Below are 113,670 nucleotides of genomic sequence, written 5' to 3' on the forward strand. Positions count from 1 at the left end.
ATTGGCGACGAGGGCCGCCGCCGCCTTCTGGAGATCGGGATCGGCGACCGAGGCGCGGATCGCCTCCAGTTCGGTCTGTTCGGCGGCATCCTCATGCCCCAGCGCGCGGTGGATGCGGCCGAGCAGCCGAAGCAGGTCGGGATGGCCCGGCATGCGCGCGATCAGGGCATTGGCAATGGCCAGGGCGGCGGCGGGATCGCTGTCGATCAGGGCCGAGGCATGGGCGAAGGCCTTGTCGAGAGGATCCTCCTGGGCTTGGCCGTTCAGAGTCCTTCCTCCGCCAGTCGCAACATCACCAGCGTAGAGAGCATCGCGCGTTCGGGCAAACTCTCGACGATCAGATATTCGTCCGGCGAGTGGATCGCCCCGCCGCGCGCGCCCATCGTGTCGACGACCGGCACGCCGCAGGCCGCGATGTTGTTGCCGTCGCAGACGCCGCCGCTTGCCCTGTGACCGATCGGCCGGCCGAGGCGGGCCGCGCTGTCCTCGACCAGCGCGAACAGTTTCGCGGCGTGGGCATCGATCGGCTTGGGCGGTCGCCCGAAACCGCCATGGACGTGGATCGAAACGTCATGTTCGGCCGCGACGGCGCGCGCCAGTTCGTCGATCAGCGTCCGCGCGGCGGCTTCGTCCTCGGGCAGGGCGGGGCGCAGGTTCACGCGCAGCACCGCCCGGTCGGGCACCATGTTGTTCGGCCCGCCGCCGTCGATCCGCGCCGGGTTGATCGCCAGGCCGGCTCGGCGGGCGCGGGCAAGGCGCAGCGCCAGGTCTCCCGCCGCGACGATCGCGTTGCGGCCGTCCTCGGGATTGCGTCCGGCATGCGCCGAACGGCCGGTGACGACCATCGAGAAATTGCCGCTGCCCGGTCGCGCGCCGGCCAGCGTGCCGTCGGGCAGGGCGGACGGCTCATAGGTCAGCGCCGCGAGCTTGCCGCGCGCGGCTGCTGCGATCAGCGCTGCGGAGCCCGGCGACCCGATCTCCTCGTCGGAATTGATCACCACCTCATAACCGATCCGCGCCGCCAGCGGCGACGTCTCCAGCCCCGCCAGCGCCGCCAGCATCAGCGCGATGCCGCCCTTCATGTCGGCGACGCCGGGGCCGTTGATCAGCGCGCCGCCCTCCAGATCGGTGAGCGTCTGGAAAGGATGATCGGCCGCATAGACCGTATCCATATGCCCGGTCAGCACCAGCTGGACCGGCGCGTCGGCCCGCACCCGGACATGCAGGTTGCGGCCGAAGGCGAGGGGCTGCGCCTGCCCGCCGCCGTCGATCGCCTCGCCCGGCACCGCGTCGATCAGCCGAACGTCGCCGGGCAGGATCGCAAAGGCATCGGCCAGCATCCCCGCCATCGCCGCCAGCCCTTCGAGATTGCGCGAGCCGCTGTTGACCGCGCTCCACCCCCGCACCTGCGCCAGCATCGGCGCCCCTGCGGCGGCATCCAGCGCGGCGCGATGCCGCTCGATCACAGCAATCGCCCGCCCAGTTCGCCGGTCAGGTCGATGACGCTGTCGGCCTCGAAGCTGGCGACCGGATAGGCGCAGTAATCGGCGGCATAATAGGCGCTCGGCCGGTGGTTGCCCGATTGGCCGAGCCCGCCGAACGGCATGTTGGCGGCGGCGCCCGTCGTCGGCCGGTTCCAGTTCACCACCCCGGCGCGCGATCGGGCGAGGAAGCGCTCCCACAGCGCGGGGTCATCGGCGAGCAGCCCGGCCGAAAGGCCGAAGCTGGTCCGGTTCGCCGCCTCGATCGCCGCATCGAAGTCGGCCACACGGATCACCTGCAGCACCGGCGCGAATATCTCGGCATCGGGCATGTCGAGCCCGGTCACGTCATAGATGCCCGGCGTGACGAAGGCGTCGCTGCGGTCCAGCCGTTCGAAGGGCAGCAGCGTCCTCGCCCCCTTCGCCTTCAGCGCCGCCACCCCGTCGATCGCCGCCTGCGCGGCGCGGGCCGAGATCAGCGGCCCCATATAGGGCTCCTCCACGTCGTCCCAGGCACCGATGCGCAGCCGGTCGGCCAGGGTGTGGACCGCCTCGATCGTCGCGTCGCCCTCGACGCCCGCCGGCACGATCAGCCGCCGCGCGCAGGAACAGCGCTGGCCGGTGGTGACGAAGGCGGACTGAACGATCGCCGCCGCCATCGTCTCCGCATCGCCCCAGGCGATCAGCGGATTGTTGCCGCCCAGCTCCAGCGCCAGCACGACATGCGGCCGATCGACCATCAGCCGCCGGAAATGCGCGCCGGTGGTCGCGGAGCCGGTGAACAGCAGCCCGTCTATGTCGGCGCCGATCAGCGCCGCGCCCTGGTCGCGCCCGCCCTGGACCAGCTGGAACACATGGCTTGGCACGCCGGCATCGTGCAGCGCGCGCGCCATGTGCTGGCCGGTCAGCGGGGTTTCCTCGGACGGCTTGAAGATCACGCAGTTGCCGGCGAGCAGGGCAGGGACGATATGGCCGTTGGGCAGGTGCCCCGGGAAATTATAGGGGCCCAGCACCGCCATCACGCCATGCGGCTTGTGGCGCAGCACGGCGCGGCCGAAGGCGGTATCCGCCCGGCGGGTGCCGGCGCGCTCGGCCTGCGCGGCGATCGACACCGCCACCTTGCCCACCATCGAGGCGACCTCGGTCTTCGTCTCCCAAAGCGGCTTGCCGGTCTCTCGGGATATGTCGCGGGCGATGTCGTCGGTGCGCGCCTTCAGCGCCTCGGCATAGGCCTCGAGGATGGCGGTCCGTTCCTCCACCGGCCGGCCGGCCCAGCCCGGCAGCGCGGCGCGGGCCCGCTCGACGATCGCGGGGATGGCAGTGGGGGCGGTCTCCTCGCCCTCCCAGATGGTCTGTCCGGTCGCGGGATCGATCGAGCGCATCATTGCCTTACCCTCACCATCTCCCCCGGCGCCACCCGCAGCGCCTCGATCGCCGCTGCGCCGATCATCGCCCGTCCATCCTCGAACCGCACCTTGGCCCGCACGGCGCGGAACCCGTCCACCGAGGCCGTCGAAACCAGCAGTTCGGGCGCATCGCCCGGATCGCCCGCCGCGCAGGGCAGCGCCACGGTCCGCTGGATCGTGGTGATGCTGTCGCGCGGCACCGAATAGGTCGGCCCGCCATCGAAGATGTCGACCAGCCCCGATCCCCGGAACCCCTCATTCTCCAGCATCGCCCGCGCCGCCTCGCCCTCGACATGCACCTTGCCGATCGCCTGGTGCGCGGCATCGGGGATCAGCTCGACATAGATGGGGTGGCGCGGGGCCAGGTCCAGGATGAACTGGCCGTCGGTCGACATCACCATATGGTCGGCCTCGTCGAACGGCAGGCGGAAGAATTTGGAAGCGACGCCTTCCCAGAAGGGGCATGTGCCGTCGGGCGAGAAATAGCCGCGCAGTTCGGCCATCACCGTTTCGGAGAAGCGCGGCCGGTCGACGCCGATCAGCATGTAGCGCGATCGGGCGAGCAGGCTGCCGGCGCCGCCCGACCGCCGCTCGGGGCGCAGGTAGAGCGATCCCACCTCGGTCCAGCCGGCGCATTCGTTGACCAGCACCAGCGCCTGATGATCGAAGCGGGTGCCGATCGCGGAGCTGAACTGGGCCAGGGTCATCACCCGGAAGGAGAAATGCGGCCGGGAAACGCCCACCGCCGCGCGCACCCCGCACAGCCCCTCGATCCGGCCGGTCTCCATGTCCTCCAGCATCAGCGTGTACCAGGCCTCGCGCGGCGCGATCGCGCCGGTGAAGCTGGCTTCGGACAGGGTGAGCCGGTCGAGCAGCGTGGTTTCGTCCTCGGGCAGGCTGGTGAAGCCGCGTCCCGACAGGACGGCGAGTTCCATCAGTGAACCGAGATCGGAGGGGCCGGCGGGACGGACGACGAGCATCGGGGCTTTGTGCGCCTTTCGCTTCCTGAGTTCAAATCCGGGCGAGCAGCGCGTCGAGCGCGTCATGCGCCGCGCCCACCGCATCCCACAGCGCCGGATCGGCGAGCTGCGCGGCATCGATGCTCTCGGGCCAATGGCGCTCCACCAGCGCGCACAGCGTCTCCCAGCGCCGCTCGTCGAGCAGGAAGCGCGGATCGATCGCGGCGCGGGCCGCCTCGTCCACCGGCACGCGCAGCCGCAGGCAGGCCGGGCCGCCACCGTTGCGCATGCTCTCGCGCACGTCGACCACGATCGCCTCGTTGATCGGGTTGTTCGCGGCCAGGATCGCCTCCACCGCTGTCCAGACTCGCGGATTATCGCGGCACTCGCTAGGCAGCACCAGCGCCATGCCGGCCTCGGGCAGGGTGACGAGCTGCGAGTTGAACAGATAGGAGCCGATCGCATCGTCCAGCCCGATGCTGTCCACCTCCACCGCGACGAATCCGGGCACCGCGCGCCCGGCCGCCGCGAACAGCGCGTCGCGGTCGGCGAACGCGTGGGCATGGGCCAGCAGCACATTCTCGTTGGCGACGGCGACCACATCATTGTGGAAGGCGCCGGCCTCGATCGCCTCCTGCGATTGCAGCATATGGAAACCGTCCACCCCCGCGAGCCGCGCCACCGCCTCGCCCGCCCGGCGTGCCTGGCGTTCGGGAAAGCGGCTGCCGCGCGGGGCGCCATGGATGAAGATGTTCAGCCCTCGCGCGCCATGCTCCGGCGCGATGCGCATATGATTTGCTGCACCCTCGTCGCTGAAATGCTGCGTCCCCGGCAGCGCCGGATGGACCATGAAATGATCCCCGTCGCGAAAGATGGTGCGCAGCATCCGAAAGCTGTCCGGCGCCTCGAAGCTCCGGTGCAGCATCGTCGCGAGATTGGCCGTGACGAGATGGACCCGGCCGTCGCCGCTGTCGGGGGCCGCGATCACGGTCGCGGCATTGGCCGCCCACATCGCCGACGCCGAACAGGCATTGTTGAACAGGATCGGATCGTCAGAGGCTGCTGCCGCCAGCACCTCCCGGTCGCTCCCGCCATAGCCCAGCGCGCGCAATGCTGCGGTGGCGGGCCGGCGGGGCGGTGGCAGGAAACCCTGCACAAGGCCCCGGTCCATCAGCCGCTTCATCTTGGCCAGGCCCTGCAGCGCCGCCGCGCGGGGCTGCGAGACCGCACCCGCATTGGTCGCGCTGGCGATGTTGCCGGGTGAAAGGCCGGCATAATTGTGCACCGGGCCGATCAGCCCGTCGAAGTTGATCTCGCGGGTCGTCATAGCGCCAGCCAGCTGATCGGATCGCCTTCCGAAAGGCCCAGTCGCACGGCACTGCCGGGGTCGGTGATCGCCTGGCCGCCCGCCGCCTCCACCGATCCGACGGTGCAGCAAAAATCGCTGCCCCGGCCATCGGCGATCAGATGATCGTGCAGCGTATCGCCGCTGTCGGTGCGTATGAAGGTCGCGCTGTGGCGGTGGCGCACCGCCTTCAGCGCGTCGATGTCCGCGATCATGGTCTGGCCGGCGTCGAAGATGTCGACATAGCCTTCGTCCCTGAATCCCTCCTCGATCAGCAGCGCCTGCGCGGCGCGGCCGTCGTCATGGACCCGGCCGATCGCCTTCTGGGCCTCTTGCGACAGCATGTTGACGTAGATCGGCGCGCGCGGCCCCAGATCGGCGATGAACTGGTTGCCGGTGGTGGCGTTGATATGGTCGGCCTCGGCGAAGCTCATCGCATAGAAGCGTCCCCCGACCGCCTCCCAGAAGGGCGAGCTTCCGGCGGCATCGAGCCATCCCCTGAGGTCGGCGATCACCCGCTTGCCGAACATCGCCCGGTGGCAGGCGATGAACAGATAGCGGCTGCGCGCGATCATCCGGCCATAGCCGCCGCGCCGCAATTCGGGATCGATCACCAGCCCGCCGACCTCGGCGCAATCCTCGAGATCGTTGGTCAGGGTGAGCACCGGGAAGCGTACCATCCGCCCGTCGATGCTGGAGCGTTGGGTCGTATGGCTGATCCGGTAGCTGTAGAAGGGCCAGTCGACCCCGACCCGGGGAAAGATCATGCCGCAGCCGCGCACCTGGCCGCCCACCTCGATCACCAGGATGATCGCGCCGCCGGGTTCACCCCCGGAAAGCAGCTCGGCGCTGCGCTCGATCCGCTGCCGCAATACCACGCGGTCGCGCGGCAGGTTGGTGAAGCCGGTGCCGGCGCGGTCGGCGAGCACGAGCAGCGCGTCGAGATCGTCGCTGCGGACCGGGCGAATCCTGATCGCGGGGGCGAGGCTCATGCACCATCATAATCGTAACAAATGAGACTGGTCTAGCTCTTTCGCCGCTGGAGCTAGGGCGATGACGGGGCCGATTCCGTCATTCCGGACTTTATCCGGGGCGACGATGCTTCTGCCTGACGACGGGTTTGCCCTATCCCATGGCCCAGCTTGAAGGCGGGTGGGAAAGGGGGCAAAGCTCGCCCATGCCGCTCCCCGATCTCATGATGGTCCGTTCCGTCCTGCCATGGCTCGACATCGCCGGAATCGGGGTGTTCGCGATCAGCGGTGCGCTGGCAGCGGCGCGGCGGGAGTTGACGATCGTCACCTTCGTCTTCTTCGCGGCGGTGACGGGTACGGGCGGGGGCACCCTGCGGGATCTGCTGATCGGAGCACCCGTCTTCTGGATTCACGATAATCGCGCCCTGGCGATATGTCTGCTCGCGGCGCTGGCCGTATGGGTGACGCCAAGGCGGATATGGTCGGACCAGGCGATATTGTGGTTCGACGGGATCGGGCTCGCGGCCTATGCGGTGTTCGGATCATGGAAGGCGCTGGCCTATGGCGTCCCGCCGCTCGGCGCCGCGATGATGGGGGTGATCACCGCCTGCATGGGCGGCGTCATCCGCGACGTGCTGGCCGGGGAGCCGTCGATCCTGCTGCGTCCCGAACTCTACGTCACCGTCGCGGCGCTGACCGCCGGCCTGTTCGTCCTGCTGATGCTGCTCGGCGCGCCGCTGCTGCCGGCGGCGGGGCTGGCCGCGCTCGCCGGCTTCGCCCTGCGGGCGCTGGCCATAGTCCGCGGCATCCATCTGCCCGGCTATCGCGGCTGATCGCCGCGGATGCGGCCGTCATTAACCCTGGCGACAGCTTCGTTTCGCCAGGGGAACCCTCATGGGCATCGAACGTAGAGTCGTCGACAGTTTGTTGAGGTGTGGTGATGCGTAACCGGATTTTCGCGGTGTCGGCGATGGCGCTGATGGTGTCGGCCTGTGGGCCCAAGCAGCTCGCGCTGCCCGGCGATCCGATCGGCAAGGCGGCGACCTGCGCCGTGGTGAGCGCCGCCGCCGCGCGTCAGAAATCGCCCGATGTGACGGGCGATCTCGGCTTCGATGACCAGACCCGCATCCTCCATTATGCGATGCTCGCGGCGTCCGATGGCGGCGCCTTCTCGGCCAAGCGCGCGTCGGAAGTGGTCAGCCGGATGGGTGAGGTCGAGGCGGATGTCACCGGCGGCAAATGGCAGGCGCTGGTGAACCCGTGCGACCAGGCCTATCCGCAGGTCAAGAAGACCGCAGGCATCGAATTGCCCAAGGCGCGTTTCGACGCGGCGCTGGGGTGCTACTCGCTGGGCGACTTCCTGGTGAAGACGGTCCAGACCCGGGAGCCCCGGGCACAGGAAACCCTGTCCGAGCTCATGAAGATGCGCCGCGATCTCGACGGCACTGTCGGCTCCGGCCTGCGCGCGCGGGGCGCCAGCGAATATGAGAAGACGCTTGCGCTCAAGCAGAAGGCGCTCGGCAAGATGGTCAAGCTTGGTGCGCCTGCCGAGACCGTGAAGGCGTGCACGAGCCGCTTCGCCTGAACCCTCGCCGAACTTGCCGTCGCCCCGGCGGAGGCCGGGGCCGTCAGCGGCTCTTTCGCCACCCGTCCCAAAAACGCTTGCGGCCCCGGCTCCGCCGGGGCGACGCTGCAGGCGGCTTCACATGAATGGCCGCGTCTCCTCCGGTCGCGCCGGGCGCGTCCCCAGTTCCAGCTGATAGATGCCGACGTCATGCCATCCTCCCTGCTTGTAGCCGACGCGGGACAGGATCCCGCAACGGACGAAGCCGAACGCCTCGTGCAGCGCCACGCTGGCGAGGTTGGGCAGGGTGATCTTGCCGATCGCGGTCTGGAAGCCCTGTGCCGCCAGGCTGGCGATCAGCACGCTGTAGAGCGTCTGGCCGACACCCTGCCGATGCCGGTCGGGCGCGACATAGACGGTGGTTTCGGCGGCCCAGCGATAGGCGGGGCGCTCGTAGAGCTTTCCGGCATAGGCATAGCCCGCGATCCGGCCCTCCTGTTCGGCGACCAGAAACGGATAGCGCGGCAGGACATGGCCGATCCGCGCCGCGATCTCGGCGGCATCCGGCGGCGTCAGCTCGAAGGTGACGACGCTGCGTTCGACATAATGGGCATAGATGCCGGCGATCGCTCCGGCGTCGCCGACAGTGGCGGAACGGACGCTTAAGGTCGCGCCCATGCCAGCAGGTTGCGGGCCGCGGCCGCGTCGCTGGGGCGAGGCGGGGTGCCCGCCACCGCGCATTCGAGGCAGAGGGCCTGGATCGACGGGCCGGTCAACACGCGTTGCGCCTGGCCGAGCGCCGCCAGGACCGCCGCGTCGTTCCGCACCGCTGCCGCGCCCCAGGGGCCGCGCGCGGTGGCGCCCGCCACACCCTCCTCGTCCGGGCCGAACAGGGTCTGGAGCGCCTGCTTCCACTGGGCGGGCTGCTTCTCGATATAGAGCGGGCGCACCTTGGCGGGATCGAGCTTGGCGAGCCTGGCCGCCGCCGCCACCGCGTCGTCGACCGTGCCGAAGCCGTCGACCAGTCCGATCTGCCGGGCGCTTGTCCCGGCCCATACGCGCCCTTCCGCGATCGTCCGCACCCGTTCGATCGGCAGCTTGCGCGATTGTGCGACCAGTCCGGTGAAGCGCTGGTAGATATCCTCGATCGATCCCTGCATCAGCGCGTCGAATTGCGGCGATGTCCCGCGCAGCACATCGGGTTCGCCCGACAGCGCCGTGGTCTTCACACCGTCGGCCGACAAGCCCAGCTTGGCCAGCGAGCCCTCGAAGGTCGGCAGGATGCCGAACACGCCGATAGATCCGGTGATCGTCGCCGGATCGGCGATGATGCGATCGGCCGGGGTCGCTATCCAGTAGCCGCCGCTGGCGGCAAGCCCGCCCATCGAGACCACCACCGGCAGGCCCATCTCCTTGGCGGCGAGGATCGCCGAGCGGATCTTCTCGCCCGCCGTCACCGATCCGCCCGGCGAATCGATCCGCACGACCAGCGCCTTGATCCGCCTGCGCGCCAGTTCGTCGAGCAGCAGGTTGAAGATGGTGGTGCCCCCGGCCGTGCCCGGAGGCGCCTCGCCGTCGACAATCTCGCCGGCCACCGTCAGCACGCCGATCGCGCTGCCGCCCGACTTTTCGGGATGGGCGGCGGCCCAGCGGTCGAGCGGGATGGTCTTGAAGCCGTTGAGGCCGTTGCCGCTGTCTTCGCCCGCGATCGCCGCCACCCGCGAGTTGAACGCGTTACGGTCGCCGAGCCGGTCGACCAGCGCGGCGTCGAGCGCAGCCTGCGACATGCGGCCCTTGGCGGCCGCCATAAAGACGGTCGGGCGGGCGGCATAGGCCGCCAGCTTCGCCTTAGGCCGGGCGGCGCCGACATCGCCGAGCCATGTGGACCACAGCGCATTGGCCAGCGCCTGGTTTGCTTCGCGCGCCTCGGGCGACTGGTCGGATCGCATATAGGGCTCTACCGCCGACTTGAAGGCGCCGACCCGATAGATTTTCGCGGTGATGCCGAGCTTGTCCATCAGCCCCTTGTAATACAGCCGCGAGCCGCCCGGCCCCGCGAGGATCACGCCGCCCAGCGGGTTCAGCCAGATCTCGGTCGCGTGCGCGGCCAGGCGATAGGCGTCGTCGCTATAGCCGGTGGCATAGGCGAAGATCGGCTTGCCGGCGGCGCGCGCCTTGTCGAGCGCCTTGCCAGCCGCCGCCAGCGTGGCCGGCTCGCCGCCGACGAAGGCGTCGAGGTCGAGCACGATCGCCTTGACCTCGTTCGATCCGGCCGCCGTCTGCAGGGAGCGCTCGACATCGCGCAGCCGGGTCTCGCGGGCGAACTGGCGGGTGCCGGCGAACAGCGCGAAGGGATCGGCCTCGGCGGGCTGCTCGACCAGCGTGCCCGACAGGTCGATCACCAGCGCGCCGGCGGTCGGCACCGTCGGATTGGGCTTGATCGACAGCGCCGCGAACAGCAGCCCGAAGAACAGCAGCATCGCGATCAGGACAAGCGCGTCCTTGATGCCCACCAGCAACGCCCAGAGGCCCCGCAACAATTTCATGACAGATCCGGATTCCCGCTCGATATCAGTCGTGAATAGGCCGCTAGCGGATAGCCGTCCATGGCTCCGTACACTCCAACGCCGTCATTCCCCGAAAGTGGGACCTTGGGAAAGAGTCGCCAGCCCCCAACACTCGTCATCCTCGCGGAAGCGGGGATCCATAACCCCTTCCGCCAAGAGGTTCGAGCTTCAGAGAATATGGATTCCCGCCTTCGGCATGTAGCCGAAGTTTATCCTGAGCGCCTGCCTTGCAGGCAGTCGAAGGGCGGGAGTGACGGGTTGGGAGTGACGGGGTTAATTCAAAGGTCCCGCGCGAGCGGAATGATGGTGAAGCGGGGCCAAGAGGAGGCACGCCCTCAGCTCTGCAACTGCCCCTGCGACAGGCTCACGTCGACGCCGATGTTGAGCACCTCGTGCCCGCCGCCGACCCTCGCGCCCGAGATCGGCGCGGCGTCGCGGAAGTCCAGGCCCTTGGCGACGCGGACATAGCGGTCGCTGGGGCACATGTCGTTGGCGGGATCGAAGCCGATCCAGCTGAAGCCGGGCACGTCGATCTCCGCCCAGAAATGCGGCGCCTGGCGATGGCCGTGGCCGGGATCGTCGCGATAGATATAGCCGGTGACGAAGCGGGCGGCGAAGCCCGCCGCGCGGGCCGCGGCGATCAGCACATGCGCCATGTCCATGCTGCAGCCCCGGCCGGCCGCGATCACCTCGCTGACCGGGCGGACCTCGGTGCTGCGCTCCTCCGTGCAGCGGATCATCGCATGGACGGCGCTGTTGATGGCATGGACCCGGCTCAGTTCGTCGCCGGACGCGCGATCATGCTCGGCGGCGAGCGCCAGCAGGCTTTCCTCGGGCGTGGTCAACTCGGTGGTGCGGGTGAACACCATGGGCGGCAAGGTCTCGATCGCGCCGGAAACGACCCCGGCGCGGTCCTCGGTCAGCACCTCGCCGGTGACGCGCAGGCCGATCCGTTCGACTGGCCCGGCGAGGTACAGCATCGAGGTGACGTTGCCGAAGCCGTCGGTGGCGTGCTTGAGCCGCGCGTCGCAATCGACGTCGATCCGCCAGTGGACGACATTCTGGCCGATATGGCTGGCGGGCGTCAGCCGCAGTAGCTGCACGACCCGCGCCTGCGGCTCGGTGTAGCGATATTCGGTCTGGTGGTGGATCAGGAGTCGCATGAGGGGACCTCAGCCGAACCGGAATTGCTGCCCTATCGCATGATGGATGCGCGTGTTCTCGTGGATGAACGCGGTCAGCCATTCATGCAAACCCTGGGCGAAGATCGCGTCGATCGTGGTGCGTTCGAGCGCGTTGTGGCGGACGCGGGCGAGCCGGTCGGCCTCGCCCTGCAGGCCGGTGCGCTTGCCGATGGCATTGAGGTGCGCCACGACCTCCTCCGAAGACGCGACCAGCGAGCGCGGCAGTTCGGGCTTCAGGCACAGCAGTTCGGCGACCAGCCAGGGTTTCAGCCCCTCGCTGTACAGCCAGCGATAGGCGGTGACCGCCGAGACGGTGTGGAGGATGGTTGTCCACTGGTCGCGGTCGATCAGCCCGCCGACCTTTTCGCCCTCTGGCAGCAGCAGATGATATTTGACGTCGATCAGCCGCGCGGTGTTGTCGGAGCGCTCCATCGCCGCGCCGAGGCCGATGAAGCTGTAGGCTTCGTTGCGCAGCATCCGGTGCAGCGCCCCCTCGAAGCCGCGCGTCTCGGCGCGGATATGCTCGACCAGGCTCAACGTCGTCTGGCTGCCACCGGTCGAGGCGCGGCCGCGCAGGAACAGCCACGCACGGTTGATCGCCTCCCAGGCGTCGCGGCTCAGCGCGGTGCGCACCGATTTGGCATTGCTGCGCGCGGCATCGAGACAGGAGCGGATCGAGTTGGGATTGTCCGCCGACAGCGTCAGGTAGCGGCTGATCGCGAGCGGCGATCGGGTCTCGCCGGTCAGGCCGAAATCATAGTCGGCGGCGGCGACCAGCAGCGCGCTATCCCAGGCGCCCTGGCCGGCGGGGCGGGCGGAGAGCGCGTCGAGGCGGATCGTCGCCTCGATCAGCCGGGCGGTGAACTCGGCCCGCTCGACATAGCGGCCGATCCAGTAGAGCGAACTGGCGGTGCGGGAGAGCATCAGGCGGCGCTCCCCGTGGCATCGGCCGCATCGTCGGCCAGGATCAGGCTGTCCTTGGTGCCGCCGCCCTGGCTGCTGTTCACCACCAGCGATCCCTCGCGCAGCGCGACCCGGGTCAGGCCGCCCGGCGTGATGGTGACGCCCTTGGCGCCCGACAGCACGAACGGCCGGAAATCGACATGGCGTGGCGCCACGCCTTTCTCTGTCAGCGTCGGTACGGTCGACAGGGCGAGGGTGGGCTGCGCGATATAGCGGTGCGGCTCGGCGACCAGCGCGGCGCGGAACTCCTCGATCTGCCCCTTGCTCGCGGTCGGGCCGACCAGCATGCCGTAGCCGCCCGACCCATCGACCAGCTTCACCACCAGCTTGTCGAGATTGTCGAGCGTATATTGCAGTGCGCTGGCCTCGCGGCAGCGATAGGTCTCGACATTGGGCAGCTTGGCGTCGCTGCCCGCATAATATTTCACGATCTCGGGCATATAGCTGTAGATCGCCTTGTCGTCGGCGATGCCGGTGCCCGGCGCGTTCACCAGCGCGACATTACCCGCCATATAGGCCGCGATGATGCCGGGAACGCCCAGCAGAGAATCGGGCTTGAACACCAGCGGGTCGAGATAGTCGTCGTCGATGCGGCGATAGATGACGTCGACCTGCACGCGCCCCTCGATCGTCCGCATCCACACCTTGTCGTCGTCGACCTCCAGATCGGCCGCCTCGACCAGTTCGATCCCCATCGAATCGGCCAGGAAGCTGTGCTCGTAGAAGGCCGAGTTGAAATGGCCGGGGGTCAGCAGCACGCAGGTCGCCCCGGTCCCCTGGCGCCGTGGCGATACCGACTGCAGCGTCTCCAGCAGCGCGTCCGGATAGCTGTCGATCGGAGCGACCTTGAACTGCTCGAACAGCTCGGGGCAGAGCCGCAGCATCGCCTCGCGATTCTCCAGCATGTAGGAGACGCCGGACGGCGTGCGGGCATTGTCCTCGAGCACCCAGAAATCGTCGGGGCCGGTGCGGACGAGATCGATGCCGCAGATATGCGCGAACACGCCGTGCGGGGGCTTCGCGCCCGCCAGCATCGGCCGGAACTGCGGGTTGGAGAGGATCAGTTCCTCGGGGACGATCTTGTCGGCCAATATCTTGCGGGGGCCATATATGTCGGCAAGGAAGGCGTTGATCGCCTCGACCCGCTGCACCAGCCCTTCGGAGAGATTGGCCCATTCGCGCGCGGTGAAGACGCGGGGGACGATGTCGAACGGGATGATCCGCTCGGCGGATTCCTCCTCGCCATAGACGGCAAAGGTTATGCCCAGTTGGCGAAAGGCGGTTTCGGCGGCCTTCTGGCGCCGGTCGAGCTCGGCGGGCGGGGTGGTCTCCATCCATTCGCGCAAGCGTGCGAACTCGGGCCTTCCCGCCGGGTCTCCCGGCTTGCCCCGGATTTCGTCGAAAGCGGCTGCCCCTGCCATATGCCTCCATTATCTGTCTGGTCGACGCGATGGATGGTGCAACGCTTCGCTGCGCTGCACAAGAGGCTTTGCGAGACCCATGCCGATATTCGGTGTCGGAACGCCCCCCGGGCTGCAACGTCCCGGCATCGCCAGCGTTCCGTATCGGGCTCAGCCCGGCTTCACCTTGCCCAGATAGGTCGACAGCCGGTTGCGGGTCAGCCCGCGCGCGCGCGCCGGATTGAGCAGGTCGTAGACGACCGCATTCTCCAGCACCTTCTGCACATAGCCGCGCGTCTCGGCGAAGGGGATCGCCTCGATCCAGTCGACCACGTCGACGCCGGGCAGGCGGGGGTCGCCATTGGCCTTCAGGAACTTGTTCACATTGCCCGGCCCGGCATTGTAGCTGGCGATGGCGAGCACATAATTGCCGCCATAATAGTTCAGCATCCGGTCGAAGAAGGCCGATCCGATCATCACATTATAGTCGATCTCGGCCAGCTTCAGCGGATCATAGGGCAGGCCCATGCGCCCGGCCTGCTCCTTTGCGGTGGCGGGCATCAGCTGCATCAGCCCGCGCGCGCCGACGCGGCTCGTCGCCTGCCGGTCGAACTGGCTCTCCTGGCGGCTGATCGCGTGGATCAGCGTCCAGTGCTCCTTCATCGCCGGGGGCACCGGCACCTCGGGAAAGCCGATGCGCAGCGGGTCGGGCGTGCCGCTGGTCCGCGCGGCGCGCGACACCATCACCCCCAGGTCGGGCCGGTCGACCGATCGGGCCAGCTCGCCCGCCAGGATATGGTCGCTGTCGGTGCGGGCATTGGCGGCGATCAGGCGGACGAAGGCGGTCTGGTCCTGCCATGGCCCTGTGCGGCCCAGCAGCCGCACGGCGCGGACGACCTCGCTCGCCTCGAAGGATGCCCGCTCCTCGGCGGTCACCGCCGATCGCTGCGGCTCGGGCGGAAGCGCCAGGTCGCGGCCTAGCCGTTCGGCGGCGAGCTGGCCATAATATTGGTCGATATGTGGCGCCGCCTGGCCGAGATAGCTCTTCGCCCAGTCGGGCTTGCCGCCACGTTCGGCGGCGCGGCCGGCCCAGTACCAGCCCTTGGTCTGGGTGCCCGGGGTCTGCGCCGCGCGGGCATAGCGGTCGAACATGATGACCGCATCGTCATAGCGGCCCAGCTTCTCCAGCGCGACGGTGCCGGCCAGCCACATCAGGCTGGTATAGTCGTCGCGTTCGGCGAACGGGCGGTCGCGGATGCGGGTGCCGGGCGGAAAGGCCTGCTCGGCATGCTTGGCGATCGCCAGCGCCAGATCATATTGCGCGTCGGCGTTGGCGGCCTGGGCGAAGCTCAGCAGATTGTCCAGGAACCAGGCGGTATCGAACGGCGGGCTGGCCAGGTTGCGCGACTTGCCCAGCCAGATGCGCGCGCCCATGCTGTCGGCCTTGTCGCGCAGATAGCGGGCACGCTCGATCATGATGCCGGGATCGCGGTTCACCGCATCGCCGGCCGCCAGGAACCTGGCCTCCGCATCCGGATCCTTGCGCAGCAGGGCGAGCCGTGCCGCATAGAGCGGGCGCTTGGCCGGCGTGACATTCTCGATCTGGCGGGCGGCCGGGGTGGTGGCCCGGTCCAGCAGCAGGCGTTCCATCCGCCTGTCGTGATCGGCGCGGGTCATGCTCGCCCCGAAACGTGCCGTCAGCCGGGCCTCGTCGTCGGCGATCAGGCCCTTGGTCACCCAGGCCGCGGCGGCGTTGTTCCGCGCCTCGGCAAGCCGGCCGGTCGCCTGCAGCGCCTCGGCATAGCGGGTCTGGCCGGCGGCGGTGAGCGGGGGGAAGCGGGTGAAGAAGGTCACCACCAGCTTGGTGTCGAAGCGGTTCGGGTCGATCCGTCGCTCGGCGGCGCGGCGCATCGCCTGCTCGCCGGGCCAGCCCGGATGCGCGATCAGGAAGGCCGCATAATCCTGGAATGGGAGCGAATCGGTCTGCTGCAGCCGCCGCCATTCGTTGATCGCGCCCTGCAGCACATCGTCGCGCCACGCCGGGGCGCCGGGCGCGGGCGCGCGGTTCAGCCCGCTGGGGGCCGGCAGCTCCGGCGCCATGGTCGCGGCGATCGCCGCCGTGGAGACCAGCGCCGCCATGCCTGTAAAAAGACGGCGGGAGCGACTGGACAGGGGAGGGTGCCCGAACCTATTGGGCGCTTTCGTTGCTCGGACACGGTTCATGACGCCATTATGGCGTGCCCGTGGCCCGAGGTGAAGGGAGAGCGTGATGTTCAGTGGGTCGATACCAGCCCTGGTGACGCCGTTTCGCGACGGGGCGTTCGACGAGAAACTGTTCCGCGCCTTCGTCGACTGGCAGATCGACGAGGGATCGAGCGCGCTTGTCCCCTGCGGCACGACCGGCGAATCCGCGACGATGTCGATCGAGGAGCACAACCACGTCGTCAAGGTCTGCATCGAGCAGGCCCGGGGGCGGGTGCCGGTGATCGCCGGTTGCGGATCGAACGATACCGCCGTCGCGCTGGAGCATATGAAGTCCGCGCAGAAGGCCGGCGCCGATGCCGCGCTGGTGGTGCTGCCCTATTATAACCGGCCGAACCAGGACGGGCTGCTGCTGCATTATCGCCATCTGGCCGAGAATTGCAGCCTGCCGATCATCGTCTACAATGTGCCCGCGCGCACCGTCACCGATATCCAGCCCGAGACGCTGGGCCAGCTGGCCGCGATCAAGACGATCGTCGGCATCAAGGACGCCAGCGGCAAGGTCGAGCGGGTCTCGGCGCAGCGCCAGCATTGCGGCCCCGATTTCTGCCAGCTGTCGGGCAATGACGATATGGCGCTGGGCTTCATGGCGATGGGGGGGCGCGGCTGCATCTCGGTGACCGCGAACGTCCTGCCCGGCCTGTGCGCGCAGTTCCAGAAGGCCTGCCTCGAAGGCCGGTGGAATGACGCGCTGGCGCTGCAGGACAGGCTGTTCCCGCTCCATGCCGCGCTGTTTACCGATGCCTCGCCAGGCCCGGTCAAATATGCGCTGACCCGCACCTACAGGGATTTCCCGGACGAACTCCGCATGCCGATGACCTGGCCTTCCGAAGCGAGCCGTGCCGCGGTCGATGCGGCGCTCGCCCATGCGGGGGCGATCTAGTTTTCTCCCCTCCCTGATCGGGGAGGGGCAGGGGGTGGGTTGCGAGCGCCAGCGAGCACACTACCTTCTTTTCGATAGAGCAACGATAACGGCGTCGAGCCGTTCTCGTCGCTTGCCCACCCCTTTCCCTCCCGCATGCGGGAGGGGTGATGTAGAGTTTTATGGCCCGTCCGCGTCCCGCCGAGTTCGACAAGAAGAAGATCGTCGCCGAGAACCGGCGCGCGCGCTTCGACTATTTCCTCGAGCAGTTCTTCGAGGCCGGCATCGCGCTGACCGGGACCGAGGTGAAGTCGCTGCGCTTCGGCGAGGGATCGATTGCCGAAAGCTATGCCGAGGTGAAGGACGATCAGGTCTGGCTGGTCAACTCGAACGTGCCCGAGTTCAGCCATGGCAACCGCTTCAACCATGAGCCGAAGCGCCCCCGCAAGCTGCTGCTGCATTCCCGCGAGATCGACAAGATGCGCAATGCGGTCTCGCGGGAGGGGATGACGCTGATCCCGCTGTCGATCTATTTCAACGGTCGTGGCCGGGCGAAGGTTGAACTGGCGCTGGCCAAGGGCAAGAAGCTCCACGACAAGCGCGAGACCGAGAAGGCGCGCGACTGGAAGCGCGAACAGCAGCGCCTGCTGCGCGAGCGGGGCTGAACGCGGATGTTCCACACGATCGGCCGATGGTGGCGCAAGAACGCACCGACCCGCGAGCAGCTGGAGGAGGTGCGGTGGCTGCGCCCCTTCGCCCATCGCGTGCTGGAACCGTCACTGTGGCGCTTCACCCGCCGTTCGGTGCCGCGCGGCGTGGCGCTGGGGCTGATCGTCGGCATCTTCCTGATGATCCCGGGCCTCCAGATCATCGGCGCGGCGCTGCTGGCCTTGCCCTGCCGGGCCAATGTGCCGATCGCGGTGGCGATGACCTTCCTCAGCAATCCGGCGACGACCCCCTTCCTCCTCTATCTCTCGATCATCGTCGGCAATCGCTTCATCCATTCCACCGCCGATGTCAGCACCGTCGCGGTGATGATCGAGCATGGCGCCAGCCTTGCCGAATGGGCGGGCTGGCTGATGTCATCGGCGGCTCCGGCGCTGGTGATGGGGCTGTTCGTGATATCGGTGATCAGCGCCTCGGTCGGCTATCTGCTGTCGAGCTGCAGCTGGCGTGCCTGGATATCGCACAAATGGAAATTGCGGGAACGCCATCGGGCCGAGGGTGAGGCGGAAGAAGAACTCCGGGGTTGATACTGACAAGGATGATGGTAAGCCCACCGTCATAGTCAGATCATACACCGAGGTTTCGATGAATAAATTCCTGATCGCGCTGGCGGCGGGCACCATGCTTGTGCCGGCCGCGAACGGCTCTGCCGTTGCCGCCACCGCCAGGCCCGCCGCAAAGCCCACCTATGGCAGCTTCGGCTTCGATACGGCGGGCATGGACCGCGCCGTCAAGCCCGGCGACGATTTCTACGGATATGCCAATGGCCAATGGGCGAAGACGACGGCGATCCCGGCGGATCGCTCCAATTTCGGCATGTTCACCGTGCTCGACGAGCTGTCGATGTCGCGCAGCCACGACCTTCTCGAAAAGGCGAAGCCCGGCACGCGGATCGGCGATTTCTACGCCAGCTTCATGGACGAGAAGGCGGTCGACGCCGCCGGCATCGCTCCGCTGACGCCCACCCTGAAGTCGATCGAGGCGCTGGCGGACAAAAGCGCGGTGGCGGGCAAGATGGGCGCGCTGCTGCGCGACGGCATGGTCACGCCCTTCGTCATCTATGTCGATCAGGACGACAAGGATCCGGAGAATTATATCCCGATCATGCGCCAGCGCGGGCTCGGCATGCCCGACCGCGACTATTATCTGAAGACCGATGCCGAGATCGCCAGGACCCGCGCCGGCTATCAGGCCTATCTCGCTCAGCTCCTCACCCTGGCGGGCGAAGCGCAGGCCGAGCAGCGTGCGGCGCAGGTGCTGGCCTTCGAGACCGAACTGGCCAAGGTGCAGTGGACGCGCGTCGATTCGCGCGACAGCAGCAAGACCTACAACAAATGGGCGCGCGCGGATTTCGCGAAGAACGCCCCCGGCTTCGATTGGGATGCCTATTTCAAGGCCGCCGGCCTCGACCATCAGGATCGCTTCCTTGTCGGCCAGCCCACCGCCTTCGCCGGCATGGCCCGCGCGATCGAGGCGGCGCCGCTCGGCGTGCTCAAGGATTATCTGCTGGTCGCGGCGATCAACACGCAGGCGCCCTATCTGTCCAAGGCCTTCGTCGATGCCGAGTTCGCGTTCAATCAGACCATCCTGTCCGGCACCCCGCAGAACAGCGAGCGGTGGAAGCGCGGCGTCACCCTGGTCAAGAATCTGGTCGGTGAGGATCTCGGCCAGGAATATGTGAAGCTCTGGTTCACCCCGGAGACCAAGGCTGCTGCCGACGATCTGGTGCGCAACATCATCGCCGCGATGGGCAAGCGGATCGACGGCCTCAGCTGGATGGCGCCCGAGACCAAGGTGAAGGCGCGCGCCAAGCTGGCCGCCTTCATGCCCAAGATCGGCTATCCGTCGAAATGGCGGGATTATTCGGGGCTGGGGATCAAGCGCGGCGATCTGCTCGGCAATGTGATGCGCGCCAACGCCTTCGACTGGCAGCGCAACCTGAACAAGCTCGGCAAGCCGATCGACCGGACCGAGTGGCAGATGACGCCGATGGAGATCAACGCCTACGCCAATTTCAGCATGAACGAGATCGTCTTCCCCGCGGCGATCCTGCAGCCGCCCTTCTTCGATCCGCATGCCGATCCGGCGGTGAACTATGGCGGCATCGGCGCGGTGATCGGCCATGAGATCAGCCATCATTTCGACGATCAGGGTGCGAAATACGACATGCACGGCCGCCTGGCCGACTGGTGGACACCCGAAGACGTCAAGAATTTCGGTGTGCTGACCAACCAGATCGTCAAACAGTATGACGCCTATGAGCCGCTGCCCGGCATGCATGTCCAGGGCGCGCTGACCCAGGGCGAGAACATCGCCGATCTGGCGGGCCTCACCGTTGCCTATGAGGCCTATCAGATGGCGTTGAACGGCAGGAAGGCGCCGGTGATCGACGGCTTCACGGGGGACCAGCGCTTCTATCTGGGCTGGGCCCAGGTCTGGCGCCGCAACTATCGCGAGGCGAACCTGCGCCAGCGGCTGCTCACCGATCCCCACTCGCCCTCGGTCCAGCGCGCCTGGGTGGTCCGCAACCTCGATCCCTTCTACCCGGCCTATGACGTCAAGGCGGGGGAGAAGATGTACCTGTCGCCCGCCGAGCGGATAAGGATCTGGTGAGAGAGTAGGGGGAGGCGCTGCTCTCCCCCGTCGCCCCGGCGGAGGCCGGGGCCGCAAGAGGGTGATGCGCGCCTTTGCCGCTTGCGGCCCCGGCCTCCGCCGGGGCGACGAAAGAGGATAGGTGGGAAGGCCATCCCCATCTTGACGCCACGCCGCCACCGGGGGGAGAAGCGGACCATGGCCACGCTCTTCCCCTCGGCTCCGATGACCGCCAGCTCGGGGCGCATCGTGCTCAACATATTGCTTGGCGTGCTCATGCTCGTCGCCTCGGTCGGCATGGCCGGGATGATCTGGGGAGCGACCGACAATCTGCTCGTCGCCGGGCTGTTCATGCTCGCCTTCTGCCTTGGCATCGGCATGATCCTGCTGGTCGCGATGATCCGCGCGCAGATCCATGTCCGGCCGATGCGGCAGGTCGACATCAGCCTGGTGCTCGGCACGATCGAGGATTCGGACACCGGCATCGCCATCACCGGGCCGGGCGGCGACCTGGTCTGCGCCAACCGCCAGTTCGAAAGCTGGTTCGGCGGCCTGCCGACCCCGCCGGGCCTGCCGCTCGACAGCGAGGCGCGGAGGCAGCTTGCCGCCGCCGCCGTGGCCGCACGGCGCGACGGGCGGGCGGAGATCGACAAGCTGGAAAGTGACCGGGGGCTGATCGACGTGGTCGTGCGCCGCGCTGGCCATCTCGACGGCCATCTCGTCTGGCGTTTCCGTCGGTCCAGCCAGTTCGACAGCTTCAGCGACATCATGCGGCTGCTGGGCAGCGATATCGGACGCCGGCTCGGTAGCGCCGGGGTGATGACCGCATTGGTCGACGGCAATGGCATCGGCATCGTCGCCAACCGGGTGTTTCTCCAGCGCGCCCTGGGTTCGCCGGAAGCGCCTCCCTCCGGTTGGTCCTTCGCCGAATTGCTGCGCAGCGACGGGGATGCGATCCGCCTCGCCGCCGATCCCGCCACCGCCGATCCGGTGCGCCTGATCCAGGTGCCGCTCGACGATCATGGCCGGGTGCGCGCGACCCTGTTCCTGCTGGTCGACGAAACGCCGGGCACACGCGAGGCGCGCGCGGTCGCGACCGGCGATCTCCACGCGCTGCTCGGCATGCTGCCGCTCGGGCTGGCCGTCGCCGAGCGCGACGGGCGGGTGCTGTTCATGAACTCGCCCTTCCGCCGCGCGGCCGGCATCGCCCCCGATGCGGCGATCGTCTATCCGAGCGATCTCGTCGTCGAGGAGGACAAGGCGGCGGTGTCGGACGCGGTACGGCGCTTCTCGGCGGGGCGCGGTTCGGCCAGCGACCTGTCGGTGCGATTGAAGGCGCGGCCCGAGGAAAATGTCGCGCTCACCATCGCGGCGGCCAAGGGGCTCGGCAAGGCGTCGGTGCTGCTCAGCCTGAAGGACAATAGCGAGGAATCGAAGCTCAAGCGGCAGGTCGCCCAGGCGATGAAGATGCAGGCGGTCGGCCAGCTCGCCGGTGGCGTCGCGCACGACTTCAACAACATCCTTACCGCGATCATCGGCCATTGCGACCTGATGACCATGCGCCACATCCCCGGCGACAGCGACTATGACGACATCCAGCAGATCAAGCACAACTCCAACCGCGCGGCGGCGCTGACCCGCCAGCTGCTCGCCTTCTCGCGCCAGCAGACCCTGCGCCCGCAGATCCTCCAGCTGCCCGACATCATCTCGGAGATCACCAACCTGCTGAAGCGGCTGCTGGGCGAGACCGTGCGCCTGGAGGTTAGCCATGGCCGCAACCTCGGGACCGTCCGCGCCGATCCGGGCCAGCTCGAACAGGTGATCGTCAATCTCGCGGTCAACGCGCGTGATGCGATGCCCGACGGCGGCACCTTGACGATCCAGACCTACGGCCTCAGCCAGGCCGATGTCCGCAAGCTCGGCATCGAGATCATGCCGGTCACCGAATATACCGCGATGAAGGTGACCGACACCGGCACCGGCATCCCCAGCGAAAATCTCAACAAGATATTCGAGCCCTTCTTCACCACCAAGGAAGTGGGCAAGGGCACCGGCCTCGGCCTCTCGACCGTCTACGGCATCGTCAAGCAGACCGGCGGCTTCATCTTCGCCGAGAGCGAAGTGGGGCAGGGGACCAGCTTCGTCATCTATCTGCCGGTCCACGAGGCGCCGGCATCGGCTCCGGTCGCGCGGCTGCCGGTCAAGGAATCGAGCCCGGAACTGTGGGGCACAGGCACCATCCTGCTGGTCGAGGACGAGGCGATGGTGCGCGCCGTCGCTGAGCGGGCACTGGCGCGGCAGGGCTACAAGATCCTCACCGCCACCAATGGCGAGGAAGGGCTGGAGGTGCTGGAGAATGCCGAGGAACCGATCGACCTCGTCATCTCCGACGTGGTGATGCCGACGATGGACGGCCCCTCCATGGCCCGCGCCGCACGCGAGAAGCGGCCCGGCCTGCCGATCATCTTCATGTCGGGCTATGCCGAGGAGCAGCTGCGCCGGTCGATCGACCTCGACAATATCGGCTTCCTGCCCAAGCCCTTCTCGGTCCAGCAGATCGGCCAGGCTGCGCGCGAGGCGCTGGCCGGGCACGTGCAGGGCGAGGCGGTGGAATAGGGCGCGGCAGGCGGAGGCTCCCAACCCCCGGCCCCCTTTCCATCGTCGTCCCCACGCAGGCGGGGATCCATATACTCCGAACCGCAAGAGGCTCGGGCTGGCCTTCGGTCACGATTTGTTCTATATGCCAACCGCTGTGGATGCCTTTCCTCACCCATGAGCCCTTACGGAACCGGAAAATAAAAAAAACGACCACACAACCCCATGCACCCGGAATTACTGCGATCCATTCGCATCTGGCGTAGGAGAACAAAGGGTGATTTTCACCTCTTGTTCTCATGGAACATTCCATGTACACAACTTCCAGTTTGAAGGTTCGGGCCGCCCGATCTACGGAGGGAGTGACGCATATGTCGGCACAATTGAAGCTCATCGCCGAAAGGGAAGCAGTGAACACGGACAGGCAGAAAGCCCTCGATGCCGCGCTGGCGCAGATCGACCGCGCCTTCGGCAAGGGCTCGGCGATGAAGCTCGGCAGCCGCGAGGCGATGCAGGTGGAGGCGGTGTCGACCGGCTCGCTCGGCCTCGATATCGCGCTCGGCATCGGCGGCCTGCCCAAGGGCCGCATCGTCGAGATCTTCGGTCCGGAAAGCTCGGGCAAGACCACGCTGGCGCTCCATGCGATCGCCGAGGCACAGAAGGCGGGCGGCACCGCAGCCTTCATCGATGCCGAGCATGCGCTCGACCCGGTCTATGCCAAGAAGCTGGGCGTCGACATCGACGAGCTGATCGTCTCGCAGCCCGATACGGGCGAGCAGGCGCTGGAGATCGCCGACACGCTGGTTCGCTCGAACGCGATCGACGTGCTGGTGATTGATTCGGTCGCGGCCCTGGTCCCCCGGGCCGAGATCGAGGGTGAGATGGGCGACAGCCATGTCGGCCTTCAGGCCCGTCTGATGAGCCAGGCGCTGCGGAAGATCACCGGCTCGATCAGCCGGTCCAAGTGCCTCGTCATCTTCATCAACCAGATCCGCATGAAGATCGGCGTGATGTACGGCTCGCCCGAGACGACCACGGGCGGCAACGCACTCAAATTCTACGCCTCGGTCCGTCTCGACATCCGCCGCACCGGCGCGATCAAGGACCGCGACGAGGTGGTCGGCAACGCGACCCGGGTGAAGGTGGTCAAGAACAAGGTCGCTCCGCCGTTCAAGCAGGTCGAGTTCGACATCATGTATGGCGAGGGTGTGTCCAAGGTCGGCGAGCTGATCGACCTCGGCGTCAAGGCCGGCTTCGTCGAGAAGTCGGGTGCCTGGTTCAGCTATGATTCGATCCGCATCGGCCAGGGCCGCGAGAACGCCAAGACCTATCTGCGCGAGAATCCCGAGCTCGCGGCGAAGCTGGAAGCCGCGATCCGCGGCAAGTCCGACGATGTCGGCGACGCGATGATGGCCGGCCCGTCCGAGGACGACGATCTCTGAGGCAGGGAATACACCCGTTCGTGTCGAGCGCAGTCGAGACACGTTGACGCGCGCTAACGTCCCTCGACTGCGCTCGGGACGAACGGAGAGAAAAGGACGATGCCCGCACGTCTCAATTATGTCGAACTGCCGGTCGGCGACACCGCCGGCAGCAAGGCGTTCTTCGAAGCGGCCTTCGGATGGTCGCTGACCGGCTTCGGTCCCGATTATGCCGCGACGACGGGCGCGGGGGCGGGCGGCACCGCCGATATCGGCCTCAACGGCCATCTCGAGGACGCCACCGCCTGTCCGCTCGCGGTGATCGAGACCGACGATCTCGAAGCCACGCTCGCTTCGGTCGAGAAGGCGGGCGGCATCGTCACCCGGCCGATCTTCGCCTTCCCCGGCGGCCGCCGCTTCCACTTCCGCGAGCCTTCGGGTAACGAATTGGCGGTCTACGTGAACGAGGCGGACTGACGGGCGGGGTCCGCGCCTCGCAGACGGGGAGCCTGCCTTGGCCATTATCGTCCATCATCTCGAAAACTCCCGCTCGCAGCGCATCCTCTGGATGCTCGAGGAACTCGGCCTCCCCTATGAGGTGAAGCGCTACGCGCGCGACAAAAAGACCATGCTCGCCCCACCCGAGCTCAAGGCGGTCCATCCGCTCGGCAAGTCGCCGATCCTCGAACATGACGGCCGCATCATCGCCGAGACCGCGACGATCCTCGAATATCTGGTCGCCGTCTCCCACGGCAGGCTCGGGCCGCCCGAGGATGCCGCTGGCGCGCTGCGCTGGCGCTATTTCCTCGACTATGCCGAGGGATCGCTGATGCCGCCGCTGCTGCTGTCGCTGGTGATCGGCAAGATGGGCCCGTTCGGATGGCCTGCGAGGGGCTTCGTCACCAGATTCGCGATGACCCATGTCGACTATGTCGAAAGCGAGCTCAGCCAGCGCCCCTGGTTCGCCGGTGCCGAGTTCAGCGCCGCCGACATCATCATGAGCTTTCCGCTCGAAGCCGCCCGCCAGCGCCTCAGGCTCGACGGCAAACGCCCGACCATCACCGACTGGCTCGACCGCATCCACGCAAGGCCCGCTTACCAGGCCGCGCTGGAGAAGGGCGGGCCCTACGCCTATGCCTGAAGCCGCCGGCCTCGTCAGCGCGCCTTGGCGGGCTTGGGTCCGATATGCTTCAGATAGGCGATGAAGCGCTCGATATCCTCGGGCTTCCACGGGTCGGAGGGCATGTCGGGATGCCCCACGGTGATCCCTTCGGCGAGCGCCTCGTCCAGGGTTTCCACCGGATAGCCATAGCCCAGCGAACGGAAGGGCGGAGCCGCGGCGAGGGGGCTCTTGCCGGTCTTCTCGGTGGCGTGGCAGGCCCCACAGCGCTTCACCGCCAGCTTATGCCCTTCCCGTACCAGCCGGTCGGCTCGGGCCGGGGCCGATGCAAGCAGGGCGATGGCCAGCAGACCGAGTAGGGGGGCCATATATCGGTGCGAACGGATGCCAGTCATGCCGTGTTTATTCGCACGAGCGGCCACATGCAGTAAACCTTGGATGCCCGAATATGCCGCCGTGGCCGCGTACCCGCTTGAGAAGCGGCCCCTGCTCGCCTAAGTCGCACCCATGACCTCGACGAACGATATCCGCCGCTCCTTCCTCGATCATTTCGCGAAGGAAGGCCATGCGCCGGTTGCCTCGGCGCCGCTGGTGCCGCACAACGATCCGACCCTGATGTTCGTCAATGCGGGCATGGTGCCATTCAAGAACGTCTTCACCGGGCTGGAGACGCGGCCCTATTCGACCGCTGCCTCGTCGCAGAAGTGCGTGCGCGCCGGCGGCAAGCACAATGATCTCGACAATGTCGGCTATACCGCCCGGCACCACACCTTCTTCGAGATGCTCGGCAACTTCTCGTTCGGCGACTATTTCAAGGAACGGGCGATCACGCTGGCGTGGAGCCTGCTGACCGGCACCTGGGGCATTCCCCAGGACAAGCTGACCGTCACCGTCTACCACACCGATGACGAGGCGTTCGATCTCTGGAAGAAGATCGGCATGCCCGAAAGCCGGATCATCCGCATCCCGACCTCGGACAATTTCTGGTCGATGGGCGATACCGGCCCCTGCGGCCCCTGTTCCGAAATCTTCTACGACCATGGCGACCATATCTACGGCGGCCCTCCCGGCAGCGCGGAGGAGGACGGCGACCGCTTTGTCGAGATCTGGAACCTCGTCTTCATGCAATATGAGCAGGTCGACAAGGAGACCCGGATCGACCTGCCCAAGCCCTCGATCGACACCGGCATGGGGCTGGAACGGATCGCCGCCGTGTTGCAGGGCGTCCACGACAATTACGACACCGACACCTTCAAGGCGCTGATCGCAGCCTCGGGCGAGCTGACGAAGACGGCGACCGACGGCGCCAACAAGGCCTCGCACCGCGTGATTGCCGATCATCTGCGCGCATCGGGTTTCCTCGTCGCCGACGGCGTGCTGCCGGCAAACGAGGGGCGCGGCTATGTGCTGCGCCGGATCATGCGCCGCGCAATGCGCCACGCCCATCTGCTGGGTGCAGCCGAGCCGCTGATGCATCGCCTAGTGCCCAGCCTCGTCGCCGAGATGGGCGCCGCCTATCCCGATCTGGTTCGCGCGCAGCCGCTGATCGAGGAGACGCTGAAGCTGGAGGAGACCCGCTTCCGTCAGACCCTCGCCAACGGTCTCCGCCTGCTCGACGAGGCGACCGGCAGCATGAACAAGGGCGACGTGCTGCCCGGTGCGGTCGCGTTCAAGCTCTACGATACCTTCGGCTTTCCCTATGACCTGACCGAGGATGCGCTCCGCGCGCAGGATCTGGGCGTCGACCGTGCCGGCTTCGATGCCGCGATGGCCGAGCAGAAGGCCGCCGCGCGCGCCGCCTGGAAGGGATCGGGCGAGAAGGCGTCGGACGAGGTGTGGTTCGACATCGCCGAGGAATATGGCTCTACCGAGTTCACCGGCTATGTCAGCGAGCAAGGCGAGGGCCAGCTGCTCGCCATCGTCAGGGACGGCAAGCGCGTAGATACCGCCGCCGCCGGGGATGAGGTGGTGCTCGTCACCAACCAGACTCCCTTCTACGGCGAGAGCGGCGGCCAGATGGGCGACGCGGGCACGATCACCGGCGACAATGGCCTGGAGATCGCGGTCGAGGATACCGCCAAGCCGCTCGGCCGGCTCCACGCGCATCGTGGCAAGGTGGTGAGCGGGTCGGTGAAGATCGGCGATGCGCTGCACCTGACGGTCGACGGCGACCGCCGCAGCCGCATCCGCGCCAACCATTCGGCGACCCACCTGCTGCATGCCGCGCTGCGCAACCGTCTTGGCGGCCACGTCACCCAGAAGGGCAGCCTCGTCGCGGCCGACCGCTTCCGCTTCGATTTCTCGCACCCCAAGGCGCTGACCCCTGAGGACATCGCCGCGATCGAGGCCGAGGTGAACCGCCACATCCGCGAGAATGACGCGGTCACCACCCGGCTGATGACCCCCGACGATGCGATCGCGGCCGGCGCGATGGCACTGTTCGGCGAGAAATATGGCGAGGAGGTCCGCGTCCTGTCGATGGGGCGCGGGGACGAGAAGAGCTATTCGGTAGAGCTGTGCGGCGGCACCCATGTCTCGGCGCTTGGCGACATTGCCCTGCTCAAGATTGTCTCGGAAAGCGCCGTCTCCAGCGGCGTGCGCCGGATCGAGGCACTGACCGGCGAGGCCGCCCGGCTGTGGCTCGTCCATCGCGACGACCAGCTCAAGGCCGCCGCCGCCGCGCTCAAGACCTCGCCCGACGACGTCCCCGCGCGCATCGCCGCGCTGGTCGACGAGCGCCGCAAGCTCGAGCGTGAGCTGGCCGAGGCGAAGAAGGCGCTGGCGCTGGGCGGCGGGGCGGCCAAGGTCGATGCGGCGGGCCCGGAGCATGTCGCCGGGGTGAAGTTCCTGCCCCAGGTCGTCGAGGGGCTCGATCCCAAGGGGCTGCGCGGGTTGGTCGATGAGGCCAAGGCGTCGCTTGGATCAGGCGTGTCGGTGATCGTCGCGGTCAACGAGGGACGCGCCAGCGTCGCGGCGGGCGTCACCGCCGACCTCACGGATCGGATCAGCGCGGTCGACCTGGTCAAGGCCGCGGTGGCGGCGCTGGGCGGGCAGGGCGGCGGTGGCCGCCCCGACATGGCGCAGGGCGGCGGTCCCGATGGCGACAAGGCCGCCGATGCGGTGGCCTCGGTGCGCGACATGCTGGCCAAGGTTCCGGCCTGACAATCGCCTGAAGCTCAGTACTGGAAGCTGGCCTGCCGGGTGCGGATACGCGTCCGGACAAGCCGGCATTTCGCTTCGAACCTGCGGAATCCCGCCTGACGGCGCGGCGCCCGGCGTCCGGCACCGACAATGAGGCGCAGCGCGACGAACAGGAACAGGCCGACCGCGAGGGCAAGCGTCGTGGTGAACGGATAATGCAACACAGCCACAGGAATACTCCCCTGCAAGCCCCTTGATGCCTCTTATGCCGATTCGCCGCGATTCGCGCGGTGATCACCGTCACATGGCGCGTGCGAGCGGCATGGTCAGGCAGTGGATGCCGCCACCACAGCGGGTGAACTGGTCGATATCGACCGCCTCGACATCGAATCCGCGGCCACGCAGCACGCCGTTGATCCGGTCGTTCGCCGCGGACGAGATGATCCTGCGCTGGCCCAGCGACAGAATATTGCAGCCCAGCCGACGCGATTCAGCCGGCTCGACCGCGATCAGCTCTATTCCCTGCTCCTCGATCTGCCGGACGAAGGCCGGATCGAGCAACTCGATACAGGCGAGCGCCACGCCTTCGTCCACCATGCAGAATTGGGTATCGAGATGCAGGAGTTCGGGATCGAAAGCGTAGGTAATAACGTCCCAGCGCTGTCCCCGGAAGATTTCGGCCAGCGCCTCCGCCCCGGTCCAGTCCGTCCGTTCGCCCGACCATCCGATGACCACCAGTCCGGATCGCACGATTGCAATGTCGCCGCCCTCGATCCGGCCCTGACGCACATAGGCGGCCGGCGGCGCACCGAGCCCGCGTGCGAAATCGAACGCGCGGTCGGCCTCCTCGCGGCGATGCGGCGTCGCGGGGCGAAGCTTAATCAGGCCCCAGGGCGAGGTCAGCAACGCGTCCCGCGTGAAGCACATGTCGGGCAGGGCGGGATCGGGCGGCAGGAGATGGCAGCGGACATTGTGGCGCTCGAGAGCGGCCTGGAGCGCGCGGTGCTGTGCGGTGGCGCGATCCACGGACAGGGTGAAACCGTCTGCCAGGCTCTGCCGGGTGACTGCGCAACAAGGCACCGGGGCGAGATAGGAGGGTCGGCAGAGCATCACGTCGGTCAGTCGGTCGGTTTCGCTGGTAACGGCAAATCGCCGGGTCGGCGCGAGAGGGCGCGCGCCCAGTCCGAGGAAATCGAGCTTCATGCCGATAAAAGCGCGCCAGCTTATCTTTGGTTCCTAAGTGGCTGGTTAGAAACCATAATAGCCGATCGGCGTTGTGCGCCATATGGCCAGCTTGTCCCCGTCCCCTTCTACTCCGGGGCCCGATCCGTACGATGAGGATGCCCTGTTCCTGTTGCTGGAGCTTCTCTCCGCACGGGGCTATAGTTTCGTGACGCCGACCCCGGCGACCCATGCCCGCGTCCTATATCGCCTGCCTTCACAAGCGCGCGATATCCGCGATGTGCTGGGCTGGAGCCTGCCGTTTACGGATGGTCTGCTCGACAGCGCCCTCTTGGAGATTCTCGAAAAGGCAGGCGCGTTGGAACAGCTCCCCGACGGCCGTCGCCGCAGCCGCTATCGGATTTCGTCACTCGGTGGTGATCTCTATCTTCATTCCGCCTACCCGACACTGGCCGAGGATTCGGTGTTCTTCGGGCCGGACAGCTATCGCTTCGCCGATCTGATCGCGCGTGAATTGCGCAGCGAGCCGGTTCCTGCGGGCGGGCATGTCGTCGATATCGGCGCCGGCGCCGGGGTAGGCGCCATCACGGCCGCGCATCTGTCCGACGATGCCAGGGTGACGATGACCGACATCAACCCGGTGGCGCTTCGCCTTGCGGCGATCAACGCCCGTGCCGCCGGGGTGAGTGCGACCTTCGTTCAAGCTGCCGACCTGGCAAGGGTCGCCGTACCGATCGACGTCGCGCTCGCCAATCCGCCCTATATCGTCGACTCCGCCGGACGGGATTATCGGGACGGCGGGGGGATGTATGGCGGGCAGGTCGCGCTCGACATGACCCGCGAGGCGCTGGGCAGGCTCGCGAGGGGCGGGCGGATGATCCTCTATACGGGAAGTGCCATCGTCAGGGGCGAGGATCGGCTTCGGGCCGCGCTGTCCGAGGTGGCCGTCCGGGCCGGCTGTCACATGGACTATCGGGAGATTGATCCGGACATATTCGGCGAGGAGCTTGACGCGCCGGCCTATCGCGACGTCGAGCGGATCGCCGTGGTCGGCGCGGTCTTTCATCACATCTAGACGAGGAGAAACGGGATGGCATCGGTGCCGATGCTCACGGCGCACGACTTCAAGGACCCCGCGATATTGCTATCCGGGGAGGTCGATTATGACATGTACAATGATTTCCGGACCAAGCTGGAGCGGGCGCTGTCCGAGCGGGCCGGTGGAACCGTCCTTACCATCGAGCTGTCGACCTTGGGCGGAGATCCCGAAGTCGCCCGGATGATGGGCGAAGACATCCGCTTCCACAGCGATCTGGAGCCGTCGCGGCGGATCGTGCTGCTGGGCAAGGCAGCGCTCTATTCGGCCGGCACGACGTTCATGAGCTTCTTCGCCCGCGACAACCGCTACCTCACCCGCGGCACCAGGCTGATGGTCCATGAGCGCAACCTATCGAAGACGCTTGAGATCAATGGGCCACTGACGAGTTGCATCGCAGCGGTGGAGGCCACCCTCAACGAGATCAGAAGCTCGATCGCCATCCAGAATGAAGGGTTCGAAAACCTGATCCGGGGCAGTCATGTATCGATGGAAGAGGTGCTGAAGCGCGCGCCTGGCAACTGGTATATTGAAGCCGAGGAGGCGGTATCGCTGGGGCTGGTCGCCGCCGTCATCTAGCCATGTCATGCCGCTTCGGCAGAAGCGTGAGAGTGCCTTCGTGACGGTCGCCCGGAAGCTGGCCGCCACCGCAGCCAGCGCCCGGGCCCGGGCCGTCCTATCGCGTTACCGGATCGCGCGGTTCGACCTGGCTATCGTCGGGCGCAGCACCCGGGGTGGAACTGATCGGGTCGCGGTCCACCGGTTCGGCGAGGGCGGTGTTCCCCACCTTCTCCTCGCTGCTGTTGGGTCCGGCCTGGTCTCCGCGCATGTTGCAGCCGGCCAGTACCAGTCCCGCGGCGATCAGGGCCGTGGCGGTAGGGCAAGAACCCATATATTGATCTCCATCCTGTCATGACGTGAAACCGGAATGCCGCGCGACCTCAGCGGCTCCCGCCGACCGGAGCGTCCGCACCGGTCCGGGGTTGATCATCGACGGGGCGGGGAGACAGGTCGCCGCCCCCTCCCGCGGGATCGCTGTCGAAATCCTCGGCTCCGCCCGAGCCGCCAGCACCCGCGCCGCTGCCGATCACCACGCCGCTGCCCTGCTGCGGGGCGCGTCTGCCGCGGTTTTCCTCTGCCGCCGCAGCCTCGCGCCGGACCTGCGGCCCTGCCTTGATCCGGCTCGATTCCTCATCGCCGGTGTAGCCCGATCGAAGAGGCGGAGCAGGGAGAGGATCTGTGCCGGTCATGGGGATTCTCGCGCAGTTTGTCCTGGTGCGAGAACCGCCAAGCCTTCCACAAGGTCCACTGATCAAAGATTATTTGGGCTTCTCACGGACGGCCCGAGACATAACGCACTCGATCTGCGCCGAGCCGAGGAACATGCGAGCTTCCCACAGGCTTGAACGAGGGACGCGGCACCGGATGTCAGCCCGCCGACGGGAGAAGAGGATGAACGGCAATATCCCCATGACCGATGCCCACACCGAATATCCTTCGCTCCAGGGGCGCAAGGCGGTGATTACCGGGGGCACGACCGGTATCGGCCGCGCCATCGCCATACTGCTGGCCGGCGAGGGCGCGCGTGTCTTCATCTGCGGACGGACGCCCGAGCATCTCGACGACGCGCTGCGGCGCATTCGCGAGGTGGGGGAGGGCGACGGCGTCAATGTCGACCTGTCGCGCCGCGAGGAGGTCGATCGCTTCTTCGCCAAGGCGGATGACTATCTGGGCCGCCCGGATATCGCCGTGATCAACGCCGCCGTCCCGGCCGGGGCGCTGGAAGATACGTCCGAGGACGAACTCTACTATCAGACCGCCACCGATCTGACGGCCTATCTGGCCTGCACGCGCAAGGCGGCGAGACGGATGGCGGCGGGTAGCGACGTGATCCTGATCGGATCGATGTCGGCCGTGTCGCAGTCGCCCGGTTCCTCCATCTATGTCGCGGCCAAGGCGGGGATCGAGGGCTTCGCCGTGGCGCTTCGCAAGGAGCTGTCCGAGAAGGACATAAAGGTCGGGCTGATCGAACCGGGCTTCACCGGCGCCGATTTCCAATATCCCGATTACCCGCCAGAGAAGCAGGTCGAACTGATCAACGGGCACCGCATGCTGCGGTCCGAGGATATCGCGGTGGCCGCACATTTCATGCTGCGCCAGCCGCGCCGGACGGCGGTATCAATGATCAGGGTGGAGACGCGGCTCAAACACCCCTGAGCGGCGCGGCCAGCGCGCGGGGACGATGGCGCATCGTCAGGAGTCTCCACGAGCCTTTCCGGTCGCTGGCAGCCATTGCAGGACCAGGCGGCCTTCGGCCGGGACCCGGTAATCGACCCGGTCCGGCCGCCGCCGCCGCGGCTTGATCGGATCGCCGTCAGCGGTGCATAGGGTGAGGCGCGGCATGCGCCGGCGCGGCAGGCGGATGACCGACAGATCGGCGCCGTAGCCCTCAGCCCCGTCGAGCTGGATCGCCAGGGCATGCTCCCCGGTCCGTTCGATGCCGCGCAGGAACTGGTTGCAGAAAAGCCGGAACGGCGCATCCGTCACCCAATGCTCCGAGCGAGTGGCGAAGACAAACGCGGCACCGGCGCCGTAAATCTCCTGCCCAACCTGTCCCGCAGCTTGTCCGTCGGCATAGATATCCTCGAGCGGGAAGGACAGCTTCGGGTCGATATGACCATTGCGGATCTTAGTCGCCAGTATCTTTCGCGGCAGCGTGTCAGGATAGTAGAACCAGGCGCGATCGAGCGCATAGCGACAATATTCGCTGACCAGCGCGCGCACAGCCGGTTCGAGGCGGGGCCCTCCGTCATCCAGCAGGCGCTCGAACGCCGCGAAGCTCTCGAAACATTCGTAGATCGCCATATATGGCGCGTCCTGAAGGCAGGTGGCCCCCAGGAAATTATGGTAATGGCGCGCCGCCCCGATCTCCGATTCCCATATCTCGGTGTTGTGGAAGAAGCTGGCGAGATAGACATAGCCCTGCTGTAGATAATCGGGCTCGTCGGTGATCCGCCACAGCCGGAGGCAGGCCGCCGCGCCCCAGGCGGTGAGATTGGCCTGATAATTCAGGGTGAAGCGCATGCCCCGTGCCGCTTCGATCGCGGCGCGGGCTTCGTCCAGGAAGCGTTTGTCGTCAGTCAGCTGGAAGCAGAGGAGCATTACATAGGCATAGATGCCGCCGACGTCGGTCTGCCCATGATCGTCGGCGGCGGTGGCGGTAATGATCGAGAAGTCGCCGACCTTGAACTGGATCGGCCAGCGATAGTGGAAATGGTGGGCCGCGCGGATCGCATATTCGAGCGAGTCGAAAAGCAGGGCTTTTGCTTCTTCCACACCGTCGAGCGCCAGGCGGGCAAGATTGAGCAGCGGGTGATACAGATACCAGCTGTCGACCGCGTCGGCATCCTTGTCCTCCCCGACATTGGGAAGGTAGCGGCGTAGGCAGCCCAGCTTCGCATCGTAGAATTTCGGCAGGCCCTGAAGGAGCGACCTTTCCAGCGCGACCGGCTTGCCCCGCCATTTCGCATAGTCATGAAGCGCGGCGATCAGCGAAAGCTGCACCATGGCGTCGGGATATTCGCTGTCGGTATAGGGGTGGACATAGAGATGCCCGTAATGGCGGACCGTGGCCTTGGGTGAGTTGATCAGGTCCTGAAGTGTGCGGTCAGCGCGGTCCGTCCAGTCGCGATATTCGACATCCGGCCGGTCGATCGCCGCATAGGCAGAGCCCAGCAGTTGCAGGAACAGCCTCGCCATATCCTGCTCGTCGCGGGCCGGCATGTCGCGAAAGACGAGGATCGCGTCGGAGATGGTCAGCGTTTCCCCGGGGGGGAGCGGCTTGGTGGGCGGCGTGCCGCTTTGGGGCGGCGAGGGGGGCAGGTAGCCGAATTCTGGCCATTCGCCGCCCACCACGCCGTCCGGAACGGTGTCGGTCGCACGATAATAGCCGTTCATCGCCGTGAGGTTCTGGAAATAGAGCAGGCTGCCCATTCCCGGCTCGTCCCTGCGGAGGAACAGGAGACCCGTGTTAACGCCGCGCTGAGCGGCTTCGACCTGTCCCCGGGCGCCGGTCGGATCGTCGTGGACATCGAGCGGATAGAGGTCGCGCGGCAGGAAGGGTATAAGGAGAGGGACGGCAGGCGTTAGCCTCACCGTCATCCGCAGCCGGTGCAAATCGGTAACGCTGGTCGCGAACCATATCTCGTGGCGGCCGAGCGGGCTTTTCACTTCGATCAGCACAGCGTCGCTTGCCGGCTTCCTGCGCGCGGTGAGCCCCGGCGCATAGGCGGCACGCAGGGCAAAGCCGCCGAGGCCGGGCCGGCGGATCAGCGCCCAGACCGAATCCGCCCCTTGTGCTACCTCCACGGCCAGATCGCCCAGAGCGAAGATGGCGAGCCGTTTCATCGAGCGATCGGCAAGTTCTTCCCTCAGCGCAAGCAAATAGGGGCTGGCGCCGGGAAGCTGTTTCTCTTTGCTCCTTGCTGCCGCCTTCATCGTCATCGCTTCCCCCGATCAGTATCGGCCTGGCGCCGAGGCCGGGCCTATGCTGGCTGCTTCAAGTCCAGGTCGAATGGGCATCGCAATCCTCCGAGGAGTTCGCGTTGCGGAACGCCCAAGGCGACGGCAAGTTCATGCGCCGGCAATAATTTCGATTTTCATTTCAATATTTTAACATGAGTTAAATGGGGCGGGCGCTCGGCCGTTGCGGCGGCTAAACGAGCGGAACGCCTGGGCCTGCCGATCGCTTTGCCCTCAACAACGGGAGAAGGGATGACATGACCGAACATGGCAGCGGCCTGTGGGGCCTCATCACGATCATCGGCCCGATCCTGCTCGCGCTCGCGCTCGTCTGGGCGATCGCCCACAACCGGCGCTCACGGGCGGAAAAGGAGCGTTCTGAACGTGCGGTCCGCCAACAGCATGAAGAACAGCGTCGTCGCGAGGGCGTGGGCTGAACGGTGGCTTTGAAAGAGGAGCATGACAATGGAACGCAATGACCGGCTCGATCCTGAGGCCAGGCAAACCGAGGATATTCCCCGTCGTGGCCCGGCGGGCGACGGGCGGCCCAACCAGCAGGACCCCGATCCGCGCACCCGCGGCGGCAAGCCGCAGGAGGACGTGGCTGACCGACCTGTCGTGGGGCAGGTGCGCCCGGAGGACTATCCGGCCGAAGATCGGCGGACCAGCCGCCCGGATTGAACCTGCCATGGAGGGGAATGTCGGTATCGGCCGCGGTCGAAATTCGCGTTCGCGCAACTGCGCGCGAAGGACGTGCGCGACAAGTTCGCTCTGGCGCCTGAATATCACCGCAGCGTAAGTGCGACGAAGGCCAAGCAGAAGCGGAGGATCGGACGGAAGCGGGAGCGCTGATCGTTGCAAGCCCACGCTGCCGTTTATGGGTTTACGACCTAGTTTTCTAGGCGCCCCCGCTTTCAAAATCTACTGCCGTTCGAACTCGACGGGTGAGAGCATCCCGTTCCTGACCTACTTTGCATCTCGAGCGAAATACGCGGTGGCTTTTTAAGATATCGGCTCCTCGGTCATCCGGACTAGCTCGCGCTTCAACTGACGGATCTCGGCATCCTTGCCGGCATCGCCCGACACTAGCTTCGCCAACTGTCACTTCCACGAATACAGCGAGTGGGGCTGACGCCGAGCCGCTGTGAAACCTCCGCTATCCGATAACCACTCTCGGTGATCTGCGCCACCGTATCGCCCTTGATCGCTAAAATGGGCTTCCCCGTCATCGCCTCCTGTCTTCAAAATCAGGATCGAAGGCGTCCAGAAATCTAGGGGCTGCTTATCTTCCGCGTCGGAAAGATAATCGCGTTACCCATTTCGCAAGGAGAATTGTCTCCTCTCTTCGGTCAACTATAACGCGAGGATGTTCGACGGACAGATGGTCGACGATGCCGCTCTTAACGCATGGTTCAAACGAGAGGTGCTCCCGCTCGAGCGGGCGCTGACGGCCTATGTGCGCAGAAATTGGAGGGTGGCGGAAGACGTGTTCGAATTGCGGCAGGACATATATGAACATGCGCTCGTAGGCGCGCGGCGCGAGCTGCCGGTCAATACGCGCGCCTATATGTACACGCTCGCGCGCAATCACCTGATCAACCAGGCCAAGCGGTCTCGAATCGTGTCCTTCGAGATCATCGCGGACCTCGACCACGAGACACCCAATTTCGACATGTTCGAGGCCGACCGCGCAATGACCGCGCGCGACGAGCTTCGCCACGCCATAGCCGGGATCGACAAGCTGCCGCCGCGGTGCCGCGAGGTCGTGCGGCTGCGGAAGCTGAACGGTCTGTCGACGCAGGAAGCCGCAGAAGCGCTCGGCGTCTCGACCGAGACCATTCGCCAGCAGCTCAAACACGGGATGAAAGCACTGATCGACCACATGGTCGGGGGCAGCGGCAAGATCGTTCGACCACGGTTCAGCAGGCGTTCGGCACAGGAGATGCAGCCATGAGCCGACACCGCGCGATTGAGGACAAGGCGATCGATTGGCTGATCCGCAAGGACGAGCCGGACTGGTCGGAGGGCGACCAAGCTGAGCTGGACGCCTGGATCGGGGAGTCCATGGCCAACCGAGCAGCCTATCTGCGCGCCGAGTATGGCTGGGCGGAGGCCGAGCGGGTGAAGTCGCTCGGTGACTGGGGCAAGCCTGACTCCAGCAGCAGCCGTCAGCCCATGGGCAGGTGGTGGTTGGGAGCGATTGCGGCGAGCATCCTCGCTGTGGTTGGAATCGGCACTTATTCATTCGCGCCCCAATTGGCCGATCAGCCGCAGTTGCGGGAGGCGCGCTTTGACACGCCGGTGGGCGGGCGCAAGGTCATCAATCTCTCGGACGGCAGCAAGATCGATCTCAACACCCAGTCGGTGGTCCGCACCGCGGTTCACGACAAAAGGCGCGCTGTCTGGTTGGACTCGGGCGAGGCCTATTTCGAGGTTGCGCACCGTAAGGGCGAGCCGTTCGTGGTTTATGCGGGCGAGCAGACAATCACTGTGCTTGGCACCAAGTTCTCGGTGCGGCGCGACCAGGATCGGGTGACGGTGAACGTCATCGAGGGCCGTGTGCGGATCGATGACGGCCATAACCGCTACACCAACGGGGCGATCATCACTGCCGGCGACACGGCAATTGCTCGCGGCGACTCGACGCTGATTGCAGCCAAGTCCGAAGAGCGTGTCGAGAACGCGCTTGCCTGGCGCGACGGCAAGCTGACCTTCAATCTGGTCCCGCTCTCGGAAGCCGCGGCCGAGTTCAACCGCTACAATCGCACCCAGCTGATCATCGATCCGTCGGCGGCGGACATCCCGATCGGCGGCATTTTCCAGGCTTCCAATGTCGGCGCGTTCGCGCGGCTGCTGCACGATGCGTACGGGCTCAAATTTGAACAGGATGACGATCGCATCACGATTTCAAGCTGACGATGTTACCCTTTTGGGACGCTCGATTGTCGGGTGCGAGTGGGGCTGAAAAATCTGCCCGGTCCAAAAGGGGGGAATATGATCCGCACACTCGCCGCGGCAATCGCGACCAGCAGCATCGTAGCGCTCGCCGCGCCGACGGCCGCGCAGACGCGGGAGTTCAACGTGCCCGCAGGTCCGCTCAAGGCGGCGCTGGATATGTTCGCGCGTCAGTCTGGGCGTCAGGTGATATACCGCGCCGAAGTCCAATCCGCTCGCTCGCCGGGCGTGCGCGGTGTCCGAACCGCAGAGCAGGCGTTGGACGCAATTCTCGCGGGCACCGGTTTCACCGTCAGGCAAGACAGCAGTGGTGCTCTGGCGATCGTGAAGGCGGGAAACGGCGAAACCGTTAGTGCCGTGGCGTCGTCGAAGGCTCCGGCAATCGAAGGCGAAGTGAGCACGGACATCGTCGTGACCGCCCAGCGGCGCGAGCAGGCTGTCATCGACGTGCCGGTCTCGGTGAGCGTGGTATCCGCCAAGCAGGTGGAAAACCTCAACCTGTCGACCTTCACGTCGGTTACCCAGCAGACGCCGAACTTCAACATCACCTACAGGCTCGGCGGCAATTCGGCGCCCGATTTGAACATCCGTGGCATTCGTGGCGAAGGATCCGCTTCGCGCGTCAACGAGAGCTCGGTCGCCGTCTATGTTGACGAGGTCTATCTTGGCGACGAGAGCAGCCTGTCGGGTCAGATCTTCGATGTGCAGCGGGTCGAAGTGCTGCGTGGCCCGCAGGGCACGCTGTTCGGCCGCAACACCACCGGCGGTCTCGTGCACTTCGTCTCGGCAGCGCCGACCGCTGAGTTCACCGGCAAAGCCAGCGTTCTCTATGGCTCGGATGACTGGGTGAACGTCAACGGCGTGGTCAGCGGCGGCTTCGGCGAAAAGGTTCGCACCCGGCTCGCCGGTCAGTTCGAGCGGCACGACGGCCACTTCACCAACCGTGCAACCCTGCCCGGCGCCCCGAAGAAGCTGGCGGCGAAGAAGGTGTGGAGCCTCCGCAGCACGACCGACTTCGATATCGGCGAGGCCTCGACGTTCCGGTTCCAGGTGACCCAGTCCCAGACCGATTCCGAATCCACACCTCCCTTTGGTCTGGGAGTATGGCGGGACGCCTCACGGGCGCGCTGCTCGCGGGCGGAAATACTCGCCGCGCAATGCGTTGATGCCGTCGTTCTCAGCGGGCAACCTCGGCAGGTCAAGCCGCACTCCGGCGACGCGATCACCGAAGCGTCCCGCGATGAACTGGCAATCAAGCAAAACCTGACCTCGCTCACCGGCAAGTTCGAGACGGATCTGGGCTGGGCGTCCGTAGTCAACATCGCCAACTACACGGACTTCAAATCACGGACTGGTGTTGACGCGGATCAATCGTCGACACCCAGCGGCCTGCAGGGCTCCAACTTCATCGCAGTGTTTCGCAATCGCTCCCATCAATTCAGCGACGAGTTGCGTATCCAGGGTACGACCGATAGGCTGAATTGGGTCGGCGGGCTTTTTTACTATGAGGACAGCAAGAAAAACAACATTCTTACCGTTCTCCGTTCCAATGCGCGTGTGAACCTCCTGCAGATCGGATCCAATGTCCGCGTTGATACCACATCCGGTGCGGTGTTCGGGCAGGCCGATTGGGAGTTCGTCGATCGGTGGACGCTTTCAGCCGGAGCGCGTTATACGATCGAGAACCGGGAGCTGAAGGAGGCCAAGGTCGGCGCGAACGACATCCTGGCGCGCATCAAGGCTCGGCCCGATCTTTATGCTGATCCCGATCCGGTAACGAAGGACGTGACTGGGCGGGTGAGCCTGACCTGGGAGCCGACCACCGATAACAGTCTCTACGCCAGCTACTCACGCGGTGCTAAGAGCGTCGCCTATAACGCATTCTATCTCGACACCAGCGCCGCTGGCATCGCAGCCAACGCCAACCTGACCGGCCCGGTGGGCCAGGAGCATCTCAATGCCTTCGAGATCGGCAGCAAGAACCGGTTCTTTGACCGGACGTTGATGCTCAACCTCGCGGCCTTCTATTATCTTTTCGACGGCAAGCAGGAAGTGCTGAGTGCCGTGGACCTGAGCACCGGAGTGCCGCTCGCTTCGACCCGCTTCCTGAATGTCGGCACAGCCGAGATTTACGGCGCGGAAGCCGAACTGAATTATACGCCGAACGAGCGCTGGAATTTCAGCCTGTCGGGCGGTCTTCTGCATAGTGAAATTACAAAGTCGCCGCTTATCATCAGCAGTCCGAACCTGGGCATTATGCCGCTGCAGGGGAAGCCGCTTCCGCAGACGCCGAAGTGGAATGTGAACGCCACACTTGCGCACCATATTCCGGTCGACCAAGTCGGCGTCTTCACGCTTCAGGCCGAAGGGCGGGCGCAGGCGAAGCAGAACTTCGTTCTGACCGACGACCCCTTGGTGGACGTACCCTCCTACGGCGTCGTCAACTTCCGCATCATGTGGAAGTCGGAAGACGAGAAGTATAACGCGCAGGCATTCGTGACCAATGCCTTCAAAAAGGACTACTTCGCCCGATTGATCGAAACCACTATAGCGGCGGGCTCGCTGGTCGCGCAACTGGGCGAACCCCGTCTGTGGGGCGTCAAGTTCGGCGTCTCGTTCTGATCGTGCATTGAGTCTTCAACCCTTTATCGTTCCTATACTTTGCACGACAAAGGGTTGACCTGCAGTCCCGATGCTTTGACCTGATGGCGTCGACCGTGCCTGCACCAGGCTGGCGTGCCAGAATGCGGACATTGGCGGCACGAAAGATGTCCCGGCAAGTCAAATTCACGACGCACGAGGGAGGATTATCATGCTGGTACCTGATTATCCCAATGCTCTGGCTGGCCGAATTGCATTGCTGAAGGCGCACCGCCGTTGCGTGGCTCTGACAGGTCCTTACCGGCCGCTCCTTGCCGCTCTCTCCTCGCGAAGGATTCGATAGAGTGACGATCGATACGTCCGCCAGGTCGCACAGCGCTGTCTATGGCTGGTATGTCGTGGCAGTGCTGATGTTCTGTCAGACGCTCGCCTCGCTCGACGCCAAACTGCCCTTCATTCTCGTGGAATCGATCAAGCACGACCTGAGCTTGAGCGACACCCAGATCGGCTTGATCACCGGGCCGGCATTTTCCCTCACCTATGCAATCGCCGCGATACCGATTGCGAAATTTTCGGATCGCGGCGTGCGCGTCCACATCATCTCTGGCGCGATCGTGCTATGGAGCGCGCTAACCGCGCTCGGTGGTTTCGCTCTGGGCATTATGACGCTGGTGTTGAGCCGCACCGGCGTCGCTATTGGCGAGGCGGCTCTCTTGCCAGCCTCTCACTCGATCATCGCCGATTACACTGACAAGGCATCACGACCGAAGGCCATTGCCATCTATTCGCTGGGGCTCGCGATCGGCGCCTTCCTCGCGCTTTCTCTTGGTGGCTATCTGAACGATCGGTTCGGATGGCGCGCGACTTTGTTCATCATAGGCGCTAGCGGCCTGGCAATTTCGCTGCTTGTGTTCATTACCGTGCGCGAGCCCAAGCGTGACTGGACGACCGGCGCACGGGAATCCCCTAAGGGCGACATTCTCAGTCTCTTCCGCAACAAACCGGTCCGCAACCTGATTTTGGGCGGTACCTTGGTGGGAATCGGTGCAGGTGCTTTGAGCGGCTGGGCGCCTGCCTATATCATGCGGACTTTCCACCTCACTGCGACGGAAACCGGTGCAACCTACGGAGCAATAGCCGGAGCGGTCGGTGTAATAGGCATATTGTGCGGGGGGTTCGTCGCTGGGTGGTTCGCGCAACGTGCCCCTCGCAACACCTTCTATCTACTGGCTATTTGCCTCCTCGTCGCCATGGTCGCACAGATGGGCTCGCTACTGACGGGCAGCTATGGGCTTTTTATAGTCCTATCGGCAGTCAGTACCCTATTGTTGGCATCCTATATCGCTCCCACCTACGCCACCGTCCAGACACTCGTCGATCCAGGTGCACGGAGTTTCGCCGCCGCTGTCACGCTCTTTTCCATAAATGGCGTAGGATTCGCCGCGGGCGCCTTCTTCTGCGGTTGGTTAAGTGATTTACTTCGTCCTCACTACGGCACGAATTCCTTGAAGATCGCTCTCCTGATCCTGTCGGTTTTCTTATTCTGGAGTGCCGTACACTATATCCTCGTCGGACGTCATTTGCCGGATACAGTGGAGCAGAGCCGGCGAGATGGGTGCAGATATGTTTGACATTATCGGGAGCGGCATTGCCGGGCTTTTGGTCGCGGCAAGGTTGGCCTCACAACTCGGCGTTGAGCCGCAGCGCGATCATCTTCCATTACGGCTTCGCAAGCCGGATCATATGAAGTTTTACTGCCGCGATCCAAGAATCTTTCAAGAAAGTATTACATAAACCAAATCACTCTCAACTAAAAATGTTGGAATACGCGAATTAACCATAATATATTTTCATTATTCATTCACGAACCCATATTTGTCCATAAAATGGTCAAATAGTTTACAGCATAGGAGGACCAGCATTATGAATAACGTCGAGACTACTCTCGCCTTTGTCGCGGCCTATAATGACGCGGACGTCGAGCGCATGAACTCCCTGATGACCGAGGACGGCGAGGTGCTGATGCCGGCGATCGGCGTCAACAAGGTGCGTTGGCAGCCGTCGGGCCCGGCCTCGGAGATGGCCAGGGACCGCACGATCGAGGTGCGTCGGATCTTCACCGGCGACGACGTGGTCGCCTTCGAGTTCCTGTGGCACGCCATCAGCAAGGGCGGCCCTGGCCTCGCCCCAGTCGGCGAGCGGGTCACGATGGAGAATTGCATCGTCCTCAGCTTCCGCGACGGGCTCATCCGCCGGTATTGCGAGTACATCGGCCGGCACACCGGCATGGACCTTCTCACCATAGCCAGCCGGCTGGCCGGGGCCACCAGCGCCTAAAGAGCCTCTGCCGCCATTACGCCTTTCAGTCAGAATCGCCCGCCCCAGTCAGCACGAATCCGCTCGGCCATTTTCCAGTCGAGCGATTGATCGAGCATCGCGTTGAAATCGTCGGAGACTGCCATCGAAACATTGGCGCCTTGCTGAACACGCGTTTCAAGATCGGGCGACGAGAAACGATCGCCGACGAAGCATCCAGCCAGGATTGGCGGCCAAGAAGTCCTATCGGAATGAGCGCGAAGTGGTTTTGTTTGCGCTGGCCACCGGCGTCCCGCAGGGTATGTCCTCGATCTTACCTGGGATCGCGTTTAGCTGCACCGACGCACGGCGATAATCGAGCACGGCGATACGAGGAATGGCGGGGCCCTTGGCGTGCCGCTGAACGATATCGCGATGGCCGCTCTCGAACGGCTTCAGGGCAAGCATGAGACGAGCGTGTTCGCCTTCCGGGGCAATCCGCTCCGCTCGGCGAATATGCGGGCGTGGCGCAAGGCGTTGAATCGGTCAGGGATAACCGATTTCCGCTGGCATGATTTGCGTCCCGCCTGGGCGAGTTGGCTCCGGTGAAATGATGTTCCACTTGGGTGCTTCAGGAGCTGGGGAGGCTGGAAATCCGAATCGACGGTGCGCCGCTACGCGCATCTATCGGTGAGGCATCTCCAGCCGTATGCCGACAGCTGACCGTTGCGTCGCTACCCGGAATGACCGGAGAGGCGCCGCGGTCGGAGAGACCATGTCACAAAATCAGCTAAGTCCGGCAAGGACAGGCTGATTTTGGCGTCGCACGATAGTAGATTGTTGATTTAATTGAGGGAAATGGTGGACGCACTAGGGCTCGAACCTAGGACCCGCTGATTAAGAGTCATTTTTAGCGACGGTCTGGTATCATCCATCGCCGTCCACCAGCGTCCCGCAGTTCCATTGTAAGGCAATGATAGGCAAGGAGTTTGTCAGAAGGTCCATTCCCACTACGTCCGCGATGGTGTAGGTTCGATCACCTCCGGTCGGGGCTCTGGTGGAGCCTATACGGAGCCTAATTTCAGCTTCCGAACGACGTCGAGATGGTCTGGAGACTGGGGAATGGCCGAGCTTCTGACGAAGAATGCGATCGAGGCGCTGATCGCTCGGGCAGCGCGAGAGAAGGCCCAGCTCGAGCTGCGCGACCAACGCGAGCCGGGCCTTCGCCTGCGCGCGGGGGCGCGGTCGGCGGTTTGGCTGCTCGTGATCCGGCTGAACAATGGCAAGCGCAGCCGGGTCAAGCTCGGCACCTGGCCGGGCATGGCTATCTCGGATGCCCGCGCGGCTGCCCACACGGTGCGCAGCCAGATCGTGCAGGGCATTGATCCCAATGCCGAGAAGCAGGCGGCTGCGAAGGAAGCGGCGGCCGAGGCGAGACGGCGCGTGTCGATCAAGGACGTGCTCGACACCTATGAGCGCTTGGTCCTCACAGGTCATCGCCGCGGCGCCGCGACGCGACGGGCGCTCGACGGCAAGGCGGGCCTGCTCACAACGCTCGCGAATCGGACGCCCGCCTCGATCACCCGACTTGAACTCGGCGACCTTGTGAAGAAGCACGCGCGCAAGGCGCCTATCTCCGCCAATCGCAAGCTCGCCTATGCCTCGGCCTTCTTCAACTGGTGCGCCGACGAGGGCGTGCTTGCCGCCAATCCGCTCGAGAAGATGCGCAAGCCTGCCAAGGAGAATGAGCGCGACCGCTACCACACGCTCGATGAGTTGCGTGAAATCTGGAATGCAGCCGGGACGCTGGGCTATCCGTTTGAGCAGCTCTATCGCCTGCTCATCGTGCTGCCCCACCGGCGCGAGGAAGTCGCGGCCTTGCCGGTCGCCGACCTGACGCTTGGCGACGACGATGCGCCTGACCAGGGTATCTGGCTGCTGTCCGCGCCGCGGACGAAGAATGCCAGCGCGTTGCGTGTACCATTGTCGCCGCTCGCGCGCTCGATCATCGTCGAGGCAATGACTCATCAGGACCGGCCTCAGGACTCCAGATATCTCTTCACCACCACCGGCGACACGCCGGTCTCGGGGTTCACGAAGGCCAAGCGGCGGCTCGACAAGGCCATTCATGCGGCGCGGGTGAAGGCCGCGGAGGAGAGGGGAGGGGAGGAGAAGGTCGAGCCGATGCCCCACTGGACGGTCCACGACTTCCGGACGACCTTCAACACCCATGCCTGCGAGCTGCTCGGTGTGCCGCCCCACGTCGCCGACCGCGTCCTCAACCATGTGGCGACCGCGACACGCTCCAAGGTCATGCGGATCTACAACAGATCGGAGCTGTTTGAACCGCGCCGGGAGGCGTTGTGCGCTTGGGCGGAGATGCTGCACGAGCGGCTCGGCGTGCCACGCCCCAGGAACGAAGGAGTGAAGGTCTCGCAGGTTGCATCATGAGGAGGTGCATGTTCCACCTGCGCTGGCATGTGATGCTTTTCGTCGCTGCCCCGAGCCAGATCACCCGGTGTGTCGCGCTGCTCGCCGGCGACTAATTCCAAGACGTTCATCAAGCAACTCGCGGGTCAAGCGCGGGCTGCCGTGGGTGCTGTTCGAGCGGGCGCAGGCTGAGCGGACGTGGGCCAGCAGAACCACGTCCTCGCGCTGCTGTGGGCTAGAGCCGTCTCGAGTTCGACGCATTCAAACGATGCGCCGTGTCTTTGAAGGCCTGCTTCAGCATCCCTCAGCATCTTCTGCAGGGCATCGAGTGTCGCGGGGCAGGAGGTCGTCGCTACGGCGTAGCGAAGATGGCGAATATCTCGATTGAGCGAAATTGAGCTCTGCGCTCTCGATGACATAAGCATCTATGCATATTAGGTGCGATGACCGCCGGCCTGTCTTGATCATCTGGGTTCAACCAACTCGAAACGGCGCTATCCGGACGAGATCGCCAAGCGAAGTAGCCGCTCTGGCCACACCGAGAACCTGCTCGACGTGTGGAGGCGCCGTGTTGACGCGGCGCCCATGGTTCCGGTTATCCGACCTGATTGCCGATCTTCGTCTCGACACTAGGCAGGCTATCGATCTTGCCGAGTAAATAATCTCCCGGGACAACGGCACCGACACCAGCCGGCGTGCCGGTAAAGATCAGGTCACCCGGACCCAATGGATAATATTGTGACAGGATTGAGATAATCTCCGCCGTCGACCAGATCATGTCGCCAATGCTGGATGTCTGTCTTATTGTGCCATTAACCTCAAGCGAGATGCGCGCTGTGCCCAAGGACGGGACGGCGGACGCGGGGCGGATGCTGCCCATCACGGCCGATTCTTCAAAGGATTTTCCGAGATCCCAAGGCCGTCCCTGCTCGCGCGCTTGGAGTTGGAGATCGCGGCGGGTCATGTCGAGCCCGCAGGCGTAACCGTAGACGGCATCCAGTACGTTGTCGGTGTTCGCCTTGAACCGATGCGCTCCCATGGCGATCACCAGTTCCATTTCGTAATGGTAGTTTGCTGTGCCGGGCGGATAGGCAATGGTGCTGCCCGACGGCACGACTGAGTCAGGGAATTTCGTGAAAAAGAAGGGCGGCTCGCGGTCCGGATCGCGCCCCATTTCCCGCGCGTGGTCGGCGTAGTTGCGACCGACGCAAAAGATGCGGCGCACCGGATAACGCAATTGTCAACGGCGGAGCAATTTCCGGCCACCGGGCGGAGCAAAAGTCGGCCACCCTTGCGCCCGGCTGAGACCGCCGTGAGGGCGTAGCCCGAGCGGGGTCTCAGCCGGGCGCGGCGATTTTTTTGAAAGGTTTCAGCCAGCCTTTCGGGCGCGGCTTTGGGCGAGACGATAGCTGTCGCCGTTCATTTCGAGAATGTTGACGTGGTGGGTGATGCGATCGAGCAGTGCGCCGGTCAGTCGTTCTGATCCCAAGGTTTCGGTCCATTCATCGAAAGGCAGATTGCTGGTGATCAGGGTGGCACCGCGCTCGTAACGCTGGGAGATCAGCTCGAACAGCAATTCCGCACCGGTCTTGGAGAGCGGCACGAAGCCCAGTTCGTCGATGATCAGCAGCTTGTAGGCGGCCATCTGCTTCTGGAAGCGGAGCAGACGCCGCTCGTCTCGAGCCTCCATCATCTCGCTGACCAGGGCCGCCGCCGTGGTGAAGCCGACGGATAAGCCTTTCTGGCAGGCGACCAGGCCGAGGCCGAGCGCGACATGCGTCTTGCCCGTGCCGCTGGGACCGAGAGCGATGACGTTCTCGCGGCGCTCGATCCATTCACATCTGGCCAGTTCCAGCACCTGTATCTTGTTGAGCTTGGGGATGGCGGCAAAGTCGAAGCTGTCGAGGCTTTTGACGACCGGGAATTTGGCCGCCTTGATCCGCCGTTCGACCTTGCGGCGATCGCGCTCGATCATCTCCCGCTCGGCAAGCCGGAAGAGGTAGCCGACGTGATCGACGTCCTCGGTTGCGCAGAGTCGGGCCAGCTTTTGGTGCTCGCGCTGGAAGGTCGGCAGCTTGAGGGTCTTGAGATAGTGGGCGAGCAGGATGTCAGGTGCTTCGGTGCTCATGCCGCCTCTCCCGCATCAGACGACAGGAGGCGCATATACGCCTTCGCCGAGGTCTTCTCGACCGTCGCCCTCGGAAGGTACGGATAGATCGACAGGTCCAATCGCGGCGGTCGGCGTTCTACGCGGCACAGGATCAGATGCTTGACCGCATCGAAGCCGATCGCGCCGAGCTGAAGGGCCTGCCTTACCGCCGCATGCAGGTCGGCAAGCTCGAAGCTTTCCAGCAGACGGAGAACCTGGACGTATTCCCGCCGGCCATGCTTTGCCATGCGGCCTTCCATCAAACGGCGCAGCGTGGCGAACTCGTCCGGCAGATCCCAGCCCTGCAATGGAGCTGCCTGATCCAGCGCATTGATCTTCTGCTCGATCAGCGGCAGGTAATGGACGGGGTCGAAGACGATGTCTTCCCGTTCCCAGCTCCGGGGATGGCGGGCGATGATCTCACCACGGCAACCGATCACCACCTGATCGACATAGCCCCGGACCCAGACGTCTTGATGACCGTAGGCAACCGGCACGGAATAGTCGTTCGTTTTGTAGCGCACCAGCGATTGGGCTGTCACAACAGCGCTGGTCTGGTCGCAGGCATCAAACGGCGACGCCGGCAAGGGACGCATGGCGGCAAGATCGCGCTGCAGCCGTTCGCCGATCGTCTCGTTCTCGCCGCGTAGCTTATCGCGCTGGCGCTTTCGGCACTGCTCCTCCAGAAAATCGTTGAACGCATCCCATGTCGCAAACTGCGGGATCGGCACCATAAAGTTGCGCCGGGCATATCCGACAAGACCCTCCACATTCCCCTTGTCATTACCCTTTCCCGGACGGCCATAGCGATCGCGGATCAGGTAGTGGGACAAAAAACCGCTGAACAGCGCTGCCCGCTTGCGCGTGCCGTCGGGCAGGATCTTCGCCACAAGGCAACGGTCGTTGTCGTATACGATCGACTGCGGCACGCCTCCGAAGAAGGCAAACGCATGGATGTGGCCGTCGACCCAGGCCTCGGCCACCGCCGCCGGATAGGCCCGCACGTAGCAGCCGTCGCTATGCGGAAGATCGAGCACGAAGAAGCGCGCCTTCTGCTCGACGCCGCCGATCACCACAGTCGCCTCGCCAAAGTCGGCCTGCGCATGGCCGGGAGGATGCGACAGCGGCACGAACACCTCCCGGCGGCGCTGATCCCGCTCGCGCATGTAGTCCTTGATGATCGTGTAGCCGCCGGTGAACCCGCATTCGTCGCGCAGCCGGTCGAACACCCGCTTGGCAGTATGCCGCTGCTTGCGCGGCACCTTCATATCCTCGTCGAGCCAATGCTCGATCGTCGAAACGAACGCATCCAGCTTCGGCCGCCGGATCGGTGATCGCCGCTGATAGCCGGGCGGTATCGAATACGACACCATCTTGGCGACGCTGTCGCGAGATATGTTGAAATGCTTTGCTGCCTGGCGCTGCGTCATCCCTTCGGAGACAGCCAGGCGAACCTTCAGATATAGTTCCACGGTGTAGATCCCCTGTCCCTCCTGCCGTCATTGCAGAAAGGAAATAGGTGGCCGGATTTTACTCCGCCCGCGGCTGGTTTATTCCGCCGCTACCGTGGCCGACTTTTGCACCGCCGCTCTCAGTTAACGGTGATGTTCGGTCGAACGAATATAGAGTGGTGAGATGATCGGGACACGCCAGCCGAAGCCAATCGAAACGCGCCTGCTCGAAACCGCCATCGACTATTTTGGGCGACATGGGCCGGAGGGGGCTAGCACACGGGAGATCGCAGCGGCCGCCAAGACCATGATGTCCTCGATCACCTATCACTATGGTGGTAAGAAGGGGCTCTATCTCGCGGCTGCTCGACATATCGGGGAGCAATTAAACGAGCGGATGGGTGCGGTTCTGGCCGCGTCGGACGCAGCGATCGAGGCGGGCGCCTCCCGGGACGAAGCGGTCGCTGCCGTGCTCGCGATCGTCGACCGTCTGGCCGAGATCATGACTCATCCTGAAAGCGAGCCCTGGGGGAGGTTCATCGTCCGCGAGCAGATGGACCCGACCGAGGCGTTTGATCCGATATTTGCGACGATGGGCAAGGCCGCGCAGAGAATCGCGGTGCTTATCGAGACGATCAGTGAAGGCCGCTGCGCGCCGTCCGAGGCGCGACTCCGGGTCCTCGCAATCCTCGGACAGGCGCTCGCCTATCGCACCGCCCGCGCGGCACTGCTGCGCATCATGGCATGGGACGAGCTGGATGCCGACGGAGTCGCGGCCATCAGGCGGATCATCCGCACCCAGACGCTCGCAATTCTAAATTCCAGCTTCTGAGAGGAGGTGGCGCTATGAGGCGCCGGCGTCAGATGATTGCGCTACTGGTCGTCGCGGGAGGTCTGACCGCAGCCGGCCTCCACACGCAGGCATTCGGACTATGGGCGGATCGCGACAACGAACTCATCCTCTACGGAAATGTCGACATTCGTCAGGTCGACCTCGGCTTTAGAGTCGGCGGGCGCATCGCGGAGATGCCAGTCGACGAGGGCGCAAGGGTCGCCGCGGGCTCGCTCCTGGCACAACTCGATCCCGGTCCCCTGCGAGACGCAGTCGCGGTCGCGGAAGCGCGTGTTGGGGCTGCCCGTGCCGAACTCGCGAAGCGTCGCGCCGGCAACCGGCCTCAGGAAGTGGCGCAGGCATCGGCCGCGGTTGCCGCTCGTCGCGCCGATCTTGCCCGCGCCCGCGAGAGCTTCGAACGACGTCGCACATTGGTCTCCACCGGCGCTGTGTCGCAGGCGGCCTTCGAAGCGGCACAGGCGGAGTATCTTGCGGCGCAAGCGCAGCTCCAATCTGCCGAACAGTCACTTTCGTTGCAGCGCGCCGGCTTCCGGCGTGAAGACGTCGCTGCGGCTGAAGCACAATTGGCGGCCGCTATAGCCGAGCGCGACGCGGCCCGCACGAGCCTGATCGATGCGACTCTGCGCGCTCCGTCGGCAGGAACGCTGCTGACGCGTGCGCGTGAGCCCGGCGCCATCGTGCAGCGCGGCGAGACCGTCTTCACGCTTACAATCGACCGTCCGCTTCGCGTCCGTGCCTATGTCGCTGAACCGGATCTCGGGCGCGTTGCTCCGGGCATGCGGGTACATGTTACCAGCGACGGGAGCCGGAAGGCCTACGACGGCGTGATCGGGTTCATCTCCCCCACAGCCGAATTCACCCCGAAGACTGTACAGACCGAGGATCTAAGGACCGACCTCGTCTACCGTCTCCGGATCAACATCACCAATCCCGACGATCGTCTCCGGCAGGGGCAGCCGGTGACCGTCGGACTCGTCGAGGCAGGCAAGACGGATCGCTGACATGGCCGAGAGCGTTGCCCGAGCCGCAGGCGTCACGAAGGTTTTTGGCAATGCCGCGCCTGCCGCGCTCGATGCAGTCGATCTGGATATTGTCGCCGGCAGGATGACCGGCCTCGTGGGCTCGGATGGGGCCGGCAAGACCACCTTGATCCGCCTGCTGGCGGGCCTCATCGATCCCGACAAGGGAGAGGTTACCGTCCTGGGGGCGCCGGCGGTTCATGCCGACCGGTCGGCGATCGGCTATATGCCCCAGCGTTTCGGGCTATACGAAGATCTGACCGTCATCGAAAATCTCTCGCTTTACGCCGATCTGCGCGGGCTCGATCCATCGGCCCGCGAGGAAAGCTTCGAACGTCTGCTCACATTTACAGACTTGAACCGTTTCCAAACGCGCCTTGCAGGCCGCCTGTCGGGTGGCATGAAGCAGAAGCTCGGCCTCGCATGTGCCCTCGTACGCTCGCCCAAGGTTCTGCTGCTCGACGAGCCGGGCGTCGGCGTCGATCCGGTTGCGCGGCGCGATCTCTGGGCGATGGTCCGTGAGCTGGCGGGCGAAGGCATGGGCGTTCTGTGGTCGACGGCTTACCTCGACGAGGCCGAGAAGTGCGATACGGTCTTTCTTATCAACGAGGGACGGCTGCTCTTTAGTGGCGCACCGCACGCACTGACGTCCCGGTTGGAAGGGCGCAGTTTCCGACTGTTCACCGCGGCTGAAGGACGACGAGCGCTCCTCGAGCGGATGGTCGCACGAAACGATGTGGTCGACGCTACGATTCAAGGCAGCTCGATCCGCCTCCTCATGTCCGATCGATCACCAGCGCCGGCCGCTGCGTTGCCCGAGGTGCCGCCCGGAGCCAGCGTGGAACCGGTGTCACCGCGGTTCGAGGACGCCTTCGTGGATGCGCTCGGCGCTTCTCCAAGCGGGCGCAGCGCGCTTGCGGAACAGTATCGCCCGGTTCCCGAAAGCGACAGGCCAGCGATCGAAGCGCATGGACTGACGAAGATATTCGGCAATTTCACCGCGGCAAGCGACATTAGTTTCTCCATTCCGCGCGGGCAGATCTTCGGCTTGCTCGGTCCCAATGGCGCTGGAAAATCGACGACGTTCAAGATGCTCTGCGGGCTGCTGACCCCGACCGTGGGCGAAGGAAAGGTCGCCGGACACGACTTGCGGCGCGGCCGGGCGGATGCGCGCCAGTCGCTCGGCTACATGGCACAGAAGTTCTCGCTCTATGGCGATCTGAGCGTCCGACAGAATCTCGATTTCTTTGCTGGGGCCTATGGACTCGATCGCCGCGCTCGTCGCGAGGCGACCGAACGCGCGATCGAGGTTTTCCAGCTTGAGCGACATCTCTTGGAAAATAGCGGCGGTTTGCCACTGGGGTTCAAGCAGAGACTGGCACTTGCGTGCGCAGTCCTCCACCAGCCGCCCGTTCTTTTCCTCGACGAGCCTACTTCGGGTGTCGATCCGATCGTCCGGCGCGAGTTCTGGATGCACATCAACGGCCTCGTACAGCGAGGTGTGACCGTTCTAGTCACGACCCATTTCATGGAGGAGGCGGAATATTGCGACCGAATTGCTCTCATCTACCGCTCACGCGAAATCGCGGTGGGCAGTCCTGACGAACTGAAGGCTCGGGCCGGCGTCATTGCCGGTATCACAGACCCGACGATGGAAGATGCTTTCATCGCGCTGATCGAGGCCTCCGCCAGACAGCGAGAAGGAGCATGAGCTCTAGCTTTGATCCTCGTCGCTTTCGAGCGCTGCTCGTCAAGGAGTCGCTCCAGATCGTGCGCGATCCGTCGACGCTGCTGATCGCATTCCTCCTGCCGCTCATTCTTCTGTTTTTGTTTGGCTTCGGCGTTTCGCTGGATACGGCGCGCAGCCGCATCGGACTCGCGGTGCAGGACTCTAGCGAACCGGCGCTCAGTCTGGCCAATGCCTATCAAAGCTCCCGCTGGTTCGACGTGGCGACGAGGCGCAACATTCGGGAGCTCGAGTCCGATCTGGTCGCCGGGCGCTTGCGAGGCATCGTCGTCATACCAGAAGACTTCGGGCGAAGGTTGGCGGCAGGCCGCGGCGCCGAAGTTCAGGTCATCACCGATGGATCGCTTCCCAACACCGCATCATTCGTTGCCGCTTACGCCGAAGGTGTGCTGGCGAGCTGGGCGGAGACGCGCGCGCTCGAACGAGGAAAGGCCGCGCGGCCGGCAATGTCGCTCATTGTCCGTCATTGGTTCAATCCCGGCCTCCAAAGTCGGTTCGCCTTGATTCCCGGCTCTATCACTATTGTCATGACCATGATCGGAACGCTGCTGACGGCACTCGTGGTCGCTCGGGAATGGGAAAGGGGCACGCTCGAAGCACTCATGGCGACACCGATCGGAATGGCCGAATTCCTGGCGTCCAAGATTATACCCTATTTCGTGCTGGGGCTCGGATCGATGCTCTTGTGCACGCTCCTTGCAGTCTACCTCTTCGGCGTGCCGTTTCGCGGTTCGGTGCTGGGACTTCTCGCCATCTCGTCGGCCTTTCTCATCCCGGCACTCGGTCAAGGCCTGCTCATTTCCGCCGCTACGAAGAACCAGTTTGTCGCCAGCCAGGTCGCGCTCCTGACGGCCTTTCTGCCGGGGATGCTTTTGTCTGGGTTCTTGTTCGAAATTGCGTCGATGCCGCGGCCAATCCAACTGGCCACATATTTAGTCCCCGCACGCTATCTTGTCCCCTCGCTGACTACCGTCTTCGTGGTTGGCGACCTATGGGAGCTCTTCCTGCGCAACATTCTCACGCTACTGGCCTTTGGTGTCCTTTTCTTCAGCCTCGCTTTTCGCGCGACACGGCGGAGGATCGCCTGATGAACAGCAGCAGACTGCACCGCCTTGTCGCGATCATCGTCAAGGAACTTTGGGCGGTGCTCCGCGACCCCAAGTCGCGGGCCACGCTCTTCGCGCCACCGATTATCCAACTCTTCCTCTTCGGCTTCGCGGTGACTCTCGAGGTCAGGAACTTCAACGTCGGGGTGCTCGACCGGGACCAGGGCGTCTGGAGTCACGAGGTGGTTTCCCGCATCGCGGGAAGCCCCAATGTGGGTCGCGTTATTCGGCTGCAATCTCCTGCGGACCTCCGGAACGCGATTGACAATCAGCGCATCATTGCAGCGGTCGCGTTCGAGCAGCGGTTCAGCGCCGATGTCGAGGCGGGCCGGGTCGGCACGGCGCAGGTCATCCTCGATGGACGCCGGTCCAACGCATCGCAGATTGTCGCGGGATATCTGCAGCAGATCGTCGCAAGCGCGGCCGCGGAGGCCGGTGCCATGGGGGCAGGCCAATCGCCCATGACCCGCACCGCCGTTACCAACTGGTTCAACCCGAACCTGCATTACCGATGGTTCGTCATGCCGGGCCTCATCGTCATCATAGGCGCGTTGATGGCACTCGCGGTCACGGCCCAGTCCTTGGCACGTGAGCGCGAGCTGGGCAGCTTCGACCAGCTGATGGTCTCTCCCCTGCGGGTGCACGAGATCCTGATTGGCAAAATGACGTCGCCACTCATCGTCGGGCTCGTCAATGCAACCATCTACGTCGTTTTGATTCCCACCATGTTCCGGGTTCCGCTGACCGGATCGCTCGTTTCGTTCTACCTCTCGCTCACTGTCTATCTGCTGTCGTTGATCGGCGTTGGCATGCTGATCTCGTCGCTGGCCCAGACCCAGCAGCAGGCCTTCCTCGGTTCCTTCCTCGTCGGAGTGCCGGCGATCCTGCTGTCCGGGTTTGCGACGCCGATCGACAACATGCCCGACTGGTTGCAGCTCGTGACACTGATCAATCCGCCTCGACACTTCCTGATTGTCGCCGAGGGGGTGTTCCTCAAGAACATGCCGGCAAGCGAGGTGCTGGCGAATAGCTGGCCCATGGCACTGATCGCGCTCGTCACACTCAGCGCGGCAGCCTTCCTCTTCCGTGCCCGAATGGAGTGACGTTATGATTCGCCGCTTCCGCCTTGTCACCTTTTCCGCGCTGAGTCTGGCGGGCTGTACGACGGTCGGCCCGGACTATGCTGCGCCCAAAGTTCCGGTTGGTTCTGAGTGGCTTGCGCAGACTGTCACCCAGCCAATCGAGGCCACATGGTGGCGGTCGCTGAACGACCCGCTTCTGACGCAGCTCGTCGACTTGGCGGTCGCCAACAATCGCGATGTGCGAGAGGCAGATGCGCGGCTGCGCGAGGCGCGGGCAAACCGCGATGCGGTACGTGGACGCGCGCTCCCCAAAGTCGACGTGACGGGTGCTGCGACAGAAAACCGACTGAGCGAGAACGGCCAGTTGCCCGTCTCCGGAATCCCCGGCCTCGATCCGAGCTTCTCCTTGTTCGACATCGGCTTCGACGCGTCCTGGGAGATCGACATATGGGGTGGCACGCGGCGCGCCGTTCAGGGTGCGGAGGCGCGGGTGGAGGCCGCCGAGGAGGCCCGGCGCGAGGTGCTTGTCAGCGTGATCGCAGAACTCGCGCGCAACTATGTCGATCTTCGGGCGGCACAGGCGCGTCGCACGAGTGCACAGGCGGATGCCGAAGCGCAGGCGTGGGTCGCGCGTCTCATCGGTGAACGCCACGGTGCCGGCGAGGCATCCCGCTTCGACTTTGTGCGCGCCGACGCCCAGGCGCAAGCGACTGCCGCCGCCCTCCCGAACCTCGACGCGGACGCGCGCGCCGCCGCCTACAGAATCGCCGTTCTCACCGGGCAGCCGCCAGAGGCTGCCGCCGCGCAGTTGATGGCACCGACGCGGCTACCGCAGGCACCGGCAACCGTCGCGGCTGGTATGCGCTCCGATCTACTCCGGCGGCGGCCCGACATCCGGCGCGCCGAGCGTGAACTCGCCGCTTTCACGGCCGACATCGGTGTGGCGACAGCGGACTTGTTCCCGCGATTCTCGCTTCTGGGCACCATTGGATTGCAGGCGAGAGACGCAGACGAACTGGGGACCGGTGACAGCGTGCGCTACCAGGCCGGGCCGAGTTTGCGCTGGCCGATCTTTTCGGCCAGCCGCATCCGAGCCCAGATCCGCGCTGCCGAGGCACGTCTTGCCGCCGCCCTGGTACGTTATGAGCGGTCGATCCTGATTTCCCTTGCCGAAAGTGAATCCGCGCTTAACCGCTTCGCCGCGGCTCAGGCAACAAGAGAGCGTAGCGATCTGGTGCGCACTCAGTCGGCCGCGGCCCTGCAGCTGGCGCGCCAGCGCTTCCTCATCGGCGAGGATGATTTGATCGTCCTGCTCAATGCGCAATCGGCGTTCAGTGCTGCCGATCGCCAAAGCGTCGATGCACGGGCGGCAGAGCTGGCGGCGCTGATCGCGCTGTACAAGGCACTCGGCGGGGGCTGGGAATGCGTGGAGACGTGAGCTGCCGGAGGGCCCGCTATGATTGACGATCCAGCCGCCGGAGATATTCACGCGGCGACGAGCCGAAGCGCCGCCTGAAAGCCCGGCTGAACTGATCGAGGCTGGCAAAGCCATTATCATAAGCAAGCATTGTGATGTTTCTATAGCATTTTGGATCGCGAAGCTGCCGTTCGACGCTTCTAAGCCGTACCTGTTCAAGATAGCGTGACGGCGTCTCGCCACGGGCTGCAAAGAGCATCTGCAGATATCTTGTGGTTATGCCAAGTTCCGCTGCGATGGCCGCGGGGCTGACGCCTGGTTCGTCGAACCGCTTTTCTATGATAGTCCTGGCGCGCCTGAGCCAGTAGCCATCACGGCTCCCTCCTGTGGAGGTTGGCGTGCTCATTTTGCAGGACAGCGCGATCAGATCCGCGATGACCGCCCCGATAGACCATGCCTCGTCCGCGCCAACAGCGACGTCATCGTTGCCCTCTACCAAGAGTGGCAGCGCCAAGGACGATAGCAGGCTGACCGGTAACCGTCCCGCAGCCAGCGGCCGTGGGAGATGAGCGTCGCGCAGACCGAGCTTTGGCAGCATCTCCTTCAGCGGCAACTTCACGAGCAGCATGTCTGCCGCATCGTAGCGGGCCGTGAACGGATGCATATTGTCGATAAGAACGCCGCCGCGCGAGTTCAATTCGAACCGGGACCTGTCCTGCACCAATTCTGCGGAACCGCGGAACGGGAGCAGGAAGATCAGACAACGCTCCGCGGATGCCGGCGCCGACTGCTCGACCGATCGACGGACGGTCGCGCCTGAGCAGATGACGCGGGTGACGGTTACCGCACCCGCCTGGGCGCGCAAAAGGCGCCCCCTGAAGTTTGACCGGTCAAGCGGATCGACGCTGTGTTTGATCAGCGTTTCGGAGGTAACCTCATGCCAAAAATCGATCCGCTTGTCCGGGGAAGCAACCTCGGTCGTAAATACCTCAACCACGATATGCTCCCGCTCGCGGCAGTGGACGTGGGCAGCAGATAAGACGGCCCGTACGAACGCTCCGGAGTAAGCGCCAAACAAGAGCAAGCGTCAAGCTCCTACCGGCGCGTTGGAATCGCGTAGGTTACGGCGCTTGAGCCAAAGCGTCACATCAGGCGGTGGCGCACGTGGTCCGATAGCGGCGTTGATCCATGGCGCGCCGGGCGCCAGCTGGATTTCGCATATCGCCGTGTTTCTTTCGCGCAACGCAGAGTTGGGCGATTGGCAGTAGGTTATAAGCTCCGCCGGGCGGCCGGTCCACGCGGGGCCGGGCGACAAGCGCACCGCAAATGGTGCCCGCTTAAGGGCAAACCAAAAGGCTGGTCAGTCAATGCGGCCAGCCCGTGATGCCTTGGGGGAAAGATGCAATTATCGATGCTACGCTTGTGTGTCAGTATGGTCGCCGTTGCGGCGCCCGCCTTGTCGGGTAGCGCATCCGCTCAGGAGACGGTGCAGCAGGACGGTGATGCGAGCACCGGTATCGAGGAAATCGTCGTCACCGCCGAGCGCCACGCGCAGAATGTGCAGCGGGCTCCGCTTGCCATCCAGGTTTTCGACGCCGAAAGCGCCCTCAGGGCAGGCCTCACCTCTGCAGCGGATCTCGCCAAGCTGACGACCGGCCTCGACGTGAGTGCCGGCGGAGCCAGCACCCAGCTCTACATCCGCGGCGTTGGCGACACGTCGTTCAATCCGCTCGCCAACCCAGGTGTCGCCTTCAACGTGGACGGTGTCTATGTGGCACGCCCGGCGAGCATTGGCGGAAATTTCTACGACATCGCCCGGGTCGAAGTGCTCAAGGGGCCGCAAGGTACGCTCTACGGGCGGAATGCGAACGGCGGCTCGATCAACATCATCACCCATGAGCCGGAGCTTGGGTCCACCGGTGCCAATCTGAACTTCGAAGCAGGGAACTACTCGCTGGCGCATGTGAGTGGCGCGGTCAATTTTCCACTTGGTGCCGAAATGGCGATCCGGGGCGCCTTCAACATCGTCAGCCGGGACGGCTATCTTTCCGACGGGACGAACGACGATCGTCAGCAATCCGCTCGCCTCAGGCTGAAGTGGGCGCCGGAAAGCGGAAATCTGACGTTGCTCCTGAATGGCGACTACAGCCATTTGGATGGCGACGGCGTGGGATATGTCTGGCTCCCCCGCCGGCCGGGTGCGAGCAAGTGGGAGGCTGCAGGATCGCGGGCGGGCGTCGACTATCGGAACTCGTTTCCGCCATTCGGGCCGCTACTGACTGACAATCTCCCGCCGCAGTACCAGAACAGCGATCTCTGGAATGTCAGCGCACAGCTCGATTGGAACTTCGATTTTGCGACGCTGACGATCCTGCCGGCCTACCGGCATTCCGACGTCAAGACCGCCGCGTTCCCGACGCTCGAGCAGTCGGAGGATAATCGCGGCTCGCAAAAGTCGATTGAACTCCGTCTCGGCAACAGCGGCGCCGACCTGACGTGGGTGCTCGGGGGCTATTATTTCACCGAAAGCAGCGTGGGAAGTCAAACCGATCGGGGCGGAGACCCCATTCAAAGCGTCAAGTTCGTCTATGAGCCCGACACCGATGCCTATGCTGCGTTCGGACAGGCGACCGTCAGCCTCCTCGACGGACTTCGCCTGATCGGCGGCCTGCGATATACCTATGAAAAGCGCCGGTTGGACGGCACCATGTCCAATCAGAGCCCCCTCCTTGGGACCCCCGGCGCGATCCTGGAAGTCTTTGCATCCAGAGCAGCATTCGACGGAACCACCTACAAGCTAGGCCTGGAGTTCGACCTCGCGCCGCGTTCGATGATGTACGCGACGCTTAGCACCGGCTTCAAGGCAGGTGGCTTGAACCAGACCATTCCGCCTTTGGCCGTCTACGAGCCCGAACGCCTGACCGCGGTGGAGATCGGCACAAAGAACAGATTCTTTGACAATCGCCTGCAGCTCAACGCGACCCTTTTCCACTGGAAGTATAAGGATCTCCAGGATCAGCGCCTCACATTCGACACGACGGGGAATTTGAACTTCCTGTTCTTCAACGTCGGCGAGGCAACCATCAAGGGCGGAACATTGGAGCTGGTCGCCAAGCCCCTGGAGGGCGGCACCTTCTCCGCGGCCGTCGAATATGCCGATTCCAATTATGACAGCTTCACGTTCAGAGTTCCGGCGCTTGTATTCGCCCCGGGTAGCACGGGATGCCCGACGAGGGTCGACGGGCCCGACGTCGTTGGAGATTGCGCCGGCTTCCAAGTGGCGCGCGTCCCGCGTTGGACGGGCACGGTAAGCTACGAGCACGAATTCATGCTGACCGACGACTCCGCCATTGTGGCGGGCGGAAGCATGAAGTTTGCAAGCCACCGGTGGCTCAGCACCGACTTCATATCGGCAGCCCGGGGTCAACCCTATGCGATATTCGATGCCAACCTGACCTACCGGGTTGACGAGCGCTACTCCGTCAGCCTCTTCGGCAGGAACCTCGGGAACAAGGCCTATCACACGGGCGGCTTGCAGCAAGTGTTCGTGCCCGGCCTGTTCGCGGCGACGATAGCTGCACCGAGGACCTACGGCGTACAGGCGCAATTCAATTTCTGAGCATCGATCTCGCCGGGAGAGAGCTATGTCCGACAGCATCGCCAACCGAAAAACCGCCACCAATCTCTTCCAAAGGGAATATGGCCATTTTATCGGCGGGGAATGGACGGGCACCTCGCGCGGCGCGACCATCGTCCAGTCGAACCCGGCGAACCGCGCGCCGCTTGCGCATATCCAGGCGGGCGACGCGCGGGATGTCGCGCTGGCGGTCGATGCGGCCCATCGCGCTTTCCCTGCATGGGCAAGAACCACCGCCAGACAGCGGCAGGAGATCCTGCTTGAAATGGCGGCCCGCCTGCGGCGGCGCGCGCTGGACTTCGCTCTCATGGAGTCCATCAACAATGGGAAGACGATCAACGAAGCGATCTACTTCGATCTGCCCCAGGCTTACGGCCAGTTCGAGTTCTTCGCCGGCGTGATTCACGCGCTCCGGGGAGAAAGCCACGACTATCCCGATGCGCTGGGACTGGTGCACCGCGAGCCCTTGGGCGTCTGTGCCCAGATCATTCCCTGGAATGCGCCGCTCGTGATGCTTGCCTATAAGCTTGCGCCCGCCTTGGCCGCGGGCAATTGCGTGGTTATGAAGCCGGCGGAGACGGTTTGTCTGTCGATCCTTGAGTTCATGAAGGAAGTGGCGGACCTTGTGCCGCCAGGCGTGATCAACATCGTGACCGGCTTTGGACAGGATGTTGGCGAAGCACTCGTCACCAATCCCAAGGTACGCAAGGTGGCGTTTACGGGGTCGACGACGACGGCGCGCAAGGTGATGCAATATGCATCGGCCAATCTCATCCCGCAAGCGATGGAGCTCGGCGGGAAATCAGCCCAGATCGTCTGTCCGTCGGCGGATCTCGATGCGGCCGCCGAGGCGGCGGCACTGTCTACCGTCTTCAACAAGGGCGAAGTTTGCATGGCGGGATCGCGCCTGTTCGTGCACCGGTCCGTCCATGATGAATTCGTCGACAAGCTCGTTGCCACGATTGCGCGCGTGCGCCAGGGCGATCCGCTTTCGGAGTCGACGCAGATCGGAGCGATGGCGTCCGAAGCGCAGTTCGGCAAGGTCGCCTATTATCTGGATCTGGCGCGCGAGGAAGGTGCCACCGTTTTGGCTGGCGGAGAGGCAGCGACCGAAGGGACACTCGCCTCTGGCTATTACATCAAGCCGACCATCCTCGGCAACGTCAGCAACGACATGCGCGTGGCACAAGAGGAGATATTTGGTCCTGTCACATGCGTCATAGGCTGGGACGAGGAGGCCGACATGCTGGCCCAAGTCAACGACAGCCGCTACGGGCTCGCCGGGGGAATATGGTCACGCGATCTTGGCCAAGCACATCGTCTGTCGCGCGCGATGGAAACCGGCATCATCTGGGTCAACCGCTACTATAACCTGAAGCCGGGAATGCCGATCGGCGGGTACAAGGAAAGCGGATTCGGACGTGAGGGCTGCATGGACATCATGTTCGACTACACCACGACGAAGTCGGTCATCATCAATTTGGACGAAGGAGAACTGGGCGTCTTCACCTCTTGGTGAATCCTCTCAACATACGTGCAAGTAAAGCCCACCAGATAGAATATTCGTCCTGTCCGGCACGAGGATCTGAACTGCTATGAGCTATGACTATATTGTTGTCGGCGGTGGAAGTGCAGGATGTGTCGTGGCCGGGCGGCTCGTAAGAGAAGCGGGTGCAAAGGTCCTGCTCCTCGAAGCAGGGAGCAGCGACCGCAGCCCGTTGATCAGCATGCCGGCCGGGTCATTCAAGATATTGTTCGGCAACAGTCCCTATATCAAGCGTTACACCTCTTTGCCCCAGCCGTCTCTGGGCGGACGGCGCGTCGAGATTGCACAGGGCAATGTCATCGGCGGCGGCAGTTCGGTAAATGCCCTCGCCTATACGCGGGGAAGCCGATTGGCCTATGACGCCTGGGATGAATATCTCGGCGGTCTCGGCTGGGGCTGGGACGATCTGCTGCCATATTTTGTCCGGCAGGAAAGGAATAGCAGGCTCGGCGGATGGGCGCATGGGCGGAATGGCCCGCTCGCTGTCTCGGATCCCTTCTACCGGTGTCGCGCCGCCGACCTGTTCGTCGAGTCGATGCAGGCGCTCGGCGTGCCGCATACATCGGACTTCAATGCTGGCGATCAGCGCGGCGTCGGCTACCTGCAACTGACGGCCGGCAATGCAAGGCGATGCAGCGCTGCCGATGCCTTCCTAAAGCCCGTCCGCAGCGACAAGCGCCTGACCCTGGTCACGGGCGCCACCGCGACGCGCCTGCTGATGCACGGAACGCGCGCCGTCGGCGTCGAATATGTCGCTCGCGGGCAAGTCCACCGCGCCTGTTGCGACGGCGAAGTGATATTGACGGCGGGCGCCTATTGCAGCCCGAAATTGTTGATGCTTTCCGGTATCGGTCCGGCGGCCGAGCTGGCGCGGCACGGAATCGAGGTTCTGGTGGATCTTCCCGGCGTCGGGCAGAACATGCAGGATCACAATATGGTGCCGCTTACGGCCTATACGAACGGCGCCTATGGCTACTTCGGGCATGAGCGCGGCGTCCGTGCAGCGTGGAACCTCCTGCAATATCTTCTCCTATCCTCTGGTCCGATTGCATCGAATGGTGCCGAGGCCGTTGCCTTCGTGAACGTGGACGACCCGGAAGGGGAGCCGAATCTACAAATCTACAACATCGGCACCATGTGGTTGGAGGAGGGGCAAGGAAAGCCCGACCACGGCCTGACGCTGCTGGCAAATCTCATCCGACCGAGATCGCGCGGCTGGATGCGGCTCGCTTCGGCGGATCCGCTGGCCGACCCGGAATTCTCGCCGAACTATCTCGAGCATCCAGAGGACCTCGCCCTCATGACGGGGGCAATCCACTATTTGCGCCGCATTCTCGCGACGGCGCCCTTGTCGCGCGCCATACGCAGCGAATTGCTTCCCGGCCCGTCGGTGAACAGCGACGAAGAGATCGCCGCCTATTGCAGAGCCGCCACCATCACCAACTACCATCCGGTCGGGAGCTGTCGCATGGGCCCGGCCAGCGACACAATGGCCGTGCTCGACGCCTGGCTGCGCGTGCGCGGAACCGAGTGCCTGCGCGTGTGCGACGCATCGATGATGCCGCTCATCCCCAGCGCAAACACCAATGCGCCCGTCATGGCGGTGGCGGACCGCGCCGTCGATCTCATGCTCGGACGCGCGTCCCTTCGCGCCGAGCGTCTCGCCCGCGCCGCCAGCCGATAGTTACTATTAGAGATCGCCCGTTGAGCGCTCCCATCGGGTGATGTCATATGGTCATCGGTCGCCTGCGACTGGCCGCATGGCCCGCAGTCGGCGGCAAGAATTTATCTTGAACAGCGCGGGCGTTGCTTCGGCGACGTCAGTCGTGCGGACCGATCTACCGGTCGCCGGAGCAGAGCTGAGGGAGAGGCAGTTGCACACCGGGAGCAATGCCAGCGCAGGTGCTGCGGTCGACGCCGGTCGGCAAGATCGTGCGAACTGTGTGCGGGCGGTTCTGCTTTGCGCCGCCGTGGCGCTGCTCGATGGCTTCGATACTCAGGCGATTGCATTCGTCGCGCCGGCGATCGCGCAGGACTGGCGTATAGACGCTTCGCTGTTCGGGGCGGTTTTCGGCGCCGGCCTCTTGGGATTGATGCTCGGATCGATCACGCTCGGTCCGCTCGCGGACCGCTTCGGACGTCGGGCCGTGATCATTTGGTCGACGGTCGCCTTCGGCGCCTTTGCCCTGCTGACCCCGCTTGCAGCCGACGTGATGACGCTCGCCGTGCTGCGCTTCCTGACGGGACTCGGCCTTGGCGGGGCCGTTCCGAACATCATCGCCTTGACGTCCGAATATGCGCCGCCGCGCGTTCGCGCGACGCTCGTGACGATCATGTATTGTGGTTTCCCGATGGGTGCCGTCGTAGGCGGTCTCATCAGTGCACCGCTGATGTCGACCTATGGGTGGGAAAGTGTCTTCGTGGTCGGCGGGCTCTTGCCGATCCTGCTTGCGTTCCTGCTCTTTTGGGCGCTGCCGGAGTCCGCATCCTTCTTGTCCCGCCGCAAATCGGCATATGAAGCCGGGATGCCCCGCAGCTCCCCGTCTGACCTTCAAGCGGCGACGTCCGGAAAATCAGGGCTCGCCGTTCGCGAATTGATGAGCGACGGGCGCGGCTTTGGCACCCTTCTGCTCTGGTTTATATTCTTTGCCAATCTCCTGACGCTCTATTTTCTCGTCAACTGGTTGCCGTCGTTGCTGGTGCGGACCGGCTTTTCGATGAGCCAGGCAATTCACTCGCTTGCGCTGCTCAACGGCGCGGGCATCGTAGGGGGTCTGGCTATCGGCCGGCTGATCGACCGCGGCACGCCGCTGATGGCGCTGGGCCTGAGCTACCTGCTGGCGGCGGTGTCGATCGTCGGCATTTCGGTTTCGGCCGAGAATGCATCCTGGGTCATGACCGCGATCACATTCGCCGGCATGTTCGTCATCGGCGCGCAGTTCGGCATGAATGCGCTCGCGACAACATTTTACCCGACCGCCGTGCGCGCGACCGGCCTTGGCTGGGCGCTCGGCGTCGGGCGCCTCGGGTCGTTCGTCGGGCCGCTGCTGGGAGGAATGCTCTGGGGACTCGGATGGAAAGCGCAGGAGCTGCTGTTCCTTGCCGCAATACCGTCCCTGTTGGCGGCTCTCGCTGTCCACATGCTTTCGGTCATCGCGCGTGATCCAGGTGGGAAAGCGGCCGGCAACGCCACGAGCGTCGCCGAATAGCGGCGGGTCCCATCGTTCAACGGACATCCGACTGTGCCGGGCGGAAGCCACGGCAAACCATATCAGAATGAGGGAGGCTGAAGTGAAGTCCTTACAAGATCTTGTGGAGATAACCCCTAATTTGTCGAGCCATTTCTATAATGACACGATTGCGCCTCACTTCAGGGCCAGGACAAGTCTGACCTCTGCCTTCATACCGGCGGAGTTCACCAACTGGCGCGACGAGCAACGGGCATGGAGGGAAACCGCGATTCTCTTCGATCAGTCGCACCATATGCCCGAGCTCTTTCTGAAGGGGAAAGATGCTCTGCGCCTGCTGGAGAGAGTGGGAATCAACAGTTTCAAGAATTTTGTGCCGGGCAAGGCGAAGCAACTCGTTGTCTGCACGCCCGATGGCTACATCATCGGAGACTGCATCCTTTATTGCCTGGGCGAAGATAATTTCGAACTCGTCAGCGGCATGGCGGTTCTCAACTGGGTTCAGTACCAGGCCGAAGTGGGCCGTTACGATGTCTCGATCGAACGGGATGATCCTACCCCCTTCAACCCAAAGGGCGCGCGCATCAATTATCGCTTCCAGCTCGACGGCCCTCTCGCCGGCCGCATCTTCTCCGAACTTGTCGAGGGAGAGGCACCCAAGATTCCCTTCTTCAATACCGCGCGCGTGAGGATCGCCGGGCACGAAGTCCTGGTCCTGCGACATGGCATGGCAGGGCACCACGGCGTCGAGCTTTCCGGGCCTTACGAAGAGCTCGCGGCCGTGAGGTCGGCGATCGTTGCACACGGCGCCCAATATGGCCTTGTACAGGGCGGAACCCGTTCGTATTTCAGCACCATCTTCGAGAGCGGATGGATGGCCTATCCCGTGCCCGCGATCTACACGGGAGAAGCGTTGCGCGGGTTCCGCGAATGGCTGCCCGCCAACGGGTGGGAAGCGCAGATACAGCTCGGCGGCAGCTTCTACTCCGACCGCATGGAAGATTATTACGTCACGCCGTGGGATCTGGGCTATGACCGTATCATGAAGTTCGATCACGACTTCATCGGTCGCGAAGCACTCGAGGAGATGTCGCATCAGCCCCATCGCACGAAGGTAACACTCGTCTGGAACCAAGACGACGTGGTCAATGTGCTTGCGTCGCAGTTCGGTGACGGACCCCGGTACAAGGCGCTCGAACTTCCCGTATCCTTCTACGGTTTCCCGCAGTTCGACGAGGTACGGAACGGGGCCGGGCGGTTGGTCGGCTTGTCTTGCCACTGCGGATACAGCAACAACTATGGCGTGATGCTCTCGCTCGCAATGGTCGATGCCAGCAGTGCCGAGATCGGAAGCGAGGTCGTGCTGACCTGGGGCGAGCCGAGCGGCGGGTCGCGGAAACCGCATGTGGAGCGGCACGAGCAGGTTAGAATTCGGGCGACGATCGCTCCCGTGCCCTATGCCGCTTCGGTCCGCGAGCTGAAATCGGCGACGATCGGCGTGGCAGCGCGGGCGTAGTCGACGCCCGGCCCGGCGGCCAGTCCTCGCAACCATCCAATCACGCCGGCCGGCGCGTCCCGGGCGGCGCCGGGAGGGCTGCGCGGTCACCGGACCGGGCGGATTAAAAGCAATCGACCCAGGCCGGCATGCAAGCGCCGGCCGGTGCAGGGAAGCTGAAAAATGCATGATCGAGAAACCTTCGTTCTCACCTTTCAAGCAGCCGATCGCGTCGGCATCGTCGCGGGCGTTAGCGGATTTCTTGCCGAACGGGACGGCTTCATCCTCGACAGTCAACAATATGCCGACCTCGAGGCGGGCCGCTTCTTCATGAGGCTCGAATTTACGGCGGGCGGTTCGCGCTTTCCCAGTCTCGAGTCGATCCGGCGCGACTTTGCGCAAATCGCAAGCCGGTTCGAGATGGACTGGTCCATCACCGATAGAAAGTCGCGATTGAAAGTCATAATCGCCGTCTCGAAGAGCAGTCATTGCCTCAACGATCTTCTATATCGTTGGTCGACTGGCGACTTGCCCATCGACATCTGCGCCGTCGTGTCAAACCACGAGGATCTGCGACGCCTGACGGAGTGGCACAATATTCCATTCTATTACGTCCCAGTGTCGGCGCAAAACCGCCCGGAGCAGGAGCATGCAGTACTTGCCTTGATGCAGCAGTCGAATGCAGACCTATTGATCCTGGCGCGCTACATGCAGGTCCTTTCCGACGGGATGGTGCAGTCATTGCGGGGGCGCTGTATCAACATACACCATAGCTTCCTGCCTGCGTTCAAGGGCGCACAGCCGTATCACCGCGCACATGCGCGAGGCGTAAAGCTTATCGGCGCGACGGCACATTATGTGACGGCCGAGCTCGACGAAGGACCGATCATCGAACAGGCGGTTGAGCGTGTCGATCATCGAGACACTGCCGAGGACATGATCCGCATCGGGCGCGCGATCGAGGCGAGGGTGCTTTCGCACGCCGTCCGCGCCGCGGCCGAGCGCCGGATCTTCCTGAATGGGCATCGAACGATCGTGTTCAACTGAGGCGGCGGGGCAGGCCAGAGGCATCGTGGCGCCGTCGTCGCCGCCCACAAGGCAGTATCGACGCAGCAAGGACTAGTCGAATGTTGGACGAGAAGAGTTCAGACGCCGGGATGTTCCCGGCAAACATCCTCCGCGGTTTCTCGCTCGAGATCATCGCAAAGGACATCGACAGGCTCGAGGATGTGGCACCCTTGCTCGCACGGGGGACGCAGATCTCGATCACCAGCCTCGGCAACGAGGACGCCGGCCAGCGCGTGAGGGCCGCACGGCGCATCAGGGATCTCGGCTTCGTGGCGGTTCCGCACATAGCGGCGCGGCGGGTGACGTCGGAGGCGGAGCTCGCCGGTATCATCGATGCCTTTGGCCAAGCGGGCGTCGACAGCTGTCTCGTGATCGCGGGAGATCTGCCACGCGCGGTGGGGCCGTATGACGATGCGCTTGCAATCATTCAGTCCGGCCTGCTCGAAGAAGCCGGTTTCCGGCGCGTGGCAGTGTCCGGCTATCCGGAAGGGCATCCACATATAAGTGATCCCGTGCTGATGCGGTCCCTGCGAGACAAGCTAGACGCACTGGGCAGAGCCGGGATTGAACCCGTCGTCATGACGCAGTTCGGTTTCAGCGCTGATCCGATCCTGGCATGGGTTGCACGGCTGCGGCGCGACGGTTTCGCAGAGAAGATCCGCATCGGTGTCCCTGGCCCGGCAAGCCTGCGGACGCTGCTCCGCTTCGCCGCGCAATGCGGCGTCGGCGCATCGACCAAAGTGATCGGAAAATATGGCTTGGCGACCACGCAGCTCCTGAAGACCGCCGGCCCCGACGTTCTGGTGCAGGATCTGTCGAACGGGCTGGAAAGGGCTCACGAGCGCGACGTGGCGATCCACTTTTTCCCTTTCGGCGGACTCGCCAAGACGCTCGAGTGGATCGAGAGCGCGCGGGCAGCCTACGGCTGATGGCGAGCGCGACGAGCGGACGGGCCCGCCTGCAGGAGCGGGCTGCTGTAGTCTACGTTCCGCGCAACAGCATAGGCATCACGAACGCAGACGAATAGTTACTATTTGGTCAAGCATAGTTGACACCCGCAACGCAAGCCGCTTCAATGAAACGCAATCGAGCCCTGATTTTTGTAGGGACGATTAGATGAAGATAAATAGACCTGCGGCGTCCGTTAAGATCAGTTGGCACATGAAAGTCAACAAAGAGCTGCAAATACGTCTCTCGATATTCGTGCCCACGTAGCTGCCTGCAGCGGTGCGCCTGAAGTGGAGAGAGGAAATAGTTGGTAGCATGAGTGGCGGCGACCCAAAAGGAACAGCTTGAGAGGGGGAGGAACGTTATGAGGAACATGCTCTATTCGTCGGTGTCAGCCGTTGCCGTGCTCGGCACGTGGCTCGGTACGGCGCCCGCCGCGCTTGCCGCGGCGGGCACACAATCGGAAACCGCAGCGCCAGCCGCCGCACAGGTAGGTACCATGCCGGCGTCTCCGCCCGCTGCCGCAACGCCGGAGACGGCGGAGCCTAGGCCGTCTGCCGGTGGCGGGTTGGAAGAGATTGTCGTCACTGCCCAGAAACGGTCGGAAAATCTTCAGCGCGTTCCGATCTCTGTCTCGGTCGCGACCGCCAGTGAGTTGAAGGCGAGCGGCATCTCGGGCGTTCAGGATCTCAAGATCGCCGCACCGGGTGTCGAAGTTCAGAATCAGAATGGCTATGCGTTCCCGGTAATTCGCGGCGTCGGATCGAAGGCCGCAGCCCCTGGCCTCGAGCCACCGGTCGCAATTTATGTCGACGGCGTCTACTACGCGACCGCGACGTCGAACCTCATGTCGTTCAACAATATTCAGCAGGTGGAGGTGCTCAAGGGGCCCCAGGGCACGCTGTTTGGTCGCAACGCGACGGGCGGTCTGATCCAGATTACGACGAGAGACCCGTCCCGCGATCTGAGCGGGGAGTTCAACGTCAGCTACGGCAATTACGAATCGCTCAAGGGCGACGCCTATATTAGCGGCGGGCTCAGCGATAACGTGGCGGCTGATCTTGCCGTGAACGGCACCGTCATGGGCGACGGATACGGCACCAACCTCTTCAACGGAAGAGACGTCTACAAGATCGAGCACGACATTGCCGCACGGTCGAAATGGCTGTTCGAGCTTGGCGATGACACATCGGCGCGGCTGATCTTCGACTATGGGTCGACCCGCCACAATATGAACGCGGCCCGCATCGGCATCGGCACGATTGCCCCGCCGCCCTTCGGTCCCGCCTATGCGGGAAGCAAGTGGGACATCAATGCGGACGAGCATCCGCTGATCAGGAACCGGCAGGGTGGGGTCAGCCTGAGGCTCGACCACGACTTCGAGTTCGTGAAGATTGCAAGCATAACGGCCTACAGGCGTTCGAAGTATGAGATCGATTTCGACTTCGATTATACGCCGACGCGTGGCAGGGTGGTTGACTTGGAGCAGAAGGACAGCCAGTTCAGCCAGGAACTGCAGTTCCTTTCGCCGGATGGGGCGGCGATAAAGTGGGTCGTCGGCGGATATTATTTCCGGGCCAATGCACGCTATCCATTCGTGAACATATCCTTTGCTGGACCGGCGGCTCTGCCGACGATGCCGCCGACGGTTCTCTCCACCACGAAAAGCGCTCAAAAGAACGACTCGCTCTCCGGCTTCGGTCAGGCGACGATCGAGCTCGTGGAAGGCCTGAGCGTCACGGGCGGTCTTCGGTACACGAGCGAAAAGCGGACGCTCGCCGATGCATCGCAGGTCAATACACGAGCCGACGGTTCGACGGTCATCGCCTTTCCGCTCACCACCCGGTCGCGTCGATTCGACAAGCTCACCTGGCGGCTCGCCGTCGATTATCAGTTCACGTCGGACGTGCTGGGCTATGTTTCCTATAACCGCGGCTTCAAGAGCGGCGGGTACAACCCGAACGTTCTTATCCTGCCGGCCTTCTTGCCAGAAGTGCTCGACTCCTATGAGGCGGGCCTGAAGACCAGTCTGTTCGACCGCAATGTGCGTCTCAATCTCGCATCCTTCTACTATGACTATTCCAATGTTCAGGTGCAGAGGACGATCAGCGGCGGCACCGGAATCGCGAATGGGGCCAAGGCAACGATCTACGGCTTTGAAGCCGAAATCGAGGCGCAGGTCACCGATGCACTGAATCTCCGGATAGGCTACCAATATACCAATGGCGAATATGATTCCTTCCCGAGCTCGGTCGTCGCGACGCCGCGGCCAGCGGGTGGGTTTTTCATAAACAATAGTGGTAGCGCAACCGGAAACACGACGATACTCAGCCCGAAGTCGACGCTGAGCGTGGCCGGAAGCTATGAGATCCCTCTCGAGCGTGGCAGGATCGTGCTGAACTCGACCTATTATTACAATAGCGGCTATTATCATGAGCCGGACAATGTCGTGCGGCAGCCGTCCTATGGCCTGTTGAATGCTTCAGTACGCTGGGAATCGGATCAGGGGATGTCCATCTCGGTTTGGGGCAACAATCTGACCAACGAGGCGGTGGCGAGTTATGACGGAATCCAGCCCTTCGGTGCCACCGGGGCGCGGCGGACAAACTATGCTCCGCCACGCACATATGGGCTGACACTCGGGTACAGCTTCTGATGAGTCCCGCCACGAAATGTCGCTACCCGGGATGAGGCGTTTCTGACCGGACGCTTCCCGCGAGCGGCGAGCGGCGTCCGGGGCTCACCGCCTTGCTTGTTCGACCGACTTCTCTTGCAGTGCGGTGCGAATGTTTGTACGCACCGCGAGCGACGGGCAGCGAGCGAGTGGGCTGTCTGGAACGTATTCTGCGCGACAGATCGGCACAAACCGAATTGTTTAGAGACTGAGCGCGAGATGGTGCACATCATCGATGGCAAAGCAATTGCCGCACGAGTCGCGTCCGGCGTCGCAGCTCAGGTGCAGCGGCTCGCGCGGGAACGTGGCGTGACGCCCGGCCTGGCGGTCGTGCTCGTCGGCGAGGACGCCGCAAGCGAGATCTACGTTCGACGAAAGGTTGCACAGACGACGGCCGTCGGCATGCGCTCGATCGAGCACCGACTTCCTGCGGTGACCAGCGAGGCGGAGCTGCTTGCACTCATCGCGTCGCTCAATGCAGACGATGACGTTCATGGCATCCTGGTTCAGCTTCCGCTGCCGCCGCAGATCAACGCGGCCAAGGTGCTCGACGCGATCGATCCCTGCAAGGATGTGGACGGCTTCCATCCCGTCAACGTCGGACGGCTGTCGAGCGGCACCGGCGGGCTCATCCCGTGCACGCCGCTTGGCTGCATGATGCTGCTCGACACCGTCATCGACGATTTCCGCGGCCTTAAGTCGGTCGTGATCGGCAAGTCGAACATCGTAGGCAAGCCGGTGGCGCTGTTGCTGCTCGAGCGCGAATGCACGGTGACCGTAGCGCACATCCTGACCCGCAACCTACCCGACATCGTGCGTTCGGCCGACATTGTCGTCGTGGCGGCTGGCGCGCCTGGGCTGGTGCGCGGCGACTGGGTGAAGCCGGGTGCCGTGGTCATTGATGTTGGAATCAATCGTATCATCGACGAGAACGGAAATAGGCGCATTGTTGGTGACGTCGCGTTCGACGAAATGGATCATGTTGCTGGCATTACGCCGGTGCCGGGCGGCGTAGGTCCGATGACAATCGCTTGCCTCCTCGCGAACACGGTGAAAGCAGCGACGCGATCGTCGCGCGATGGGTCAGGATGCGATGCGGATAAGATGAGCGAGTAGGCCCCACCGTGCGCTTCTCCGGCATTCTAGAGCGATTTCGAGTTTGTCGGACGCAGTTGGGCAAGGCGCAATATGCCTGATCCATCGAGCCACAGATTTAGAGGTGGCCTTATGATGTCACAATTTCAGGATTCAGGCGCACTGCAGAGCCATGTTCGCCATCTTCGCTATGCTGTGTCAACAACGACCTGCCGCGCGACGGTCGATGTCCTGCAGCAGATGCTGAGGGAGGCTGAAGCACGCCTCCAGAAGCAGGAGGCAGCGGCTGAACGCGTCTGAGTCAAAACTGCTCTAGGCCTGATCAGCTGAAATGGCGAACGCGATCACCGCAGATCGTCAATCATGAGACGATGGTCACTGCTCTTGATTTCGAAACAACGATTGCTCGGAGGCGAGTTTGCATTAAAGTTAGCCGCGTTCGCACACATCCAATTGCACTACGGTTTTGGTGAATAGGCATGGCCACAAATTGGTGGTGCGGGTTGTCAAACATCTGGTTCAACGCATCAACGCGATTTTGGAGTGCCGATCGGCTATGTGAGTATTTAAGAGATCATCATGGGAATTGCATCGCTGATGTCACCTGCTTTCCGGGTGATGCAGGGGGATGCAAGTGAAATGAGTGACCAGGGTTTGGCAGTACCAGGCACTGTGTGCCCGCGGTTAAGCAGATCAGTTTCTAGAGAATGGGATCAAGACAGCAGCGCTCATCGCGGATCGGTGATCGGGCCTTTGACTTGGCTCGACAGTTCACGGAGCAGGCTCGTGACTTTGCATGCGAAGCCGATCTCTCGAGCGCGCTCGAAGCCTGCGCACGTGAGCTGGGTTTCCACTACTTTGCACTGCTGCATCACGTCGACTTGCGCAATCGTTCTACGAGGAAGGTCCACATCGACAACTATCCGGTAGAATGGACTGAACACTTCATTCAATCGCGGCTCTTTCTCGAGGACCCGATCCTCCGCGCCAGCCTGATGACCAGCATCGGCTTCGCTTGGGAGAGCGTGCCGAACCTGATCAAAATTTCACCGCGGCAGCAGCGGATCCTGGAGGAAGCGCGGCGGCAGGGAATTGGGAGCGGCTTTACCGTGCCGGTCCATATCCCGGGCGAGGCGCACGGCTCCTGCTCGTTCGCCGCCGCTGTCGGTCGCACGTTTCCGGAGAAGCACCTTCTGGCAGCCCAGCTCGTCGGGAGCTTCGCGTTCGAGGCCGCACGGCGCATCTGCTGCACGCGCTGTCTATCGCGCCTCCAGGCCGTTCACCTGACGCCGCGTCAGCACGACTGTCTCGTGCTCGTCGCGCAAGGCAAGACCGATTGGGAGATTGGGCAGATCCTCGGGATCAAGGAGGACAGCGTCACCAAGGTCATCGATGCCGCGCGTCGGCGTTACGACGTCGCCAACCGCACCGAACTCGTGGTGGCCGCCCTGTTCGACGGGCAGATCAGCTTCAACGAAGTCCGCCACTGGCAATACCCGATCAGCGAGACCGCTAATCGCGCCTCGAGGCGTTCTCCTTGATCAGCAGCTCATAGGGCTCGACACCCAGCGCATCGGCGAGATTGGCGATCGTGTCGAGGGACGCGCTGTAGACGCCGCGCTCGAGCGCGCTGACATAGGTCCGGTCGATCTGCGCTTCATGGGCAAGCGCTTCCTGCGACAGGTTGCGGGCATGGCGCAGCCGTCGAAGATTTGCCGCGAAGACCTGCCGGATATCCATCCGGCATCAGCAGCATCCTTGTCGTCTATCCCTCCACGGAGTATACTCTACAGACCGCTTTCTGAACTGCTGGAACAGCTGTGAATCAATCGCCAGAGGTGCCATGCACGGTGTTCGAGGTACGGCGTCTGGCGCCCGAGGCGAGCGTCGCTACCCGGTACGATCAGCAGCATTTCGTGACATATGCTCGCCTGCTCAGCGCCGAACGCGCGGGTGCCGACTGGCGTGAGGCGGCCTCGTCGATCCTGCTCTGCGATGTCGATCGCGACCCTGACGGCTCGCGCCAGTGCTGGGAGAGCCACCTCGCGCGTGCGCACTGGGTGGTCGGCGCCTAGCGAGGCGCGAGGGCAGGGCGCATCCGTCCGCTGACCTGCGCTGGCAATATCCTCTTTGGTGCACATGCGCTGAAGCCGGGCGCCTGCTTTGCTTGGCTCCTCTGGAAAGGGAGCCACAGCAATGATCTGCACGGTGCAGGGCTGCAGTGATCCGCGCTTTCGCGGCCCGCTCGAGACCATGTTCGAGGACCGCAAGCGTCTCTTCGTCGACCTCCTCGGCTGGGACCTGGGCGTCAGGGAAGGCCGATGGGAGATTGACGCCTTCGACGGCGAACATGCCGTCTACCTGATCGCCATCGACCAGACCGGCGACCATATCGGCTCGCTTCGCCTGCTGCCCTCCGCTCTACCGCATATCCTTTCGACGCTGTTCCCCGAGCTCTGCAGCGAGGGCGTCCCGAGGGGCCCAACAACGTTCGAGATCACCCGTCTCTGCCTGCCGGTGCGCCACGGGGCTGACGAGCGCCTGCGCATCCGCGACGCGCTGATCACCGCCATGGTTGATCATGCGCTGAGCGCCGGCATCACGCAGCTGACCGGCGTGGTCGAGACAGGCTTCCTGAAACAGATCCTCCGCATGGGCTGGCGGGCGAGGGCGCTCGGCCCCGCGCGCCAATTCGGCGGCGCGGCGCTCGGTGCTTTCCTCATCGACGTTGATGCCGCGACCCCAACGCTGCTTGCCGCAACTGGCATCTACGCCAGAACCAACACTACTGATCGGGCAGGAGAGATCGCATGACCGTCCATGACGAACCCCTGCTCTCCGCGACAACCGTTGAGCGGCACTGCGCCGCGCTGAAGCGTGACGGCTACTGCGTGATTCCGGGCGCCATCTCAGCAGATCAGGTCCCCTGCCTCAATCGGGATCTCGATCCTCGGTTCGAGCAGACGCCCTTTTGCGACGGCGACTTCTATGGCCGCCGGACCAAGCGCTTCGGCAGCCTCCTCAAGCGCTCGCCGCATGCCGCAAAGCTGGTGATGCGTCCGCTGGTGCTGGCGATCGCCGAGCGCATGCTTGGTCCCTGGTGCGACAGCATCAACCTCAACCTCACGCAGGCAATCGAGATCCATCCAGGAGCCGCCGCCCAGTACCCGCACCGCGACCAGGACATGTGGCAGGGCCCCAAGGGCGGGCTCGAATATCTGCTGAACGTCATGTGGCCGCTGTCGCCCTTCACCCGCGACAATGGCGCGACCCGGCTCTGGCCCGGGAGCCATCGCAGCGACCCGGCCGCACCGCCGCCGGACGAGCCGCCGCTCGCGATCGAGATGGCGCCGGGCTCGGCGTTGTTGTTCCTCGGCAGCACGCTCCATGGCGGTGGGGAGAATATAAGCACGTCCGTTCGGCGCGGGGTGATCGTCAGCTATTGCCTCGGCTGGCTGAAGCCCTTCGAGAACCAGTGGCTCGCCTATCCGCCCGCAGTCGCGCGATACTTCCCGCCCGAACTCGCGGCGCTGGTCGGCTACCGCCAGCACCGGCCGAACCTCGGCAATGTCGAGGGGCAGTGCCCGTCGATCCTGCTCCGCGGCGACATCCCTGACCATCTGGCGGCGACCGACGCGTTGCGTCCCGAGCAGGCGGACGCGCTCCGGCGCTACGTCGCCGAGCAGGAGGCCGCCCGCGCCGGGCTGCTAGGCGGATAGCGGCACAGCACGTCCACGGCTGGCCGCCTGCCTGCCGAGGCGGCCGGAACCTGAAGTCTCACGGAGGCATCATGAGCGACGACGACATCGCGCGTGCCGAGCGTGCGCGCCATAGCCATCCGTTCCTCAACACCGCGCAGGCCGCGCACTATCTGGGGCTCTCGACCCGTCTCCTCGAGCGCATGCGCAGCCGAGGGGAGGGACCGCCCTTCCGCCGCCACAGCCGCTTCGTCCGCTACCATGTCGACGACCTCATCGCCTGGTCGGAAGCCACGCGGCCGGAGCGGGGACGTGACTGATCCGAGCCGGTCCCGGCTGCTACGGTTCCGGGGCACTGTGTGTGCCTGGTCTTCGAGGCGCCGGTTGTCGGCCGTCGCTATCGGTCTGCTGACCGGCGGCGGGGCAGCAACCATCATTCTGCCGCCGCAGCCGCGTCTCGTCTGGAACGCCAGCGCAAGTGCCCCGATCGGGCTCTATCTCATCGTGCCGGATGCACTTCCGGATGTCGGCGAGATGGTGATTGCGCAGGTACCGGAGCGCGTCCGCCGGCTCGCGGCACGCCGAGGTTATATCCCGGCCGGCGCGCCGCTGGTCAAACGTGTCGTTGCCGTGGCCGGCGACCGTGTCTGTGCACATGGGCATAGCATTTCGATCAACGACCGATGGACAGCGAGCCGCCGAGCGACCGATGGCGCGGGTCGTCCGATGCCATGGTGGAACGGCTGCTACACCTTGGGCGCGGGCGCCATCGTCCTGCTGATGGACAACCCGGGATCGTTCGACGGGCGCTATTTCGGGCCGACCAGGGCGCGTGACGTCATCGGCCGGGCGCACCAGCTCTCGGCGCGACCATGAGGCGGCGCAGCATGTCTGGGCGGTGCGGGATCACCATTGCCGCGCTCGCGCTCGGTTGCACGGCGCCGGTCAGCGCCGATCCCGTCAGCCGCTGGCAGGCCTATATCGACGAAGCTGCGATCCGCTTCGGCTTGCCGGCCGAATGGATCACGCGCGTGATGCGTGCGGAAAGCGGCGGCCAGACGCGGCTTGCCGGGCGGCCGATCACCAGCCCCGCGGGCGCGATGGGCCTGATGCAGCTCATGCCTGCGACCTGGCGGGAGATGCGGGCGCGCCTTCGCCTCGGACCCAACCCGCACACGCCGCGCGACAATATCCTCGCAGGAAGCTTCTACCTTCGTCTCATGTATGAGCGCTTCGGCTATCCCGGGATGTTCGCCGCCTACAACGTCGGTCCCGGCCGTTACGCCGAGCATCTCCTGAGAGGACGGGCCTTGCCGGGCGAAACGCGCGCTTATCTGGCGGCAGTCGGTGCAGATGCCGACGGTGTCGCGCCGCCCGCGAGCCCGCGGGGCGACACGATTTTCTTTGCCATTCGCGGTCCGGCACAGCGGTCCGCTCAGCCAACTGTGGGTGGCTTGTTCGTCACCCTCGATGTGAGCGCGCGTTGAGCTGCACGACGGCAACCGGTCGGCCGTATGTCGGGAGTGGCGTGGATGGCGGGCGGCGCGTCGGTTTTTATCCTGGACGCGCTGACGCAGATCGCCTGCCAAACTCCTCGTACGGACAAGTCCCACGCGCCCTGCTTGCAACGCTCACGCGCCTGGACCGGCGGCCGACGTTGCCGGGCCGGAGACTGGCCTCGCGCGTCTGCTGCGGCTACACATCGGGCTGTGCGCAAGGACATCGATCATCTGTCGCCGAAGAACCGCCGCCACCTTGAGGAGGCGGTGCAGATTCTTCGCGCCAAGTTCGACGCCCGGCTCAAATCCCCAAAGGACGAGCGTGGCCATCCGCGGCGCATCTGCAAGATCATTCTCTACGGCTCCATGGCCAGGGGCGAGCCGGTGCTCGACATGGTCAACGGCTACAAGTCCGATTTTGATCTGCTGGTGATCGTCTCCGAGCCCGGCGTCGCTAATCCCAAATACTGGGAGGATGCAGCCCAGGCGCTGCTGCTGGCCGAAGAGCAGGATGAGACCCGCCATCCGGTGAGCTTCATCGTCCATGATCTCGAGGACGTGACCGAGCAGATCCGCCTTGGCCGCCCGTTCTTCCGCGACATCGTCCGGGACGGCATCGTCATCTACGAATTCTCGGCCGCCGAGCTGCCCATGCCGGGCAATCTTTCACGCGACGAGGAACTGGCCGAAGCCAGAAAATATTACGAGCAGTGGTTCGCCAGTAGCAGTGAATTTAGCAAGTTCGCTGCTTTCGGTATGTCCGAAGGGATGCTGAATAAGACAGCCTTTCAGCTTCACCAAGCGATCGAAGCGGCGTATCACTGCGCGCTGCTGACGCTGACGCTGTACAGTGCCAAGGAGCACGACATCGAGAAGCTCCGGAAGCTCGCCGAGGCAGTCGAGCCGCGGCTGATCGAGGCGTGGCCGCGGAAGCATTATTACGAGCGCCGGCCCTTCAACCGGCTGAAGCGCGCCTACGTCGAGGCGCGCTATTCGCCGCACTTCGTCATCACCGGTGAGGATCTGGCGTTCGCCGCCGAGCGCGTGGCGGTGCTGCAAGCCATCGTGAAGACGGTTTGCGAGGAGCGGCTCGCCGCCGGCTGAGTCCAGTTCAGCCGGCGCGCTGTGTCCGAGGCTCTTGACCTCGACTCTTCAACATCGGACCAAAGGGCGGGCCTGAGGCAAGCGCCAACTTGCGCTCAGGCCCTGACCACGAACCCGTCTGATATGGAGACGAGACATGGCTGACCTTCATGTAGCGTCGGGCACCTGCCCGGCCAACCTCCCGTGCCTGTGGATGACTGCTGACGCTGCGGCGCCTGACGAAGTCGCGCCGAGCGGCCGATCGACCTGGGCCACCGCGCTCGAGCGCTACCGCATGGCCGCCTCCGCCTACGCAGCGTTCGTCGAGACCCGGCTGAAGCCGGCGCAGGCGGTGCGCGACAGCAGCACGGGCGGCGGCCACAGCGACTGCTTCCGTCTCGAGGACGAGGCGACCGATCTCCTCGTCACCCAGCTTGATCAGATGGAGGCGCTCGCCGCGACGCCGGCACCCAACCTTCTGGCGCTGCGGACGAAGCTCGAGATCGTCTACGCCGATGTCTGCCGTCACGAGCCCGACAGAGCCGAACTGGTCGCGAACATTCTCGCCGACGCACGGCGGCTGATTAAGATGTGACGCCGTGATCGGGCCGCCCCCGGTTGGGGGCGGCCCGGCGGTTCGGACGCCGCGTCTTCGTGCGGCGGCGCTGTTAATGGGCCTTCCCCCTGTCGCGCGGGTGGGCGGCGCTCCCTTCTGGGCTCGCCCCGGCGGCCCGCAAGCCGGCTTCCAGCCGGCTCCTCCACATCCGTTCCGGCCCTTCGGGGGCAGCCCGCCTCGCTGGGCGAGCCCGCCCGGTCGCATCTCGCCGCCCACCCCCGCTTCCGGGGGCGGCCCGCGTGGGTCTTGGGGCCGTGCAGGAGGAACGTCATGCGCCATCCCGTCAGCCGTCGTGCGCCGTCGTCCCGCTCCGAGCGCACCAGCCTCTATGACGAGGTGACCAACCGCATCCTGTCGGAGCTTGAGGCCGGCCGCTTCCCCTGGGCGCAGCCTTGGGGCCGTTCCAGCGGGGCCGCACCCGGCCTGCCGCGCAATGCGCTCACCGGCCGAAGCTACTCAGGCGTGAACGTTCTCATCCTCTGGGGTGCCGTCACCGAGCAGGGCTGGCTGTCGCAGCGCTGGCTGACCTTCCGGCAGGCCTTGGAGGCGGGCGGCTGCGTGCGCAAGGGCGAGCATGGCACCGCTGTCGTCTACGCCGACCGCTTCACCCCCGAGGCCGAGAAGGCGCGGGCAAGAGAGACGGGCGACGAGGCGCGGGCAGTCCCGTTCCTGAAGAAGTTCACCGTCTTCAATGTTGCGCAGTGCGAGGGGCTGCCGGAGGCGCTCACCGCCGATCCCGCGCCGCTCTCCGAGCGCCAGATCGTGGCCGTAGCCGAGGCGCTCATCGCGGCCACCGGTGCCAACATCCGCATCGGTGGCGACAAGGCCTTCTATGCGCCCGTTGCCGATCTCATCCGTGTGCCGCCGCAACAGGCCTTCCATGACCAGATCAATTTCTACCGCACCTGCTTTCATGAGCTGGCCCACTGGAGCGGCCATGCCTCGCGCCTGAACCGCGACCTGTCCGGCATCTTCGGCTCGGCTCCGTATGCGAAGGAAGAGCTAGTCGCCTTATCTGGACAGTCTGCGCCGCTCGCAACTTTGCAGTAAGGTCGGCGATGGACGCCCACGGTAGGCAGTAATCAGGCTGGCCGTAGCGCTGACCCAAGAGCTGGCGGAGGCCAGCCTGTCAACGCCGGGATAAAAACGGGCCAGGCACCGGTTTAAAATGGGGCCAGTTGGTTTGAACAAAAAGCCCCAAGGTTGAGGCTGGGCAGCATCGGCAGCGGGGAAGCGGCTGGAGCGGAGCGGAAGCCGATTTCCCGCTGCCGATGGCCGCCCGTTCTTAGGTCATTTATCCTCCCCCTTGTCCTTCTGGCGCTTGCGGCTGCTGGCGAGACGGAAGCTGTCACCATTCATCTCGAGAATGTGGACGTGGTGTGTCAGCCGGTCGAGCAGGGCGCCGGTCAGGCGTTCGGAGCCGAACACCGATGTCCATTCATCGAAGGGCAGATTGCTGGTGATCAGCGTGCTGCCGCGTTCATAGCGCTGGCTGAGTACCTCGAACAGCAACTCGCCGCCCACGGCGGTGAATGGTACATATCCCAACTCGTCGAGGATCAGCAGCTTTACAGATGCCAGATGCTTTTGCAGGCTGCGCAAGCGACGCTCGTCGCGAGCCTCCATCAGGTCATGGACCAACGCCGCGGCCGTTGTGAAGGCCACGCTGTGCCCTTTCTGGCACGCAGCCAGTCCTAGCGCGAGGGCGGTGTGGGTCTTACCGGTGCCGCTGGGGCCCAGCGCAATGACATTACGCCGCCGCTCGATCCATTCACCGCGCGCCAGTTCCAGAACCAAGGCCTTGTTCAGTGATGGCTGGGCTGCAAAGTCGAAGGTGTCAAAGCTCTTGGTGTGCGGGAAGCGAGCCATGCGGATACGGCGCTCCACCATCCGGCGCTCGCGATCAATCCGTTCAAGTTCGCACAGGCGCAGCAGATAGCGGGGGTAATCGGCCCGATCCTGCGCGGCCTCGAAGGCGACCTTCTCATACTCGCGCACAAAGGTGGGCAGCTTGAGCGCTTTGAGATGGTTGGCCAGTAGTACAGCGGGCGGCACGCTGGTGGGTTCGGCCTCGATGGCTGGCAGCGGCATCATGGGATCACTCATGCTGCCACTCCCGTCGCTGGAGTGCCTGCCTGCGAGAGCAGGCCCATGTAGGTGCGCGGATCGGTACGCCCGACATTCGCGCGCGGCAAATGCGGGTAAAATTGCAGATCGAGGCGCGGCACACGCTGTTCGAGGCGGGCCAGCGCGATCATCTTGATCGCATCGAAGCTGATTGCCCCCATCTCCAGCGCGCGGGCCACTGCCCATTCCACCAGGGACTGCTCGAAGCGTTCGCATAGCCGCAGCACCTGGATGAACTCGCGCCGTCCCTCTTTGCCGCTGCGCGCCTCCATCAGTCGTCGGATGCGATGCATCGGTTCAGCCAGCACCCAGCCATCGAGCGGCGCTGCCTGATCAAGCGCGCGGGGTTTCTGTTCTAACAGCGCCAGATAGTGCAGCGGGTTGGCAATGAAGTCCTCCCGCTCATAGCTGCGCGGATGCACTGCGATCAGCTCCCCGCCACAGATGATCGCAACCCGATCGACATAGCCTTTGATTACGACCTCCTGGTGGGCATAGGCCGTCGGCACCGAATAATCATTGGTACGATAGCGCACCAGCGACATCGACGAGGCCCGCCCCGTCACCATATGGCAGGGATCGAACGGCACCGCCGGTAGCGGCATAAAGGCCGCCAGATCAGCCACCAGCCTGTCACCGATGCTGCGCTCATGCCCGCGCAAGATGGCCTGTCGTCGCTCCATGCATTGTTCGACAAAGCGCGCGTTCAGCGCATCAAAGCTGGGCGCCTCTGGCCTCGGCACCATGAAGTGGCGCCGGGAATAACCGACCAGCCCCTCGACCTTGCCCTTGTCGTTACCCTTGCCGGGGCGCCCGAATTTGTCTTCGAACAGGTAATGGCTCTGGAGGGTCGAGAACATCCGGCTGCGCTCGCGCTTCCCGTCGCCCAGGATCTGCGCCACTGCCAGCTTGGTGTTGTCATACAGGATCGACTGCGGGATGCCGCCGAAGAAGGCAAAGGCCGCCACGTGCCCTTCGCAAAATGCCTCAGCCACCTCGGCAGGATAGGCTTTAACGAACGGCGCATCGCTGTGCGGCAGGTCCATGCAGAAATAGTGGAACCGCACCAACTTGCCGTCGATGATCCCGTCCGCCTCACCAAAATCCACCTGCGCATGCCCCGGCTTGTGGCTCAATGGTATGAACACCTCGCGGCTGCGCAACTTGGCGCCCGCCACATAGTCGCGAACAATGGTGATGCCGCCGGTGAAGCCATGTTCATCGCGCAGACGCTCGAAAATACGCGCGGCAGTGTGTCGCTGTTTGATGTGAACCTTGCGGTCATCCACCAGGATTTGGTCAATGATGTCGGTAAATCCGGACAGCTTGCGGCTGTAGGTTTGCCCGCTCCGGCCGTGCGCTGCTGGCTCTGGAAAGCACAGCATCTTGTCGACGGTCTTGCGATTGATCCCAAAATACCGGGCGGCAGCGCGACGGCTCATCCCGTCAATCAGCACGGCGCGGCGGACCTTCTGATAAAGCTCCACTCTCTTCATCCTCCACCTCCGCCCAAAAACGGAGGTCTAGCAGGACTGGCCCCTTTTTAATCCGGTGAGACTGGCCGATCCGTGGCCCCTTTTATTCCCGGTGTTCTCACCGCGCCGTCGCCAGTCTCGATCGCCTTTACCGATGGGGTGAGCAGCACGGGCTGATCACCGACGCGCCGTTCAGCCGCCGCGCCGTGTGGCGACCGGCGCATGGTGGCCGTCGCGGCATGATCGCGGCGCGCAATGACGCCTATGAACGTGTTGCCAGGCGATCAGATGTGCGGTTCGTCACGATGGACGACTACCGTATTTTCCGCGAGGTCGGCCTGCGCGGCCTTACCCCTGACGGCACCGAGCGCCCCGGCGCGCGCGACCGGAACGGGCTGCGCAACGCGCTGTTTGCCGATCTTCTCGTCACCACCGGCCTGCGCCTCGAAGAGGCGTCGGGCCTGCTCGCCGCCGAGCTCGCGGCGATCGACCGCGAGGACGGCGATGCCCAACAACTTTGGCTGCCTCTCCCGCCACCGCTGACCAAGGGCGACCGGGGACGCAGCGTCCTGCTCCCGCGTCGGCTGCTTCGTCAGATTGCCGCTTACGTCGCCGTCGAGCGCGCAGCGGGCGTGGCCAAGTTCGCCGCGCGAGACGGCGCGACCAAGCTCGAACGATCGATCCCTGTCACCCGCGCCGGTCTCGACCGCATGCGCGATATCTGCACCCCGGAGGAACGATGCCGCCTGATCCTGTACGACGAGGATGGATCGCCCCGCGAGCCGGCGGCGCTGTGGCTGACCGAGGTAGGGCAGCCTGTTCGGCCCAACTCGTGGGAGGTGATCTTCACCCGCGCCTGCAACCGGTGCGCGGAGAACGGCTTCCCGCTGTCGATCAACCCGCACCAGCTTCGCCACACATTCGCAGTCCATATGCTCGCCTTGCTGATCCAGCAGCGGTTGCGCGAAGCGGCATTGCCGGTCGGACCGCTGGAGAGCTATCGGCTGATCCTCGGCGACCCGCTGCAGCAGGTGCAACGCCTGCTTGGCCACGCCAGCCTCACCACCACCTATATCTACCTCGACCATATCGCGACGCGCGCCGATACGGTGGACGCGGCCGTCGAGGAGCTGCTTGCGCTGCTGCCGGGACCGCAGGGCGCATGAGCGGCCATCCCCGCAAGGGCCGGCCTGTCGCCTTCGCGCCGATCACGCCGGAGCCACAGAAGCCCGATCCGGTGCTCGGCCTCAAGTTCACCATCGAGGCGCGGCATGGCGGAACGGTCCTGGTCGATATGGCCGCACTCGATCCCCGTCCGCTCGCTATCGCCTTCGCCGGCGCGCTGCGTCGATCGGCTGCGCTCGGGGGACCGATTGGTGCGGCCAGCGTCATCAAGCAGTATGTGCAGGTCTATCGTCACTTCTTCGCCTGGCTTGGTGATGGTGCGCCGGGGGTGACCGGCGTCAACGACCTGCGTGCAGTCCATATCGATGGGTTCGCCTCCGCGCTCGAACAGCGCGGGATGGGCGCGATCCACCGGCACATATCGGTCGGCAAGATCGTCAACACATTGCGCGCGATCGAGGCAGACCGGCCCGATCGGATCGCGCCCGACCTGCATGAGCGGCTGCGCTACACGCTGGCCACATCGGCGGGCCGCTCGACCCCACGCGATGCTTATAGCCCCTTCGTCGCCCGCGCGTTGCGCGACGCCGCGAGGACCGACGTCGAAGCGATGTTCCGCCGTCTCGGTGCCGACGACCGCACCGATGAGGGCGACCCGGTCATCGCCAGAGCGCGGGCCGACGTCGAAGCGATCATCGCGCGGCAGGGCTTTATCGTTGCAGACCACCCGGCGCTGAAGAGCCTCTATTTCATGCGCATGCGGCGCGGATTGCCGATCAGCACGCTCATCGATGATCTGCATGGCCGCCATCACCCGCTTGCGCGCGATCTGCCGGCGCTGCTCGTGCTGCTCACGCTCGATACCGGCCTCGAGCCCGAGTGCCTGAAGACGCTGACCACAGATTGTCTCACCAACCCCCATGCCGGCACGGTGGAGCTGCGCTATCTCAAGCGCCGCGCCTGCGGCGCCGAGCACAAGAGCATGCGCGTGCGAGATGGCGGTGGGGGCACGCCTGGTGGTCTGATTCGTCGCCTGATTGAGGTCACGGCGATTGCCCGCAAGCATCTGAACGACGATCGTCTTTGGGTTTATCACAACGCTGGCGGCCTGCGGGTAGGCATCCGCCACCCGACGGAACGGATCGATGCCTGGGTAGCTCAGCACGCTATTGTCGATGACGACGGCGAGCCGCTCCACTTGCTGCTCTCGCGGCTCCGCAAGACCCACAAGGCGCTGTGGTACACCAAGACCGAGGGGCACATGACCCGCTTCGCGGTCGGCCACTCGCGCGAGGTGGCGGCGCGCCACTATGCCGATCTGCCGTCGCTCCGGCCCGTGCACGAGACGGCCGTCGCCGACGCCTTCCGCGCGGCGGTCGCCGCCGCGATGCCGACCGTGCTTCCGCCCACCGCCGAGCAGACGTTGCGCGAAGCACCCGAACAGGCCGCGCCGCTGATGCCGCCCGATACCGTGGGTCCGTTGCTCGACGGCGAACAGGATGTCTGGCTCGCAGCCTGCGCGGGCTTCCACAACAGTCCCTTCGCCGAGGCCGGATCACCCTGCGCGCAGCCCTTCTGGGGCTGCCTTGATTGCCCCAACGCCGTCATCACCGTGCGCAAGCTCCCCGCGATCCTCGCCTTCCTCGCCTTCGTCGAAGAGCAGCGGCTGAGCCTGCCCGCGACCGACTGGGCGGCCAAGTTCGGCCGCGTCCATGCCCGCATCACCGCCCAGGTCCTGCCGGCCTTCTCCGATGCCGTCATCACCGATGCGCGCCGGCAGATGGAGGGCGAACGGCTTTATCTGCCGCCGGAGGTCCGCGCATGACCATGCCCGTTCATGCCCAGGCGCCCGCTTTCGACGATCGCCCCGTGCTGGCGAGCGCGCCACTCAAGGAAGGCCATACCCGCGAGGCGCTATCGCGCGTCGGCGACCCGAGCTGGGATCTCGGTCCCGCCGTCTTCCGCGAGAACGCCCGGCGCTGCCACGTCACCGTGCATTTCCACGTGCTCGAACATGCCGATGTGCAGGCGGCGATGCGCGCCTATCTCTACGCCCGCCTCAACGCCGATCTCCCCGGCTATCGGACGAAGTTACCACCCGCCTGTATCCGCCAGGCATTCAACCGTGCCCGCCGGTTCTTCGCCTTCGCCCGCGAGCGGCTCGGACGGCTCGACGTTTCCCGTATCGATCAGCCATTGCTCGATGCCTATGCCCGTCATCTCCGTGACGATCCTGCCCGACGACCCGTCATCGTCGGCCACCTCCTCGAAGTGGTCTCAGATCTCTATTACTATCGCGACCACCTCGATAGCGGAGGCCTTGCATTCGAGCCTTGGGCCGGACAGGCGCCCGCCCGCGTTGCGGGCTACCGCCATGTCCGGGAGAACCGCACGCCGCGCTTCCCGGAAGAGGTCATCGCCGCGCTACTCGCCTGGTCGTTGCGCTACGTCACCATATTCGCGGACGATATCCTCGCCGCCCGCCGCGAGCTTGCGCGGCTCGAAGTGCGCCGGGATCGCCTTGCCGCCGCCGATGCCGGCCTTCCAGACCCTGATCGCCGGCAACGTCGCCGCACCCGCCTGAAGGCCTATTTCGGCCGCCGACGCCGCGAGGGGCGCGGCGCGCCGATCTGGGGCACCGCTCATAACGGCAAGCTGCGCGTCGACCCCAACACCGGCGCAGTGACCCCACCGATCAACGCACATCTCCTGCATCTCCATGTCGGGATCGACGTGCAGGCCGAGCCTGGCGCGCATCTTCTGCTGACAGGCGGTGAAGCGAGGTTGATCGACGCAGTGGCGGCCGAGCTGGGGGTAGAGGTCGGCGGCATGGACACGCCGATCACGATCGATCCTGACAGCGGTCGGCCGTGGCGCGAGCGCTTCGATGCGAAGACTCTCGCACACGAGGAACGGATGCTTCAAGCCGCTGCCTATATCGTGTGCGCCTACCTGACCGGCATGCGCGACTGCGAGGTGCAGGCGATGCGGCGCGGGTGTCTCTCTATCGCGCGCAGCGAGGACGGCCTGATCGAGCGCCATCGCATCCGGTCGACCATCTACAAGCGCCGGGCGGCGGTGGGCGAGGCGGCGAGCTGGGTGACGATCGAGCCGGTCGCCGCCGCGATCATGGTGCTCGAACGCCTGTCGGCAGGGCCGGCGCGCGCCAGCGGCAGCGATACGCTCTGGCCGGTGCTGCGCGCGAGCGCCGTCTCCAAGACGCATCTGTCGAGCGAGGTGGTCCGCCAGCTCAACACCTTCCGCGACCACCTCAACAGCGCCTTCGGCACCCCCGATGAGCCGGTCATCCCGCCCGGACCCGATGGCAAGCCGTGGCGCATCACGACGCGGCAGTTCCGGCGCACGATCGCGTGGCACATCGCCAACCGTCCGTTCGGCACCATCGCCGGCATGATCCAGTACAAGCACGCCTCGGTCGCCGCGTTCGAAGGCTATGCCGGGACCAGCGCATCAGGGTTTCGCGCCGAGGTCGAGGCGCAGCGTCGGCTCGGTCAGATTGACGATCTGCTGGACTATTTCGACCGGCGTCAGGGCGGCGCATCGCTCGGTGGACCGGCGGGACCGCGCATCGCGCGGACGCTCGACGATGCCGCCGTCAGACAAGGGCCTTTGCCCGCCATGATCGCCGATCGCGCCCGCCTGCGCGTCATGCTCGCCAGCGTCGCGCGCACCTTCCATGTCGGCCCGCTCGCGGATTGCTTCTTCGATCCCGCGACCGCGCTCTGCCTCAAGCGCGTGACGACCCCCGATCCGGCAGGGCCGCTCACTGCCCTGTGCGAGCCGACCCGCTGTCCCAACGCCTGCATCACCGCCCGCCACAGGCCGGCCTGGGAACGCGCGGCGGCCGATGCCAGGGCGCACTTACGCGAACGGCGCATCTCCGATCTCCAGCGTCAGGCTCTCCAGCGCGAGCTGGATCGCCTGAGCGTGGTGATTGCCGGGATCGACCCTCCCGCGCCGTAGACCACCCCGGTTGTTGGCGGAGTCCTGCGCCGGTCGGCGCGCCCGCGCAACGGCTTCGCCGTCCTTCGCTTCGCTGCGGCCCTGACGGGTGCGCGAGCCCCCCTGTGCCCGGCGCGAACGGGCCTCCGCCGCCGGGGATGGTCCCCGGCGCGAGAACGGAGAACAGATCATGTCAGCCTCACAACGCTCAGACGTCTATGCTCGCGTCACGCAAGCGATCGTCGACGCCATCGAAGCCGGCACCGGCACCTGGCGCATGCCATGGCATCATTCCGGCGCCGACGTCACCCGCCCGACCAACGTCGCCAGCGGCAAGCCCTATCGCGGCATAAATACGGTCTCGCTCTGGGCGGCCGCCTATGGCAGCGGCTATGCGAGCGGGGTCTGGGGCACCTATCGCCAGTGGCAGGCGCTCGGCGCGCAGGTCCGCAAGGGTGAGCACGCCAGCCTCGGTGTCCTCTGGAAGGAGTTTCACGCGAAGGGCGACGACGCCAGCGACGATGACGACCATCGACGGCTTTTCGCCAAGGCGTTCGGCCTGTTCAACGCCGATCAGGTCGATGGCTATGCGCCCAAACCGGGGCCGGACCTGCCCGAGAGCGAACGCCTCGCCGCCGCCGAAGCCTTCATCGCCGCCCTCGGCATCGATACTGTCTACGGCTCGGCCAGCGCCTATTATCACATCGCCGAAGACCGCATCCACATGCCGGATTTCAGCGCCTTCCACGACGCTCACGGCTTCTATGCCACCCGTATTCACGAGGCCGCTCATGCCAGTGGCGCAGCCCATCGGCTCGACCGGGATTTCAGCGCCAAGTGGACCAGGCACGCGCTCGCGATGGAGGAAGCGACCGCCGAGCTGACCGCCTCGTTCCTGCTCGCCGATCTCGGGATCGCCCACGAGCCGCGGCCCGACCACGCCGCCTATATCGCTTCCTGGCTCCAACTCCTGAAGGATGAGCCGCGGGCGATCTTCACCGCAGCCAGCAAGGCGCAGGCCGCCGCTGACTGGATGCACGCCCAGCAGCCATGAGCGTCGTGCTCATTGACTCGATGATATTACGGATATACTCGTAGTGTCATCGAGTCGTTATCAGGAGCCATTCCATGAAGCGCATCCATCTGCACGTCAGCGTGCCCGATCTCGGCGCGTCGATCCAGTTCTACGAGACGCTGTTCGGCGCCGCGCCCGTCGTCGTGAAGGACGACTACGCCAAGTGGATGCTCGACGATCCCAAGGTCAACTTCGCGATCTCCGAGCGCGCGCGCGCGGCCGGCATCGACCATATCGGCATCCAGGTCGACAGCGCCGATGAGCTCGGCGCGCTCGCCGGTCGCCTCAAGGCCGCCGGGGCGGAGACGTTCGATCAGGAAGCGACCACCTGCTGCTACGCGCAGTCGGACAAGAGCTGGGTCCGCGATCCCGCCGGCGTGCGCTGGGAGACCTTCTTCACCTTCGGTGAGGCGACCAGCTACGGCGAGGACGAGGTGCTGCCCGAGCCCGCCGCGGCCTGCTGCGGCCCCGCCGATGCGCCCGCGCCAAAGCAGGCGTGCTGCTGATGGACGCGAACGCTGCCGTCGCCTCGCTCTCGGCGCTCGCGCATCCGGGCCGCCTCGAGGTCTTTCGCCTGCTGGTCCGCGCCGGCGCCGAGGGCATGGCCTCGGGCGATATCGCGCGCGCGACGGGCCATGTCCCGCAGACGCTCTCGGGCAACCTCAACATCCTCGGCCACGCCGGGCTCGTGTCGTCGCGGCGCGAGGGCCGGTCGATCATCTACACCGCTGATTATGCCCGCATGACCGACCTGCTCGGCTTCCTGATGGAGGATTGCTGCGGCGGCGCCCCGGAGATCTGTGCTCCGCTCGCCGACGTGGTCACCAGGGCCGCCTGCTGCCAACCCGGAGCCGTTCAATGACCGACCGTGTTTTCAATGTCCTGTTCCTCTGCACGGGTAACTCGGCCCGCTCGATCCTCGCCGAGAGCGCACTGAACAAGCTCGGCGAAGGCCGGTTCCGCGGCTATTCCGCAGGCAGCTTCCCCAAGGGCGCGGTCAACCCCGACGCGCTGAGGCTGCTGGAGCGCATCGGTTACCCGACCGAAGGCCTTCACTCGAAGAGCTGGGAAGAGTTCTCCGTGCCGGACGCGCCGGTGATGGATTTCGTGTTCACCGTTTGCGACGATGCGGCGGGCGAGACGTGTCCGGTCTGGCCCGGCCATCCGATGACCGCCCATTGGGGCATCGAAGATCCGAGCCATGTCGAGGGCAACGACATCGAGCGCGAGCGCGCCTTCGTGACAGCGCTGCGCTATCTCGAGAACCGCATCAAGCTGTTCATGGCGCTGCCGTTCGACCAGCTCGACGTGATGGCATTGAGGGCACATGTCCGCGAGATCGGTCAGGGCGAAGGCGCGAGCAACCGGCGCGGGGACGCCGCGTGAGCGATGCCGCCGCGGCGGCGAAGCCCGCGATCGGCACCTTCGAACGCTATCTCAGCCTCTGGGTCGCGGCCTGCATCGTCGTCGGCATCGCGCTCGGCTATGCGCTGCCCGGCTTGTTCGCGCGCGTCGCCGCGGCCGAGATCGCGAACGTCAACATCGTCGTCGCGGTGCTGATATGGCTGATGATCGTGCCGATGCTGCTCAAGATCGACCTGGGCGCGCTGGGATCAGTCAGGCGGCACTGGAAGGGCGTCGGTGTCACGCTTTTCATCAACTGGGCGGTGAAGCCCTTCTCGATGGCGCTGCTCGGCACCTTCTTCCTCGGCTATCTGTTCCGCCCCTGGCTGCCCGAGGCCGAGATCGGCTCCTATATTGCCGGCCTCATCCTGCTCGCCGCCGCGCCTTGCACGGCGATGGTGTTCGTCTGGTCCAACCTGTGCGAGGGCGAGCCTAATTACACGCTGAGCCAGGTCGCCTTGAACGACGTCATCATGGTGTTCGCCTTCGCGCCGATCGTCGCGCTGCTGCTCGGGGTCGCGTCGATCACGGTGCCGTGGGACACTTTGCTCATCTCGGTGCTGCTCTACATCGTCGTGCCGGTAATCGCCGCGCAGCTTGTCCGTCGCGCGCTGCTGGCCTCTGGCGGACAGCCGGCGCTCGATCGCCTGCTGGCAGCGCTCGGCCCCGTATCGCTGATCGCGCTGCTCACCACGCTGGTGCTGTTGTTCGGTTTCCAGGGCGAGGCGATCATCGCGCATCCGCTGGTCATCGCGCTCATCGCCGTGCCGATCCTCATCCAGGTCTATTTCAATGCCGGGCTCGCTTATTGGCTGAGCCGCCGCTTCGGCGTCGCCTGGTGCGTCGCCGCGCCCGCCGCGCTGATCGGCGCGTCCAACTTCTTCGAACTCGCCGTCGCCGCGGCGATCAGCCTGTTCGGCATCGGATCGGGCGCGGCGCTCGCCACCGTCGTCGGCGTGCTGGTCGAGGTGCCGGTGATGCTCTCGGTCGTCGCGCTCGTGAAGAAGACGCGGCCCTGGTATGAGCGGTCGTTGCCTGCATAATCCTGCGCGGCGCGTTCGCGATCATCAACGATAGAAGACCTGGGCGGCCGCTCTCTCTCGGGATCGGCCGCCCAGTCGCATAGGCGATCGGCACGGGCTTCGCCCGCACCCAGCGGTCGCCGCTGGCGCGGCGGCGCTGTTCGTCGGGCCTCCCTCAAGGCGGGAGTGGTCGGCGCTCCCTTCTAGGCCCGCCACGGCGCGCTGCAAGTCCGGCTGCGCCGGACTGCTCCATTGCATTTCGCCCCTGCGGGTGCAGCCCGCCGCTTCGGCGGGCCTCTCCGGTCGCTCTCGCCGCCCACCCCCGCCTCGGGGGAGGCCATGGGGTTTTGGGCAGTGCTGGAGGCACCGATGGATTTCACCTTCCAACCGCCGTTTTTGGCTGGACTGTCAGGATATGTCGCCGAGATCAACGCCGCTTTCTGCTGCGCGTCCCTCGGCATCGAGCCGACCGTCCGCCACGCTGATTATATCGGCGCCTGGCTGGAGGTCCTGCGCGAGGACAATCGCGCCATCGTCCGCGCCGCCTCTCAGGCGAGCAAGGCGGCCGATTGGCTGCTCGGCTTCCTGCCCGACGCCGATCTCGGCCCGGACGACACCATGGCCGGCGACGAACGGCAGGCGGCGTGATCGAATATGAATTCCGGAAAGGCGGGAAAGCGGGTCTCCGGCTTCACGCCTTTCCGCTTCTGCGGCGCTGCCCTTCTTAGAGTGAGAGGGCGGCGCTTCGCTTCGTGACGGGTTGGAGGTCGAGAGAGAGTCTCCCGGCCGCCCGTCGCGGAGTAACGAACATGGCGAGTGCCATCCAGAAGATCACCCTGTCGTCGGCGCGCGACATCCCCTTCAACAAGCTGGTGCTGAGCCAGTCCAACGTCCGCCGCGTCAAGGCCGGCGTCTCAATCGAGGAAATGGCCGAGTCCATCGCCCGGCGCGGCCTCATCCAGAGCCTCCATGTCCGTCCCGTCCTTGACGCCGATGGCGCGGAGACCGGAATGTTCGAAGTGCCTGCCGGCGGTCGCCGCTATCGCGCACTCGAACTGCTCGTGAAGCAGAAGCGTTTGGCCAAGACGGCGACGGTGCCCTGCGTCATCGGCGACGCCAACAGCGACATCCTCGTCGACGAAGTATCGCTGGTCGAGAACATGGAACGCGCACCGCTCCATCCGCTCGACCAGTTCCGCGCCTTTCAGGCCATGCGCGACAAGGGCATGGCCGAGGAGGCCATCGCCGCTGCCTTCTTCGTCAGCGTCACCGTGGTGAAGCAGCGCCTGCGCCTAACCTCCGTCTCGCCGACCCTGCTCGAAATCTATGCCGATGACGGCATGACGCTCGAACAGCTCATGGCCTTCACCGTCAGCCCCGACCATGCCCGTCAGGAGCAGGTCTGGGACGCGATCAAGGATAGCTGGCAGAAGGAGCCCTATCAGATCCGGCGGATGCTGACCGAGACCGCGGTACGCGCCTCGGACAAACGGGCCGTCTTCATCGGCATCGAGGCTTATGAGGCCGCAGGCGGCGTCGTGCTGCGCGATCTGTTCCAGTCCGACGACGGCGGCTGGCTGCAAGACCCCGTCCTGCTCGACCGTATGGTGGCGGAGAAGCTGAAAGCCACCGCCGTTCAGATCGCCGAAGAAGGCTGGAAGTGGATCGAGGTCGCGGTGAGCTTCCCCTATGGCCACGACCATGGCCTGCGTGAACTCTCCGGCGTCACCGTCGATCTGACCGACGAGGAGCGTGCGACCCGCGAAGCGCTGCGCGAGGAATCTGACCGGATCGAAGCGGAATATTCCGAGGCCGACGAGCTGCCCGACGTGATCGATCAACGTCTCGGCGAGATCGAGCAGGCCCTGGAGGCCTTCGAGAACCGTTCGGTCAGCTACGATCAGGCCGACATCGAAATCGCCGGCGCCTTCGTCAGCCTCGACGCCGACGGCTCGCTGTCGATCGACCGCGGTTATGTCCGCGCCGAGGATGAGCCCCAGGCCGAGCCCGATGGCGAGGCGTCCGGGAGCGACCAGCCCGATACGCCGGCCGTCCAACGCGCGGTCATCACCATCGGCGGCAAGCGCGCCGAGCCCGAGGATGATGAAGAAGACGGCATCAAGCCCTTGCCCGAGCGTCTCGTGATCGAGCTGACCGCCCATCGCACCCTGGCGCTGCGCAACGCGCTGGCGGAACATCCGCACGTCGCCATGACCATGTTGCTGCACAAGCTTCTGAGTGACACCTTCATCCACACCAACCCGTCCGGTTGCCTCGAGGCTAATGTCCGCCACACCTTCTTCTCGGCCCAGTCCGAGGAATTGAAGGACAGCCCATCAGCGCAGGCGGTCAACGATCGCCACGAACGCTGGGGGGATCACATCCCCGCTGACGATCAGGCGCTCTGGGCATGGCTGACCGATCTCGATGACGGCACGCGCCAGGAGCTGCTGGCGCTTTGCGTCAGCTACGGCGTCAATGCGCTATTCGAGCGTCCGAACCCCTATTCCGGCTCGGGCGTCAGCCAACATGGCCTCGACGTGCGTCTGGCGCAGGCCGACCGGCTCGCGCGGGCTACGGGCATGGACATGGTGGCCGCAGGCTGGAAGCCCACGGTCGGCAACTATCTCGGCCGCGTGACCAAGCCCCGCATTCTCGAAGCCGTGCGTGAAGGCGCCGGAGAGCGGGCCGCGCAGCTCATCGACCACATGAAGAAGGGCGACATGGCCAAGGAAGCCGAGCGCCTTCTGGCCGACAGCGGCTGGCTGCCCGAACCGCTGCGCCTGGTGCCCATCGATGGCGATCAGTCTGGTCCCGAGGATCAGGCCGATACCGGCGAAGACACCGCCTTGCCGGAATTCCTCACCGAGGACGGCGAGGACGAAGACACCGACGAGGATGAAGTCCAGCACGCCGTCGCCGCCGAATAGCGCGGATCGCGCGGGGCGGCGCCGTTCGTCCCGCGCATCTCACCCCGATCTTCCACACCGCCCGGTCCCACGCTCGACAGCCTGAACGGCTGTGCCGTGCGGGCCGGGCATTCTCGTTTCAGGAGCCTGTCATGGCCGACTATTTCACCCATTTCTCGTGCCTGCTCGATGTCGGCACGCCCGAGAAAGCCGCTCGCGCGCTCGACCTCTACAACCGCCTCTCGGAGGCCGGCGCATCGGAAGAACCGCCTTCCGACGGCTTCCTCCTCTCGATCCAGCCCGAGCATGGCGGCACGCAGCTCTGGATGCGCGACGACGTCACCGGCGATCCCGAGCGCCTGATCCAGTTCGTGAAGCGCTGCGCCGCGGAGTTCGGCCTGAGCGGCCGCTGGGGTTTCCAATATGCCAACACCTGCTCGAAGCCCCGGCTCGACGGCTTCGGCGGCGGTGCGCATGTCCTCGATCTCGCCACCGGGGAGACTCTGGACTGGATCTACACCGATGGCTGGCTCGACCAGACCCTCTCCGACGAGGGAGGCCCGCTATGAGCATCCCTTCCTATGCCCAGAGCAATTTTCAGACACTGCTGCGCGCTGCCGGTGACGGCAACCTTGCGCTCATGGAATGCCTCGATGCCGTGACCGGCGCTCCGCGTTACGTCATCTGTGCGGTGGGACGAGACGATGGTGATTTCGTCTTCACGCCCTTCGGCCACCTCGCCGACGGCAATCCCTATGACGCCTATCTGCCGCCCGACCCCGGCGATCCTGGCGGCTTCATGCATCCGGGCACGCCCGGAGAAGCGCCATGATGGACATCGACGCCATCTTCGCCGCCGATCGTGAGCGACCGCCCGCAGAGCGCTCGCTTCCCTGGCTGGAAACCAGAGACGGCATCACCGTCGTCGTGGAGCCCAAGCCCCATTGGGCCAGCGACATGCGGGCCTTCCGGGCCGAGGCTCGCGAATATTGCGCCTATGCCGATTGGACCGCGAACGGCGCGCGCGCCCGGTTCTTCGGGCACACCGACACCAGCGGCGATGACCTGATCCGCAAGGCGCGTAGGCTCGTCGCCCGCGAGATCGCCGACGGACACTGGGCCTGACCCCTCAAAGCGCCTCTGCCGCTCGGCCGAGGCGCTTTTTTCATGTCGGCAGCGACGTGTTCGAGAGTGAGAGGGCAGCCGGGACGGGTTTGAGTCCGGGCGGTCGAGAGAGAGCGCCGTCCGGGCTTCCCGTTCCCGCTCTCCCGAGGTTCCGATCCATGAACATCATGTCCCCCGTAGCCGGTCCGGCTGCGCCCGTTGCCCGCGCGTCCGCCATCATCGCCGCCGCCCATCAGCTTCTCACCCTGCTCGAACGCGGCCAGCGGATCGACAACGCCAATCTCCGTGTCGCCATGGAAGCGGCCTTCGAGGCTTCCGACACGAGCGGTGCCTGGGACTGGAAGACGGCCTACGAAGCCTGTGAAGGCGCGACCGTCCTGTTCCTGCGCAAATACGGACGTGCGCTTTTCCGTAAAGCCGGCACTCCGGCTGCACGGCTTTCCGCCCTGTCGAAAATCACCGGCCTTCTGCCGACGCACACCCGTCGCTCCGAGGAAGCCCAGGCGCTTCAGCAATTCTCAACGCCGGTCCCGCTCGGCCTCGCCGCTATCGCGGCCGCCGCGATCACACCGCACGACATTGTGCTGGAGCCGTCGGCAGGCACGGGTCTTCTCGCCATCCTCGCCGAGATCAGCGGCAGCTCGCTGCTCCTCAACGAACTGGCGGAAACCCGCGCCGATCTACTTGGCCAGCTCTTTCCAGCCCTTGCCGTCACGCGGTGTGACGCCGCCCAGATCGACGACCACCTTCCGGCGTGCGCCGTCCCTTCCGTCATCGTGATGAACCCGCCCTTTTCGGTGATGGCGAACGTCTCCGGTCGGGTCGCCGACGCTGCTGCGCGTCATGTTGCTTCGGCCCTGGCGCGGCTTGCCGATGGCGGGCGTCTGGTGACGATCACCGGCGCGAACTTCGGCCCCGAGCAACCGGCCTGGCGCGACACCTTCGTTCGGCTTCAGGAGCGTGGCCGCGTCGTCTTCACCGCGGTGATCCACGGCTCGGTCTATGTCAAGCATGGCACGAGCATCGAAACGCGGCTCACCGTCATCGACAAGCTGCCGGCCGAAGACCCGGCCGCGTTTCCCCTGTCCGCTGGCCTCGCGCCCGACGTCGCTACGCTGCTCGCATGGATCGAAGCGCAGATTCCACCGCGCCTGCCGGTCGCTCTGCCCGACATCGCGCCGCCCGTGTCGGGTTCGGCGCCGCGCACCGTGCGGGGTTATCTCGCGCGCACCGCCACGGAGCGTCCGGCCGCACGCTCGACCATGGACCCGCAGGGCGTTGAACTCACCTACGACACGATGGACTGGACGCCGCCAGAAGGCGCCCACCTCACGGATGCGATCTATGAAGAATACGGATTGCAGTCGATCCGTATCGCCAGTTCTCAGGCGCACCCCACCAAGCTCGTGCAGTCGGCGGCCATGGCGAGCGTTGCACCGCCCAAGCCCGCCTATCGGCCGATGCTGCCCGCGAACATCACCGATCTCCTGTCGGACGCCCAGCTCGAAACCGTCATCTATGCCGGCGAAGCCCATTCGGACTTCCTCACCGGCTCCTGGACCGTCGATGCGACCTGCGATCTCGTGCAGGCGGCCACGCCCGATGCCGAAAACGCCGTGCGCTTCCGGCGCGGCTTCATGCTCGGCGACGGCACCGGGGCCGGCAAAGGTCGTCAATCTGCCGGCATCATCCTCGACAACTGGCTGCGCGGTCGCCGCAAGGCAGTCTGGATCTCCAAATCCGACAAGCTGATCGAGGACGCGCAGCGCGATTGGTCCGCGCTCGGCATGGAGCGCCTGCTGGTCACGCCGGTGTCGCGCTTCCCGCAAGGGCGGCCGATCACGCTGTCGGAAGGCGTCCTGTTTGCAACCTATGCCACGCTACGGTCCGACGACCGCGGTGAGAAGGTTTCCCGCGTCCGGCAGATCGTCGAATGGTTGGGCTCCGATTTCGATGGAGTGATCATTTTCGACGAGAGCCACGCCATGGCCAATGCCGCAGGCGGCAAGGGAGAACGCGGCGACGTTGCCGCCTCGCAGCAGGGACGCGCGGGCCTTCGGCTTCAGCACGCCCTGGCCAACGCGCGCGTCGTCTATGTGTCGGCTACCGGCGCGACCACCGTCCACAATCTCGCCTATGCCCAGCGGCTCGGCCTGTGGGGCGGTGAGGATTTCCCCTTCGCCAGCCGCGCCGAATTTGTCGAGGCGATCGAGGACGGCGGTGTCGCGGCCATGGAAGTGCTCGCCCGCGATCTGCGTGCGCTGGGCCTCTATACCGCCCGTTCGCTCTCCTACGATGGCGTCGAATATGAGCTGATCGAGCACGCCCTGACCGACGAGCAGCGGCGTATCTACGATGCCTACGCCAGCGCCTTCGCCGTCATCCACAATCATCTCGACGCCGCGATGCAGGCGGCCAACATCACCGGCAGCCCAGATAGCGGGGGAGCCACACTGAACCGCCAGGCCAAGTCCGCCGCCCGCTCGGCCTTCGAGTCCGCCAAGCAGCGTTTCTTCGGCCATCTGCTCACGTCGATGAAAACGCCCACGCTGATTCGGTCCATCGAACGTGACCTGGATGATGGCCACGCCGCTGTCGTCCAGATCGTCTCGACCGGCGAAGCGCTGATGGAGCGCCGGCTGGCGGAAGTTCCAACCGAGGAATGGAACGATATTCGCGTCGACATCACGCCGCGCGAATATGTTCTGGACTATCTGGCCCATTCCTTTCCGGTCCAGCTCTACGAGCCGTTCACGGATGGCGAGGGCAATCTGTCCTCGCGCCCGGTCTATCGCGACGGCCACCCCGTCGAGAGCCGCGAAGCTGTCGCGCGCCGTGACGATTTGATCGAACGTCTTGCGTCTTTGCCTCCCGTTCCGGGGGCGCTCGATCAGATCGTGCAGCGCTTCGGCACAGATATGGTCTCCGAGGTGACGGGCCGCTCCCGGCGCATCGTCCGCAAAGGCGAACGCTTCGCCGTCGAAAACCGCGCGCCATCCGCCAACCTTGCCGAGACGGCTGCGTTCATGGACGACCTGAAGCGCATTCTCGTGTTCAGCGACGCCGGCGGCACCGGCCGCAGCTATCACGCCGAACTGTCAGCGAAGAACCAGCGCCTGCGCGTGCATTATCTGCTCGAACCCGGATGGAAGGCCGACGCCGCCATCCAGGGTCTGGGTCGCACCAACCGCACCAACCAGGCGCAACCGCCGCTGTTCCGTCCGATCGCCACGAACGTCAAAGCCGAGAAACGCTTCCTGTCCACGATCGCACGCCGGCTCGATACGCTGGGCGCGATCACGCGCGGTCAACGCCAGACGGGCGGCCAGGGCCTGTTCCGGCCCGAGGACAATCTGGAATCGAGCTACGCCCGCGATGCGCTGCGGCAGCTCTATCTCCTGATCGTTCGCGGCAAGGTCGAGGGGTGCTCGCTGGGTCGCTTCGAGTCCGCGACCGGCCTGAAATTGACCGATGAGGGCGGCATCAAGGACGAGTTGCCGCCGATCACCACGTTCCTCAACCGCCTGCTGGCGCTGACCATCGAGCTTCAGGGCATCCTCTTCACCGCCTTCGAGCAATTACTCGACGCCAAGGTGGCCGGAGCCATCGCCAGCGGCGTTTATGATGTCGGGCTGGAAACGCTGACGGCGGAGAGTTTCGTCGTCGCGGAGCGCACGACCATCTACACCCATCCGGCAACGGGCGCGCAGACGCGGCTGCTCACCATCACCGAGCGCCGCCGAAACCAGCCAACCGCGCTCGATACGGCGCTCGGTTGGCTCGACGATCCGCATGCCCGGCTGCTCATCAACGCGCGGTCGGGACGCGCTGCTGTCCAGGTGCCGGCGCCGTCAATCATGCTCGACGACGGCGAGATCGAACGTCGCGTCCGCCTGATCCGGCCGATGGAACAGCAGCACGCAAGCCTCGCCATGATGGAAGACAGCCATTGGCAGGAAGCCGCTCGCGACAGCTTTGCAGCGGTCTGGCAACGTGAAGTCGCCGAAGTGCCGGCCTATACCGATGGCGCCATCCACATGGTCAGCGGTTTGCTGCTGCCGGTGTGGAAGCGCCTGCCGAACGAGTCGACGCGCGTCTATCGGCTCCAGACCGACGATGGCGAACGCATCATCGGGCGGCGGGTTTCGCCCGCCTGGGCCATGAATGCCGCCTCGACGGAAACGGCCAATCTCAGCAGCGATGATGCCTACGCCGCTCTGGTGGATGGTCGCACCATCCTCGACCTGGCCAGCGGGCTCCAGCTTCGCCGCGCGCGCGTCATGGGCGCGAACCGGATCGAACTGTCCGGCTTCACCGACACCATGCGGGATCGCCTGCGCGCATATGGCCTCTTCAGCGAGATCATCTCCTGGAAGCTGCGCTTCTTCATCCCGGTCGATGCCTCTGGTCCCGCCATCATCGGCAAGCTGCTCGCCACCTATCCGGTCGAGCGGATCAGCGAGCGTGAGGCAGCGTGATGGCTCGGCAGGACGCTTCGGAACTTGCACACAGTCTCGGCCGACAGGCCGAGGCGGTCTGCCGCCACTATCTCTCCAACGGCCACCGGCAGGGCAACTACTGGCAGGTTGGCGATGCTCGCAATGTCGCAGGCCGCTCCATGTTCGTGCGCCTGCGCGACACCCCGAAGGGACCAGCGGGCAAATGGACCGACGCCGCCACCGGCGAACATGGCGACCTTCTCGACATCATCCGGGAATCGCTCGGCCTCATCGACTTCGCAGACGTTGCTCAAGAGGCGCGCACCTTCCTCAGCCTGCCGCATCCCGAACCCGAGCCGGCATCACGCCGCGGACTGGCGCCAGCGCCATCGGGGTCGCCCGAGGCGGCACGCCGTCTCATCGCCATGACGCAACCGATCACCGGGACCATCGTGCAGACCTATCTGCGCAGACGCGGCATTGTGCTTTTGCACGGAACCGGAAACCTGCGCTTCCACCCCCGCTGCTACTACAAGCCCGACGATGGCCCGACCGAGACCTGGCCCGCCATGATCGCCGCCGTCACCGACCTCGCTGGCAAGATCACCGGCGCGCACCGCACCTGGCTTGCGCCTGACGGCTCCGACAAAGCCCCCATCGACACACCACGCAAGGCGATGGGCGATCTCCTCGGCAATGCAGTCCGCATCGGTGCGCCCGGCAGCGTAATGGCGGCAGGCGAAGGTATCGAGACCATGCTGTCGCTCCGGCAGGTCCTGCCCGATATGGCGATGGCGCCGGCGCTTTCGGCAGCGCATCTGGCCGCCATCCTGTTCCCGGCGACTTTGCGGCGGCTCTATATCGTCCGAGACGACGATCCGGCCGGTGACGGCGCGCGGGACATGCTGATCGAACGGGCGAACGCCGAGGGAATCGAGGCCATTACATTGTCGCCGGCATTCGGGGACTTCAACGAGGATTTGCGGCGGCTCGGTATCGACGCGCTTCGGGCAGGCGTTCGAGTGCAGCTCGCTCCAGAGGACGTCGCACGCTTCATGGACCTTGCCGCTTAGCCGGAAGGGGCTGACAGGTGGCGCGCAGCCCCCATGCCGCAACGATGCGCCAGTGACGACAAAAAGACCGCGCCTCGGCCTTCGAGAGGGCGATCGGCCATCAGCCGTGCCGGATCAGCAATGGCTGCGGCCGACGATTTTCCGGCGGCGCATGTCCACCCCACGCGGCAGGCCGCGCGGGGACCCCGAACCCGCGCCTTTCCATCGCGAAACAAAATCGCCGGCCTTTGCCATCCTCCGCTGGCGCTTCGGCCCTACGCTTCGCTCCGGGTGCAGGTCCGTCCCGCCCGACGGCTTCGTCGCCATGAAGGCCGCGACGGTCGCGGTCCTTGCCGACGGAGCATCCCATGAGCGAGCACGACGACTACGAACCGCACCACGAGTCATCCCCGACCGACTATCTGATCCAGGACTTGCAGCTCCACGGCTACCGTCCCTCCGAAGACGAGTTGGACCAGCGCCCGCCACCGGAAGACCGCATCATCGAAGGCGCCGTCGCCGACATCTTCGACGCCCTGGTCGCCACGATCACCGACACCAGCCTCGACTTCGATCTCCCCGATCTCCTCTGGTCGACCGTCAATATGTTCCACCGCGCCGTGGACCGCATCGAACAGAAGCTCGACGACAACGAGCAGGCGCAAAGGCAGCTTCAGCGCGAACAGGATGGCTCCGAGGTGAAGTCCCTCCAGCTCGAGCACCTCATCGACATCGGCATGAACCTGATCGACCGCCGCGACGGCATGGAAACATTTCGCGAGGCCGCCGCTGGACGCTACCTCGTCGCCACCGGCTCACCCTGGTCGCAACGCACCGGATCACGGGTCAACCATCGCAACCTCACCGCGTCGCTGATCGACAGCCGGGATTTCCTCGCCGCCAGGAGGCGCGCAGATACCGAGGTACTCGTACCCGCCGGCCCGAAGATCGCCTTCTCGGGCGGCGACACCGCCGACCACAAGCAGATCTGGGCCAAGCTCGATCAGATCCATACCAAGCACCCCGACATGGTGCTGCTGCATGGCGGCTCGCCGAAAGGCGCCGAAAAGATCGCTTCCCGCTGGGCCGACAGCCGCAAGGTGCCGCAGGTCGCCTTCAAGCCGGACTGGACGAAGCACGCCAAGGCCGCACCGTTCAAACGCAATGACCAGATGCTCAGCATCGTGCCGATCGGGGTCGTGATCTTCCCCGGCACGGGCATTCAGGACAACCTGGCCGACAAGGCCCGCAAGATGGGCATCCCGGTCTATCGGTTCGGCTCGGGCGGCGCGTAAGCGCCGCCGGGACCGGCCGCCTTGAAAAATGATAGCAATTTATATATGATGCTATCACCGCTATCAAGTTTGCAGGAGGCGCTATCATGCCCGCAGTTACGATCAGGAATCTGTCCGACGCGACGCACCGCGCCCTCAAGGTGCGGGCGGCGCAGCACGGCCGCAGCGCCGAAGCGGAAATGCGCGACATCCTCGAAATGGCTGTCCGCCCCGATACGCGCCTCCGGCTCGGCACGGCGCTCGCGGAACGCAGCCGCCGCCTCGGCTTGACCAATGAGGATGTCGAGGCCCTCGACCAGGCTCGTGACAAGGCGCCCGCCAAGCCGATGAGCTTCGAATGATCCTCCTCGACACCAATGTCGTATCGGAGGCGATGAAGCCCGCTCCCGACGAGGCCGTGCGCGCATGGCTCGACGAGCAGGCGGCGGAAACACTCTTTCTCTCCAGCGTCACCATCGCCGAGCTGATGTTCGGCATCGGCGCGCTCCCCGAGGGCAAGCGCAAGGAGCGTCTCACCGAAGCCCTAGATGGGGTGATGGAACTGTTCGCAGACCGCGTCCTCCCGTTCGATGTCGATGCTGCGCGCCGCTATGCGGATATCGCCGTCAAAGCCCGAGCGGCCGGGAAAGGCTTCCCTACTCCGGACGGCTACATCGCGGCGATCGCAGCCGCCAAGGGTTTTGCCGTCGCCACGCGCGACAACAGCGCATTCGACGCCGCGAATGTCACGGTCATCGATCCCTGGAAGGCCGGGCACTGACATCCGGCGAGCGGCAGCGCAGGTGAGGCCAGGCGATCCGGCAGCAACAGTCCTCGCGGCAAGCAGACAACCCGGTCTCCTGATCGGACGATCACCCCCGCTTCAAGACGCTGATCCTTGGGTTCAGCCGATGGCCTGACGCCATCAACCCGTAAAGGGTCGGACTACGCATAGCGTGCCGCCGCTCCGGCTTCGCCTACGCGGTGATTGCGGCCACCGGCCGAACTCTTCGGGCGCCTGTCAGCGGGGGATGGACCTCCGCTCAAACAGGAGCCAGGTCGATGTCCTTCCAAACCGCTCACGCCTTCGCCTTCAGCCTCGCTACCACCCTGATGGCGGCCATCGTCATCTATCGCGCCGGAGACGGCACGCTCTCCGTCACCCCGACGTCGGAATATGATGGCGATGAAAACGCCATCGTCGGCGAAATCGACCCCTTCGCCTCATGAGGCGAACCGGGTCGCGCAGTCGGCGGACGCTTCACGCTTCTGCTCCCCCCGCGGCTCGAATTCTGCTAATCTCGCATGTGCGCCGTGGTGGTGGTGGAGGCGCGTCCGTCTGACATTTGACGAAAGACACCACCATGATCTTCATCGGCATTCTCCTCAGCATCGCCGCCATCGGCTTCCTCTGCTGGCTCCTCTTCACGCTTGCAGTGTTCGCTCTTCCGTTCTTCGCGGGCGTGACTGCCGGCACATGGGCCTATGGCACCGGCGCGGGCTGGCTCGGCGCGATTGTCGTCGGCTTTGTCGCCGCCGGCCTGACCTTCGGCATCGGCCAATTCCTGCTCGCCACCGTCCGTCCGACCTGGGCACGCCTGCTCATCGCAGCAGCCTTCGTCGCCCCCGCTGTCGTCGCCGGTTTCCATGCCACCCATGGCATCGTGAGACACACCATGCCGTCGGAGACATGGCAGACCGTGTTCTCGGTCATCGGAGCGATCGCGGTCGGCATCGTCGCCTTCGCGCGCATCACTGGAATGGCGGCCTCCGCCCCATCTGCCGGGCATGTTTCCCACGCCTAAACCCGCAGAGCCCATCGCGGCGGGATCCAGCGGCACATAGCCTTTGTCCCCCACGTCATCTGGTCGCCTGATGGGGAAGCGGCATCGCGAAGCATCGGCTACGCCCACCTGTCACGGAACGATGGAGCGCGTCGGGGCGGCAACGACATCGTGGCCGGCAGCCCCTCAGCCGAGGCGTTTCGTCAGAGCTGGCGGAATGGCGAAATACGCAGCGCAGGCCTGTTCGAGGGAGGTCTACCGTGATCGCCGATCGGACTTCCCGGTCCAATGCGAAGGTCGCCGCCGTCTCCACCGTCGATCCGTCCAGCACCCGCGCCAAAACGGCCTCTTCAATGGCCTGATCTGGCCGAAGGACGGCTTTGCCTCGAGCGCCTAAGCCACAACGGCTGGCCCCGACTTTCTTCCCCTGCCGGCTGCGCCGTCATTCCTCGCGAAACAACAAAGTCGTGTCTGCGCCATCCTCCGCTTTGCTGCGGTCGCAAGCGATGTGCCGTCGCTCGCCTCCGTCCGGTCGATCGCCATCGAGGCCGCAATGGCGCGGGCTCGAAACGGAAAACGGAGACTTACAATGGCGACCATCGGCACCTTCAAGAAGACCGGCTCGAACGAATTCGGCGGCGAAATCGTCACCCTCAGCGTCCAGGCCAAAGGCGTGCGCATCGTCCCCGACCTGCGCGCCAGCGGCGAGAACGCCCCCAGCCACCGGGTCCTGGTCGGCCGCGCCGAGATCGGCGCCGCCTGGTCCAAGCGCTCCAACGAGGGCCGCGACTATCTGGGCCTCAAGCTCGACGATCCGAGCTTCAACGCTCCGATCTACGCCAACCTCTTCGATGACGAAGACGGCGAAGGTTACTCGCTGATCTGGTCCCGCCCCAACGGCCGCCGCGCAGACTGAGGCGGCTTCACGAGGCCCCGGCCGAAAGGTCGGGGCCGCCTTCCTGCTCAGATCGCACCCGATCGCAGATGAGTGCCCCAAATAGTCGGGTCACACCGAAGGCGCGCCCTCCAGCTTTACTGCAAAAGCCAGCCCACAAAACCTTCGCTTCACTGACGACAACGTCTCGATTGTCCGAATCAGCAAATCGGCGGCAGCGCAACACGGCCCTTCGGTGTCGGTGTTCCATCTTTCGTGAATCGGCGCGATTCAGAAACTGAGTCGGAACGATGATTTGAGTTCTATTGGCTTTGTTCCATTGCTGTGAACTGGTCCAAAAATGTGCCATCAACGTGAACTGAGTCGCGTTGCAAATGGAGGGCAAGTTGCGCCGCATCCCGCTCAGCCGGCGATCGCATATGATCGGTTCGCAGTCCTTGGAAACCGGGGTCGCGGAGCACGAAAGCGCTCTGGAGCGGGATTTCGTGACGCTCACGAGCTTTGCCGATGCTTGCGCCGTAGTGACGGCGCAGCCGGTTACAGTCCGGTTCCGGCAAAGCGGGCGGGCGCGGCGATATACACCCGACTTCCGCGTCGATTGGAGCGCAGGTTCCAGCGAGCTGGTGGAAGTCAAATATCGCGTCGATCTGCGTGCTGGCTGGCAGCATTTGCGGCCCGCCTTCGCGGCGGCCCGGCGCTGGGCGCACGAGCATGGCGCGCGTTTCAGGATCGCAACGGAGCTTGGCATCCGCGGACCGAGGCTCGAAGCGGCAAAGCGGCTCCTTCCCCTCAGAAATGCTCCCGTGGACCTGGCGCTGGCCGAGCTGGCGGTGGCGCGGGCGCGGGAGACGGCAATCGACTTCATCGAGCTGGTCGATGCGTTGCCGGCTTCGCGCGAAGTTGCGCTCGGGGTGGTCTGGCGGCTGATCGCGCGCGGGGCGCTGATCGTCGACTTGTCGGTTCCGATCGTGCCCGGTTCATCCGTGAGGGCGGCGTGACCGTCCCCGACCTGACAGAGGTTGCAGAAGCCGCCTGGGACGAGGCGCGGCGATGCCTTCCGGTGATCCGCCGTCTTGCGGAAAGCCCCAACCGGTCGCGGGCAGAAGTTGTAGCTGCGGGCGCGGAACTGGGATACGGGCCGACCCACATCTATAACCTGATACGCAGCTATGTGGCCGATCCGCGGCTGACGAGCCTGCTGCCGAGCAAGCGAGGCCGAGCGTTCGGCTACTCCAAGCTCGACAATGAGATCGAAGCGATCGTCAGCGAAGTGATCGACAGCCTGTATCTCACGCGGCAGAAACCCAAGATCGTCGATCTTGTCGCGGAGGTTCAACGTCGTTGCATCGCGCGCGGCTTGAACGCACCAGGCCGCAAGGGAATTACCGCCCGGTTGCGGGCTCGGCCCGCCCGTGACGTAGTTGCCAAGCGAGAAGGCCGCAAAGTGGCCCGCGACCGCTATGCACCGGCAGTAGGGTCGCTCGAGGCGCACTGGCCACTGTCGTTGATCCAGATCGACCACACGCTTGTCGACGTAATCGTGGTCGACAGCGAGACGCGCGCGCCGATCCAGCGTCCCTGGCTGACGCTTGCGATCGACGTCTGCACGCGCTGCGTTGCCGGCTTCCACCTATCGCTGGAACCCCCTTCAGCCACGTCCGTGGCGATGTGCCTTGCGCACGCTGCGCTCGGCAAGGAAACCTGGCTGGCCACGCGTGACATCGACGCGGTGTGGCCGGTTCGCGGCGTGCCGGAGCGGCTCCACCTCGACAATGCCAAGGAGTTCCGGTCGGAGGCGCTGAAGCGGGGGTGCGAGCAATATGGCATCGCCATCGACCACCGGCCTGTGCGAACGCCGCACTATGGCGGGCATATCGAACGGCTGATCGGGACGATGATGGGCAAGGTCCATCTGCTGCCCGGAACGACCTTCTCGAACATCCGCGAGAAAGGCGACCTCAATCCCGAAAAGAGCGCCGCGATGACGCTGGACGAGGTCGAGCGCTGGCTCGGCCATGCGATAGCCGGCGTTTATCATCGCGATCTGCATCGCGGGATCGGCACGACGCCGCTCGCTGCATGGCAGCGCGGCATCGCCGGCGACGGTCGGACGCTCGGCAGGGGCGAGCCCACGGCGGTCGCCGATCCGCGCCGCTTCCTGATCGACTTCCTGCCGATCGAACGACGCCTGGTACGCCGCGAAGGAGTGTCACTGCACTCGATCCATTACTGGGCCGACGTGTTGGCGACCTGGGTTGGCCATCCCGAGCGCATGATCGTGCGCTATGATCCGCGCGACCTCAGCCGCATCCATCTCCTCGGTCCCGACGGCACCTATTACGACCTTGGCTACCGCGATCTGCGTCGCCCGCCGATCAGCCTGTGGGAGCATCGCCTGGCGCTTAAGCGCCTTCGCGACGAGGGACGCGCGCAGGTCGACGAGGCCGCGATCTTCCGCACGATCGAGATCATGCGCGGGATCGCCGACGAAGCAGTCCGAGCCAGCAAGACGGCGCGGCGCCAGCGGGAACGGCGGCTGCGCGTGATCCAGGGAGGGGCGAACACGCCTGCGGCTGATCCGGCGGATGACGGTTCTCAGGCCCCGACCGAAACCGAACCGCTTCTGGATGGCACGCTACCTCCCGACAATATGCTGCCGTTCGAGGAATGGAGTTGAGCACCGACTATCCGCATCTGCACCCCTCGGCCCGTGCATGGGCCGATGAGGACGCAGCATCCCGGATACGGCGCGTTCGCGCGGATCGGTGGATCGGCTATGCACGCGCAGACACCGCTCTGGCCGCGTTCGACGATGTGCTGTCGTTCCCGAAGCGGACACGGATGCCGAACCTGTTGCTGGTAGGCCAGACGAACAACGGCAAGACGATGATCGTCGAGAAGTTCCGGCGGAGCCACCCGCCGACAGCGGCCACCGATACTGCTGACGGTGTTGCCCATGTCCCGGTCCTCAAGATCCAGATGCCTGCGGGGCCTGACGAACGCCGCTTCTTCGGTGCGATCCTCGAAGAACTGGGCATGGGCCAATGGCACGGTGGCAATCTTGCGGGACGCCAAAGCGACGCTCTGCGGCTGATGCGGATGGTCGACGTTCGAATGCTCATCATCGACGAGTTGCACAATATCCTCTCCGGCGCCCGCAACCAGCAGCGTCGCCTGCTCAACTTGCTGCGATGGCTCGGCAACGAGTTGCAGATCCCGCTCATTGGCGTCGGTACGGTCGAAGCGCTCTATGCGATCCGCAGCGATGACCAGCTCGCCAGCCGGTTCGAGCCAGTGCCTCTGCCGCTGTGGACCGAGGGCGCGGAATATCTGCGCCTGCTCAGCACGCTGGAGGCGCTGTTGCCGCTGCGCAAACCGTCCGGGCTCGCCGGTCCGGTGCTGGCGGGAACGATCTTCACGCGCTCCGAAGGCGTGCTCGGCGAAATCGTCGCCATCATCATACGTGCGGCCGTGGAAGCGATATCGTCCGGGGCGGAGGCGATCACGCTGCGGATGATCGAACGATCCAGGTTTACCTCTCCCTCGGACCGTCGTCGTGTGGAGATCTGAGCTTTACGCAACGGAAGTCCACGAGCCACTCGCCCCGCTGAAGTATGTCCTGCCGGTCTATACGGCGCCGATCGCCGGCGAAGCGCTGCTGTCCTGGCTCTCCAGACTTGCCGCGATGGTCGGGCAATCGCCGCTTCTGTTCACCCGCCATGCGTTCGGGATAGATAGCTTGGGACGCCCCGAATGGTGGCGGCGTCCGACGACGGATCAGCGTGACAGGCTGCTGGCGGTCAGTGGCCTTACACCTCGGCAGCTCGATCGCATGACCTTGCAAGGTTGGTCGACAGCTCGGAATGATGAGACAGACACGCGGTTCAGCCCGAGGCGCGTCACCCATCCCAGGCAGTATGCGAGAGGTGTCCGCACGATGTTCGTCTGCGGGGAGTGTCTCGCCGAAGACGAGATACCGTATCTGCGGCGCGAGTGGCTGATCGGTTGGCAGGCAGTCTGCCCGCGGCACAGGAAGGTGCTGATGCGCGGATGCCCGCATTGCGGATGGAAGCTCAGCTCGCTGTGGCTTCGCGGCAAGGAACCGATCGACTGGCACCGTTGCACACGATGCCAAGGCGCTCTCGTGCTCGATGGCCCGCGCGCGATCGACGCCGTCATCACGTTGCAGAAGGCGATGGTTGAGACGAAGCGCCGCGGAGCCGGCGTGATCCCCGGCTTGGGCCTCATCCAATGGGAGTTGTTCACCGTTATCGTCGATCTCGTTCTGCGCGCAGTCTGGGCCGAAGCGAATATCGACCGCCGCGAAGCGCTGTTCGCGATGGTGGCAAAAGACCTCTCGCTGCTACGCGTTGGCAGGTTCCGGACCAACTGGAAGGGCAACTACGGCGCTTTGGCGCTGATGTCATGGATACTCGCCGAATGGCCCCACCAGCTGAGGCGCGTGCTTGAAATGCTCGACACTCCAAGCATCGATACCCTGCTTGGTCAGCTCGACGAACTGACCGAGGCATCGAAAATACGCGCCAGAACACTGATGCGCGATGTGCTGGATCATCGTCCCCAGACCGCGGGCTGGCGGCAATGGCTCAGCGGCTTGGTCGCCGATGGAATGGACTTCCGGGCTCTCGCGCAGGGAGCTGCCGAGTGGCGGCATATAGAGCGGTTTACCGCGCTTGCCATGCTGAGCGAGGGGCGGTCGATCAGAGACACGGCGAGGGTTCTTCAGGTCAGCACCAACATGATCAAGCGGTGGATCGAGGTCGGAAGTACCTATGGAGTGGAAGCCGTCCTTAGACGGCCGCTGCGAATAACTGACCTCACCAACGACCAGATCGGAGAGATCGCAGCGTGGCTTGCTACGATGCCGCGGCCTTCGCACTGGACGGGTGACACTATCCGCAGCGAGATCGCCGCGCGGTTCGGGCTAATGATCACGACACATGCCGCTTTGCGACTCTTCGTGGAAAACCATCCTCGACGACCCGAATGGTCCAAACGATCCCCAGTACGAAATGATGGAACCGGTACGCGTTGATGGCACCAGTTCACGAATGACGGAACACTGACATTCGGCAACCTCTTTGAGCTGGCAGAAACGGGACAATACGACTAAAATAGCCGTAGTTCTGGAGCGCGCGCCGGTTGCGATGGGAGGTGATCATGCATGATCACCGCCCGACAATCACGGGCCGCACGCGCGTTGCTGGGTTGGACACAGGAGACGCTCGCTGACAAGGCCCGCCTATCGCTGACCGCGCTCAAGCGCCTCGAATCCGAAAGCGGGCTCGATGTGTACGAGACGACGCGCGATCAGGCACGCAGGGCCTTGGAAGCTGCCGGCATCGTCTTCCTGTCGACCGACCGAGGGCAAGGAGTGCTCCTGGTCGATGATCGCGGAAACAAGCCGAACCGATCTACAGGCTTACGCTGACCTGTGGGCAGCCAGGTTCCCCATCATTTGCACTGCCTCCATTTCGGATCAAACATGGATAATAGACAGGCACCGCATATTCGCCGAGTCTGCACCATGACCGCACCATTCCGGGACCTCGCGCCATCGGGGCAAGATCTCACCGATTACGACAAGTCGCACGCCAAACTATACATGCGCTTGCTGGATGCGGCCGCTGACGGCGCGCATTGGGAGGAAGCCGTGCGGGTGCTGTTCGACCTTGATCCCGCCCGTGAACCCGAGCGCTGCCGACGCATCCATGACAGCCATCTCGAACGCGCCCGGTGGATGACACACACCGGCTATCGGCATCTCCTGCGACAGGCACACCGCTGAGAGGCTTGCGAACCTGCGTGATGCCCTTTCGACATCACGCAATGCCCTCCTCCGGACTTCCAACACCCTCGTCGTGCCCCGAAAAATCACACGCTCGACTTACGCGCACCACGCGGGAGAGTTGATGCGATGAGGCCCGATACATCGAACTGGCGAGACGACCGCAGCTACGATTTCTTCGATACACTGCCGATCGAAGGTCTCGCCTGGGAGTGCCTTCGCAGATACCGCCCTTATCAGGACGATTACGCCAGTCTGGTCGATGCTGGCGCCGAGACTCAGCCGCTGCCTGACGACAGGCAGCAGCGCTGGGGGTTGCGATTTCCCGGCAAGACCAGGTCGTTCTGCCCTACAGCAACAGGTGGTGTGGTCGCCGCAGAGCGATCCCGCCGTCCTCTTTCTGACAGCACGGCCGAACTTTCTGCCGTCCAGCTCAAACAGCCTCGCCGACAGCTTCGCTGCGGTCCGTGATGGCCCTGAAGGAACCTATGCCGGTCTTCCCGAGCACAACCTCCAGCTACTCTTCCTACCCGGCATATCCGCACACGACCAGCTTGCGGCGGTCGTCCCCATCGATGACGACATCCTCGATCGCATTGATGCGCTGACACGCCTCGCGCGCGCCTGGCTCCAGCGTCCGCCATTGCGCGACACGCGCATGACCGCCGAGCAGCGTCGCCGCTTTCGCCTCAAACTTCGTGCTGCCGACGGCCGCATGAACGGCGCGACCTATCGCGACATCGCCATCGCAATCTACGGCGCGGCGCGCATCGATACCGATCCTTGGAAGACCTCGCCGCTGCGGGATGCCGTGATCGCCTTCGCCGAAGCCGGATTGGCCCTCATCGATGGCGGCTATCTGCACCTGCTTCGGCATCGTCGGCGCACCTAGCCTGCGCCAACAACAGGGGTGGGGAATTTAGCCATCCCAAGTCCCCCATCCATCCCGCCGGAGGTTCTCCGCCACCGTTGTCGCTGTCAGCCGCTGATCGCCAGCGGCCCCCAGCAACCCCACGGAGGCCCGCCCCATGCGACCCGATACCGCCGCGCTCCCGCCACGCTACCTGCGGACCAAGGAAGCCGCTGAATTTCTCAGCCTGTCTGCGCGCACTCTCGAAAAACACCGCACCTACGGCACTGGTCCGGCCTATCACAAACTCGGCGGGCGCGTCGTCTATTCGGTCGACGATCTGGAGACCTGGGCCGAGCGCGGCGCCGTGACCTCGACGTCCGATCCGCGCGGCTCCGTGCTTCCCGCAAAGCGCCAGACGCTACCGACCGGCCAGATCGCCGGCCGATACGCACGCTGATCGTGGCTGGTCCCTTTCATGGTGGTGCGTCGTCGTGACCCTTCGGAGCGTGGGCAGCTCGACCTGTTTCGCGCGCTTCCCGGCGACTTCGCGCCACGAGACGCGCAGGATCTCATGGCCTATCCCTTCTTCTCCCTCTCGAAATCACACCGCATAGCGCCGATCGACTTTTCGGCGGGCGGCGTCTCCATCCGGGTAGAGGCCGTTCCCGATCATGGCATGGCCACGATCTGGGACGCCGACATCCTGATCTGGGCCGCGAGCCAGATCGTCGAGGCCCGCGACGCGGGCCTGCGCACCTCGCGTCTGATGGCGGCGACACCCTATGAGATCCTCACCTATGTCGGGCGCGGCACATCCATGCGCGACTATCAGCGGCTCAAGGCCGCGCTCGACCGGCTGCAATCGACCACCATCTCGACGTCGATCCGCCAGCCCGCTGAAGGCCGCCGTCACCGCTTCTCGTGGATAAACGAGTGGCAGGAGCGCACGGATCGCCAAGGACGACCGGATGGCATCGAGCTGATCGTCCCCGACTGGTTCTACAAGGCCGTCCTCGATGACGCGCTCATCCTCACTATCGACCCGGCCTATTTCGATCTCACCGGCGGCCTCGATCGCTGGCTCTACCGCATCGTGCGCAAACACGGCGGCCGTCAGCGCGGCGGCTGGCGTTTCGACCTACGCCACCTCCACCTCAAATCCGGCAGCCTGTCGCCGTTCAAGCGCTTCGCCTTCGAACTGCGAGACATCGTGCGGCGCCAACCACTGCCCGGCTACCTCCTGTCGCTCGAAGTGGAAATCGGCGGGCGCACGCTGCTGGCTTTCGAGCCACTGGCCGCCTGTGGAAAACCTGTGGGCGGCCTCGTGCTATCGGGAACCCGACCTATCGTGCCATCGGGAACCCGAGGCTCGTGCCATCAGGAACCCAGTCCGGCCTTAACTTCTGGAAATCGTGGGCGGATTCGCGCCCTTAACTTAGAGTCTAACCAAGAATCTAACTTTGAAGAGCGCGCGCGCGATGTGGAAAACCTCATCCGCACCGCCGCAGCGAACCTCCGCGCCGCCGGCAAATCACCGCGCAAGGGTGCTCCAGCAGCTCAGACGGGCCGGAAAGAGAGCGAACCGGCTTCCCCCGATCAGCTTCCGCTCCTCGATCCGCCTGGAGGTGCGCGATGATCGTCGCGTTCCTCAACCAGAAAGGCGGTGTCGGCAAGACGACGCTGGCGCTCAACCTCGCCGGCGAACTCGCCGGGCGCGGTCAGCGCGTCACCCTTATCGACGCGGACCCACAGGGCTCGGCCCTCGACTGGTCTGAGCAGCGCAGCCATGAGGGCCTGCCGCGCCGGTTCGGCGTCGTCGGCCTGGCGCGCGACACGCTCCACCGCGAAGCGCCGGAACTGGCCCGCGATGTCGACCATGTCGTCATCGACGGCCCGCCGCGTGTCGCAGCCCTCATGCGCTCGGCGCTGCTCGCCGCCAACCTCGTGCTGATGCCGGCGCAGCCGTCGCCGCTCGACGGCTGGGCATCGGCCGAGATGCTGGCGCTGCTCGGCGAAGCCCGCGTCTATCGCCCGGAACTGGTCGCCCGCTTCGTGCTCAATCGCTGCGGTGCGCGCACCGTCCTGGCCCGCGAGACCGCCGAGACCCTGGCCGATCACGATCCACCGTTGCTCGCCACCACCATCGGCCAACGTATCGCCTTCGCCGCCGCCGCGCAGACCGGCCGCCTGGTCGCCGAACTCGCCGATGCGACATCGGCCACACGCGAGATCGCGGCGTTCGCCGACGAACTCTTGCGTCTGCGGATCGACGGGGGCGCACAATGAACGAACGATCCCCTCGTCGTGGCTTCGCCTCGCGCCCCGCCAA

104 protein-coding genes, 1 tRNA gene and 5 pseudogenes (2 of these 110 only partly in view) are annotated in these 113,670 nt (G+C 64.8%); 82 read left to right on the forward strand and 28 right to left on the reverse strand.

Going from position 1 to position 113,670, the window contains the following annotated elements; genetic code table 11:
* The 6 genes from CMV14_RS12360 to astA (CMV14_RS12385) all read right to left on the reverse strand — a co-directional run.
* Positions 1 to 153: the 5' end (the start) of a tetratricopeptide repeat-containing sulfotransferase family protein gene (locus tag CMV14_RS12360; protein WP_083215658.1), read on the reverse strand. It extends 1,536 nt beyond the left edge of the window; the window shows 153 of its 1,689 coding nt (coding positions 1-153); it begins with the start codon at positions 151 to 153; the stop codon falls past the left edge of the window.
* Positions 154 to 263: 110 nt separating this feature from the next.
* On the reverse strand, positions 264 to 1,466 hold the full coding sequence (locus tag CMV14_RS12365) for a hydrolase (protein ID WP_066959210.1): 1,203 nt from the start codon (positions 1,464 to 1,466) through the stop codon (positions 264 to 266).
* Positions 1,463 to 2,866 carry a succinylglutamate-semialdehyde dehydrogenase gene (gene astD / locus CMV14_RS12370; protein WP_066959212.1) on the reverse strand — a complete coding sequence of 468 codons (1,404 nt, stop codon included), beginning with the start codon at positions 2,864 to 2,866 and terminating at the stop codon, positions 1,463 to 1,465. The genes CMV14_RS12365 and astD overlap by 4 nt, the downstream gene beginning before the upstream one ends.
* On the reverse strand, positions 2,863 to 3,867 hold the full coding sequence (gene astA, locus CMV14_RS12375; RefSeq protein WP_066959343.1) for an arginine N-succinyltransferase: 1,005 nt from the start codon (positions 3,865 to 3,867) through the stop codon (positions 2,863 to 2,865). The genes astD and astA (CMV14_RS12375) overlap by 4 nt, the downstream gene beginning before the upstream one ends.
* A 31-nt stretch (positions 3,868 to 3,898) precedes the next feature.
* Positions 3,899 to 5,173 carry an N-succinylarginine dihydrolase gene (locus CMV14_RS12380; protein WP_066959214.1) on the reverse strand — a complete coding sequence of 425 codons (1,275 nt, stop codon included), beginning with the start codon at positions 5,171 to 5,173 and terminating at the stop codon, positions 3,899 to 3,901.
* The gene (gene astA / locus CMV14_RS12385; protein WP_066959216.1) at positions 5,170 to 6,183 is read right to left on the reverse strand and encodes an arginine N-succinyltransferase; all 1,014 of its coding nucleotides are present in this window, start codon (positions 6,181 to 6,183) and stop codon (positions 5,170 to 5,172) included. The genes CMV14_RS12380 and astA (CMV14_RS12385) overlap by 4 nt, the downstream gene beginning before the upstream one ends.
* Positions 6,184 to 6,368: 185 nt before the next feature.
* Here astA (CMV14_RS12385) and CMV14_RS12390 point away from each other — a divergent pair, with 185 nt between their 5' ends.
* Positions 6,369 to 6,995: a trimeric intracellular cation channel family protein gene (locus CMV14_RS12390; protein ID WP_066959218.1), complete on the forward strand. Its 627-nt coding sequence runs from the start codon at positions 6,369 to 6,371 to the stop codon at positions 6,993 to 6,995.
* A gap of 107 nt (positions 6,996 to 7,102) precedes the next feature.
* The gene (locus CMV14_RS12395; protein WP_066959220.1) at positions 7,103 to 7,747 is read left to right on the forward strand and encodes a hypothetical protein; all 645 of its coding nucleotides are present in this window, start codon (positions 7,103 to 7,105) and stop codon (positions 7,745 to 7,747) included.
* 117 nt (positions 7,748 to 7,864) lie between these two features.
* Here the strand turns inward: CMV14_RS12395 and CMV14_RS12400 are convergent, their stop codons facing one another.
* From CMV14_RS12400 to CMV14_RS12425, 6 genes are all read right to left on the reverse strand, one after another.
* Complete coding sequence (locus CMV14_RS12400; RefSeq protein WP_066959222.1) at positions 7,865 to 8,404, reverse strand: GNAT family N-acetyltransferase; 540 nt, start codon at positions 8,402 to 8,404, stop codon at positions 7,865 to 7,867.
* Complete coding sequence (gene sppA / locus CMV14_RS12405; RefSeq protein WP_066959224.1) at positions 8,389 to 10,272, reverse strand: signal peptide peptidase SppA; 1,884 nt, start codon at positions 10,270 to 10,272, stop codon at positions 8,389 to 8,391. The genes CMV14_RS12400 and sppA overlap by 16 nt, the downstream gene beginning before the upstream one ends.
* Before the next feature lie 356 nt (positions 10,273 to 10,628).
* Positions 10,629 to 11,456, reverse strand: coding sequence for a transglutaminase family protein (locus tag CMV14_RS12410; RefSeq protein WP_066959226.1), 828 nt, complete (start codon positions 11,454 to 11,456; stop codon positions 10,629 to 10,631).
* A gap of 9 nt (positions 11,457 to 11,465) precedes the next feature.
* The gene (locus tag CMV14_RS12415; RefSeq protein WP_066959227.1) at positions 11,466 to 12,401 is read right to left on the reverse strand and encodes an alpha-E domain-containing protein; all 936 of its coding nucleotides are present in this window, start codon (positions 12,399 to 12,401) and stop codon (positions 11,466 to 11,468) included.
* Entirely contained in the window at positions 12,401 to 13,861 is a 1,461-nt protein-coding gene (locus CMV14_RS12420; protein WP_066959228.1) for a circularly permuted type 2 ATP-grasp protein, read from the reverse strand. Before CMV14_RS12420 ends, CMV14_RS12415 begins: the two co-directional genes overlap by 1 nt.
* 150 nt (positions 13,862 to 14,011) lie before the next feature.
* Positions 14,012 to 15,979: a lytic transglycosylase domain-containing protein gene (locus CMV14_RS12425; RefSeq protein WP_066959229.1), complete on the reverse strand. Its 1,968-nt coding sequence runs from the start codon at positions 15,977 to 15,979 to the stop codon at positions 14,012 to 14,014.
* A gap of 130 nt (positions 15,980 to 16,109) precedes the next feature.
* Between CMV14_RS12425 and dapA the strand changes: the two genes are divergently transcribed.
* The 8 genes from dapA to CMV14_RS12465 all read left to right on the forward strand — a co-directional run bounded on the left by dapA (position 16,110) and on the right by CMV14_RS12465 (position 25,439).
* Positions 16,110 to 16,985, forward strand: coding sequence for a 4-hydroxy-tetrahydrodipicolinate synthase (gene dapA, locus CMV14_RS12430; protein ID WP_066959230.1), 876 nt, complete (start codon positions 16,110 to 16,112; stop codon positions 16,983 to 16,985).
* Positions 16,986 to 17,146: 161 nt separating this feature from the next.
* The gene (gene smpB / locus CMV14_RS12435; protein WP_066959231.1) at positions 17,147 to 17,629 is read left to right on the forward strand and encodes an SsrA-binding protein SmpB; all 483 of its coding nucleotides are present in this window, start codon (positions 17,147 to 17,149) and stop codon (positions 17,627 to 17,629) included.
* Positions 17,630 to 17,635: 6 nt separating this feature from the next.
* On the forward strand, positions 17,636 to 18,217 hold the full coding sequence (locus CMV14_RS12440) for a DUF2062 domain-containing protein (RefSeq protein ID WP_066959232.1): 582 nt from the start codon (positions 17,636 to 17,638) through the stop codon (positions 18,215 to 18,217).
* Positions 18,218 to 18,275: 58 nt separating this feature from the next.
* Positions 18,276 to 20,303 carry a M13 family metallopeptidase gene (locus CMV14_RS12445; RefSeq protein ID WP_066959233.1) on the forward strand — a complete coding sequence of 676 codons (2,028 nt, stop codon included), beginning with the start codon at positions 18,276 to 18,278 and terminating at the stop codon, positions 20,301 to 20,303.
* Positions 20,304 to 20,480: 177 nt separating this feature from the next.
* A complete protein-coding gene (locus CMV14_RS12450) occupies positions 20,481 to 22,898 on the forward strand; it encodes a hybrid sensor histidine kinase/response regulator (protein ID WP_066959236.1) in 2,418 nt (805 codons plus the stop codon).
* 350 nt (positions 22,899 to 23,248) lie between these two features.
* On the forward strand, positions 23,249 to 24,319 hold the full coding sequence (recA, locus tag CMV14_RS12455) for a recombinase RecA (protein WP_066959237.1): 1,071 nt from the start codon (positions 23,249 to 23,251) through the stop codon (positions 24,317 to 24,319).
* Between the two features lie 99 nt (positions 24,320 to 24,418).
* Entirely contained in the window at positions 24,419 to 24,775 is a 357-nt protein-coding gene (locus CMV14_RS12460; protein WP_066959238.1) for a VOC family protein, read from the forward strand.
* Positions 24,776 to 24,812: 37 nt separating this feature from the next.
* A complete protein-coding gene (locus tag CMV14_RS12465) occupies positions 24,813 to 25,439 on the forward strand; it encodes a glutathione S-transferase family protein (RefSeq protein ID WP_066959239.1) in 627 nt (208 codons plus the stop codon).
* 14 nt (positions 25,440 to 25,453) lie between these two features.
* Here the strand turns inward: CMV14_RS12465 and CMV14_RS12470 are convergent, their stop codons facing one another.
* Entirely contained in the window at positions 25,454 to 25,813 is a 360-nt protein-coding gene (locus CMV14_RS12470) for a c-type cytochrome (protein ID WP_066959240.1), read from the reverse strand.
* 112 nt (positions 25,814 to 25,925) lie between these two features.
* Between CMV14_RS12470 and alaS the strand changes: the two genes are divergently transcribed.
* Positions 25,926 to 28,580 (forward strand): alanine--tRNA ligase, encoded by a 2,655-nt coding sequence (gene alaS, locus CMV14_RS12475; protein ID WP_066959241.1) that lies wholly within the window; start codon positions 25,926 to 25,928, stop codon positions 28,578 to 28,580.
* Between the two features lie 14 nt (positions 28,581 to 28,594).
* Here the strand turns inward: alaS and CMV14_RS12480 are convergent, their stop codons facing one another.
* Together CMV14_RS12480 and CMV14_RS12485 are read right to left on the reverse strand one after the other, a co-directional pair.
* Entirely contained in the window at positions 28,595 to 28,789 is a 195-nt protein-coding gene (locus CMV14_RS12480) for a hypothetical protein (protein WP_139114666.1), read from the reverse strand.
* Positions 28,790 to 28,859: 70 nt separating this feature from the next.
* Positions 28,860 to 29,762, reverse strand: a complete 903-nt coding sequence (locus CMV14_RS12485; RefSeq protein WP_066959244.1) for a dimethylarginine dimethylaminohydrolase family protein — start codon at positions 29,760 to 29,762, stop codon at positions 28,860 to 28,862.
* 82 nt (positions 29,763 to 29,844) lie between these two features.
* Here CMV14_RS12485 and CMV14_RS12490 point away from each other — a divergent pair, with 82 nt between their 5' ends.
* Together CMV14_RS12490 and CMV14_RS12495 are read left to right on the forward strand one after the other, a co-directional pair.
* Positions 29,845 to 30,816, forward strand: coding sequence for a methyltransferase (locus CMV14_RS12490; RefSeq protein WP_066959246.1), 972 nt, complete (start codon positions 29,845 to 29,847; stop codon positions 30,814 to 30,816).
* A gap of 15 nt (positions 30,817 to 30,831) precedes the next feature.
* Entirely contained in the window at positions 30,832 to 31,416 is a 585-nt protein-coding gene (locus CMV14_RS12495) for a ClpP family protease (RefSeq protein WP_066959248.1), read from the forward strand.
* A 97-nt stretch (positions 31,417 to 31,513) separates the two neighbouring features.
* Here CMV14_RS12495 and CMV14_RS26465 read toward each other — a convergent pair whose 3' ends face one another.
* The gene (locus CMV14_RS26465; protein ID WP_139114667.1) at positions 31,514 to 31,729 is read right to left on the reverse strand and encodes a hypothetical protein; all 216 of its coding nucleotides are present in this window, start codon (positions 31,727 to 31,729) and stop codon (positions 31,514 to 31,516) included.
* Between the two features lie 49 nt (positions 31,730 to 31,778).
* Positions 31,779 to 32,087 (reverse strand): hypothetical protein, encoded by a 309-nt coding sequence (locus CMV14_RS12505; protein ID WP_066959252.1) that lies wholly within the window; start codon positions 32,085 to 32,087, stop codon positions 31,779 to 31,781.
* A 202-nt stretch (positions 32,088 to 32,289) separates the two neighbouring features.
* Here CMV14_RS12505 and CMV14_RS12510 point away from each other — a divergent pair, with 202 nt between their 5' ends.
* Positions 32,290 to 33,054 (forward strand): SDR family oxidoreductase, encoded by a 765-nt coding sequence (locus CMV14_RS12510; protein ID WP_066959254.1) that lies wholly within the window; start codon positions 32,290 to 32,292, stop codon positions 33,052 to 33,054.
* A gap of 36 nt (positions 33,055 to 33,090) precedes the next feature.
* Here the strand turns inward: CMV14_RS12510 and CMV14_RS12515 are convergent, their stop codons facing one another.
* Positions 33,091 to 35,334, reverse strand: a complete 2,244-nt coding sequence (locus CMV14_RS12515; protein WP_066959345.1) for a hypothetical protein — start codon at positions 35,332 to 35,334, stop codon at positions 33,091 to 33,093.
* Positions 35,335 to 35,615: 281 nt separating this feature from the next.
* Here CMV14_RS12515 and CMV14_RS12520 point away from each other — a divergent pair, with 281 nt between their 5' ends.
* Positions 35,616 to 35,795: a hypothetical protein gene (locus tag CMV14_RS12520; RefSeq protein WP_066959256.1), complete on the forward strand. Its 180-nt coding sequence runs from the start codon at positions 35,616 to 35,618 to the stop codon at positions 35,793 to 35,795.
* A 28-nt stretch (positions 35,796 to 35,823) separates the two neighbouring features.
* The gene (locus CMV14_RS12525) at positions 35,824 to 36,039 is read left to right on the forward strand and encodes a hypothetical protein (protein ID WP_066959257.1); all 216 of its coding nucleotides are present in this window, start codon (positions 35,824 to 35,826) and stop codon (positions 36,037 to 36,039) included.
* A 426-nt stretch (positions 36,040 to 36,465) separates the two neighbouring features.
* On the opposite strand, the pseudogene CMV14_RS27580 reads toward CMV14_RS12525, so the two are convergent.
* Positions 36,466 to 36,587, reverse strand: a pseudogene (locus CMV14_RS27580) (transposase); the annotation flags it as partial.
* A 152-nt stretch (positions 36,588 to 36,739) separates the two neighbouring features.
* Between CMV14_RS27580 and CMV14_RS12530 the strand changes: the two are divergent.
* The 7 genes from CMV14_RS12530 to CMV14_RS12555 all read left to right on the forward strand — a co-directional run bounded on the left by CMV14_RS12530 (position 36,740) and on the right by CMV14_RS12555 (position 43,818).
* On the forward strand, positions 36,740 to 37,312 hold the full coding sequence (locus CMV14_RS12530) for an RNA polymerase sigma factor (protein ID WP_066959347.1): 573 nt from the start codon (positions 36,740 to 36,742) through the stop codon (positions 37,310 to 37,312).
* Entirely contained in the window at positions 37,309 to 38,274 is a 966-nt protein-coding gene (locus tag CMV14_RS12535) for a FecR family protein (RefSeq protein ID WP_066959263.1), read from the forward strand. Before CMV14_RS12530 ends, CMV14_RS12535 begins: the two co-directional genes overlap by 4 nt.
* 78 nt (positions 38,275 to 38,352) lie before the next feature.
* Positions 38,353 to 40,935, forward strand: coding sequence for a TonB-dependent receptor (locus tag CMV14_RS12540; RefSeq protein WP_066959265.1), 2,583 nt, complete (start codon positions 38,353 to 38,355; stop codon positions 40,933 to 40,935).
* A gap of 323 nt (positions 40,936 to 41,258) precedes the next feature.
* Positions 41,259 to 42,545 carry a spinster family MFS transporter gene (locus tag CMV14_RS12545; RefSeq protein WP_066959267.1) on the forward strand — a complete coding sequence of 429 codons (1,287 nt, stop codon included), beginning with the start codon at positions 41,259 to 41,261 and terminating at the stop codon, positions 42,543 to 42,545.
* Complete coding sequence (locus CMV14_RS26760) at positions 42,538 to 42,708, forward strand: hypothetical protein (RefSeq protein ID WP_176488939.1); 171 nt, start codon at positions 42,538 to 42,540, stop codon at positions 42,706 to 42,708. Before CMV14_RS12545 ends, CMV14_RS26760 begins: the two co-directional genes overlap by 8 nt.
* Before the next feature lie 129 nt (positions 42,709 to 42,837).
* Complete coding sequence (locus CMV14_RS12550; protein WP_066959269.1) at positions 42,838 to 43,251, forward strand: nuclear transport factor 2 family protein; 414 nt, start codon at positions 42,838 to 42,840, stop codon at positions 43,249 to 43,251.
* A 372-nt stretch (positions 43,252 to 43,623) separates the two neighbouring features.
* Positions 43,624 to 43,818: a site-specific integrase gene (locus CMV14_RS12555; protein ID WP_066959272.1), complete on the forward strand. Its 195-nt coding sequence runs from the start codon at positions 43,624 to 43,626 to the stop codon at positions 43,816 to 43,818.
* Positions 43,819 to 44,068: 250 nt separating this feature from the next.
* Here CMV14_RS12555 and CMV14_RS26470 read toward each other — a convergent pair.
* Positions 44,069 to 44,162, reverse strand: a tRNA-Lys gene (locus tag CMV14_RS26470).
* A gap of 169 nt (positions 44,163 to 44,331) precedes the next feature.
* Between CMV14_RS26470 and CMV14_RS12560 the strand changes: the two genes are divergently transcribed.
* A complete protein-coding gene (locus CMV14_RS12560; RefSeq protein ID WP_083215661.1) occupies positions 44,332 to 45,660 on the forward strand; it encodes a tyrosine-type recombinase/integrase in 1,329 nt (442 codons plus the stop codon).
* Positions 45,661 to 45,732: 72 nt separating this feature from the next.
* Here the strand turns inward: CMV14_RS12560 and CMV14_RS27160 are convergent.
* From CMV14_RS27160 to istA (CMV14_RS12575), 4 genes and pseudogenes are all read right to left on the reverse strand, one after another.
* Positions 45,733 to 45,870: pseudogene (locus CMV14_RS27160) on the reverse strand (IS3 family transposase); the annotation flags it as partial.
* Between the two features lie 364 nt (positions 45,871 to 46,234).
* Entirely contained in the window at positions 46,235 to 46,864 is a 630-nt protein-coding gene (locus tag CMV14_RS12565; protein WP_238147009.1) for a fumarylacetoacetate hydrolase family protein, read from the reverse strand.
* 144 nt (positions 46,865 to 47,008) lie between these two features.
* On the reverse strand, positions 47,009 to 47,767 hold the full coding sequence (gene istB, locus CMV14_RS12570; protein WP_066970376.1) for an IS21-like element helper ATPase IstB: 759 nt from the start codon (positions 47,765 to 47,767) through the stop codon (positions 47,009 to 47,011).
* Positions 47,764 to 49,260 (reverse strand): IS21 family transposase, encoded by a 1,497-nt coding sequence (gene istA / locus CMV14_RS12575; protein WP_066970373.1) that lies wholly within the window; start codon positions 49,258 to 49,260, stop codon positions 47,764 to 47,766. The genes istB (CMV14_RS12570) and istA (CMV14_RS12575) overlap by 4 nt, the downstream gene beginning before the upstream one ends.
* Positions 49,261 to 49,423: 163 nt before the next feature.
* Here istA (CMV14_RS12575) and CMV14_RS12580 point away from each other — a divergent pair, with 163 nt between their 5' ends.
* Genes CMV14_RS12580 through CMV14_RS12605 form a run of 6 tightly spaced genes read left to right on the forward strand, consistent with a single transcriptional unit; the run spans position 49,424 to position 56,484 of the window.
* Entirely contained in the window at positions 49,424 to 50,071 is a 648-nt protein-coding gene (locus CMV14_RS12580; RefSeq protein ID WP_066969600.1) for a CerR family C-terminal domain-containing protein, read from the forward strand.
* 14 nt (positions 50,072 to 50,085) lie between these two features.
* The gene (gene hlyD / locus CMV14_RS12585) at positions 50,086 to 51,093 is read left to right on the forward strand and encodes a secretion protein HlyD (RefSeq protein WP_066969599.1); all 1,008 of its coding nucleotides are present in this window, start codon (positions 50,086 to 50,088) and stop codon (positions 51,091 to 51,093) included.
* A gap of 1 nt (position 51,094) precedes the next feature.
* Positions 51,095 to 52,822 (forward strand): ATP-binding cassette domain-containing protein, encoded by a 1,728-nt coding sequence (locus CMV14_RS12590; RefSeq protein WP_066969598.1) that lies wholly within the window; start codon positions 51,095 to 51,097, stop codon positions 52,820 to 52,822.
* On the forward strand, positions 52,819 to 53,946 hold the full coding sequence (locus CMV14_RS12595) for an ABC transporter permease (RefSeq protein ID WP_066969596.1): 1,128 nt from the start codon (positions 52,819 to 52,821) through the stop codon (positions 53,944 to 53,946). The genes CMV14_RS12590 and CMV14_RS12595 overlap by 4 nt, the downstream gene beginning before the upstream one ends.
* A complete protein-coding gene (locus CMV14_RS12600) occupies positions 53,946 to 55,067 on the forward strand; it encodes an ABC transporter permease (protein WP_066969594.1) in 1,122 nt (373 codons plus the stop codon). Before CMV14_RS12595 ends, CMV14_RS12600 begins: the two co-directional genes overlap by 1 nt.
* A 4-nt stretch (positions 55,068 to 55,071) precedes the next feature.
* A complete protein-coding gene (locus CMV14_RS12605) occupies positions 55,072 to 56,484 on the forward strand; it encodes an efflux transporter outer membrane subunit (protein WP_066969592.1) in 1,413 nt (470 codons plus the stop codon).
* A gap of 16 nt (positions 56,485 to 56,500) precedes the next feature.
* On the opposite strand, the gene CMV14_RS12610 is transcribed toward CMV14_RS12605, so the two are convergent.
* Positions 56,501 to 57,460 carry a helix-turn-helix domain-containing protein gene (locus CMV14_RS12610; protein WP_176489150.1) on the reverse strand — a complete coding sequence of 320 codons (960 nt, stop codon included), beginning with the start codon at positions 57,458 to 57,460 and terminating at the stop codon, positions 56,501 to 56,503.
* A gap of 402 nt (positions 57,461 to 57,862) precedes the next feature.
* Between CMV14_RS12610 and CMV14_RS12615 the strand changes: the two genes are divergently transcribed.
* From CMV14_RS12615 to CMV14_RS12660, 10 genes are all read left to right on the forward strand, one after another.
* Positions 57,863 to 60,082, forward strand: coding sequence for a TonB-dependent receptor (locus CMV14_RS12615; protein WP_096367723.1), 2,220 nt, complete (start codon positions 57,863 to 57,865; stop codon positions 60,080 to 60,082).
* Between the two features lie 25 nt (positions 60,083 to 60,107).
* Positions 60,108 to 61,619, forward strand: a complete 1,512-nt coding sequence (locus CMV14_RS12620; RefSeq protein ID WP_096367724.1) for an aldehyde dehydrogenase family protein — start codon at positions 60,108 to 60,110, stop codon at positions 61,617 to 61,619.
* 124 nt (positions 61,620 to 61,743) lie between these two features.
* Positions 61,744 to 63,330, forward strand: a complete 1,587-nt coding sequence (locus CMV14_RS12625; RefSeq protein ID WP_238147010.1) for a GMC family oxidoreductase — start codon at positions 61,744 to 61,746, stop codon at positions 63,328 to 63,330.
* A gap of 106 nt (positions 63,331 to 63,436) precedes the next feature.
* Positions 63,437 to 64,855, forward strand: coding sequence for an MFS transporter (locus CMV14_RS12630; protein ID WP_238147011.1), 1,419 nt, complete (start codon positions 63,437 to 63,439; stop codon positions 64,853 to 64,855).
* 121 nt (positions 64,856 to 64,976) lie between these two features.
* A complete protein-coding gene (locus tag CMV14_RS12635; protein WP_202820846.1) occupies positions 64,977 to 66,350 on the forward strand; it encodes an aminomethyltransferase family protein in 1,374 nt (457 codons plus the stop codon).
* A gap of 162 nt (positions 66,351 to 66,512) precedes the next feature.
* Positions 66,513 to 67,376 carry a formyltetrahydrofolate deformylase gene (gene purU, locus CMV14_RS12640; protein WP_096367728.1) on the forward strand — a complete coding sequence of 288 codons (864 nt, stop codon included), beginning with the start codon at positions 66,513 to 66,515 and terminating at the stop codon, positions 67,374 to 67,376.
* An 80-nt stretch (positions 67,377 to 67,456) separates the two neighbouring features.
* Positions 67,457 to 68,326 carry a methylenetetrahydrofolate reductase gene (locus tag CMV14_RS12645; protein WP_096616645.1) on the forward strand — a complete coding sequence of 290 codons (870 nt, stop codon included), beginning with the start codon at positions 67,457 to 67,459 and terminating at the stop codon, positions 68,324 to 68,326.
* Positions 68,327 to 68,709: 383 nt separating this feature from the next.
* Positions 68,710 to 71,001, forward strand: a complete 2,292-nt coding sequence (locus tag CMV14_RS12650) for a TonB-dependent receptor (protein ID WP_096367730.1) — start codon at positions 68,710 to 68,712, stop codon at positions 70,999 to 71,001.
* 237 nt (positions 71,002 to 71,238) lie between these two features.
* A complete protein-coding gene (locus CMV14_RS12655; protein WP_096367731.1) occupies positions 71,239 to 72,135 on the forward strand; it encodes a bifunctional 5,10-methylenetetrahydrofolate dehydrogenase/5,10-methenyltetrahydrofolate cyclohydrolase in 897 nt (298 codons plus the stop codon).
* Positions 72,136 to 72,872: 737 nt separating this feature from the next.
* A complete protein-coding gene (locus tag CMV14_RS12660) occupies positions 72,873 to 73,655 on the forward strand; it encodes a helix-turn-helix transcriptional regulator (protein ID WP_176489148.1) in 783 nt (260 codons plus the stop codon).
* On the opposite strand, the gene relB is transcribed toward CMV14_RS12660, so the two are convergent.
* Complete coding sequence (gene relB, locus CMV14_RS12665; protein ID WP_096367733.1) at positions 73,627 to 73,854, reverse strand: type II toxin-antitoxin system RelB family anti-toxin; 228 nt, start codon at positions 73,852 to 73,854, stop codon at positions 73,627 to 73,629. The genes CMV14_RS12660 and relB overlap by 29 nt on opposite strands.
* Before the next feature lie 80 nt (positions 73,855 to 73,934).
* Between relB and CMV14_RS12670 the strand changes: the two genes are divergently transcribed.
* The 9 genes from CMV14_RS12670 to CMV14_RS12710 all read left to right on the forward strand — a co-directional run bounded on the left by CMV14_RS12670 (position 73,935) and on the right by CMV14_RS12710 (position 80,060).
* Positions 73,935 to 74,189: a DUF2285 domain-containing protein gene (locus CMV14_RS12670; protein ID WP_238147012.1), complete on the forward strand. Its 255-nt coding sequence runs from the start codon at positions 73,935 to 73,937 to the stop codon at positions 74,187 to 74,189.
* A gap of 121 nt (positions 74,190 to 74,310) precedes the next feature.
* A complete protein-coding gene (locus tag CMV14_RS12675) occupies positions 74,311 to 74,928 on the forward strand; it encodes an acyl-homoserine-lactone synthase (RefSeq protein WP_096367734.1) in 618 nt (205 codons plus the stop codon).
* Positions 74,925 to 75,833 (forward strand): phytanoyl-CoA dioxygenase family protein, encoded by a 909-nt coding sequence (locus CMV14_RS12680; protein ID WP_096367735.1) that lies wholly within the window; start codon positions 74,925 to 74,927, stop codon positions 75,831 to 75,833. The genes CMV14_RS12675 and CMV14_RS12680 overlap by 4 nt, the downstream gene beginning before the upstream one ends.
* 71 nt (positions 75,834 to 75,904) lie before the next feature.
* Positions 75,905 to 76,132, forward strand: coding sequence for a helix-turn-helix transcriptional regulator (locus CMV14_RS12685; protein WP_096367736.1), 228 nt, complete (start codon positions 75,905 to 75,907; stop codon positions 76,130 to 76,132).
* A 64-nt stretch (positions 76,133 to 76,196) separates the two neighbouring features.
* Positions 76,197 to 76,688, forward strand: a complete 492-nt coding sequence (locus tag CMV14_RS12690; protein ID WP_238147013.1) for a S26 family signal peptidase — start codon at positions 76,197 to 76,199, stop codon at positions 76,686 to 76,688.
* On the forward strand, positions 76,685 to 77,299 hold the full coding sequence (locus CMV14_RS12695; protein WP_408014326.1) for a lytic transglycosylase domain-containing protein: 615 nt from the start codon (positions 76,685 to 76,687) through the stop codon (positions 77,297 to 77,299). Before CMV14_RS12690 ends, CMV14_RS12695 begins: the two co-directional genes overlap by 4 nt.
* A 45-nt stretch (positions 77,300 to 77,344) precedes the next feature.
* Positions 77,345 to 78,415, forward strand: coding sequence for a HEPN domain-containing protein (locus CMV14_RS12700; RefSeq protein ID WP_176489147.1), 1,071 nt, complete (start codon positions 77,345 to 77,347; stop codon positions 78,413 to 78,415).
* Between the two features lie 136 nt (positions 78,416 to 78,551).
* Positions 78,552 to 78,989 carry a hypothetical protein gene (locus CMV14_RS12705; protein ID WP_139114802.1) on the forward strand — a complete coding sequence of 146 codons (438 nt, stop codon included), beginning with the start codon at positions 78,552 to 78,554 and terminating at the stop codon, positions 78,987 to 78,989.
* A 291-nt stretch (positions 78,990 to 79,280) separates the two neighbouring features.
* Positions 79,281 to 80,060, forward strand: a complete 780-nt coding sequence (locus tag CMV14_RS12710; protein ID WP_083216147.1) for an ArdC family protein — start codon at positions 79,281 to 79,283, stop codon at positions 80,058 to 80,060.
* A 240-nt stretch (positions 80,061 to 80,300) separates the two neighbouring features.
* Here CMV14_RS12710 and istB (CMV14_RS12715) read toward each other — a convergent pair whose 3' ends face one another.
* Together istB (CMV14_RS12715) and istA (CMV14_RS12720) are read right to left on the reverse strand one after the other, a co-directional pair.
* Positions 80,301 to 81,101 (reverse strand): IS21-like element helper ATPase IstB, encoded by an 801-nt coding sequence (istB, locus tag CMV14_RS12715; protein ID WP_066970386.1) that lies wholly within the window; start codon positions 81,099 to 81,101, stop codon positions 80,301 to 80,303.
* An 11-nt stretch (positions 81,102 to 81,112) separates the two neighbouring features.
* Positions 81,113 to 82,633, reverse strand: a complete 1,521-nt coding sequence (gene istA / locus CMV14_RS12720) for an IS21 family transposase (RefSeq protein ID WP_096367681.1) — start codon at positions 82,631 to 82,633, stop codon at positions 81,113 to 81,115.
* A gap of 98 nt (positions 82,634 to 82,731) precedes the next feature.
* On the opposite strand from istA (CMV14_RS12720), the pseudogene CMV14_RS12725 reads away from it, so the two are divergent.
* The 33 genes and pseudogenes from CMV14_RS12725 to CMV14_RS12885 all read left to right on the forward strand — a co-directional run.
* Positions 82,732 to 83,778 (forward strand): annotated as a pseudogene (locus tag CMV14_RS12725) (tyrosine-type recombinase/integrase); the annotation flags it as partial.
* Positions 83,775 to 85,562, forward strand: coding sequence for a hypothetical protein (locus CMV14_RS12730; protein WP_066970282.1), 1,788 nt, complete (start codon positions 83,775 to 83,777; stop codon positions 85,560 to 85,562). The pseudogene CMV14_RS12725 and the gene CMV14_RS12730, both read left to right, overlap by 4 nt.
* Positions 85,559 to 87,721 carry an integrase gene (locus CMV14_RS12735; RefSeq protein WP_066970285.1) on the forward strand — a complete coding sequence of 721 codons (2,163 nt, stop codon included), beginning with the start codon at positions 85,559 to 85,561 and terminating at the stop codon, positions 87,719 to 87,721. The genes CMV14_RS12730 and CMV14_RS12735 overlap by 4 nt, the downstream gene beginning before the upstream one ends.
* 169 nt (positions 87,722 to 87,890) lie before the next feature.
* Complete coding sequence (locus CMV14_RS12740; protein WP_066970288.1) at positions 87,891 to 88,754, forward strand: ArdC family protein; 864 nt, start codon at positions 87,891 to 87,893, stop codon at positions 88,752 to 88,754.
* A gap of 74 nt (positions 88,755 to 88,828) precedes the next feature.
* Complete coding sequence (locus CMV14_RS12745) at positions 88,829 to 89,281, forward strand: ArsI/CadI family heavy metal resistance metalloenzyme (protein ID WP_066970291.1); 453 nt, start codon at positions 88,829 to 88,831, stop codon at positions 89,279 to 89,281.
* Positions 89,281 to 89,637 carry an ArsR/SmtB family transcription factor gene (locus tag CMV14_RS12750; RefSeq protein WP_066970295.1) on the forward strand — a complete coding sequence of 119 codons (357 nt, stop codon included), beginning with the start codon at positions 89,281 to 89,283 and terminating at the stop codon, positions 89,635 to 89,637. The genes CMV14_RS12745 and CMV14_RS12750 overlap by 1 nt, the downstream gene beginning before the upstream one ends.
* Positions 89,634 to 90,161, forward strand: a complete 528-nt coding sequence (locus CMV14_RS12755; protein ID WP_096367739.1) for an arsenate reductase ArsC — start codon at positions 89,634 to 89,636, stop codon at positions 90,159 to 90,161. Before CMV14_RS12750 ends, CMV14_RS12755 begins: the two co-directional genes overlap by 4 nt.
* A complete protein-coding gene (gene arsB / locus CMV14_RS12760; RefSeq protein ID WP_066970392.1) occupies positions 90,158 to 91,222 on the forward strand; it encodes an ACR3 family arsenite efflux transporter in 1,065 nt (354 codons plus the stop codon). Before CMV14_RS12755 ends, arsB begins: the two co-directional genes overlap by 4 nt.
* Positions 91,223 to 91,618: 396 nt before the next feature.
* Positions 91,619 to 91,849, forward strand: a pseudogene (locus CMV14_RS12765) (zincin-like metallopeptidase domain-containing protein); the annotation flags it as partial.
* 161 nt (positions 91,850 to 92,010) lie between these two features.
* Entirely contained in the window at positions 92,011 to 94,131 is a 2,121-nt protein-coding gene (locus CMV14_RS12770; protein WP_066970139.1) for a ParB/RepB/Spo0J family partition protein, read from the forward strand.
* 131 nt (positions 94,132 to 94,262) lie between these two features.
* Complete coding sequence (locus CMV14_RS12775) at positions 94,263 to 94,679, forward strand: hypothetical protein (RefSeq protein ID WP_066970140.1); 417 nt, start codon at positions 94,263 to 94,265, stop codon at positions 94,677 to 94,679.
* Positions 94,676 to 94,942, forward strand: a complete 267-nt coding sequence (locus tag CMV14_RS12780) for a DUF6117 family protein (RefSeq protein WP_066970143.1) — start codon at positions 94,676 to 94,678, stop codon at positions 94,940 to 94,942. The genes CMV14_RS12775 and CMV14_RS12780 overlap by 4 nt, the downstream gene beginning before the upstream one ends.
* The gene (locus CMV14_RS12785; protein WP_066970147.1) at positions 94,939 to 95,235 is read left to right on the forward strand and encodes a hypothetical protein; all 297 of its coding nucleotides are present in this window, start codon (positions 94,939 to 94,941) and stop codon (positions 95,233 to 95,235) included. The genes CMV14_RS12780 and CMV14_RS12785 overlap by 4 nt, the downstream gene beginning before the upstream one ends.
* Before the next feature lie 158 nt (positions 95,236 to 95,393).
* A complete protein-coding gene (locus CMV14_RS12790) occupies positions 95,394 to 99,713 on the forward strand; it encodes a strawberry notch family protein (RefSeq protein ID WP_096367741.1) in 4,320 nt (1,439 codons plus the stop codon).
* Positions 99,713 to 100,747: a DUF7146 domain-containing protein gene (locus CMV14_RS12795; RefSeq protein WP_066970150.1), complete on the forward strand. Its 1,035-nt coding sequence runs from the start codon at positions 99,713 to 99,715 to the stop codon at positions 100,745 to 100,747. Before CMV14_RS12790 ends, CMV14_RS12795 begins: the two co-directional genes overlap by 1 nt.
* 347 nt (positions 100,748 to 101,094) lie before the next feature.
* Positions 101,095 to 102,021 carry a DUF2493 domain-containing protein gene (locus CMV14_RS12800; RefSeq protein WP_066970153.1) on the forward strand — a complete coding sequence of 309 codons (927 nt, stop codon included), beginning with the start codon at positions 101,095 to 101,097 and terminating at the stop codon, positions 102,019 to 102,021.
* Positions 102,022 to 102,107: 86 nt separating this feature from the next.
* On the forward strand, positions 102,108 to 102,362 hold the full coding sequence (locus tag CMV14_RS12805; RefSeq protein ID WP_012110103.1) for a FitA-like ribbon-helix-helix domain-containing protein: 255 nt from the start codon (positions 102,108 to 102,110) through the stop codon (positions 102,360 to 102,362).
* Positions 102,359 to 102,781 carry a type II toxin-antitoxin system VapC family toxin gene (locus CMV14_RS12810; protein WP_066970156.1) on the forward strand — a complete coding sequence of 141 codons (423 nt, stop codon included), beginning with the start codon at positions 102,359 to 102,361 and terminating at the stop codon, positions 102,779 to 102,781. Before CMV14_RS12805 ends, CMV14_RS12810 begins: the two co-directional genes overlap by 4 nt.
* A 281-nt stretch (positions 102,782 to 103,062) precedes the next feature.
* Positions 103,063 to 103,230, forward strand: coding sequence for a hypothetical protein (locus tag CMV14_RS26765; RefSeq protein WP_168168942.1), 168 nt, complete (start codon positions 103,063 to 103,065; stop codon positions 103,228 to 103,230).
* A 134-nt stretch (positions 103,231 to 103,364) separates the two neighbouring features.
* Complete coding sequence (locus CMV14_RS12815; protein WP_066970161.1) at positions 103,365 to 103,805, forward strand: hypothetical protein; 441 nt, start codon at positions 103,365 to 103,367, stop codon at positions 103,803 to 103,805.
* Between the two features lie 568 nt (positions 103,806 to 104,373).
* Positions 104,374 to 104,700 (forward strand): DUF736 domain-containing protein, encoded by a 327-nt coding sequence (locus CMV14_RS12825; protein WP_041535876.1) that lies wholly within the window; start codon positions 104,374 to 104,376, stop codon positions 104,698 to 104,700.
* A gap of 398 nt (positions 104,701 to 105,098) precedes the next feature.
* Positions 105,099 to 105,677 carry a TnsA endonuclease N-terminal domain-containing protein gene (locus tag CMV14_RS12830; protein WP_202820847.1) on the forward strand — a complete coding sequence of 193 codons (579 nt, stop codon included), beginning with the start codon at positions 105,099 to 105,101 and terminating at the stop codon, positions 105,675 to 105,677.
* On the forward strand, positions 105,674 to 107,356 hold the full coding sequence (locus tag CMV14_RS12835; RefSeq protein WP_066970322.1) for a TnsB C-terminal domain-containing protein: 1,683 nt from the start codon (positions 105,674 to 105,676) through the stop codon (positions 107,354 to 107,356). Before CMV14_RS12830 ends, CMV14_RS12835 begins: the two co-directional genes overlap by 4 nt.
* Positions 107,353 to 108,249, forward strand: coding sequence for a TniB family NTP-binding protein (locus CMV14_RS12840; RefSeq protein WP_238147018.1), 897 nt, complete (start codon positions 107,353 to 107,355; stop codon positions 108,247 to 108,249). The genes CMV14_RS12835 and CMV14_RS12840 overlap by 4 nt, the downstream gene beginning before the upstream one ends.
* Entirely contained in the window at positions 108,236 to 109,735 is a 1,500-nt protein-coding gene (locus CMV14_RS12845) for a TniQ family protein (RefSeq protein ID WP_066970315.1), read from the forward strand. Before CMV14_RS12840 ends, CMV14_RS12845 begins: the two co-directional genes overlap by 14 nt.
* Before the next feature lie 129 nt (positions 109,736 to 109,864).
* Complete coding sequence (locus tag CMV14_RS12850; RefSeq protein WP_045811379.1) at positions 109,865 to 110,131, forward strand: helix-turn-helix domain-containing protein; 267 nt, start codon at positions 109,865 to 109,867, stop codon at positions 110,129 to 110,131.
* 96 nt (positions 110,132 to 110,227) lie between these two features.
* Positions 110,228 to 110,488: a DNA -binding domain-containing protein gene (locus CMV14_RS12855; protein WP_066967668.1), complete on the forward strand. Its 261-nt coding sequence runs from the start codon at positions 110,228 to 110,230 to the stop codon at positions 110,486 to 110,488.
* Between the two features lie 129 nt (positions 110,489 to 110,617).
* Positions 110,618 to 110,959 (forward strand): transcriptional regulator domain-containing protein, encoded by a 342-nt coding sequence (locus tag CMV14_RS27585; protein ID WP_408014327.1) that lies wholly within the window; start codon positions 110,618 to 110,620, stop codon positions 110,957 to 110,959.
* Positions 110,853 to 111,380 carry a DUF2285 domain-containing protein gene (locus CMV14_RS12865; protein ID WP_238147025.1) on the forward strand — a complete coding sequence of 176 codons (528 nt, stop codon included), beginning with the start codon at positions 110,853 to 110,855 and terminating at the stop codon, positions 111,378 to 111,380. The genes CMV14_RS27585 and CMV14_RS12865 overlap by 107 nt, the downstream gene beginning before the upstream one ends.
* Positions 111,381 to 111,516: 136 nt before the next feature.
* Positions 111,517 to 111,798: a helix-turn-helix transcriptional regulator gene (locus CMV14_RS12870; protein ID WP_012110094.1), complete on the forward strand. Its 282-nt coding sequence runs from the start codon at positions 111,517 to 111,519 to the stop codon at positions 111,796 to 111,798.
* An 18-nt stretch (positions 111,799 to 111,816) separates the two neighbouring features.
* Positions 111,817 to 112,635: pseudogene (locus CMV14_RS12875) on the forward strand (replication initiator protein A); the annotation flags it as partial.
* 338 nt (positions 112,636 to 112,973) lie between these two features.
* The gene (gene parA / locus CMV14_RS12880) at positions 112,974 to 113,627 is read left to right on the forward strand and encodes a ParA family partition ATPase (RefSeq protein WP_066967662.1); all 654 of its coding nucleotides are present in this window, start codon (positions 112,974 to 112,976) and stop codon (positions 113,625 to 113,627) included.
* Positions 113,624 to 113,670, forward strand: partial view of a hypothetical protein gene (locus CMV14_RS12885; RefSeq protein ID WP_066967660.1) — the start only. Its footprint extends 205 nt past the window's final position; 47 of the gene's 252 nt are visible here — the first part of the coding sequence; it begins with the start codon at positions 113,624 to 113,626; the stop codon falls past the right edge of the window. Before parA ends, CMV14_RS12885 begins: the two co-directional genes overlap by 4 nt.

Source organism: Rhizorhabdus dicambivorans (genome assembly GCF_002355275.1).
GTDB lineage: Bacteria > Pseudomonadota > Alphaproteobacteria > Sphingomonadales > Sphingomonadaceae > Rhizorhabdus > Rhizorhabdus dicambivorans.

Excerpts from the sequence above, each read along its gene's own strand:
- astD (WP_066959212.1), bottom strand. The coding sequence starts at position 2,866 with ATGATGCGCTCGATCGATCCCGCGACCGGACAGACCATCTGGGAGGGC.
- astA (WP_066959343.1), bottom strand. The coding sequence starts at position 3,867 with ATGCTCGTCGTCCGTCCCGCCGGCCCCTCCGATCTCGGTTCACTGATG.
- CMV14_RS12380 (WP_066959214.1), bottom strand. The coding sequence starts at position 5,173 with ATGACGACCCGCGAGATCAACTTCGACGGGCTGATCGGCCCGGTGCAC.
- astA (WP_066959216.1), bottom strand. The coding sequence starts at position 6,183 with ATGAGCCTCGCCCCCGCGATCAGGATTCGCCCGGTCCGCAGCGACGAT.
- CMV14_RS12390 (WP_066959218.1), top strand. The coding sequence starts at position 6,369 with ATGCCGCTCCCCGATCTCATGATGGTCCGTTCCGTCCTGCCATGGCTC.
- CMV14_RS12395 (WP_066959220.1), top strand. The coding sequence starts at position 7,103 with ATGCGTAACCGGATTTTCGCGGTGTCGGCGATGGCGCTGATGGTGTCG.
- CMV14_RS12400 (WP_066959222.1), bottom strand. The coding sequence starts at position 8,404 with ATGGGCGCGACCTTAAGCGTCCGTTCCGCCACTGTCGGCGACGCCGGA.
- sppA (WP_066959224.1), bottom strand. The coding sequence starts at position 10,272 with ATGAAATTGTTGCGGGGCCTCTGGGCGTTGCTGGTGGGCATCAAGGAC.
- CMV14_RS12410 (WP_066959226.1), bottom strand. The coding sequence starts at position 11,456 with ATGCGACTCCTGATCCACCACCAGACCGAATATCGCTACACCGAGCCG.
- CMV14_RS12415 (WP_066959227.1), bottom strand. The coding sequence starts at position 12,401 with ATGCTCTCCCGCACCGCCAGTTCGCTCTACTGGATCGGCCGCTATGTC.
- CMV14_RS12420 (WP_066959228.1), bottom strand. The coding sequence starts at position 13,861 with ATGGCAGGGGCAGCCGCTTTCGACGAAATCCGGGGCAAGCCGGGAGAC.
- CMV14_RS12425 (WP_066959229.1), bottom strand. The coding sequence starts at position 15,979 with ATGGCGGCGCTGGTCTCCACGGCGGCGATCGCCGCGACCATGGCGCCG.
- dapA (WP_066959230.1), top strand. The coding sequence starts at position 16,110 with ATGTTCAGTGGGTCGATACCAGCCCTGGTGACGCCGTTTCGCGACGGG.
- smpB (WP_066959231.1), top strand. The coding sequence starts at position 17,147 with ATGGCCCGTCCGCGTCCCGCCGAGTTCGACAAGAAGAAGATCGTCGCC.
- CMV14_RS12440 (WP_066959232.1), top strand. The coding sequence starts at position 17,636 with ATGTTCCACACGATCGGCCGATGGTGGCGCAAGAACGCACCGACCCGC.
- CMV14_RS12445 (WP_066959233.1), top strand. The coding sequence starts at position 18,276 with ATGAATAAATTCCTGATCGCGCTGGCGGCGGGCACCATGCTTGTGCCG.
- CMV14_RS12450 (WP_066959236.1), top strand. The coding sequence starts at position 20,481 with ATGGCCACGCTCTTCCCCTCGGCTCCGATGACCGCCAGCTCGGGGCGC.
- recA (WP_066959237.1), top strand. The coding sequence starts at position 23,249 with ATGTCGGCACAATTGAAGCTCATCGCCGAAAGGGAAGCAGTGAACACG.
- CMV14_RS12460 (WP_066959238.1), top strand. The coding sequence starts at position 24,419 with ATGCCCGCACGTCTCAATTATGTCGAACTGCCGGTCGGCGACACCGCC.
- CMV14_RS12470 (WP_066959240.1), bottom strand. The coding sequence starts at position 25,813 with ATGACTGGCATCCGTTCGCACCGATATATGGCCCCCCTACTCGGTCTG.
- alaS (WP_066959241.1), top strand. The coding sequence starts at position 25,926 with ATGACCTCGACGAACGATATCCGCCGCTCCTTCCTCGATCATTTCGCG.
- CMV14_RS12485 (WP_066959244.1), bottom strand. The coding sequence starts at position 29,762 with ATGAAGCTCGATTTCCTCGGACTGGGCGCGCGCCCTCTCGCGCCGACC.
- CMV14_RS12490 (WP_066959246.1), top strand. The coding sequence starts at position 29,845 with ATGGCCAGCTTGTCCCCGTCCCCTTCTACTCCGGGGCCCGATCCGTAC.
- CMV14_RS12495 (WP_066959248.1), top strand. The coding sequence starts at position 30,832 with ATGGCATCGGTGCCGATGCTCACGGCGCACGACTTCAAGGACCCCGCG.
- CMV14_RS26465 (WP_139114667.1), bottom strand. The coding sequence starts at position 31,729 with ATGGGTTCTTGCCCTACCGCCACGGCCCTGATCGCCGCGGGACTGGTA.
- CMV14_RS12505 (WP_066959252.1), bottom strand. The coding sequence starts at position 32,087 with ATGACCGGCACAGATCCTCTCCCTGCTCCGCCTCTTCGATCGGGCTAC.
- CMV14_RS12510 (WP_066959254.1), top strand. The coding sequence starts at position 32,290 with ATGAACGGCAATATCCCCATGACCGATGCCCACACCGAATATCCTTCG.
- CMV14_RS12515 (WP_066959345.1), bottom strand. The coding sequence starts at position 35,334 with ATGAAGGCGGCAGCAAGGAGCAAAGAGAAACAGCTTCCCGGCGCCAGC.
- CMV14_RS12520 (WP_066959256.1), top strand. The coding sequence starts at position 35,616 with ATGACCGAACATGGCAGCGGCCTGTGGGGCCTCATCACGATCATCGGC.
- CMV14_RS12525 (WP_066959257.1), top strand. The coding sequence starts at position 35,824 with ATGGAACGCAATGACCGGCTCGATCCTGAGGCCAGGCAAACCGAGGAT.
- CMV14_RS12530 (WP_066959347.1), top strand. The coding sequence starts at position 36,740 with ATGGTCGACGATGCCGCTCTTAACGCATGGTTCAAACGAGAGGTGCTC.
- CMV14_RS12535 (WP_066959263.1), top strand. The coding sequence starts at position 37,309 with ATGAGCCGACACCGCGCGATTGAGGACAAGGCGATCGATTGGCTGATC.
- CMV14_RS12540 (WP_066959265.1), top strand. The coding sequence starts at position 38,353 with ATGATCCGCACACTCGCCGCGGCAATCGCGACCAGCAGCATCGTAGCG.
- CMV14_RS26760 (WP_176488939.1), top strand. The coding sequence starts at position 42,538 with ATGTTTGACATTATCGGGAGCGGCATTGCCGGGCTTTTGGTCGCGGCA.
- CMV14_RS12550 (WP_066959269.1), top strand. The coding sequence starts at position 42,838 with ATGAATAACGTCGAGACTACTCTCGCCTTTGTCGCGGCCTATAATGAC.
- CMV14_RS12560 (WP_083215661.1), top strand. The coding sequence starts at position 44,332 with ATGGCCGAGCTTCTGACGAAGAATGCGATCGAGGCGCTGATCGCTCGG.
- istB (WP_066970376.1), bottom strand. The coding sequence starts at position 47,767 with ATGAGCACCGAAGCACCTGACATCCTGCTCGCCCACTATCTCAAGACC.
- CMV14_RS12580 (WP_066969600.1), top strand. The coding sequence starts at position 49,424 with ATGATCGGGACACGCCAGCCGAAGCCAATCGAAACGCGCCTGCTCGAA.
- hlyD (WP_066969599.1), top strand. The coding sequence starts at position 50,086 with ATGAGGCGCCGGCGTCAGATGATTGCGCTACTGGTCGTCGCGGGAGGT.
- CMV14_RS12590 (WP_066969598.1), top strand. The coding sequence starts at position 51,095 with ATGGCCGAGAGCGTTGCCCGAGCCGCAGGCGTCACGAAGGTTTTTGGC.
- CMV14_RS12595 (WP_066969596.1), top strand. The coding sequence starts at position 52,819 with ATGAGCTCTAGCTTTGATCCTCGTCGCTTTCGAGCGCTGCTCGTCAAG.
- CMV14_RS12600 (WP_066969594.1), top strand. The coding sequence starts at position 53,946 with ATGAACAGCAGCAGACTGCACCGCCTTGTCGCGATCATCGTCAAGGAA.
- CMV14_RS12605 (WP_066969592.1), top strand. The coding sequence starts at position 55,072 with ATGATTCGCCGCTTCCGCCTTGTCACCTTTTCCGCGCTGAGTCTGGCG.
- CMV14_RS12615 (WP_096367723.1), top strand. The coding sequence starts at position 57,863 with ATGCAATTATCGATGCTACGCTTGTGTGTCAGTATGGTCGCCGTTGCG.
- CMV14_RS12620 (WP_096367724.1), top strand. The coding sequence starts at position 60,108 with ATGTCCGACAGCATCGCCAACCGAAAAACCGCCACCAATCTCTTCCAA.
- purU (WP_096367728.1), top strand. The coding sequence starts at position 66,513 with ATGCATGATCGAGAAACCTTCGTTCTCACCTTTCAAGCAGCCGATCGC.
- CMV14_RS12645 (WP_096616645.1), top strand. The coding sequence starts at position 67,457 with ATGTTGGACGAGAAGAGTTCAGACGCCGGGATGTTCCCGGCAAACATC.
- CMV14_RS12650 (WP_096367730.1), top strand. The coding sequence starts at position 68,710 with ATGAGGAACATGCTCTATTCGTCGGTGTCAGCCGTTGCCGTGCTCGGC.
- CMV14_RS12655 (WP_096367731.1), top strand. The coding sequence starts at position 71,239 with ATGGTGCACATCATCGATGGCAAAGCAATTGCCGCACGAGTCGCGTCC.
- relB (WP_096367733.1), bottom strand. The coding sequence starts at position 73,854 with ATGGATATCCGGCAGGTCTTCGCGGCAAATCTTCGACGGCTGCGCCAT.
- CMV14_RS12675 (WP_096367734.1), top strand. The coding sequence starts at position 74,311 with ATGATCTGCACGGTGCAGGGCTGCAGTGATCCGCGCTTTCGCGGCCCG.
- CMV14_RS12680 (WP_096367735.1), top strand. The coding sequence starts at position 74,925 with ATGACCGTCCATGACGAACCCCTGCTCTCCGCGACAACCGTTGAGCGG.
- CMV14_RS12685 (WP_096367736.1), top strand. The coding sequence starts at position 75,905 with ATGAGCGACGACGACATCGCGCGTGCCGAGCGTGCGCGCCATAGCCAT.
- CMV14_RS12695 (WP_408014326.1), top strand. The coding sequence starts at position 76,685 with ATGAGGCGGCGCAGCATGTCTGGGCGGTGCGGGATCACCATTGCCGCG.
- CMV14_RS12700 (WP_176489147.1), top strand. The coding sequence starts at position 77,345 with ATGGCGGGCGGCGCGTCGGTTTTTATCCTGGACGCGCTGACGCAGATC.
- CMV14_RS12705 (WP_139114802.1), top strand. The coding sequence starts at position 78,552 with ATGGCTGACCTTCATGTAGCGTCGGGCACCTGCCCGGCCAACCTCCCG.
- CMV14_RS12710 (WP_083216147.1), top strand. The coding sequence starts at position 79,281 with ATGCGCCATCCCGTCAGCCGTCGTGCGCCGTCGTCCCGCTCCGAGCGC.
- istB (WP_066970386.1), bottom strand. The coding sequence starts at position 81,101 with ATGCCGCTGCCAGCCATCGAGGCCGAACCCACCAGCGTGCCGCCCGCT.
- istA (WP_096367681.1), bottom strand. The coding sequence starts at position 82,633 with ATGAAGAGAGTGGAGCTTTATCAGAAGGTCCGCCGCGCCGTGCTGATT.
- CMV14_RS12730 (WP_066970282.1), top strand. The coding sequence starts at position 83,775 with ATGAGCGGCCATCCCCGCAAGGGCCGGCCTGTCGCCTTCGCGCCGATC.
- CMV14_RS12735 (WP_066970285.1), top strand. The coding sequence starts at position 85,559 with ATGACCATGCCCGTTCATGCCCAGGCGCCCGCTTTCGACGATCGCCCC.
- CMV14_RS12740 (WP_066970288.1), top strand. The coding sequence starts at position 87,891 with ATGTCAGCCTCACAACGCTCAGACGTCTATGCTCGCGTCACGCAAGCG.
- CMV14_RS12745 (WP_066970291.1), top strand. The coding sequence starts at position 88,829 with ATGAAGCGCATCCATCTGCACGTCAGCGTGCCCGATCTCGGCGCGTCG.
- CMV14_RS12750 (WP_066970295.1), top strand. The coding sequence starts at position 89,281 with ATGGACGCGAACGCTGCCGTCGCCTCGCTCTCGGCGCTCGCGCATCCG.
- CMV14_RS12755 (WP_096367739.1), top strand. The coding sequence starts at position 89,634 with ATGACCGACCGTGTTTTCAATGTCCTGTTCCTCTGCACGGGTAACTCG.
- CMV14_RS12770 (WP_066970139.1), top strand. The coding sequence starts at position 92,011 with ATGGCGAGTGCCATCCAGAAGATCACCCTGTCGTCGGCGCGCGACATC.
- CMV14_RS12775 (WP_066970140.1), top strand. The coding sequence starts at position 94,263 with ATGGCCGACTATTTCACCCATTTCTCGTGCCTGCTCGATGTCGGCACG.
- CMV14_RS12780 (WP_066970143.1), top strand. The coding sequence starts at position 94,676 with ATGAGCATCCCTTCCTATGCCCAGAGCAATTTTCAGACACTGCTGCGC.
- CMV14_RS12785 (WP_066970147.1), top strand. The coding sequence starts at position 94,939 with ATGATGGACATCGACGCCATCTTCGCCGCCGATCGTGAGCGACCGCCC.
- CMV14_RS12790 (WP_096367741.1), top strand. The coding sequence starts at position 95,394 with ATGAACATCATGTCCCCCGTAGCCGGTCCGGCTGCGCCCGTTGCCCGC.
- CMV14_RS12795 (WP_066970150.1), top strand. The coding sequence starts at position 99,713 with ATGGCTCGGCAGGACGCTTCGGAACTTGCACACAGTCTCGGCCGACAG.
- CMV14_RS12800 (WP_066970153.1), top strand. The coding sequence starts at position 101,095 with ATGAGCGAGCACGACGACTACGAACCGCACCACGAGTCATCCCCGACC.
- CMV14_RS12805 (WP_012110103.1), top strand. The coding sequence starts at position 102,108 with ATGCCCGCAGTTACGATCAGGAATCTGTCCGACGCGACGCACCGCGCC.
- CMV14_RS12810 (WP_066970156.1), top strand. The coding sequence starts at position 102,359 with ATGATCCTCCTCGACACCAATGTCGTATCGGAGGCGATGAAGCCCGCT.
- CMV14_RS26765 (WP_168168942.1), top strand. The coding sequence starts at position 103,063 with ATGTCCTTCCAAACCGCTCACGCCTTCGCCTTCAGCCTCGCTACCACC.
- CMV14_RS12815 (WP_066970161.1), top strand. The coding sequence starts at position 103,365 with ATGATCTTCATCGGCATTCTCCTCAGCATCGCCGCCATCGGCTTCCTC.
- CMV14_RS12825 (WP_041535876.1), top strand. The coding sequence starts at position 104,374 with ATGGCGACCATCGGCACCTTCAAGAAGACCGGCTCGAACGAATTCGGC.
- CMV14_RS12830 (WP_202820847.1), top strand. The coding sequence starts at position 105,099 with ATGATCGGTTCGCAGTCCTTGGAAACCGGGGTCGCGGAGCACGAAAGC.
- CMV14_RS12850 (WP_045811379.1), top strand. The coding sequence starts at position 109,865 with ATGATCACCGCCCGACAATCACGGGCCGCACGCGCGTTGCTGGGTTGG.
- CMV14_RS12855 (WP_066967668.1), top strand. The coding sequence starts at position 110,228 with ATGACCGCACCATTCCGGGACCTCGCGCCATCGGGGCAAGATCTCACC.
- CMV14_RS27585 (WP_408014327.1), top strand. The coding sequence starts at position 110,618 with ATGAGGCCCGATACATCGAACTGGCGAGACGACCGCAGCTACGATTTC.
- CMV14_RS12870 (WP_012110094.1), top strand. The coding sequence starts at position 111,517 with ATGCGACCCGATACCGCCGCGCTCCCGCCACGCTACCTGCGGACCAAG.
- parA (WP_066967662.1), top strand. The coding sequence starts at position 112,974 with ATGATCGTCGCGTTCCTCAACCAGAAAGGCGGTGTCGGCAAGACGACG.